Source organism: Glutamicibacter sp. (genome assembly GCF_035257265.1).
Lineage (GTDB): Bacteria > Actinomycetota > Actinomycetes > Actinomycetales > Micrococcaceae > Glutamicibacter.
In genome coordinates this window covers 56,970-151,922 of record NZ_DATEXC010000067.1, presented here as the reverse complement: position 1 = coordinate 151,922, position 94,953 = coordinate 56,970, and the positions used below count along the sequence as shown (strand labels likewise).

The 94,953-nt window shown below is 57.0% G+C and carries 86 protein-coding genes and 2 riboswitches (1 of these 88 cut by a window edge); of the genes, 51 read left to right on the top strand and 35 right to left on the bottom strand.

The features are described 5' to 3' along the window. Window positions 1-271: 271 nt before the first annotated feature. Both VJ369_RS18055 and VJ369_RS18050 read left to right on the top strand, forming a co-directional pair. Window positions 272-1,618: a hemolysin family protein gene (locus tag VJ369_RS18055; protein ID WP_324093381.1), complete on the top strand. Its 1,347-nt coding sequence runs from the start codon at window positions 272-274 to the stop codon at window positions 1,616-1,618. Continuing rightward, entirely contained in the window at window positions 1,615-2,649 is a 1,035-nt protein-coding gene (locus VJ369_RS18050; protein ID WP_324093380.1) for a hemolysin family protein, read from the top strand. The genes VJ369_RS18055 and VJ369_RS18050 overlap by 4 nt, the downstream gene beginning before the upstream one ends. A gap of 547 nt (window positions 2,650-3,196) precedes the next feature. Here VJ369_RS18050 and VJ369_RS18045 read toward each other — a convergent pair. The 5 genes from VJ369_RS18045 to VJ369_RS18025 form a co-directional block, all read right to left on the bottom strand. Continuing rightward, on the bottom strand, window positions 3,197-4,735 hold the full coding sequence (locus VJ369_RS18045) for an ABC transporter ATP-binding protein (protein ID WP_324093379.1): 1,539 nt from the start codon (window positions 4,733-4,735) through the stop codon (window positions 3,197-3,199). After that, complete coding sequence (locus VJ369_RS18040) at window positions 4,728-5,579, bottom strand: ABC transporter permease (RefSeq protein WP_324093378.1); 852 nt, start codon at window positions 5,577-5,579, stop codon at window positions 4,728-4,730. The genes VJ369_RS18045 and VJ369_RS18040 overlap by 8 nt, the downstream gene beginning before the upstream one ends. Then, window positions 5,572-6,525 (bottom strand): ABC transporter permease, encoded by a 954-nt coding sequence (locus VJ369_RS18035; RefSeq protein WP_324093377.1) that lies wholly within the window; start codon window positions 6,523-6,525, stop codon window positions 5,572-5,574. Before VJ369_RS18035 ends, VJ369_RS18040 begins: the two co-directional genes overlap by 8 nt. 1 nt (window position 6,526) lies before the next feature. Then, the gene (locus VJ369_RS18030) at window positions 6,527-8,071 is read right to left on the bottom strand and encodes an ABC transporter substrate-binding protein (protein ID WP_324093376.1); all 1,545 of its coding nucleotides are present in this window, start codon (window positions 8,069-8,071) and stop codon (window positions 6,527-6,529) included. 217 nt (window positions 8,072-8,288) lie between these two features. Then, window positions 8,289-9,539 (bottom strand): MFS transporter, encoded by a 1,251-nt coding sequence (locus VJ369_RS18025; protein WP_324093375.1) that lies wholly within the window; start codon window positions 9,537-9,539, stop codon window positions 8,289-8,291. Window positions 9,540-9,943: 404 nt separating this feature from the next. Between VJ369_RS18025 and VJ369_RS18020 the strand changes: the two genes are divergently transcribed. After that, window positions 9,944-10,600: a 4a-hydroxytetrahydrobiopterin dehydratase gene (locus VJ369_RS18020; protein ID WP_324093374.1), complete on the top strand. Its 657-nt coding sequence runs from the start codon at window positions 9,944-9,946 to the stop codon at window positions 10,598-10,600. 165 nt (window positions 10,601-10,765) lie between these two features. On the opposite strand, the gene VJ369_RS18015 is transcribed toward VJ369_RS18020, so the two are convergent. Then, window positions 10,766-11,506 (bottom strand): Pr6Pr family membrane protein, encoded by a 741-nt coding sequence (locus VJ369_RS18015; RefSeq protein ID WP_324093373.1) that lies wholly within the window; start codon window positions 11,504-11,506, stop codon window positions 10,766-10,768. A 161-nt stretch (window positions 11,507-11,667) separates the two neighbouring features. On the opposite strand from VJ369_RS18015, the gene VJ369_RS18010 reads away from it, so the two are divergent. Continuing rightward, window positions 11,668-13,044, top strand: a complete 1,377-nt coding sequence (locus tag VJ369_RS18010; RefSeq protein WP_324093372.1) for an NAD-dependent succinate-semialdehyde dehydrogenase — start codon at window positions 11,668-11,670, stop codon at window positions 13,042-13,044. A gap of 74 nt (window positions 13,045-13,118) precedes the next feature. Here the strand turns inward: VJ369_RS18010 and bcp are convergent, their stop codons facing one another. Next, a complete protein-coding gene (gene bcp / locus VJ369_RS18005; RefSeq protein WP_324093371.1) occupies window positions 13,119-13,631 on the bottom strand; it encodes a thioredoxin-dependent thiol peroxidase in 513 nt (170 codons plus the stop codon). Window positions 13,632-13,876: 245 nt separating this feature from the next. On the opposite strand from bcp, the gene VJ369_RS18000 reads away from it, so the two are divergent. From VJ369_RS18000 to VJ369_RS17990, 3 genes are all read left to right on the top strand, one after another. Further along, window positions 13,877-15,610, top strand: a complete 1,734-nt coding sequence (locus VJ369_RS18000) for an ABC transporter ATP-binding protein (protein ID WP_324093370.1) — start codon at window positions 13,877-13,879, stop codon at window positions 15,608-15,610. Then, on the top strand, window positions 15,611-17,698 hold the full coding sequence (locus VJ369_RS17995; RefSeq protein ID WP_324093369.1) for an ABC transporter ATP-binding protein: 2,088 nt from the start codon (window positions 15,611-15,613) through the stop codon (window positions 17,696-17,698). A 255-nt stretch (window positions 17,699-17,953) separates the two neighbouring features. Further along, window positions 17,954-19,105, top strand: a complete 1,152-nt coding sequence (locus VJ369_RS17990) for an ATP-binding protein (protein WP_324093368.1) — start codon at window positions 17,954-17,956, stop codon at window positions 19,103-19,105. A 46-nt stretch (window positions 19,106-19,151) separates the two neighbouring features. Here the strand turns inward: VJ369_RS17990 and VJ369_RS17985 are convergent, their stop codons facing one another. The 5 genes from VJ369_RS17985 to VJ369_RS17965 all read right to left on the bottom strand — a co-directional run bounded on the left by VJ369_RS17985 (window position 19,152) and on the right by VJ369_RS17965 (window position 25,799). After that, window positions 19,152-20,399 carry a Fic family protein gene (locus VJ369_RS17985; protein WP_324093367.1) on the bottom strand — a complete coding sequence of 416 codons (1,248 nt, stop codon included), beginning with the start codon at window positions 20,397-20,399 and terminating at the stop codon, window positions 19,152-19,154. Window positions 20,400-20,640: 241 nt separating this feature from the next. Beyond that, on the bottom strand, window positions 20,641-22,275 hold the full coding sequence (locus tag VJ369_RS17980) for a long-chain fatty acid--CoA ligase (protein ID WP_324093366.1): 1,635 nt from the start codon (window positions 22,273-22,275) through the stop codon (window positions 20,641-20,643). After that, entirely contained in the window at window positions 22,275-23,654 is a 1,380-nt protein-coding gene (locus VJ369_RS17975; RefSeq protein WP_324093365.1) for an MFS transporter, read from the bottom strand. The genes VJ369_RS17980 and VJ369_RS17975 overlap by 1 nt, the downstream gene beginning before the upstream one ends. A gap of 70 nt (window positions 23,655-23,724) precedes the next feature. After that, window positions 23,725-24,879, bottom strand: coding sequence for an acetyl-CoA C-acyltransferase (locus tag VJ369_RS17970; protein WP_324093364.1), 1,155 nt, complete (start codon window positions 24,877-24,879; stop codon window positions 23,725-23,727). After that, window positions 24,876-25,799, bottom strand: coding sequence for an SDR family NAD(P)-dependent oxidoreductase (locus VJ369_RS17965; protein ID WP_324093363.1), 924 nt, complete (start codon window positions 25,797-25,799; stop codon window positions 24,876-24,878). The genes VJ369_RS17970 and VJ369_RS17965 overlap by 4 nt, the downstream gene beginning before the upstream one ends. A 150-nt stretch (window positions 25,800-25,949) precedes the next feature. Here VJ369_RS17965 and VJ369_RS17960 point away from each other — a divergent pair, with 150 nt between their 5' ends. Then, a complete protein-coding gene (locus VJ369_RS17960) occupies window positions 25,950-26,573 on the top strand; it encodes a TetR/AcrR family transcriptional regulator (protein WP_324093362.1) in 624 nt (207 codons plus the stop codon). A gap of 137 nt (window positions 26,574-26,710) precedes the next feature. Further along, on the top strand, window positions 26,711-28,021 hold the full coding sequence (locus VJ369_RS17955) for an SH3 domain-containing protein (RefSeq protein ID WP_324093361.1): 1,311 nt from the start codon (window positions 26,711-26,713) through the stop codon (window positions 28,019-28,021). Between the two features lie 16 nt (window positions 28,022-28,037). Here the strand turns inward: VJ369_RS17955 and VJ369_RS17950 are convergent, their stop codons facing one another. After that, window positions 28,038-29,408: a glucose-6-phosphate dehydrogenase gene (locus VJ369_RS17950; protein ID WP_324093360.1), complete on the bottom strand. Its 1,371-nt coding sequence runs from the start codon at window positions 29,406-29,408 to the stop codon at window positions 28,038-28,040. 73 nt (window positions 29,409-29,481) lie between these two features. On the opposite strand from VJ369_RS17950, the gene VJ369_RS17945 reads away from it, so the two are divergent. From VJ369_RS17945 to VJ369_RS17935, 3 genes are all read left to right on the top strand, one after another. Further along, complete coding sequence (locus tag VJ369_RS17945) at window positions 29,482-30,003, top strand: trehalase-like domain-containing protein (RefSeq protein WP_324093359.1); 522 nt, start codon at window positions 29,482-29,484, stop codon at window positions 30,001-30,003. A 247-nt stretch (window positions 30,004-30,250) separates the two neighbouring features. Next, a complete protein-coding gene (locus tag VJ369_RS17940; RefSeq protein ID WP_324093358.1) occupies window positions 30,251-31,393 on the top strand; it encodes a glycoside hydrolase family 15 protein in 1,143 nt (380 codons plus the stop codon). 65 nt (window positions 31,394-31,458) lie between these two features. Then, window positions 31,459-33,654: an acyltransferase family protein gene (locus VJ369_RS17935; RefSeq protein WP_324093357.1), complete on the top strand. Its 2,196-nt coding sequence runs from the start codon at window positions 31,459-31,461 to the stop codon at window positions 33,652-33,654. A gap of 33 nt (window positions 33,655-33,687) precedes the next feature. Here VJ369_RS17935 and VJ369_RS17930 read toward each other — a convergent pair whose 3' ends face one another. Further along, window positions 33,688-33,981: a DUF4287 domain-containing protein gene (locus VJ369_RS17930; RefSeq protein WP_324093356.1), complete on the bottom strand. Its 294-nt coding sequence runs from the start codon at window positions 33,979-33,981 to the stop codon at window positions 33,688-33,690. Between the two features lie 269 nt (window positions 33,982-34,250). Between VJ369_RS17930 and aqpZ the strand changes: the two genes are divergently transcribed. The 5 genes from aqpZ (at window position 34,251) to VJ369_RS17905 (ending at window position 39,177) form a co-directional block, all read left to right on the top strand. Beyond that, window positions 34,251-35,000 carry an aquaporin Z gene (gene aqpZ, locus VJ369_RS17925; protein ID WP_324093355.1) on the top strand — a complete coding sequence of 250 codons (750 nt, stop codon included), beginning with the start codon at window positions 34,251-34,253 and terminating at the stop codon, window positions 34,998-35,000. Window positions 35,001-35,152: 152 nt separating this feature from the next. Further along, window positions 35,153-35,926: a type II CAAX endopeptidase family protein gene (locus VJ369_RS17920; protein ID WP_324093354.1), complete on the top strand. Its 774-nt coding sequence runs from the start codon at window positions 35,153-35,155 to the stop codon at window positions 35,924-35,926. 2 nt (window positions 35,927-35,928) lie between these two features. After that, the gene (locus VJ369_RS17915; RefSeq protein WP_324093353.1) at window positions 35,929-37,113 is read left to right on the top strand and encodes an MFS transporter; all 1,185 of its coding nucleotides are present in this window, start codon (window positions 35,929-35,931) and stop codon (window positions 37,111-37,113) included. A gap of 151 nt (window positions 37,114-37,264) precedes the next feature. Further along, window positions 37,265-38,710, top strand: a complete 1,446-nt coding sequence (locus VJ369_RS17910) for an APC family permease (protein ID WP_324093352.1) — start codon at window positions 37,265-37,267, stop codon at window positions 38,708-38,710. Between the two features lie 245 nt (window positions 38,711-38,955). Beyond that, entirely contained in the window at window positions 38,956-39,177 is a 222-nt protein-coding gene (locus tag VJ369_RS17905) for a hypothetical protein (RefSeq protein ID WP_324093351.1), read from the top strand. Window position 39,178: 1 nt separating this feature from the next. Here VJ369_RS17905 and VJ369_RS17900 read toward each other — a convergent pair whose 3' ends face one another. Together VJ369_RS17900 and chrA are read right to left on the bottom strand one after the other, a co-directional pair. Further along, complete coding sequence (locus VJ369_RS17900; protein ID WP_324093350.1) at window positions 39,179-40,003, bottom strand: hydrolase; 825 nt, start codon at window positions 40,001-40,003, stop codon at window positions 39,179-39,181. A 69-nt stretch (window positions 40,004-40,072) separates the two neighbouring features. Continuing rightward, window positions 40,073-41,296: a chromate efflux transporter gene (chrA, locus tag VJ369_RS17895; protein ID WP_324093349.1), complete on the bottom strand. Its 1,224-nt coding sequence runs from the start codon at window positions 41,294-41,296 to the stop codon at window positions 40,073-40,075. A gap of 129 nt (window positions 41,297-41,425) precedes the next feature. Between chrA and VJ369_RS17890 the strand changes: the two genes are divergently transcribed. Further along, window positions 41,426-42,766, top strand: coding sequence for an MATE family efflux transporter (locus VJ369_RS17890; protein WP_324093348.1), 1,341 nt, complete (start codon window positions 41,426-41,428; stop codon window positions 42,764-42,766). A gap of 14 nt (window positions 42,767-42,780) precedes the next feature. Here VJ369_RS17890 and VJ369_RS17885 read toward each other — a convergent pair whose 3' ends face one another. After that, window positions 42,781-43,440: a GntR family transcriptional regulator gene (locus tag VJ369_RS17885; RefSeq protein WP_324093347.1), complete on the bottom strand. Its 660-nt coding sequence runs from the start codon at window positions 43,438-43,440 to the stop codon at window positions 42,781-42,783. 172 nt (window positions 43,441-43,612) lie between these two features. Between VJ369_RS17885 and VJ369_RS17880 the strand changes: the two genes are divergently transcribed. The 6 genes from VJ369_RS17880 (at window position 43,613) to rraA (ending at window position 49,306) form a co-directional block, all read left to right on the top strand. Continuing rightward, a complete protein-coding gene (locus VJ369_RS17880) occupies window positions 43,613-44,926 on the top strand; it encodes an MFS transporter (protein WP_324093346.1) in 1,314 nt (437 codons plus the stop codon). Between the two features lie 37 nt (window positions 44,927-44,963). Further along, entirely contained in the window at window positions 44,964-46,184 is a 1,221-nt protein-coding gene (locus VJ369_RS17875; protein ID WP_414652677.1) for an alpha-hydroxy acid oxidase, read from the top strand. 76 nt (window positions 46,185-46,260) lie between these two features. Continuing rightward, window positions 46,261-46,839, top strand: coding sequence for a DUF308 domain-containing protein (locus VJ369_RS17870; protein ID WP_324093345.1), 579 nt, complete (start codon window positions 46,261-46,263; stop codon window positions 46,837-46,839). 41 nt (window positions 46,840-46,880) lie between these two features. After that, window positions 46,881-47,177 carry a hypothetical protein gene (locus VJ369_RS17865; RefSeq protein ID WP_229676954.1) on the top strand — a complete coding sequence of 99 codons (297 nt, stop codon included), beginning with the start codon at window positions 46,881-46,883 and terminating at the stop codon, window positions 47,175-47,177. Between the two features lie 192 nt (window positions 47,178-47,369). Continuing rightward, window positions 47,370-48,767: an amino acid permease gene (locus VJ369_RS17860; protein ID WP_324093386.1), complete on the top strand. Its 1,398-nt coding sequence runs from the start codon at window positions 47,370-47,372 to the stop codon at window positions 48,765-48,767. A 62-nt stretch (window positions 48,768-48,829) separates the two neighbouring features. Further along, a complete protein-coding gene (rraA, locus tag VJ369_RS17855) occupies window positions 48,830-49,306 on the top strand; it encodes a ribonuclease E activity regulator RraA (RefSeq protein ID WP_324093344.1) in 477 nt (158 codons plus the stop codon). A 14-nt stretch (window positions 49,307-49,320) separates the two neighbouring features. Here rraA and VJ369_RS17850 read toward each other — a convergent pair whose 3' ends face one another. Together VJ369_RS17850 and VJ369_RS17845 are read right to left on the bottom strand one after the other, a co-directional pair. Beyond that, entirely contained in the window at window positions 49,321-49,644 is a 324-nt protein-coding gene (locus tag VJ369_RS17850) for a hypothetical protein (protein ID WP_324093343.1), read from the bottom strand. Window positions 49,645-49,724: 80 nt separating this feature from the next. Continuing rightward, window positions 49,725-50,273, bottom strand: coding sequence for a CGNR zinc finger domain-containing protein (locus tag VJ369_RS17845; RefSeq protein WP_324093342.1), 549 nt, complete (start codon window positions 50,271-50,273; stop codon window positions 49,725-49,727). A gap of 147 nt (window positions 50,274-50,420) precedes the next feature. Between VJ369_RS17845 and VJ369_RS17840 the strand changes: the two genes are divergently transcribed. From VJ369_RS17840 to VJ369_RS17825, 4 genes are all read left to right on the top strand, one after another. Continuing rightward, window positions 50,421-51,398, top strand: a complete 978-nt coding sequence (locus VJ369_RS17840) for an EamA family transporter (RefSeq protein WP_324093341.1) — start codon at window positions 50,421-50,423, stop codon at window positions 51,396-51,398. 528 nt (window positions 51,399-51,926) lie between these two features. Then, window positions 51,927-52,379, top strand: a complete 453-nt coding sequence (locus VJ369_RS17835) for a MarR family winged helix-turn-helix transcriptional regulator (protein ID WP_324093340.1) — start codon at window positions 51,927-51,929, stop codon at window positions 52,377-52,379. Beyond that, complete coding sequence (locus VJ369_RS17830; protein ID WP_324093339.1) at window positions 52,376-52,924, top strand: hypothetical protein; 549 nt, start codon at window positions 52,376-52,378, stop codon at window positions 52,922-52,924. Before VJ369_RS17835 ends, VJ369_RS17830 begins: the two co-directional genes overlap by 4 nt. 36 nt (window positions 52,925-52,960) lie before the next feature. Then, entirely contained in the window at window positions 52,961-53,431 is a 471-nt protein-coding gene (locus tag VJ369_RS17825; RefSeq protein ID WP_324093338.1) for an FUSC family protein, read from the top strand. Window positions 53,432-53,491: 60 nt separating this feature from the next. On the opposite strand, the gene cycA is transcribed toward VJ369_RS17825, so the two are convergent. The 5 genes from cycA to VJ369_RS17800 all read right to left on the bottom strand — a co-directional run bounded on the left by cycA (window position 53,492) and on the right by VJ369_RS17800 (window position 57,133). Then, complete coding sequence (gene cycA, locus VJ369_RS17820; protein ID WP_324093337.1) at window positions 53,492-54,979, bottom strand: D-serine/D-alanine/glycine transporter; 1,488 nt, start codon at window positions 54,977-54,979, stop codon at window positions 53,492-53,494. Then, window positions 54,976-55,173 (bottom strand): hypothetical protein, encoded by a 198-nt coding sequence (locus VJ369_RS17815; RefSeq protein ID WP_324093336.1) that lies wholly within the window; start codon window positions 55,171-55,173, stop codon window positions 54,976-54,978. Before VJ369_RS17815 ends, cycA begins: the two co-directional genes overlap by 4 nt. A gap of 49 nt (window positions 55,174-55,222) precedes the next feature. Then, a riboswitch (glycine riboswitch) is annotated at window positions 55,223-55,332 on the bottom strand. After that, window positions 55,333-55,430: riboswitch (glycine riboswitch) on the bottom strand. A gap of 608 nt (window positions 55,431-56,038) precedes the next feature. Next, on the bottom strand, window positions 56,039-56,296 hold the full coding sequence (locus VJ369_RS17810) for a hypothetical protein (protein ID WP_324093335.1): 258 nt from the start codon (window positions 56,294-56,296) through the stop codon (window positions 56,039-56,041). A gap of 145 nt (window positions 56,297-56,441) precedes the next feature. After that, window positions 56,442-56,651 carry a heavy-metal-associated domain-containing protein gene (locus VJ369_RS17805; RefSeq protein ID WP_324093385.1) on the bottom strand — a complete coding sequence of 70 codons (210 nt, stop codon included), beginning with the start codon at window positions 56,649-56,651 and terminating at the stop codon, window positions 56,442-56,444. A gap of 152 nt (window positions 56,652-56,803) precedes the next feature. Then, window positions 56,804-57,133 carry a metal-sensitive transcriptional regulator gene (locus VJ369_RS17800; protein ID WP_324093334.1) on the bottom strand — a complete coding sequence of 110 codons (330 nt, stop codon included), beginning with the start codon at window positions 57,131-57,133 and terminating at the stop codon, window positions 56,804-56,806. Between the two features lie 240 nt (window positions 57,134-57,373). On the opposite strand from VJ369_RS17800, the gene VJ369_RS17795 reads away from it, so the two are divergent. Both VJ369_RS17795 and VJ369_RS17790 read left to right on the top strand, forming a co-directional pair. Further along, window positions 57,374-58,516 carry a lipid II:glycine glycyltransferase FemX gene (locus VJ369_RS17795; protein ID WP_324093333.1) on the top strand — a complete coding sequence of 381 codons (1,143 nt, stop codon included), beginning with the start codon at window positions 57,374-57,376 and terminating at the stop codon, window positions 58,514-58,516. Between the two features lie 12 nt (window positions 58,517-58,528). After that, window positions 58,529-59,803 carry a carbamoyl-phosphate synthase gene (locus tag VJ369_RS17790; RefSeq protein ID WP_324093332.1) on the top strand — a complete coding sequence of 425 codons (1,275 nt, stop codon included), beginning with the start codon at window positions 58,529-58,531 and terminating at the stop codon, window positions 59,801-59,803. A gap of 39 nt (window positions 59,804-59,842) precedes the next feature. Here the strand turns inward: VJ369_RS17790 and VJ369_RS17785 are convergent, their stop codons facing one another. Beyond that, complete coding sequence (locus VJ369_RS17785) at window positions 59,843-60,439, bottom strand: CGNR zinc finger domain-containing protein (RefSeq protein ID WP_324093331.1); 597 nt, start codon at window positions 60,437-60,439, stop codon at window positions 59,843-59,845. 75 nt (window positions 60,440-60,514) lie between these two features. Here VJ369_RS17785 and VJ369_RS17780 point away from each other — a divergent pair, with 75 nt between their 5' ends. From VJ369_RS17780 to VJ369_RS17765, 4 genes are all read left to right on the top strand, one after another. Next, a complete protein-coding gene (locus tag VJ369_RS17780; protein WP_324093330.1) occupies window positions 60,515-61,588 on the top strand; it encodes an LLM class flavin-dependent oxidoreductase in 1,074 nt (357 codons plus the stop codon). A gap of 60 nt (window positions 61,589-61,648) precedes the next feature. Beyond that, complete coding sequence (locus VJ369_RS17775) at window positions 61,649-62,284, top strand: isochorismatase family protein (RefSeq protein ID WP_324093329.1); 636 nt, start codon at window positions 61,649-61,651, stop codon at window positions 62,282-62,284. 60 nt (window positions 62,285-62,344) lie between these two features. Then, the gene (locus VJ369_RS17770; protein ID WP_324093328.1) at window positions 62,345-63,589 is read left to right on the top strand and encodes an MFS transporter; all 1,245 of its coding nucleotides are present in this window, start codon (window positions 62,345-62,347) and stop codon (window positions 63,587-63,589) included. 86 nt (window positions 63,590-63,675) lie between these two features. After that, complete coding sequence (locus VJ369_RS17765) at window positions 63,676-64,860, top strand: hypothetical protein (RefSeq protein WP_324093327.1); 1,185 nt, start codon at window positions 63,676-63,678, stop codon at window positions 64,858-64,860. Window positions 64,861-65,192: 332 nt separating this feature from the next. On the opposite strand, the gene VJ369_RS17760 is transcribed toward VJ369_RS17765, so the two are convergent. Continuing rightward, complete coding sequence (locus VJ369_RS17760; RefSeq protein ID WP_324093326.1) at window positions 65,193-65,858, bottom strand: IclR family transcriptional regulator; 666 nt, start codon at window positions 65,856-65,858, stop codon at window positions 65,193-65,195. 158 nt (window positions 65,859-66,016) lie between these two features. Here VJ369_RS17760 and VJ369_RS17755 point away from each other — a divergent pair, with 158 nt between their 5' ends. Beyond that, the gene (locus VJ369_RS17755; RefSeq protein WP_324093325.1) at window positions 66,017-67,921 is read left to right on the top strand and encodes an FAD-dependent monooxygenase; all 1,905 of its coding nucleotides are present in this window, start codon (window positions 66,017-66,019) and stop codon (window positions 67,919-67,921) included. 89 nt (window positions 67,922-68,010) lie between these two features. Beyond that, a complete protein-coding gene (locus VJ369_RS17750; protein WP_324093324.1) occupies window positions 68,011-68,745 on the top strand; it encodes an AAA family ATPase in 735 nt (244 codons plus the stop codon). A gap of 24 nt (window positions 68,746-68,769) precedes the next feature. Here VJ369_RS17750 and VJ369_RS17745 read toward each other — a convergent pair whose 3' ends face one another. Further along, window positions 68,770-69,714: an MBL fold metallo-hydrolase gene (locus VJ369_RS17745; protein ID WP_324093323.1), complete on the bottom strand. Its 945-nt coding sequence runs from the start codon at window positions 69,712-69,714 to the stop codon at window positions 68,770-68,772. 188 nt (window positions 69,715-69,902) lie between these two features. On the opposite strand from VJ369_RS17745, the gene VJ369_RS17740 reads away from it, so the two are divergent. The 7 genes from VJ369_RS17740 (at window position 69,903) to VJ369_RS17710 (ending at window position 78,410) form a co-directional block, all read left to right on the top strand. Next, window positions 69,903-71,624, top strand: coding sequence for a CocE/NonD family hydrolase (locus VJ369_RS17740; RefSeq protein ID WP_324093322.1), 1,722 nt, complete (start codon window positions 69,903-69,905; stop codon window positions 71,622-71,624). Between the two features lie 391 nt (window positions 71,625-72,015). Continuing rightward, complete coding sequence (locus tag VJ369_RS17735; RefSeq protein ID WP_324093321.1) at window positions 72,016-72,762, top strand: GntR family transcriptional regulator; 747 nt, start codon at window positions 72,016-72,018, stop codon at window positions 72,760-72,762. Window positions 72,763-73,144: 382 nt separating this feature from the next. Beyond that, the gene (locus VJ369_RS17730) at window positions 73,145-74,128 is read left to right on the top strand and encodes a phosphotriesterase (RefSeq protein ID WP_324093320.1); all 984 of its coding nucleotides are present in this window, start codon (window positions 73,145-73,147) and stop codon (window positions 74,126-74,128) included. 53 nt (window positions 74,129-74,181) lie between these two features. Beyond that, complete coding sequence (locus tag VJ369_RS17725) at window positions 74,182-75,135, top strand: phosphotriesterase (protein WP_324093319.1); 954 nt, start codon at window positions 74,182-74,184, stop codon at window positions 75,133-75,135. 58 nt (window positions 75,136-75,193) lie between these two features. Next, window positions 75,194-76,303: an NAD(P)/FAD-dependent oxidoreductase gene (locus VJ369_RS17720; protein ID WP_324093318.1), complete on the top strand. Its 1,110-nt coding sequence runs from the start codon at window positions 75,194-75,196 to the stop codon at window positions 76,301-76,303. A 32-nt stretch (window positions 76,304-76,335) separates the two neighbouring features. Beyond that, entirely contained in the window at window positions 76,336-77,259 is a 924-nt protein-coding gene (locus VJ369_RS17715) for an alpha/beta hydrolase (protein WP_324093317.1), read from the top strand. 332 nt (window positions 77,260-77,591) lie between these two features. Then, window positions 77,592-78,410 (top strand): PspA/IM30 family protein, encoded by an 819-nt coding sequence (locus VJ369_RS17710; protein ID WP_324093316.1) that lies wholly within the window; start codon window positions 77,592-77,594, stop codon window positions 78,408-78,410. An 83-nt stretch (window positions 78,411-78,493) separates the two neighbouring features. Here the strand turns inward: VJ369_RS17710 and VJ369_RS17705 are convergent, their stop codons facing one another. From VJ369_RS17705 to VJ369_RS17695, 3 genes are read right to left on the bottom strand one after another with little or no spacing between them, the layout of a single operon-like run. After that, a complete protein-coding gene (locus VJ369_RS17705; RefSeq protein ID WP_324093315.1) occupies window positions 78,494-79,357 on the bottom strand; it encodes a hypothetical protein in 864 nt (287 codons plus the stop codon). After that, window positions 79,354-80,043: a response regulator transcription factor gene (locus tag VJ369_RS17700; RefSeq protein WP_324093314.1), complete on the bottom strand. Its 690-nt coding sequence runs from the start codon at window positions 80,041-80,043 to the stop codon at window positions 79,354-79,356. The genes VJ369_RS17705 and VJ369_RS17700 overlap by 4 nt, the downstream gene beginning before the upstream one ends. Further along, window positions 80,031-81,305 carry a sensor histidine kinase gene (locus VJ369_RS17695; RefSeq protein WP_324093313.1) on the bottom strand — a complete coding sequence of 425 codons (1,275 nt, stop codon included), beginning with the start codon at window positions 81,303-81,305 and terminating at the stop codon, window positions 80,031-80,033. The genes VJ369_RS17700 and VJ369_RS17695 overlap by 13 nt, the downstream gene beginning before the upstream one ends. Before the next feature lie 122 nt (window positions 81,306-81,427). On the opposite strand from VJ369_RS17695, the gene VJ369_RS17690 reads away from it, so the two are divergent. Continuing rightward, window positions 81,428-82,036, top strand: coding sequence for a GNAT family N-acetyltransferase (locus VJ369_RS17690; protein ID WP_324093312.1), 609 nt, complete (start codon window positions 81,428-81,430; stop codon window positions 82,034-82,036). Window positions 82,037-82,042: 6 nt separating this feature from the next. Here VJ369_RS17690 and VJ369_RS17685 read toward each other — a convergent pair whose 3' ends face one another. After that, entirely contained in the window at window positions 82,043-82,813 is a 771-nt protein-coding gene (locus tag VJ369_RS17685; RefSeq protein WP_324093311.1) for a FadR/GntR family transcriptional regulator, read from the bottom strand. A 179-nt stretch (window positions 82,814-82,992) separates the two neighbouring features. Between VJ369_RS17685 and VJ369_RS17680 the strand changes: the two genes are divergently transcribed. From VJ369_RS17680 to VJ369_RS17660, 5 genes are read left to right on the top strand one after another with little or no spacing between them, the layout of a single operon-like run. Then, complete coding sequence (locus VJ369_RS17680; RefSeq protein ID WP_324093310.1) at window positions 82,993-84,513, top strand: ABC transporter substrate-binding protein; 1,521 nt, start codon at window positions 82,993-82,995, stop codon at window positions 84,511-84,513. A gap of 31 nt (window positions 84,514-84,544) precedes the next feature. Continuing rightward, window positions 84,545-85,492 carry an ABC transporter permease gene (locus VJ369_RS17675; protein WP_324093309.1) on the top strand — a complete coding sequence of 316 codons (948 nt, stop codon included), beginning with the start codon at window positions 84,545-84,547 and terminating at the stop codon, window positions 85,490-85,492. Next, complete coding sequence (locus tag VJ369_RS17670) at window positions 85,492-86,343, top strand: ABC transporter permease (RefSeq protein WP_324093308.1); 852 nt, start codon at window positions 85,492-85,494, stop codon at window positions 86,341-86,343. The genes VJ369_RS17675 and VJ369_RS17670 overlap by 1 nt, the downstream gene beginning before the upstream one ends. Before the next feature lie 2 nt (window positions 86,344-86,345). After that, entirely contained in the window at window positions 86,346-88,106 is a 1,761-nt protein-coding gene (locus VJ369_RS17665) for an ABC transporter ATP-binding protein (RefSeq protein ID WP_324093307.1), read from the top strand. A 30-nt stretch (window positions 88,107-88,136) separates the two neighbouring features. Beyond that, on the top strand, window positions 88,137-89,552 hold the full coding sequence (locus tag VJ369_RS17660; RefSeq protein ID WP_324093306.1) for an amidase: 1,416 nt from the start codon (window positions 88,137-88,139) through the stop codon (window positions 89,550-89,552). Here the strand turns inward: VJ369_RS17660 and VJ369_RS17655 are convergent. The 3 genes from VJ369_RS17655 to VJ369_RS17645 are packed head-to-tail and all read right to left on the bottom strand — an operon-like array spanning window position 89,549 to window position 92,581. Beyond that, on the bottom strand, window positions 89,549-90,319 hold the full coding sequence (locus VJ369_RS17655; RefSeq protein ID WP_324093305.1) for a FadR/GntR family transcriptional regulator: 771 nt from the start codon (window positions 90,317-90,319) through the stop codon (window positions 89,549-89,551). The genes VJ369_RS17660 and VJ369_RS17655 overlap by 4 nt on opposite strands. A gap of 9 nt (window positions 90,320-90,328) precedes the next feature. After that, window positions 90,329-91,099 carry an SDR family oxidoreductase gene (locus VJ369_RS17650; protein ID WP_324093304.1) on the bottom strand — a complete coding sequence of 257 codons (771 nt, stop codon included), beginning with the start codon at window positions 91,097-91,099 and terminating at the stop codon, window positions 90,329-90,331. Between the two features lie 30 nt (window positions 91,100-91,129). After that, entirely contained in the window at window positions 91,130-92,581 is a 1,452-nt protein-coding gene (locus VJ369_RS17645) for an aldehyde dehydrogenase family protein (protein ID WP_324093303.1), read from the bottom strand. A 294-nt stretch (window positions 92,582-92,875) separates the two neighbouring features. Here VJ369_RS17645 and VJ369_RS17640 point away from each other — a divergent pair, with 294 nt between their 5' ends. Together VJ369_RS17640 and VJ369_RS17635 are read left to right on the top strand one after the other, a co-directional pair. After that, on the top strand, window positions 92,876-94,000 hold the full coding sequence (locus VJ369_RS17640) for a 3-isopropylmalate dehydrogenase (protein WP_324093302.1): 1,125 nt from the start codon (window positions 92,876-92,878) through the stop codon (window positions 93,998-94,000). 85 nt (window positions 94,001-94,085) lie between these two features. Further along, the gene (locus VJ369_RS17635) at window positions 94,086-94,922 is read left to right on the top strand and encodes an SGNH/GDSL hydrolase family protein (protein ID WP_324093301.1); all 837 of its coding nucleotides are present in this window, start codon (window positions 94,086-94,088) and stop codon (window positions 94,920-94,922) included. Between the two features lie 29 nt (window positions 94,923-94,951). Here VJ369_RS17635 and VJ369_RS17630 read toward each other — a convergent pair whose 3' ends face one another. Then, window positions 94,952-94,953: a 2-nt sliver of a VOC family protein gene (locus VJ369_RS17630; protein WP_324093300.1), read on the bottom strand. Its footprint extends 421 nt past the window's final position; a 2-nt sliver of its 423-nt coding sequence is all that appears in the window; the start codon falls outside the window, past its right edge; only part of the stop codon is in view: it crosses the right edge, with 2 bases visible at window positions 94,952-94,953.

Genomic DNA, 94,953 nt, shown 5'->3' with positions numbered 1-94,953 from the left:
CTTTGAGTAGCCGGCGTTCTTCGTCGGTGAGTTGTGGGGTGCGCATGCTTCCAAAATTAACATTCTGGCAGTGCTGGCACGGGTTTAACGCGCCGGGGTCAATGCTTTTTCAGAACCGTTTTTGAACTGTGACCGCCATAGTTAGGCAGGAGGAAGATACTCCGGCCGGAAGGGAATGATGAACGCTACAAGCGACAGCCACTGTCACAGTCCGAACCCCCTGTTAGGTACGCGCACCTCAGGAACGCAACTCGGCGGGGGGGTGTAGATAATGGAGTGGATATCACTGCTAATCGCTGTGGTCCTCATTCTCGCATGTGGCCTTTTTGTGGCTGCTGAGTTTGCCCTCATCACGGTAAACCGCAACGAAGTGAAAAGTGCGGCAGATCAAGGAGACCGGCGTGCAGCCGGAGTGCTCAAAGGAATGAGCACGCTATCAACCCAGCTCTCCGGGGCGCAACTCGGAATTACCCTGACCAATTTGGGTATCGGTTTCCTCGCTGAACCAGCTATTGCTGCGCTCATTGATGGTCCCCTTGAATCAGCGGGGATGCCCGAGGCCCTGGCTCGTTCAGTATCGATCGGCCTAGCTCTGGTTCTAGCAACGGTTCTAACTATGGTTTTTGGTGAACTAGTCCCAAAAAATCTCGCAATTGCTAAACCCTTTGCGATCGCCAAAGCAGTCGTAGGTTTTCAGCGCGGCTTCAGCACGGTCACAAAACCCTTGCTGTCCTTCTTCAACGGCAACGCCAACTGGATTGTGCGGCGTTTCGGAATTGAACCGAAGGAAGAGCTCGCCTCCACACGTTCCGCTGAAGAGCTGGTAGCACTTGTCGGCCATTCGGCACGTGAGGGCGTCCTGCCCTCGGAGACAGCCGACATGCTTCGTCGTACCGTCGCTTTCGGCAATCGACGAGCACACGATGTCATGACCCCAAGAACTCGCATGGTCACAGTCACCGCATCCCACACCGCTGACCAGGTACTAGCGCTTGCCGCTGAATCGGGACATTCCCGATTCCCGTTGATCACCACGGGCGGTCACGAAGTTCACGGTCTAGTACACATTCGCACTCTCCTGGGCATCGCCCACACAGAAAGAATGAGCACTCCGGTGGGTGGACATGCGGAGCAAGCCATGTTGGTTCCCGACACCGTTGAGCTCGATGAACTCATGGACCAGCTACGCCAAACGGGCTCCCAAATGGCGATACTGATCGATGAAACGGGTGATGTTGCGGGATTGCTGACGTTGGAAGATCTGGTTGAAGAAATCGTAGGTGAAGTGCGTGACGAGCATGATCCAGAGGAAAAGACCGTCGAAATCCTCTCTGAAAGCTCATGGCGTCTGGACGCGTCTCTGCACCCATACGAAGCCAACGAAGTGATCGGCTGTGAAATCCCAGAAGACTCCGACTATGAGACCCTTGCCGGCTTGGTTACGGTACATCTGGGTCGGCTCGGACAGGTCGGAGACACGATGGCTTTGACTGTTCCCGGCATTCCCGGTGGACCGCAGAAGGAATTGGTTTTGACTGTCCACGCCACCGATGGGCCGCGTATTGCGAGCCTTGATGTGGTTGCCACCGAGCTGGTCGATGAGGAAGGAAACCGATGAGCGACATCACGGGAATTATCGTCACCATCTTGCTCTTAGCAGCGAATTTCTACTTCGTTGGTGCTGAGTTCGCGTTGATCTCAGCTCGGCGCAGCATTATTGAGCCGAAAGCCGAGCGGGGCAGCCGTAGCGCCAAGATGACGCTATGGGCCATTGAGAATGTTTCATTGGTTATGGCCGGGGCTCAATTAGGTATCACCGTCTGTTCCCTCGCCTTGGGCTATGTCACCAAACCCCTGGTGAAATACGCGGTGGAAGGACCGTTTGAATCGATCGGCATCCCGTCATCGTGGATTGATCCGCTTTCCTACGCCATAGCATTGATGCTGGTGACCTACCTTCACGTGGTTCTTGCAGAAATGGTGCCGAAGAATATGGCATTGGCCGGGCCAGAACGCATGGCCATGATTCTTGGGCCAAGTATGGTCATCCTCGTCAAGGTATTGCGTCCGGTGCTTTGGACGATGAACGCTATGGGAAACCTGGTGCTCCGCGCGATGGGTGTGACACCCAAAAATGAAGTTGCCAGCACGTTTACCCGCAATGAGGTAGCCAACATGGTCGCCGAATCACGTGAAGGTGGGTTGCTTGACCGCCAAGATGAACGTCTCCTACTGGGAGCTCTGAGCTTTGATGCTCGGACCATCGGGTCCGTGGCGATCGATTTCGCCACGGTGAAGACCCTTCCTGCTAATGCGACAGCCGCCATGGTGGAAGATGCAGCCGCGCAGGGGTTTTCGCGTTTCCCCTTGACCGATGCTGCCGGAACTCCGGTCGGATATGTGCATATCAAGGATATTCTGGGTCACAACGGTACTGCACGAATGCTGCCTCTAGAACAAGCTGTTATCCGCACACTGCCAGAATTCACCTCAGAACAAAGTGTTCGTCCAGCATTGCAATCAATGCAACGCAGCGGCGCTCATTTAGCCCTGGTACGCGATGCAGGCACTGGACAGATCACCGGTCTAGTTACCCTCGAAGACCTGCTTGAAGAACTCGTCGGACAGATCCGGCACGACGCAGCTTAATCAGTAGGGAGACGGGCCAGTTATCGATTCATCGATAACTGGCCCGTCTCCCTTTGCGCCCTGCTGATTACACCTCGGCCCTTACGCCCACGTGATCGAGCGGCGTATCGGCGATTTCACCACTTGCACAGAGCCCAGCAATCCATCGGATTCCGGCCATGAAGAACAATGATTTTCTTCGGAAACATCAGAGTCCAAAAAGCAGTCCGTATCCAGCCGGGGAATGGGGCGGGCAAGGTTGCTTCGTTTAGGTCTCCAGATCCTCCGCCAGCACTTCGTCGGGAAATTTGTGGCTTCCTGTGATCTGCACATGACATAGAAAATCGACCGCCATGGAACCCTTTCAACAGGCCGCGGACTCCTTAGCGTGCATGTCCAGGAGATTGTTCCTCAGACCCTTTACGGGCAGTGACGGCACTTGGATCAAGCAATGGCAAACGGCGGGTACTGGACGGATTCTTCCCCGAACCGTCGGTCAGAAGCCATCAAGCTATAAGCGGTCCAAATCAGCGCACAAGAGTTCCGGCTTTTCTTACGCGCAGAAAAATTATCCGGAGGTGGCAATCGCCGCGGTGAGATCAAGTGCGGCCACCAGTTCCTTGCTGTGCTGGTGCCTGGCTTTGCTCAGGAAGTCGGCTAGCGGCCGGTGCTCCACCAGTTCGCCTTCAAAGAACACCGCCACGTCGTCACTGACATAGCGGATCACTTCCATGTCATGGGAAATGACTACAAGGCTCAGCCCCATTTTTTCCCGCAGTTCAAGCAGCAGATCCAGGATGTGGCGCTGGGCTACCGAGTCCAATGCCGAGGTTGATTCATCACAAATCAAAACCTGTGGCTCGGTCAGCAATGCCCTTGCGATCGCCATCCGCTGCAGTTGCCCACCCGAACACTGTCCGGGGGTGCGGTCCAGTAAATCTTCGGAAAGTCCCACCTGAACCATGGCGCGTGCTATCCGCTCGCTAGCCTGAGATTCTGGCAAGCGATGCACCGCCGCACTGAGGGACGTGCGCAGAGAAAGCCGCGGGTCAAAAGATGAATAGGGCTCCTGGGCTATGATCTGTACGCGCGTTGCGTTTTCGGGTTGGTGCTGATTGATGATCTGCCCGGTAGTTGGCTTCTCCAGCCCGGCCAGAAGCCTGGCAAAGGTACTCTTCCCGGAACCTGAACGTCCTACCACCCCCAGCACTTGCCCGCTGTGCAGGCGCAGTGTTGTGGGCTTCAGGGCGGCCGGTCCCTTGGCGCGGCGGGTGTAGTTCTTGCTTGCAGCTACCGACTCAAGCAGGCACTCCGAACCCTCCGTACGCGGTTCACGTTGTGCGGGCAGGGCAGCCTCCACAAGTTCACGGGTTTTAGCGTGGCGGTCCTTGGAAAAAATCTGCGCTGTAGGGCAGTGGTCCACAATCTGGCCGTCACTGACCACCACTACGCGGTCCGCGATGTGCTGGACGGTAGCGATGTCGTGGGTGATGAACAAAACTCCCACTCCACGTTCCAGCTGCTTGCGGCGCAGCAGTTGCAGCACCTCTGATTTGAGAATTGAATCCAGCGAGGACGTTGGCTCATCTGCCAGAATGAACTCCGGGTCAGCGGCCAAGGCGATGGCCAGCATGGCACGCTGGGCCATGCCGCCGGAGAGCTGATCCGGGCGCTTAGAAGCAACATCCGCGGCAGGGGACAAACCCACTTCTTCCAGCATCGACAGCACCTGATCTTCATGCTCGCGGGCTTGGTTCCACCCCCGGGCACCTATGGCTTCGAGCAGGTGGGCGCGGATAGTCAGGCGCGGATTCATCACGCGTTTGGGCTGCTGGAATAGCATGCTGATGCGCCGTCCGCGCACGGCATCCATGGCCTTGTCGGTCAGCTGATCAAGACGCTGGCCATCGAGCAGGATCTGCCCTTCGGTCTGCAGCGACTGTGGCAGCAGGCCAATAATCGCCTTGGTGAGCAGCGTTTTTCCGGAGCCCGAACGGCCCACCACCGCCACCAGCTCGCCAGCTCGCAGTGCACCGCGGGCTTTGAAGAGCAGAGATTTTTCACCAGTGCTGACCGACAGGTCAATGAATTCAAGTTCTTTAGTCATGGGCTTCGACCTTGGTCTCGGTAGCAAGCACATCTTGCCCGCCTAGCACGTGGGTAATTCGATTACCCACGAGGGTGACGCAGAAGCTCACCAGGAAGATCGCGGCACCTGGCGCAATCAAACCCCAGGGGGAGCGGATTGCATGGGGTTGAGCCTCGGCCAGCATAGAACCCCAGTCAGATTGCGGTGGCTGAACCCCAATGCCTAGGTAGGACAGCGAGCCGAGCAGCACCAGCAGTAATCCGAAGCGCAATGCGGCTTGGGCCAGCACTGGCCCAGCCACAAATGGCAATACGTGATGGCGCAGGATGAACCAGCGTGAGGCACCCACATGTTTTGAGGCTTCCACGTGGTGGGTGGAGAGCGCTTGGGCCGCCATGGAGCGCACCAGCCGGGCGGTGGGTGTCCACGCGACCACGCCAACCGACAGAACCATGGTGAAAAATCCGGGTCCCATGACCGCAATGATGAGCAGTGCAATGACAATTTCCGGCAGGGCCAGCAGCAAATCATTGACGCGCAGGAAGAGTTCGTCCAGCCACCCGCCGCGTACCGCACTGAGCAGGCCCAGCACCGTGCCCACCAGTAAGGCAAACAACGTGGTGATCAGCGCTACCGACAGGGAGAACTGGCCGCCGTGCAGCACTCTGCTCAAGGTGTCGCGGCCTAATGAATCTGTTCCCAAAAGGTGGCTCAGGCTAGGTCCTTGAAGGCGGTTCAGCAGATCTTGGGAGTCAGGATCATAAGGAGAAATCCAGGGGGCGGCGATAGTCACGATCACCACTGCCAGCAAGAAGAATGCGGGTGCAGAAATCAGGATCTTTTTGAAGATATTCTTAGCCATGCCGGACACCAATCCTCACGTTGGGATCGCTGAGCTTATGCACCAGATCAATGAGTCCGGTGGTTAGCACGGCGCAGGCCACAACCACCACCACACCGCCCTGAGCAACCGGGATATCGGCATCGATAATCGCGTCAAAGATCAGCCGGCCCATCCCGGGAATGGCGAAGATGACTTCTACAATCACTGATCCACCCAGCAAGCCGGCAAACCAGACACCAACCATGGTCCACAGCGGAAGCAATCCGTGGGGAATCACATGGCGGACCAGAGCTTCGGTGCGGCTCAATCCGCGGGCCCGAGCAGCGAGCACATGCTCGGAGTCCAAGGCCTGGAGCACCCCCGAACGCACCGCGACGGTAAAGAAGCTAATCGGACGCAGAGCCAAGACGAATACCGGAAGCACCAGGGAAGCCGGGGATTCAAAACCTGCTGAGGGAAGCAAAGACCAGCGCACCGCAAAGAGCAGCACTAAGAGTGGGGCCAGCGCGTACTCGGGGATGGCGATGAGCGCATGGGTTACCGAGGTGATCAGCTTATCTGGCCCGGCCCCGGCCCGGGTCGCGGAGGCGACTCCCAGAACAATGGATACGGCGATAGCCACCAGCAGGGCGCTGCCCGCCAGAGACAGCGTCACTGCGATAGCTGGCAAAACCTGGTCAGCTACCGGGGTGCCGGAGATATGGGAGATGCCCATATCTCCGGTGGCAAACCTGCTAAGCCACCGGCCAAACTGCACCAGCATTGGATCATGCAGACCGAACTGCTGCGCGTAGGCCTGTACGGTGGCTTCATCTGCGGCGCCGATGTCCATCCGGGCGCGCAACAGGGAGCGCACCGGGTCCCCAGGGGAAACGAAGGGGACCAGGAACACCGCAAAGGATGAAAGCAGCACCGCTGCGCAGAGTCCTAGGGCTCTGCGCAGCAAGGTGGATGGTGAGAGCAATTTACTGAGTCTTTGCCAGATCCTTGGTCAGCACATAGCGGGTCAGCGGATCCTGAACATAGCCCTGTACTGAATTGCCCACCGCGTCGATGGCCTGCTCATTGACCAGCCACACGTTGGCCGCATCAGCGGAGAGAATATCGCCGGCCTGACGGTAGAGGTCATGGCGTTTGGACTCATCGGTCTCGGTGGTGGCCTGCTCGATGAGCTTGTCGTAGTCCTTATTGCAGTAGTGGCTCAGGTTGTAGCCGCCCTCGCAGGTGTAATCGGCCTGCAGGAAGCCAATCGGATCAGCAATATCAATCATCCGGTTGCGCTGGCTGAGGATCATGTCGTAGTTGCCCGCCAGTACATCGGGTTCGGCAGCCCCATAGGATTTGGTGACCACATTTGCGGTCAAGCCGATCTGCTTGAACTGTTCCTGGATGATGGCAGCGACCCCGGCGAACTCGGCACGTTCGGTGATCGCAATGATCTCCAGTGGCTTCTGCTGTGTGTACCCAGAGGCTTCCACCAGTTTTTTGGCCTCTTCAACGTTCAGTTGCGGCACACCGAGCTCGGGGTTGGCCCAGCTTTCGCTCGGGGCAAAGGGGCCGGTGGCAGGCTGCGCGGCACCTTCATAGATACTGGCTGCCATTGCTGGCAGGTCCAGGGACATCGTAGCGGCCTTGCGCAGATTGACGTCGTCAAATGGGGCGCGCGAGTTGTTCAGGTACAAGGTCGAGGTGCGTGGTGAATCTGCTTTCAGCACGCTGATCTTGTCATCGGCTTCCAGCGTGGCCAGGCTGGTAGCCGGGATGGACATGGAGATGTCCGCTTCGCCGGTCTGCACCTGGGTGGAGCGGGTGGCACCGTCGGTGATGTAGCGGATTTCTCCGCCAGCCAGCTTCACCTCACCGTCCCAGTAGTTCTCATTGCGGTCCAAGGTCAAGGACTGTCCGGGTTTTTCTGACACCGGGGCAAAGGGGCCGGTGCAATGCTTCATTGGGTCGATGCCCTTGGCGGTGTACGCGGCAGGGGACAGGATTCCGGCGTTCACGCTGGCCATACGGTAAGGCAGCAGCGGATCAGCAGCCGGGGTGGTCACGCGCACGGTATCGGCATCTGCGGCTTCTACCTTGCTGATGGTCTTGGGATTTACTGCACGTGCCGGCGCGGTGGCATCAAGGACGTGGTTCAGTGAGCCAGCGACGGCCTTGGCATCAAAAGCGGTGCCATCCTGGAACTTCACGTTCTTGCGCAGGTCGAATTCCCATACGGTGTCAGAGGACTGCTTCCACGAAGTGGCGAGCATCGGCTCAACCTTCTTGGTGGTCTGGTCATACTTGGTCAGGGTTTCCAGGCAACCGGCGATAGAGAGCACATAGGCGTCATCACTTTCCAGGGCCCAGTTGGAAACTGGAGCACGGAAGTTTGCCACCACGGCGCGCGCGTCCGGATTACCAGCCGCCTCAGGGGCCGGGCCGGTGGGGGTGGAGCTGCAGGCGGTCAAGGCCAGGGCAATGGCCGCGAATCCTGCGGCTATGCTCAATCGTCCAAAGTTCATGGAAATCCTTCGGCATTACGTGATGAAACGGCATCTAATGCGATAGAGCCTTGGTAAGCGTAACCTAATTCGACTCACCAGTCGGTTCCTGCCGTCAGGGGCAAAACCGCTGAAGTAAAGACTGCCACCGAGGTATTCGAGATAAGACGGGTTGAGTAGTGCGAAGTTGATGTGGATTATGGAAGTTTCCCGTGAAGTTTGCGAAATGTGTCTCAGCTCATGCGTGCTGCGCAGGTGGGACGGGTTGGCGTACCAGCCGGGCGGCAAACCATGAGGCTAGAAGCAGGGGAAGGATGAGAACCAACCACGCAAGGAAAGCCGGGGCATCACCGTGCTCGGTCTGCGTGAGCAGCCAGCCGAAGATCATATTGCCGACCAGCACGGCCACGCCGCCGCAGCTGGAGAGCAGGCCGAAGTAGGATCCGGTAGCTTGCTCGCGGGCAAATTTAGGGACGAGGCCCAGAGCGGTTGGATGTACGCTCATATGCCCCAGTGCCAACAGGGTCACTGCGCAAAGAATGCGCACCGGAGCGGTCTCAGCCGGGAACATGGCATCCGGGATGAACGCCAGCACGCTAAAGCCGAGGGCGCTGAAAAGGTAACCGGCGCGCAGGGTCGCCGCAGCGCCGATTCGCGCCGCAATCCACGCGACCGGTAGCTGTAAACTCAGCGTCAGAATTGAGATCCAGGCGAACACCAGACCCAGCCACGGGGTTGGCATGCCCGTACGCTGCAGTTCCAGCGGGATGGCCAGATACAGCTGGTTGTAGGCCAGCAGGTCCGAGGCATGCAGGCCGCAGAAGGCCACGAATCTCCGGTCCGCCAGGCAACGGCGCAGGCTCCCGGAACGGTCCTTGGGCGGCGCCGGGCTGCCGAGGCGGGCCCGCGCAAGACTGGCCGCGTCGGGGCGGCGCAAGGCCCACGCAAGGAACAGGCCAATGGCGACGAAGAAAGCTGCTCCGCAGCCTGCAACGGTTGCGAACCCCCAATCCCACAAGGCTGCGCCCACCAGCGGTCCGGTCACCGCGCCGATTTCTCCGGTAATGCTCAGCCAGGCAAAGAGCGTGGCCCGGGTGGCTCCAGTGTGCTGTCCCTGGTCTCGTGCGGTTTGGGCGGCACCCACCAGGATGCTCAGGCCTGGGGAGAAGAGCGCACCGCCAAAGCCGGTGAACAGGGTTCCGATGATGAACAGCCAGAGCAGTGGCGTACCGAACCACAAGGATGCGGCCAGCGTCAAAAACCCTGCGGCGCGCACGGCGCAGCCAATGAGGATCATGCGCCGGGCTCCGAAACGATCGGCGAGCGCGCCACCGGCCAGGAAGAGTCCTTGCTGGGCAAAGGTCCGGATTCCCAGGATGAGACCCACCGCGGTGCCCGCCAGCAGGAAATCATTGGCTAGGACTATCGCTAGAAAGGGCACTACCGCGTAGAAGCCGATATTAAACAGCGTCTGCGTTCCCAGAAGCACCGGTATTTCCAGGCGCTGCGTGAATGATTTGTCGATAAATAAATCCTTAAGCCGGCTCTCAAACGTGCGGGAGGGTGCAGGACTGCTATTTTAGCCAGCAAATGCGTACTTGTTCGGGTCATCATGTTGTGGCTGCCTGCCGTATCAGCCAGAGACGTGGTGGCGCGGTGACCCCAGCTCGCTTGCCGCTGTGTCCAGGACCTGATCCAGCTAGCCCAGCCAAGGAAGCCGAATCCATGGAATGCTGAGATCTTCGCTGATGAAGTGCCCCGCACGATTCCGCACAGCGTTTGGGCATTCCGGGGGCTACTATCGTTGCCTTGATGGTGGGAGACTGGGCCATAGGCAAGGGCTGACACACCTTGCTGCGCCAGTGAATCCACCCACGTAGGAGAGCGGAAACCATGTCGAACAAAGATATTCTGAGTCAAGAAGACCGGGAAAGCCGGCTCACTCATCTACCGCACTGGCGTTACGTCCACGGCCAGTTATGCACCGCATTCAAATGCTCATCGGCAGCCACCGCACTGTCCTTCCTGGCGGAAATCGGTACCCTGGCCGAAGAATCCAATCATCACCCCGACGTGGACTGGCGATATGACACCCTGTTCGTCACCCTCGTCTCCCACGACGTTGGAGGGGTATCTCTTCGAGATGTGAGCATGGCAGAGAAAATTTCGGAACTGGCCGAAGAACACGGGGCACAGGCCAATCTGAACATCACCCGCACCGTCGAAATCGCGATAGACACCGATGACCGGAAGCAAATCTCTGAGACCTGGCGGGCGGCACTGGGGTACAAAGAACAAGAAGACGGCAGCCTGACAGATCCTTATGGCAGAGGGCCGGCGATCTGGTTCCAGAACACCGATACTCCCAATAACAACCGGTTCCACCTGGACATCTCTGTGCCTCATTCCCACCACCTCGATGTCCTCGATGGATTGAAGCAAGCAGGTGCACGGTTGAACTACGATGGGGCACCTGCCTGGACTGTGGCCACAGACCCGCAAGGCAACAGGCTTTGCATCTGCACCGAAGCCGGACGCCACGATGGCTAGCGGGAAATGATGCTGCGCCTGCTGGCCGGGCATAGCTGACCACAGGAGCCGGATAGTTCCCGCTCTCAGCTACTGCTTGCTGGAGCGGCCGGTTGCCGTGGCCTACTTGTCATGGGCGAAGGCGGAGGTTCCAGTTACTAAGTACTTGCGCAAGCTACCTGTAAATCAGGATTTCCGGCGAAAGGCTCGTGCCAGCAGCCGGTCGATTAGCAGCACCAGGTAGCCCACCGCGAGTAAGGCCAAGCCCATGACGAGAACGTTGAGACCCACTCCTGGATAACCGTGTTGAGTTACATCCATGAAGGGATAAGGGTAGTTCACCCCGGCGAAAAATTCGGCGCCCAGAGCTCCGGCAGTCAAGGCGAAGACCACGTAGGCCAAGGGAAGCAGCAGCCACAGTGCCGGATCGTACCCGCGGATACATCCTTTGGGAACGAAGAGCAGCCAGTCGGCAATGATCAGAGCCGGGGCCACTACGTGGATCAGGGAGTCGGTCAGGGAAAATGGGACGTAATCACCGGACTGCACGAAGTCGGACGGTGCGAGCACCAAAACATAGATCAGCAAGGTGACGGTAATGGCCATCATCACCGCTGCTGCCAAGCGAGGCGACGGTACCGAGGGCCCTCGTGGGCCGGTTTTGGCAAGATCCCGCAGCGTCCTGACGACCAATAATATGAGCCAGATAAGGCACAGCAGGTTACTTTGAACTGTATAGAACAGGAAGCTATTCCAGACCGGTTCCGCGCTCAGAATCTTGGAGATGCGCAGAATTCCGAAGATGACAAAAAGCAGCGCAATGATTCGAAACGCGAGCGCGGCGAGTCGATACGGAAGGTACGCATGCGCTTGTTCCGGTGAGTTGTTCTCAAAAGCTGTCTTGACCCGTGCGCGGTGATCACTCATAGCAGAAACAATACGTCACCCGCCGCTGAGCTGACCTGATACGGCTAATAACAAGTCTTCGCATGTGCTCTCCCACCGCAAACTTCAGTGATCTATGGCAGGGTTGGAACGAGGCTTATTGCCTTGCATTCACAGGATTAGATGCCGCAGAAGGAGCCAGCATGTCGTTGTACGCAATTACCAACCCAGCTACCGGAACCATTGAAGCAACCTATCCCACGGCGAACGACCAAGAAATCAGCAACGCTATTTCCACGGCCCATGACGCTTATGCCCAGTGGTCGGTCTCCGCACTTGAGGAGCGTTCGGCTCTGCTCGAACGCGTGGCGGACATCTACGAGTCGCGTGCGGACGAACTGGCGGCGATCATCACCCGTGAAATGGGCAAACCAATTAAGCAGTCCCTCGGTGAAATTGGCATCGTCGCGGCGATCTACCGCTTCTATGCGAAGAACGGGCCGAAGTTCCTCGAGGACGAGCAGCTGGAGATTGCCTCCGGTGGCACAGCCCTGGTGCGCAAGGAAGCTGTCGGTGTGCTGCTGGGTATCATGCCGTGGAACTTCCCGTACTACCAGGTGGCCCGTTTTGCTGCCCCGAACCTGATGAACGGCAACACGATTCTGCTTAAGCATGCTCCGCAGTGCCCGGAATCGGCGTTGGCCATGGAAGAGATCTTCCGTGAGGCAGGTGCTCCGCAAGGTGCGTATGTCAATATCTTTGCCACCAATGACCAAGTCGCAGACATCATTGCCGACCGCCGGGTGCAGGGTGTCTCGCTGACTGGTTCCGAGCGCGCCGGCTCGGCCGTGGCCGAGATTGCCGGACGCAACCTGAAGAAGGTCGTTCTGGAGCTGGGAGGTTCGGATCCATTCCTGGTGCTTGAAGATGCAGATGTGGCGCGCAGCGCAAAGCTTGGCATGCGTGCGCGTTTTGGCAATACCGGACAGGCCTGCAACGCCGCGAAGCGTTTCATTATTGATGCATCTATCTATGATCAGTTCTCCACCGCGCTGACCGAGCAAGTTGCCGGCATCAAGGTGGGGGATCCGACTCAGGGAGAGAATTTCCTGGGACCGCTTTCCTCAGTGGCCGCCCGTGACGGGCTGGCAGCGCAGGTGCAGGACGCTATTGATAAGGGAGCCACGGTACTTGCCGGTGGCAAGCAGATTGATGGGGACGGCGCCTACTATGAACCAACCATCCTGGCCGGGGTAACCCCGGACATGCGTGCATTCTCCGAGGAGCTCTTTGGCCCGGTCGCCGTGCTCTACAAGGTTGACGGCGAAGACGAGGCAGTGGAGCTGGCGAATAACACCGACTATGGGCTGGGAGCCTCCATCCACACCAAGGACCTGGAGCGTGCCGAACGGATCTCCGTGAAGCTTCAAAGTGGCATGGTAGCTATCAACGAGCCATCGGCTTCATTCCCCGAGCTGCCTTTTGGCGGCGTGAAGCGTTCGGGTATTGGACGTGAACTTGGCAAGTACGGCATGGATGAATTCATCAACCACAAGTTGGTGAAAGTCGCCGGACGCTAGCCGATCGCTGAATCTCCAGAGCCCTGTTCTCCGGATGAATTTCCGGAGAACAGGGCTCTAGTCCGTAATAGCGGCTAGACGCCGAGTTCTTCGCGCAGCCGGGAAACGTGACCCTTGGCATCCACGGCGTATTCGAGGTGGCTGATCTTGCCGTCGGGGGAGATGACCGCGGTGGAGCGCAGGGTGCCGATAAAGGTCTTTTCGCCGAAGCTCTTCTCCCCGTAGGAGCCGTAGGCCTTGGCGACAGAGTTATCCGGATCCGAGAGCAGTGGGAAGTTCAGCGACTGGTCCGCCGCGAACTTCGCGATTTCTGCTGGTTCATCCGGTGAAATCCCCAGCACTGAGTATCCGGCATTCTTCAGTGAATTGAGGTTGTCACGGAAGTCACAGGCCTCGGTGGTGCACCCCGGGGTTGCGGCCTTGGGGTAGAAATACACGATGACGTTTTCGCCTGCGTAGTCCGAAAGGGAAACCGGTGTGGAGGTGGCATCGAGCAGGGTGAAGCCGGGGGCTTCCTGACCCGGAATGAGTGGTGTGCCTTGCACTGTCATGATTCCAACTTTCGTATAACGGTAATTACTTTCCATCTTATGATTATTGAAGCCCCGTGGCTAGGGCTTATTTCTGGCGGTCTTGGTGCCCGGCCGCATGGCTTCCGGTGAATAAATTCACCGGAAGTTCGGGAAAATTTAATGATTGGTAAAAATCAATCGCAAGGATGATATTTATTGTCGGAAGCAAGGGCTAGACTGACAATCGCTCTCGAAACACCCTGCCTTTAATCCGAAGGTGCAGAATGCTTCTGGAGCAGTTGGAGTAAGGACAAAACCTCATGCTTCTGAAGCTCATCCTCAGACACAGCAAACCCTACGCCGGTTGGATAACTGCCGTAGTCATTTTGCAGCTGGCTACCACCATTGCCACGCTGTACCTACCAAGCCTGAATGCCAAAATCATCGATGTCGGTGTGGTTGAAGCGGACATCGGCTACATCTGGCGCACCGGCGGCATTATGCTCGTCGTAGCCTTCATCCAGATCATCACGGCCATTGGCGCGGTGTATTTCGGTGCCAAAACCTCGATGAGTATAGGCCGTGACATCCGTCAGTCGGTCTTCGAGAAGGTCTCCATCTTCTCCGCTCAAGACGTGAATAAATTTGGTGCTGCCACACTGATTACTCGTGGCACCAATGACGTGCAGCAAGTTCAGATGCTCACGCTGATGGCACTGAACTTCATGATCACGGCCCCAATCATGTCTATTGGTGGCGTGATCATGGCTATCCGTGAGGATCCGGGACTTTCCTGGCTCGTCTGGGTATCCGTACCGTTAGTGCTTATCGTGGTTGGCATCCTGGTGATCAAGTTGATGCCACTCTTCCGCGACATGCAAGGACGTATTGACGGGATCAACGGTGTGCTGCGTGAGCAGATCACCGGCATCCGCGTGGTCCGCGCCTTCGTCCGCGAAAAGCACGAGACCGAACGCTATGCCGATGCCAACCAGGAGCTCACTAAGCTCGGTGTTAAAGTTGGCAACCTCTTCGTGCTGATGTTCCCTGCCATTTCCATGATCCTGCACCTTTCCACTGCGGCCGTGCTGTGGTTTGGCGGACATCGTGTTGACAGCGGAGTAGTTGAGGTCGGGGCATTGACTGCTTTCCTGCAGTACATGCTCCAGATCCTCATGGCGGTCATGATGGGAACTTTCATGGCCATGATGGTTCCGCGCGCGATGGTTTCCGCGGACCGTATTGGCGAGGTGCTGGGCAGCGAGCCAAGCATGACAGATGCCCACAACGTGGCAATCGCTTTGCCCACCCCAGGTACCGTGGAATTCCGCAATGTCAGCTTCGGTTACCCGGGTGCTGACGCGCCGGTACTCTCGGATGTTTCCTTTGTCGCCGAGCCGGGGCAAACCACCGCGATCATCGGTTCAACCGGCGCCGGAAAGACCACATTGCTCAATCTGATCCCACGCCTCTACGACGCTACCGAGGGAGAAATTCTTATAGGCGGGGTCCCGGTACGTGATCTCGGTCGAGATCAGCTGTCGCAGAATATTTCTGCGGTTCCACAACGTCCGTACCTGTTCTCTGGCACCGTGGCCAGTAACCTGCGCTTTGGTGCAAAAGGTGCCACGGAAGAAGAACTATGGGAGGCGCTGCGCATCGCGCAGGCAGATGACTTTGTCTCCGAACGCGACGATCAACTGGATTCAAAGATCGCTCAGGGCGGCACCAACGTCTCCGGCGGTCAACGCCAACGACTATGCATTGCTCGTGCCTTGGCCGCCAAGCCAAATACGTACCTCTTTGATGATTCTTTCTCCGCCTTGGACGTCAGCACGGACGCAAAGCTGCGTGCGGCGCTCGATGAACCAACCAAGGACGCCGCGGTCATCATTGTGGCCCAACGCGTCTCAACAATTACCGGTGCAGACCAGATTCTCGTGTTGGAGCACGGGGTGATTGTTGCCCGGGGTACTCACGAAGAACTTCTTGAGACCTCGGAAACCTATCAAGAAATTGTTTCATCCCAGCTCAGTGCCGAGGAGGTGGCCTAAATGGCAGCGAAGAAAAAAGGCGGCGACAAGCAAGCCGAAGTTGATACCACCCTCGCTGAAGTAGACGAATTCGAAGTGGCCGCGGCTTCCGGCGGCTGGGAGGAAACTCCGGTTCGCAAGGCAGCGCACTTCTGGCCCTCGGCCAAGCGACTGATCGGTCTGATGGGACCCTACAAGGTAGGAATGAGCGTTGTCTTCGCTTTGATCACCGTGTACGTGGTGCTCTCAGTTATTGCGCCGCGAATTCTTGGCCGTGCCATGGACGTCATCTTTGCCGGCATGATCGGTAAGAACATGCAGGTGCCACCGGGCACCACCGCGGACCAAATTGTCCAGGAAATGCGTGATGCTGGGGAGACTACCCAGGCCGACATGCTATCCCGGGTGGATTTTGTCCCCGGAGAAGGTATCGATTTTACTCAACTCTCGCGGTACATCCTGCTGGTGCTGGCCATGTACTTCGTGGCATCGGTTTTCTCCTGGGTTTCGGGCTGGCTGCTGAACAAACTGGTCATGCGAGTCGTCTACAACCTGCGTAAGGATGTGGAAGATAAGATCAACCGGCTTCCGCTGAACTACTTCGACACCCGTCAGCGTGGAGACATCCTCTCCCGCGTGACTAACGACGTAGACAACATTCAGAATGCTTTGCAGCAGGCATTGAGCCAGCTGGTTCAGTCGATTATGACGGTTATCGGCATTGTGATCATGATGTTTGTGGTCTCTTGGCAGCTGGCGCTGATCGCTTTGGTCGCGTTGCCGCTCTCCGCAGTGGGTGCGGGCTTCATTGGTGCTAAGGCTCAGAAGCTCTTTACCGCGCAGTGGAAGAATACCGGTGCGCTCAACGGGCAGATTGAAGAGTCCTTCTCCGGCCATGAGCTCATGAAGGTCTTCGGCCGCGAAGACGACATGGTGGAACGTTTCACCGAGCGCAATGAGGAACTCTACAAGGCAAGCTTCGGCGCACAGTTTGTCTCTGGCATGATCATGCCGGTGATGAACTTCGTGTCCTACCTGTCCTACGTGGGTATCGCGGTCGTTGGTGGCCTGCGTGTAGCCTCCGGCACGATGAGCCTTGGTGATGCGACAGCATTCATCCAGTACTCGCGTGAGTTCACCCAGCCGCTGGGGCAGATTGCCGGAGTAGCGAATATGCTGCAGTCCGGTGTTGCCTCGGCAGAGCGTACCTTCGAACTGTTGGACGCTGAGGAACAGGAACCGGAAGTAGCCAAGCAGCAGCTTCCAGCACGCACCGACGGGCATGTGTCCTTCGAGAACGTGAGCTTCTCCTACAACCCGGAGCAGCCACTGATTGAGGACCTGTCCTTTGATGCAGATCCGGGGCACACTGTGGCCATTGTCGGTCCTACCGGCGCAGGTAAAACCACGCTGGTGAACCTGGTGATGCGTTTCTACGAGTTGAACTCGGGACGCATCATGCTGGACAACGCAAACATTACCGACCTGTCCCGCGCAGACCTGCGCTCCAAGGTCGGCATGGTGCTGCAGGATGCGTGGCTCTTTGGCGGATCCATCATGGAGAACATCCGGTACGGCCGGCTCGATGCTACGGATGAGGAAGTCTACGAGGCCGCGAAGGCGACCTTCGTTGACCGATTCGTGCGTGCCTTGCCAGATGGCTACGACACCATCATCGATGAGGAAGGTACTAACGTATCGGCCGGTGAAAAGCAGTTGATCACCATTGCCCGCGCGTTCGTGGCTAACCCTTCCTTGCTGATCCTGGATGAGGCGACTAGCTCGGTGGATACGCGTACCGAAGTTCTGGTACAGCGTGCCATGGCGGCGTTGCGCAGCGACCGAACCAGTTTCGTGATTGCGCACCGCTTGTCCACGATTCGTGATGCCGACACCATTTTGGTGATGGAATCAGGAAAAATCGTGGAGCAGGGCAATCATGAAGAACTACTGACAACCCAGGGCGCCTACTACAACCTGTACCAGTCGCAGTTTGCCGGCCCAGCCGAGGATGTGGATGCAAATCCTGACACCTCGGCAGTTCCGGTAGCCGCTGGCAACCCAGCTGCTGGCGCAGAGACATCTAGTACGGTCACTGAAACCGAGTAATACGAGCTGGGCACCAAGTCATGCCGCGGCGGATGGGAACTTTTCCCAACCGCCGCGGCATGTCTATTTTCTGGATGATCACTAGGAATTTTTACTTGTTGGCTCTGAGTAGCTGGGAAAGCTAACCCAGGGTCCAAGATAGTGTTCAGAGCTCAAGAAACCAAGCGCAGATCACTACTTATTTAAAGTTCAAAATGGTAAGTTATTAGAAACTTTAAAAACTTTTAAAAAATTAAAGACTTCAAAGGAGTGCTCGTGGTTACCGCCAAAAATCCATTTAAACCGACGGCAGGCGCTAGACCTCCGATGCTCGTAGGGCGGGCTGAACTTCGCGAGGACTTTGCCGAAAGCATAAGCAATGGCGCTGGCGCACCTGGGCTGCTTTCCATATATAGCGGCCCGCGGGGAATCGGCAAAACCGTCATGCTCGGTGAAATCGAAGACGAGGCAATTGAGCACGGGTGGATGGTAATCTCCGAGACCGCTACAAAAGGGTTGGTGCGACGAATCGGAGCCGCGGTTCAAGCAGCAAAAGAGGAATTCATTGAAGGGCCAGTTGGAAGACGGATCACGGGTTTGACTGTAGGTCCTTTTTCCCTTGAATCAAGCGCGCCAGAAAAACGTGAAATGCATTGGCGCAGAACGCTTACGGAGCTGCTTCAAGAACTTAACAGCCACGGTACTGGACTTTTGATTACTGTCGATGAGATTCATGCAATTGATCGCGACACTCTTGCTGAGATTGCTGCCGTAATTCAACACATGATTCGTGAGGATCTACCGATTGGACTCGCCTTTGCCGGATTGCCCAAAGCCGTAGAAGATCTTTTGAATGAAGGCGTTTCTACTTTCCTGCGTCGCGCTGAGAAATACGACTTGCATTCGGCATCCATCGAAGAAGTCGCCAGTGCCTTCCGGCAGACATTTAATGAAAGCGGCGTCGTTGCCACTGAAGAGCGCATTCAACAACTTGCCGAAGCTACTGGCGGTTATCCATTTTTAATCCAACTCGTTGGTTACCATGTATGGAGCCAAGCGGTACGTGACGGACACGAGGTGACGCAAAAGGCGTTGACTGCGGGGCTTGCCAAAGCACGACGCCGGATGGGAGCCACGGTGGTCGAATCGGCATATCGATCACTTTCAGTCATCGACCAGTCCTACCTGCTGGCAATGGCGGAGGACGAAGGACCCTCGAAGACAAGTGAAATTGCGCAACGTTTGGGCGTAACCCAGGTTTATGGCGGGCAATACCGACTGAGATTGTTGGCGGCCGGCATGATTGAGGTGGCCGGACATGGGCAGGTTAGTTTCGCCGTGCCGACGTTGCGAGAATTTCTGCGCGAACAGCCAGGGTATAAAGCCGTGGTTCACGATCCATTAGGTGATGTAACCTCAGTGGACTGACAAATCAGCTTGCCTGATGTGAATCTCCCGGCGCTTCCGCTATGCCTTACACCGTTCCAGCCGTCCGCCGAAGAGATTTCGCATATTCATCTAGTATTTTCAGCACCCCGTCATGCTGCCAAATCCGGTTCCTGCTCCGTCCGGATTTCTCGACAAGTACATCTCGTTCGGTCAGTACGCTCAGCGCACGGTGGATTGCAGCATCGCCCAAGCCGAGTTGTTCCTTGAGGTAGCGGGCATTCACTACTGGTTGGGAGATGAGATGTGGCAAGATTTTCCAGGCTGCGGAAGTTGAGCGCAGGCCAACCAGCTTTGTCGCGGAGTCATCGATCTGCGCGGCCAATGAGTCAACAAGATCCTTACCGGTGTTAGCCGCAAAGATTGAAGCACTGATGAAGGTATGGATGATCGGGGCAGCGTCTCCGGCCCGGAAGGCTTCCAACGCTTTAAAATAGCTGGCGGTATCCCGGAGTATTCCTGCGGAGATTGGTGCAGTCGTGTACTGAGAAATTCGTCGGTGACGGAGAATCGAATGGATCAAGGCCCTACCTGTTCGTCCATTACCGTCCACGAATGGATGGATCGTTTCGAACTGGGCATGCGCAATTGCCGCCTGAATAATTGCCGGTAAGTCAGTACGTGAAATGAATGCCACGAGGTCTTTCAGTGCGTCTCGGATTAGTTCATGGCGGGGTGCCACAAAGCGAGCTCCGCGAGGCCCGGCAGTATCTGTCCCGCCGATCCAGACGAGTTCTTCCCGGAATTTTCCAGCTTCATTCTCCATGCCAATTTGTTGATTCAGCAGATTTTGGTGCATCGCGAGGATGCTATCCACGTTTATGCGCTGGGCAAGGGCGAGTGCTGCTTCCATTGCATGGACATTACCGATAACCGTCCGAGCGTTGGCTCTATCGCCCTCATCGATCTCCGCTAGCGCGAGTTGACGCGCTGTCGTAGTGAGTTGCTCGATTTGGCTGCTGGAGGAGCTTTCCGTTCGGAGCAATACGCTGGACATGGGACCGAGCTCTGGGTTTTCGCTTCCAAGCCTCAGCAGCGAGTAGACGTCAAAATTCTGCAGGGCATGTGTGGCTTCTTCTAGCTCGGGGATCACTAATGAATCAGGCTGGGGGTACCAATCGGCTATGAGCGCTGGCGATGCAGATCTGTAGGAGCCGGTTTGCCGGCGGACTTCGGCATTGGAGAAGATATGCGGATTCGTGGGTTTCCAGAGTTGGTTTTCGTATTCGACCGGCGGGAAATCGAACGCAATGGGTGGGGTCTGAAAATCAACCATGACGTTCCTCCAAAGTGATAGTAAGAAGTATCTTACTATCACTTTCCGAAAAAGTGATAGTAAGGAAATTTGTAGCTATCACTTTCAATTCAGACCAGATCCCACGAGATCATCGCTCCGGGGCAGCAAAAGGAACCAGGGTTCAACGGCGTCTAGAAACTAGCTATGAAGAAATTGCGAGATGATTGTGGCGCGTACATCGTGTATACGCGCCACATCAGCAGAGCAGCTCACTGCAAAACTATCGCGCCGATTCAGACAGAGCCCAGGCCTCGGTATCACGCAAAACCTTTTTCGAGATCTTCCCGGTTGGAGTCTTGGGAATATCCTCGACAAAATGAATGTCCTCGGGAATCCACCACTTAGCCACCGTCTCACCAAGATGCGCGCGCAGCGTCGCATCGCTCATATTGGCATTCAATCGGAGCACCACAAAAGCTACTGGGCGCTCGCCCCACTTGTCGTCTGGGCGTCCGACCACAGCGGCCTCTAGGACGTCAGGATGGCTCATGATGGCGCTTTCCAACTCAACCGAACCGATCCACTCACCACCGGATTTGATCAAGTCTTTGAGCCTGTCCACCACATGAATGCAGCCATCGGGATCAATCACGCCTACATCCCCGGTGCGCAGCCACCCATCTGCGGTGAAAGACTCCGAGCCGTCGCAGGAACCAAAGTAACCAGAGGCGATGGTTGGCCCCGCCACCTGTAGCTCACCGGTTTCCTTCCCATCATGAACGGCCAAGGTGCCATCTGGACGCACGAGACGAATCTTGACCAGCGGATTCGGATATCCCGGAGCGCACATTGCACGCAGACTTCGCTGGTCAATGTCCTTCGGATCCTGGGCATTGACCAATGTGGTGCGCGCTGCGGTGAGCGTTGGGCTCGCTTCGGTCATACCCCAGGTGCCCACAACCGGGACTCCTACGGTGCTCAAGTATTCACGAGACAGTTCCACTGGCAAAGCCCCGCCACCGTTGGCTAGACGACGCAAGCTGGTCAGCTCCCGCCCGCGAAGATGTGGCAGCAGGCTACGCCACACGGTGGTGACCGCCGCCGAGACGGTGACCTGCTCCCGCTCCATCAGCTCGGCTAGCCTTTCAGGGTCAGAAACTCTGCCCGGTAAGACCAGTGAAGATCCGCTCAATGCCACTGCATAGGGCAAACCCCACGCATTTGCATGGAACATTGGAACAATCGGCATCACCACATCGCTGTGGCTCAGAGCAAAAGAGTCGGCAAATAGGTGGGACATGGCATGCAGGATAATGGATCGGTGGTCATAGAGCACTCCCTTGGGGCGGCCAGTGGTGCCCGAGGTGTAACACAGTGCGGCGGCCGCCCGCTCGTCGAGAGGTTCAAATCGCTTTCCTTCGTCTTGGTTTTCCAAGAGCTCTTCGTAGTGCACGATACGTGGGTCTTGGGGGACTTTGACCGTCTGCACATCATCAATGACGACAATGTGGCGTACCGTGGGCAACCGGTCGGCCAGTGGCCACAAAACATCAAGTAAAGAGCGATCCACGAAGATCACGTCATCTTGCGCATCATTGATGATGTATTCAATATCGCCCGGCGCTAGCCGGTGATTGATCGTGTGCAGCACACGTGCCGAACTCGGAATCCCGAAGTACAGCTCCAAGTGCTCTTGGGAATTCCATCCCAGCGTGGCCACCCGTGCAGCAACGGGTACTCCCAGGTTATCCAGGCCGGCGGCGAGCTTCCTTGCCCGGCGGGCCACCTGTCCAAAGGAGGACTCGCGGCGTTCTTGACAGGGGCCGGTCACCACCGAGCTCGAAGCGAATGCTCCTTCAAGCTTCACCACCAACATGCTGGTGGTTAGCGCGTGATCCTGCATAAGTCCTAGCATTATCGACCTTCCGTTGCCTGAACGTCCAGGACCTGCTCTGGGAGCTGAGCCTGAAGGTTCTGTTCCTCTCGAAGCTTGCGGGCTCGGTCTTCGCTCTTGAGCGCGCGGGCCAGGAAAGGAACCAGAGCCATCGAGATCACCGAGACCGCAATGACAATCACGAAACCGGTAGCAGGATCCCCGGTCTTAGTCTCCGCAATGCCAAAGAGGTACGGCCCGACAAACCCGCCAATGAGGCCAATGGTATTGATGAAAGCCAACCCTGCGGCGGCTACCACACCGGACATTCGAGCCATAGCCACCGACCAGAACAATGGCAGGGTGCCGAAGATGAAGATTGCCCCAATCAGGATCAGCAGCACCCGGATAGGCGCCGAATCGATGAGCATATAGGCCGCAGCGGTAATCAGCGTGCCCAGAGCCATAGCCCCAAGCCAAGCAGCTTCACGCTGCGATCCACGAAACAGCCGTGGCATGATCAGCACGCCGATGGTTGCACCGATTCCCACTGAACCGGAGATCAGCCCGATGACGAACGGAGTGGAGACGTCCATGCTTTCGATAATGGACGGGATATTGAAGACCAATCCGACGCTGCTGATCTGATTAAGAAAGTAGACGAAGGCCAAAAGAACAATAAAGGGACGCCCAAATGCTTTGCCCAAGTTTCCGCGGATGTGCTTGTCGCTTTCGTCCGGAACCCCGGCATGTGAAATCATGCTGGAAGCTTCTTCGGCGGTCAACCACTTAGCATCCGTGGGTTTTGACGGAAGCTTGAACCACAGCAGCGCGCCAATGGCCATGGTGATCAGACCTTCCACAATGAACATCCACTGCCATCCATGCAGGCCGGCAATGTCATCCATTTCCATCAACGCACCACCCAGTGGACCACCAATGATCAATGCGATGGTTGGTGCCAGGTAGATGTAACCCATGACGCTGGCACGCTGATGCTGGGCGAACCACACGGTGACCATGTAGGCCATGGCCGGGAAAAGGCCGGCTTCGGCCGCGCCGAGGATGAAGCGCAGGATATAGAAGGAATACTCGCCCTGCACGAACATCATCAAGACGGTGACCGCACCCCATGTCAGTGCGATGCGGGTGATCCAGGCCCGCGGGCCAACCTTGTACATGATCAGGTTGCTGGGGATTTCAAGGAACGCATAACTGATAAAGAAGATGCCAGCACCAAGCCCATAAGCTGCCGCGCTGAGTCCGATGTCTGTTTCAAATTGCGTTTTGGCCATCGACACGTTGGTGCGGTCAATGTAGGACATGAAGTAAATCAGGCACAGCAAGGGGATGAGCTTGAGCATCGTTTTTCGCGTGGCCCGTGCATGCACGGGGTCGGTGCGAAGCGCTGGAGTAGTCATGGTTCCTTGATCCTTCTATGAAAAGTGGAAAATGTGGAATCTGAGTGGAACGATCACCGCGAGGCGGAGATCAGTAAATTTCGAAGAGTGCGGCGGCTCCCATGCCGCCACCTACACACATGGTCACCACGCCGTAGCGTGCGCCGCGTCTGCGTCCTTCTAATAACAAGTGCCCGGTGAGCCGAGAGCCTGTCATGCCATAGGGGTGTCCGATCGCAATAGCACCGCCATTGACGTTGAACTTCTGCGGGTCGATGCCCAACCGATCACGGCAGTAAATAGCTTGGGAGGCGAACGCTTCGTTCAGTTCCCACAGGTCAATGTCTTCGACCTTTAATCCGTGGTGAGCAAGTAACTTTGGAACCGCATAAACGGGCCCGATGCCCATTTCACCCGGTTCGCATCCGGCGACAGCCATGCCGCGGTAAGCGCCCAAAGCATCTATCCCACGTCGTTGGGCTTCGCCGGCTTCCATCAGCACGGTGGCCGAGGCCCCGTCGGAAAGCTGCGAGGCATTGCCCGCGGTGACGGTGGAGTAAGTAGACGCCTGACCGTCTGGAAGTACGGGGGATAGCCTGGCTAAAGCCTCGATAGTAGTGCCGGGACGGTTGCCTTCATCCACGTCGAACTCGCCATCCAGACCCCAAGGCAGGATCTCATTGTCGAAGATTCCTGACTGTTGTGCAGCCGCGGTCCGTTGCTGCGAGATGAGCGCATATTCGTCCTGCGTGGCCCTGCTGACACCGTACTTCTCGGCAACAATTTCGGCGGTCTGAAGCATTGAGAAGTAAATGGATGGCCGGTGCTCTGCCAACCAAGGATCCTGTGCCCGAAAGCGGTTTTGGTGTTCGTTTTGGACTAGGGAAATTGACTCGACTCCGCCACCGATGGCGATGTTCATCTCCTCGGTGATGATTTGTTTGGCGGCGGTCACGATGGACATCAGCCCCGAGGCGCATTGCCGGTCGATGCTCATGGCCGGCACTGTGGCGGGAAGACCCGCACGCAACACCGCCTGGCGGGCGGTGTTAAAGCCTGTGGTGCCTTCCTGCATGGCACAACCCAGAATGACGTCCTCAACTTCGTCACCCTCGATTCCAGCCCGGGTCAACGCGCCAGTAATTGCGTGTGCCGCCATGGCTGGGCCGTTGGTGTCGCTGAGCGACCCCTTGTAAGCGCGCCCAATTGGAGTGCGTGCGGTGGAGACGATTACTGCTTCTTTCACAGCAAGGCTCCCCGGGAGTCACGGTCGCTTTCGACTTTGGCAATATAGCGGTGGGTCTGTGCAAAGGCGCTTTCGGTCTGCACGGTGCTGGACATATCGCTGATGCGATCCCACTGCTGTTCGATATCCTCGGCCGTGAGGTTTTCCACGGCCAGGAAGACTCCTGCGGATTCTTCCATTCGGGCCGTGGCGAAGACTCCCGCGCCTGCTGCCAAGATGGTCTTGGTCGGTGCTTGAGGTGAAACCATAAATACGGCTCCGGGGGCCACATGCTCCGGTGCCAGCAGGGCCAGATCCTCGGAATTAAGTAGACTTTCGGTCATTTGTGTTGCGGCCGTGGGAGCCAGCGCGTTCACTCGGACGTTTTTAGATTCGCCTTCGATAGCCAGCACATTCATCAGTCCGACCACCGCTGATTTGGCTGTTCCGTAATTGGCTTGGCCGAAGTTTCCGTAAATCCCGGAGGCGGAAGTGGTCATGAGAATGCGGCCGTAGCCCTGTGCGAGCATCTGCGGCCAGACAGCATGCGAGCAGTTTACTGAGCCCATGACGTGCACTTCTAAAACTTTCCGGAAATCCGCGAGGTCAGATTTGCCGAAGGACTTATCGCGAAGAATCCCCGCGTTGTTAATGAGGATGTCCAGTCGCCCGTATTCGCTGATGATCTTTTGAACCATGTTCCGCACGGCGGCTTCATCTGAAACATCGCAGTAGGCTACCGAGGCGCGTCCGCCGGCCGCTTCGATTTCTGCGACCACCGACGCAGCAGCGGTGGGCTGAGTTGATTCGTGCGAGCGCGAATCTATATCGTTCACGATGACGCTTGCTCCGTGTTTTGCTAGTTCTAGAGCATGTGCGCGTCCTAGGCCCGTGCCCGCTCCAGTCACCAATGCGACTTGATTTTCAAGGCTAATTGCCATGTGGATGCTCCTCGATTGTCGTTCATACTACTGAGTATTATTGATACTACTCGGTATTATCGTAATGAGGATCACACGGTTGTCAAGGGGTGCCCTGGAGAATACGTAGGATGAGAGTGTGAAGATGTTCAAAGCGGCGACGGAGGATTAATGACTAAAAGCCCTGAAATGGACATGAGTATCCGCGAGACGATTCTTGATGCGGCCGCGGCTGCCTTTACCCGCCGTGGCTTCGCGAAGACAACCATGGATGATATTGCCAAGGCAGTTGGTGCGACCAAGGGGCTGATTTACTACCACTTTCCGTCAAAGTTCGATATCTATCTCGGTGGCTACGAACTTGGGATGAACAAGGTGAAGCAAGCAGTTGAGCCGAGGGCTGCAGATAGCGGAAACGGCCTGGAACGTCTTCGGCTGATGGCGATTGCCCATGTGCGGAATTTGATGATCAACCCCAAATATCACCACCTCATTCATCAGGGTGTCCGTGACCAAGCCTCGGAATCTATGACTGTGCGCCAGCGCGAGTCGCTTATGGAGCTCAATCAGCTACGCAAAGACTATGAGCTCATGTTCCGCGGAATTATCGAAGTTGGCGTAGCTGACGGGTCTCTGCGCGAGGTTGACCCGGCCTTATCCGCGAGGGTCTTGCTCAGTAGCCTGAACGCCGTAGACATGTGGTATCGCGAAATGGATGATCAGTCCGAGGACAAAATCCAGGATATGGCGGATGACGTTGTAGATCTCGTCATTGGCGGGGTTCAAGCACACTGAGGCGTGCATGGTGACTTTCGCAGTGCGAATCTTTCTGCACTGTGAAACAATTCGGGTTCAAGCATTTAAGATGCATGTCAGATGCTATTACTGACCGCATTACGAGTCACCGCTAACTCGCGCCAAGATGGAGCACAATGTCGCCGAAACATCGGTCCTTCCTGTCCAAGACAATGACCGCTATCGCGGTGGCGATATTACTGATCTCGGGCAGTACCCTCCCAGCACAGGCTGTCCCGACTATCGCCCACCTTAGCGCCGCGGTGCCGGCCGCAAAGAACAATGTTGCCAAGGTCAAAACCAAAGCAAACCTGAACATGCGCTCCGGGACAAGTACCAAGAACAAAGTACTGAGAACTATCCCAAAGGGAAAAACAGTCCCAGTTTCGGCAGTGGCCTCCAATGGCTGGTACCAAGTGAAATACCAAAACAAGACCGGCTGGATCTCCAACAAGTACGTCACCGTTGTAGCCAAACGTTCGGCGCCGAAGGCTCCTACCCCTAAGATTACAAAGACTAAAAAGGTCAACCTGTGGGTGGCCACCAAATCCACGGTCAACATGCGCAAAGGCGCGGGCACCTCGCACTCGGTAGTTCGAAGTATTCCAAAGCATTCGGCGGCGAAGGCCACTGCCCAGGCAGTCAACGGCTGGTACAAAGTTACGTATAAGAAAAAATCCGGTTGGATCTCAAATAAGCACGTCATTACCTGCACCAAAGGCTGTCAGGTAGATACCGGAAATTACACCACCAATCGAGCAGGACTCAACGACAGGTACTTCACCAAGTCAAATGGTGCCGATCTCTACTCTGCCGCAGGCAAGAGGCTGCGCATCGGCGACATCCCCAAAAATTCAGTCGTGTACCGCGACGTCAAGTGGGAGAAGGCCGGTGGTCCGGTAACGGACTGGTACTTTGTGCGCACCCAGGGCATGGATGGCTGGATGAAAGCATCGGCGCTCACCCGCAAGAACACCGCCGCAACCTCAAACAGCAAAGGCATCACCCGGAAGCAAGCACTCAAACAACACAACGGAAAGCTCCCGGCATCGATGCTGGTAGCGATTCCTTGGGATAAAGAGAAAACGCTGATCGCAGCCCCGGCGGTCAAAGATCTGACCCGGCTAAATGCAGCGTTCAAGAAAAAATTTGGCAAGAACCTCGACATTGACTTGGCTTACCGGACGTTGGATACGCAAAAGTACTATTACAACGAGTTGGGACCGTACATTGCGGCGAAACCCGGAACCTCAAATCATGGCTGGGGTCTGGCCATCGATGTTCCTGAGTCCTACAACTATTCGTTCAAAGGCAAGTACTACAAATGGCTGAAGGCCCATTCGAAAAAGTACAACTGGACGCACCGAAAAAATCTTGAAGAATTCCGCTCAAATGGCACACGCAACCCCTACGCAGAAGCATGGCACTTTGAATACAACGGAAAATAGCCGGTAAAAATACCGCTTAGAATTGCTCTGGCAACTTGGGGCCTTCGCTGCCGGCGGGATAGTCCTGTAACGGTACCGAACCGTCGTCGAATCCACGCTGAATTTCTCCAATAAGCCGCCAACATTCCTCTGACGCATCGCCGCGGACGCTGAAGGTGGCGTCGGCATCCAAGATGCCACGCAACACGTTTCCGTAGGAGGACAGGATCGGGTCGGCGGTATCGGTTTGCGCGGTCACCCGGTCCATTCCGCGCGCATCAAAAGGACCACCAACGTTCAGCTCGAACTCAAGCTGTCCGGATTTGAGCAACAACCGTAACCTGTCTCCGGCAATGCGCCCCTGATGCGGGAATTGCGGATATTCGTGGGCAGGCCGGCGGAAGTTGATCACCAACTCCTTGCAGGGGTCACCGATTGCCTTTCCCGAACGCAGGGTTACCGGAACTCCGGTCCACCGCCAACTATCCACTTCCAATGTCACCTGAGCGAAGGTCTCGGTATTTTTTGCTGGGTCTACTCCCGGCTCGGCAATGTAATCGGGGAACTTCTTGCCGTCGATTTCACCCGCCGTGTATCGTCCGCGCACCACACAACGTGCCGGGTCTTCATCCCAGAGCCGGGTTGAACGCAACACGTGCGCGGTTAGCGCCGGAAGCTCCACCGCATCAATGCGAGAAGGCGGTTCCATCATCACCAGTGCCATCACCTGCAGCAGGTGAGATTGAATCATGTCGCGCAACGCGCCACTGGAATCATAAAATCCGGCGCGTCCCTCCAGCCCCAGAGTTTCGTCGTAATTAATTTCAATGGATTCAACATGCTCACGGTTCAGCAATGGCTCAAGCATCCGATTGGCGAAGCGCAAACCGGTAAACGAATGTACCGAGGGCATATTGAGGAAATGATCCACTCTGAAAGTCTGTGATTCGGGTACCAGTTCGCCCACCAAACGATTTAGTTCTCGCGCAGATTCCAGGTCATGTCCTATTGGCTTTTCAAGAGCCAAGATCAGATCTTCGGGGCGGTTCAGTTCGTTGAGTATTTCTAAAGATTTCATTGTCACCTGTGGTGGCAAGGCAAAATACACGCACACCGGAGATTCCAACTCATCAAACAGCTTCTGTAGATCGCTGGCACTGGTGGCATCACAGACGGTGAAGGATGTGGTTTTCAAGGAGTAATCAACTGCTGGGCCGCTGGCATGAACGCTGGCGAACGCGGTAGCTATTGTTTGTTCCCACGCTTCATCGGGCTGCCGGTCTGCGCCAATGACGGTGACTCGACGCTCTGGTTGCGCGGTCAGCAAAGTTGCCAGTCCGGGCAGAAGTAATCTCGAGGTGAGATCACCGGTAGCGCCGAGAATGACAAGATTTTTGATGCTGTCCATAGTCGCACCCTACTCCTTGTATTCGCGGAACTGTACCCTTTCAATGAACCGTACATGCTGTTTGAATGAAGCTATGGAAACACCGGCTGCAGGTACAAGATCCACTCCACTTGAAGACTATGCGTTGCTTTCCGATCTGCGTACTGGACCACTGGTATCGCGTGAGGGAAGTATCGACTGGCTTTGTTTTCCGCGCTTCGATTCACCCTCGGTTTTTGCAGCACTGATCGGCACCGAAGACGACGGCAGGTGGCGGCTGTGGGCGCCGGGCGGGCACGTAGTCTCCCGCAGATATTTGCCACGGACCTTTGTTCTGGAGACCATTTGGCGCACCGATACCGGGACCGCGCAGGTACTGGATTTCCTACCGCCGCGCTCGGAACAAGCCGATGTCATGCGTAAGGTCAGCGTCTTAGAAGGACAGGTTGATATCGCTCATGATCTGCGCATCCGATTCGATTACAACCGGTCTAAGCCGTGGACCCGCAAGATCACCCTCGATGACGCAGGTACCACCGGGTTGCTCTCCGTAGCCGGACCGGATGCACTGCTGCTGACCGGACCGCAACTACATCCAAGGGGCACCTGCCGATGAGGATCAGACGTCTTCCGCCGAACACTCGGGTCCCAACCGCCCCGATGACTACAGCGGTGCGGTATCGGACCGTCTCGCAGGGTTATTCACGCTTAGTGCCGGTGAATCTCAGACTTGGGCACTAACTTGGCATCAGTCCCATCTTCCTGCCCCCGCTCCGCTGGATCCGCAAGAAGCCCTGGAAAAGACCATCGACTACTGGCAGGACTGGTCCTCCAAGGTGCAAGTACGGGACCGGTACGATGACATGACGCTGCGATCCCTGATGGTATTGAGGGCTTTAACCGACCATGACACCGGTGGTCTCGTAGCAGCTCCGACAACCTCACTACCCGAGGAATTTGGAGGCCAACGCAACTGGGATTACCGGTACACGTGGTTGCGTGATGCCTCGTTGACCATTGAAACCTTGGTGAATCACGACTTTACCGATGGTGCATTACATTGGCGGGACTGGCTGCTGCGCGCGGTCGCCGGCGACCCCGATGATTTACAGATCATGTACGGTATCGCCGGGGAACGCGTACTGACTGAATTTGAATTGGACCACCTGTCCGGATACGCGGACTCCAAGCCAGTGCGAATTGGCAATGGTGCCTACGGACAGTATCAAGCAGATGTGGTGGGCGAAGTCATGCTGGCCTTGGCAAAACTACGCGATGCCGGACATGAGGAAGACGAATATTCCTGGGCCTTACAACAGAATATGCTTGGATTCCTCGAACGGAATATGGACCGCAAGGGCCATGGCATCTGGGAAATGCGCGGTGAAGCGGATCAATTCACTCATGGTCGGTCCATGATGTTTGCCGCCTTTGACCAAGGGATCAAGGCCATAGAGAACCATGGTCTGCCCGGACCGATTAAGTCTTGGAAGAAGCTTCGCGGGCAACTGCGTCAAGAGATATTTGAGCAGGGCTATAACAAGGAACTCAATTCATTTACGCAGGCCTACTCCAATAACGAAGTGGATGCCTCATTATTGCAGCTGCCAAATACCGGCCTCATCGATCCGCAGGATCCACGCATGCTGGGCACCGTGAAACGCATTGAAGAGGATCTGTTAGATGACGCCGGACTGTTGCTCAGATATCGAACTCAAACCGGAAAAGACGGGCTACCCGGCAATGAATACTCGTTCTTGATGTGCTCTTTCTGGCTGGTAGAGCAATACGCGCGCTCAGACCGGCTGGAAGAAGCCAAGAAATTGTTGGACCGGCTGTCCTCTTTTGCTACCGACTTGGGACTTTTTGCAGAGGAATATGATTCTGCCGGTGGGCGACTGGCTGGGAACTTCCCTCAGGCCTTCAGCCATCTCGGATTCGTGCGCGCGGTTGATGCTGTGGAACGTGCGGACCCTGCAGGCAGAACGCAGCAACCTACGTCCTGATTTAATTGGCATTCATAGGTGATCAATCAAGGGCAATCAGGGGGTAGTCAACTAACGTTAGGCGAGTGAATGTACTTGCCCGCGCGCAGAAACCAACGAACAAAACCAAAGATTCAACGGATTCGGCGATCCAGTCCAGCGGTTCATCCATGGGATTTCGACCGGAACTTCAGGGCCTGCGCGCCATCGCGGTACTTCTTGTCATCATTCATCACCTACGTCCTGGTGCACTCAGCGGTGGATTTATCGGCGTCGATATCTTCTTTGTCATATCCGGCTATCTCATCACCGCGCACCTTTATCGTGAACTGCACGGCACCGGCAAAATAGTACTCCTCAACTTCTGGGCACGGCGCGTTCGAAGGCTCTTGCCTTTGGCATTCACGGTGCTTCTCGCGACCGCTGTGCTGGTGTACGTGTGGATTCCCGCGACAGAGCACGGCACGATGTTTAAACATCTTGCCGCCGCCGGACTCTACGTGGAGAACTGGGCGTTGGTCTCGGACGCTACGGATTACGCAGCTGCAGGCCAGATGGCCACCGCCGTTCAACACTATTGGTCACTCTCGGTGGAAGAGCAGTTTTATCTCTTCTGGCCATTATTGCTTCTGGCAGGCGCATGGCTAATCCCCAAAGTTTTTCGGAAGACTAAGACAAGTCCCGGCACAATACGCACCAGTGCGGTTTCGGTGCACCGCATCATGCTGATAACCATCGCTCTGGTTGCGGTACTCAGCTTCATCTATGGTCTGTGGATCACCGCCGCGAATCCGGCCGGTGCCTACTTTGATACTGCGGCGCGAGCGTGGCAATTTGCCGTGGGTGGTTTAGTAGCGCTGCGATGTATCAACCGCGGTATCCGCGGTTGGGCCGGGACGCTGCTAGGTTGGGCTGGACTGGCTACCTTGCTCATCGGTGCGGTCATGATTCCTACGCTGACGCGCTTTCCCGGAACCATGGCCTTGGTGCCAACTTTGGGAACCGCAGCAGTCCTGGCCGCAGGGAGCATCACCGGCGGATACGGTCGCTGGTTTTCACACGGCACCTGGCTTTCAATTCCGCCGGCACGTTGGCTGGGGGACATCAGCTACGGAGCTTATCTCTGGCACTGGCCGTTGATTATCGTGGCACCCTTTGCGCTGAACACCGAACCTAAGTGGTACCACGAGGCCGGAATTTTCGCGTTAACTCTGCTGCTGGCATGGCTCTGTCAGCTCTTGATTGAAAACCCCCTGCGTTTTGGAACTCTGCTTAAACCTGTGAAGAACTCATTCATTTTTGCACTGCTAGGGATGCTCATCATTGCCGGCGTGAGTTGGGCTGGTACGGCTGCCTCGGCGCAAAGCGCCAACCTGCCACGGATGAGCCAAGAGGATCCTTGTTATGGTGCCCGCACACTGCTTGATCCGGAAAACTGCCAACCGGTGGAATCGAATTTCGCCCCGTATCCTTCAGCCGTTGCGGTTTCTCAACAGGTCCGGGCGCCCTTGTTCCCGGGATGCGAAACTGACACCTTAGAGGTTGGCGATAAAACCTGTCTGCTGGGAGACACCGAGAATCCAATGCTGCGAATTGCGGTGGTGGGGGATTCGCACGCGACCGCGTGGCTTCCAGCTCTGGAGGTTCTGGCTAAGCAGCGTCATTGGCAGTTGGAAACTCATATTCGTTCGGGATGTTCTCCTTCACTGGCCGCCCTCAAACAGGCCGAGCAGCTCAGTGGTCAGGCCGAAAGGCTATGCACCGAATCGATTCGTGCGCTGGGGCCGAAGCTTGCAAACGACAAAGGCTTAGACGCAGTGATCGTGGCAGCACAGGGAAACAAACGCCAGTGGGTCTCCTCTGCCGGCTATGAGTTCACAGATCCAAAAACCGAAGGGTTCACCGCCCTATGGAAGTCATGGACTGAGAGCGGCAAGAAAGTTGCAGTTCTCCAAGAAGTTCCACGGCTAGGTAACAAGAATGTGCCGACCTGTGTAGCTACAAACCCAGAAGATCCTCAGGCCTGCTCGGTGACCCGGGAGAAGGGGCTCTCTATCCGGCATAATTTGCACAAGGCACTGGAAAGCAAGAGCGCTCCGAAAGGTATCGTTCACGCGGATCTAACCAATAGCATCTGCTCGGCAGACCGGTGCTTCGCAGTTCTGGGATCGCTGATCACCTACTACGACCAGTCGCACCTGTCCCATGACTTTGCGCGCTCCTTGGCGCCAGAGCTTGGAAAACAGCTAGGTAAAGATCCGTTCTTCGCCGCCGCAAAATAGTCTCTTTACTGCAACTTGGTGAAAGCCGCCGAGCTAGCCAGCGTTGGGATTTGTTGCTTTTCCGTCGAGCCACAACTCGTTGCTCGCATCGGCATGGGTTCCGTCGCTGCCAACATGCTTGTCGCTAATCTGCGGGCCTTTAGTGATGACGTGAACCATGGCCATGGCGTGACCACGGCCCAAACCATACTCGGCTTTGAGCCATTCAATGATTGGTGTGGCTTTTGTAGCGGGGCCAAAGCCACTTTCGGTTGCTTTGGCCAGTAGCTGGCGCGGGGTGAGGCCTGTTTTGCTTTCGATGGTGTCAAGATAAGCCTGAAAAGACATGAGGTACTTTCGCCGGTACGGATTGGGTGGTAATCCAACTTATACCGGGACAACATGCACAGCAAGGATTACCCTATGATCCCTAAAAATAAACGGAAATATGAGGTCCGTTTTCTCAGGTGCTTGATTTTACCCAGGTAAAAAATCGCATTTACATGGAGTGGAAATCGAAGAGGATTTGATATTCATTTTTAAATTCCAACAATTTGAACATTTCTGAGCATAGACTGTGCCTACCTTTTGGTCCTTGTTTCTAGGAAAGGGAAAGCATGTCACAATCTCCATCACCCACTATGGGCTCACGTTTGGCCGCAGAGTTCCTCGGTACCTTCGTCCTTGTCTTCGGCGGTTGCGGTTCGGCTATCTTCGCTGCACAAGTACTCGACGGCGATACCGTCAACATGGGTATCGGTTTCCTCGGGGTGGCCCTCGCCTTCGGTCTGACGGTACTGGTCATGGTCTACACGGTTGGTCATATTTCCGGTGGACACTTCAACCCCGCGGTCACCTTCGGCGCCGCACTTGCCAAGCGCGTGGAATGGAAAGCTGTTCCCGCCTACATGATCACTCAGGTCGTCGCCGCATCCGTTGCCGGATTGGTGCTCTTCGCCATCGCCTCAGGAAAATCCGGATTTAATGCGGTTGAATCAGGTTTTGCCTCTAACGGCTATGGGGATCGTTCTCCTGATGGCTATTCGTTGCTCTCGGCGCTGATTGTTGAGGTAGTGCTGACTGCGATCTTCCTGTTTGTGATTCTGGGATCTACCGATGACCGTGCTCCCATAGGTTTTGCAGGACTGTCCATCGGGCTTTCACTGACGTTGATTCACTTGGTTGCTATTCCGGTGACCAATACATCGGTGAACCCGGCTCGTTCCTTGGGCGTTGCGTGGTTTGCAGGTCCCGAAGCGCTGGGTCAGGTCTGGCTGTTCATCCTCGCACCGTTGCTCGGTGCAGCGATTGCGGGTCTGAGCTATTCGAAGCTCTTCGCCAAACCGATGTCTGCCCCGCTCGTGTAGTAAATCCTTGACTGAAGTTCTCTGCCCACCGCAAAGATGCGGTGGGCAGAGAACGTTAATTGCAGTACCAAAGACTGATTTTCCATAAGCCACTAATGGCTTTCACAGGCGGTGGATACAAGATTGGTCGGCTGACTCGATAGGGTAGGAATATGCAGCAACCCCCGCCTTACTCTCAGCAGTATTTCCTGCCGCGCCGCAAACAACGGGTCTTTGACCCTGGGGCGATGTCCCGTGGTGACTGGTGGACTGTAGTTGCCTACATTCTCTTTTTCGTGTTGGGTGGGGCGTCGCTGATCGGGTTGATTCCCGGGTATTTCAGTGCCTTCGATACGCAAGAACAGGCTTTGTTCGGGATTAACCTGATTCTGTACACCACCTTCTTCATCGTAGCGATGGTGCAGTGCGGGGCTCATTTCTTCGAGTCCTTCAAAACCATGAAGTACTACCCGTGGGCCAAATGGTTGATGCTGCCCGGCGGCTGGTTGCTGACTATCTTCTTCTCCGCCATTGTCACCACGCTCTTTGGCGGGCCGCAGGTCAGCGCAAACCAAGAAGCGCTGCAGGGCATGACCACCGCAGTTCCACTGCCGATGATGTTTGTAGTGACTGCGGTCTTTGGGCCTTTTGTCGAGGAATATCTCTTTCGTCATCTGCTCATTGGCAAGCTGTCACGCAAACTCAATATCTGGGTTTGTGCCGTGATCTCCACTATTGTGTTCGCGTCAATCCATTTCCTCAACGGTGGTGGAATTGCGTCGATCACCCAGATCCTGCCTTATCTAATGCTGGGCGTTCTGATGTCCTTGGCTTATATCCTTTCGGGTAAGTCTCTGGCCTACGCCTACCTCTTGCACTTCATCAATAACGCCATGGCGCTATTGATGCTTTACCTGGTGTATCCGCTACTTCCCACCGGGGTCTAGGCTTGAGTTTTACCGGGCACGAGCCACACTCAGTTCCTTACCGCGGCATGCTGCTGGCGTTGTTTGCCGGTGGTGTGGCCACCTTCTCTCAGCTGTATTCGGTTCAGGGACTCTTGCCGAGCATCGCTCAAGACCTGAATATCAGTTCATCTCAAGCCGCATTGACGGTTTCTGCCGCGACGCTGGGTCTGGCGCTCGCCGTCACTCCTTGGGCTATCATTTCGGACCGGATAGGCCGGCGCAGAGTGATCGCGATCGCGCTCATTTCCTCGGTGGTGCTCGGGTTAACCAGCTCCATGATGACTGGCTTTGAACCGTTGATCGCTGTGCGCTTTCTAGAAGGGATTGCACTGGCCGGAGTCCCGGGTAGCGCCCTGGCTTATCTTGCTGATGAGCTGACCCCACGCGCAGTAGCCCTGGCCAGTGGCACCTACATCTCGGGAACCACCCTCGGCGGGCTGGCCGGGCGTCTGGTGGCTAGCTGGGTTGGTGAACCTGCTGGGTGGCGTTGGGGTGTTGCATCGGTCAGCCTGATGGCGGCTGGGGCCACGTTATTTTTCCTGCTTAAGGCTCCGGCGGCGCAAGGATTCATCCCGGCACAGCAACGCGGACTACGTCCCATTCTCGGCAAGTTTAAACGCGCCCTGCGCGGGCGGATGCCATTGCTTTATCTGCAGGGGTTCTTGCTGATGGGAGGATTTGTCGCGGTATATAACTACCTCGCATTTCGTCTCGAAGCCCCACCATTTCTGGTGCCAGCCTCGTTAGCCTCCTTGGTATTCATCGCCTACCTCTCAGGCACCTGGTCCGCGGTGGCCAGCGGGCGGCTTGTCGCGAAATTGGGCCGGCGTGGAACGTTGCTGCTGAGCATCTCGGTGAGCATGGCCGGGCTATTGCTGACCTTGTCGGCAAGCTTGATGATGATCATTTTAGGAATGATCATCTTCACCGCAGGATTTTTCGCAGCTCATGCGGTGGCCAGCGGTTGGGTGCCCTTACTTGCACCGACCACTCGTGCTCAAGCCGCGAGCCTTTACAATCTCTTCTACTATGTAGGATCTTCGCTGCTTGGCTGGCTCATTGGTATACCGTTTATGCATTTTGGGTGGTCCACCGTGGTCTTATGTGTCGTGCTGCTCCAACTAATCGCCGTCATCTTTGCTTTCTTTTTGAAGCAAAAGAAGTAATCCACGTCAATAAAATTACCGCTCATCGAACGTCAACTACCGTTTGCCTGTGAGTGTTACGCCGTCGATGTGAGCTGCGAAATGCACCCCTGTGACAGGCCGGACAATAGCTGATGGACTTATTTTCGATCCATCAACACGGAAGTACAACATGAGTAAAGATCTTGCCGATTCCACGGCAGCGCCAACAACCTTGGCCAAGACTTTAGGTAACTGGGACGCTTTAGCCTTGGGCTTTGGCGCCATGATCGGCTTCGGGTGGGTAGTGCTCACCGGAGGTTGGCTGGATAACGCTGGCACCATGGGCGCGGTCTGCGCCATGCTCGCCGGTGGCGCGATTATGGCCATCGTGGGTTTGACCTACGCTGAGCTCACCGCTGCCATGCCGAAAGCAGGTGGCGAACATAATTTCATTCTCCGCGCACTCGGCGCCCGCCCTTCGTTTATCGGTTCGTGGGCAATTATCGGTGGTTACGTCACCATCGTTGCCTTCGAAGCGGTAGCCTTCCCACGCACCGTTGAGTACATCTTTCCGGGCATGAGCAAGATTCCGCTCTGGACAGTAGCGGGCTTCGAGGTAAATCTCACCTGGGCATTAGTGGGTGTGGCCGCAGGAGTCCTGGTGACCTGGATTAACGTGCGCGGGGTGAAGCAAGCCGGTGTGGTGCAAACTTTCACCGTGCTCTTCTTGCTTCTGGTGGGCCTGTTGATGATCTTCGGGTCGGTGACAAGCGGTTCCGCGCAGAATATGGAACCATTCTTCACTCCGGGAATGGGCGGATTTTTTGCCGTACTGGTGGCGGTTCCATTCTTGTTTATCGGCTTTGACGTGATCCCGCAGTCTGCCGAAGAAGTGAAGATCCCGCCGAAGCAGATTGGCAAGCTAGTAGTCATCTCCGTGGTGCTGGCAACTCTTTGGTATGTGATGGTGGTTTTGACTACAGCCTCGGCCATGCCTGCTGATCAGTTGGCGAACGCTGATATCGCCACCGCAGATGCCTTTGGCGCGCTATTCAACTCTGAGGTGATGGCAAAGATCCTCATTGCCGGTGGTCTGGCTGGCATCTTGACCTCCTGGAATTCCCTGCTCTTGGGCGCTTCACGCTTGGTGTTCTCGATGGCCCGCGGTGGGATGCTTCCGGCCTGGTTTGGGAAACTGCACCCGAAATATCAGACTCCAGCTAACGCGTTGTACTTTATCGGTGGCATTTCGGTCCTTGCGCCGTTCTTCGGCGCTGAAATGCTGGGATGGCTGGTTGACTCGGGCGCACCGAGCATCATCATTGCCTACTTCTTGGTATCGGTGACCTTCCTGATTCTGCGACGCCGCGAACCGGCGATGGACCGTCCGCTACGCGTGGCCGGCAAAGGCCGTGGTGGTGAAGTTATCGGGTATGCCTCGGTCATTCTGACAGCTGCCCTGTTCTTGCTGTACATGCCTGGCATGCCTGCCTCATTGAGCTGGGAACCGTGGCTGATTTTCGCTGCTTGGTGGATTCTCGGAGCGGTGTTCTTCGTCAAGGTTCCCGGCGGTATCAAACCGGGACCGGATGCCGAAGAAGAGGTTATTGCGCGGGTTAGAGCGCGTCAGCGCTAATCCTTTGCACGTTTCCAGAGGCCTAAGGCCACCCCGCGGGGTGGCCTTAGGCCACTTTGTGTCTATGCCACCGCTATTTCTTCAAAGTCTGAAATTTCGGACAATTCGAGAGGTCCGGGTCACATGTCGGCGCAAGTTTTGGGTCTTATTAGATCTTGACCGAGGAAGCCAGACGCTTCCCCCGCAAGAGCGAAAACAGGTACGCCATGACATCGGAGTAGGCTTCGGCCACTGGCATTGCCGAAATGTTCCTACCTGCAACGCTGGCCGCCGGTCATGAATCAATTGAGTTGCGCATGATCATCGCCATTATCTGTGTCTCGGCGATTATTTTCTTCTCTGCACTGGTGCCTTGTTTGCTGGCCACCAGTATCCCGTTGCGTCTTCGCGATATGGTCGCTATCTGGTTTATTCGCGTAGCTTTGACGATTCTGATTGCTACGCCGCTGGTTAGTCTATTGATGTAGTTCAGGTCAATGAATCGTTATTGCCGCTGGCCCAAGCCGCGTAGCGTGCGGCGGAGAACGCTACGATCTCACCCGCACGCTCGGGCACCACGGTGGCGAAATTATTATAGAGACGCTCGAAGCGCAGGGACGCTAACTGCGTGGCAATTCGCTGCACTACCGGCCCCGATAAGGGAATCCGGTTGGGGTAGCTGCGCAAGAAGGTGACGTTTCCATCTGCGACCGGAAAGACACCATCCCCGGCGAGAAGGACTCCCTGTGCGTCGGCTCCAGCTTCCCACAGCGCTACGGTACTTCCGGGGAAGTGCCCGCCAATCTGTTCAAGTCGGATTCCGTCAATTGGTTCAAAGGGTTCTGACCAAATTTTCACATTTGGACTGCTGCGTTGGACCCAATTTTGATCTGCGGCTGCGACATAGATGGGAGCGTCGCCGAACGCGCTGCTGTAGGCAGACTGCACTCCGTACATATGTGGATGACTTGCCGCAATCCCCTGCACTCCGCCCTTTTTACCGATAACCTCGAAGGCGTGCTGATCCAGTATTCCCGGAACTTCAAAGAGCAGATTTCCCGCCTCAGTTTGCACCAGCAAGGCACTTTGACCGATTCCAATGTTTGGAGCAGTCAACGAGGTCAGGCCCGGCTCAAGCTCACGGAATTCTACGCGGTGACCGGCTTCCAGCAATTCGGTGCGATGAGTCCAGCGTTGCAGGCCGCCCGGAACAAACTGACGTTCATCAACACAGATGGGACAGAAATCTGGTGTTTCAGCCGAGGGTTCAAATTCCACGGCACAGGCGGAACACTGCCAATCGATCAGTTGCATACTTCTACTTCCAAAAGTTAAGGCGCAGGGGTGTCCCAGCCTAACTTGATCTGCCCTGCCTGCACAGGGTTAGAAGAGCATCCACCCGATGAGGGCACTAGCAACCACAAGTAGCCATGGTGCCAGTTTCCACGAGTGCAAAGCAACAAATCCCAAGGCCGCCAGCACCAGGGTGGGAATAATCGAGGCGCCCTGCACAAACACGGGGGAATAAAGCGCTGCCGCCAAAAGCCCCACCACCGCAGCATTAACTCCCATCAGCACCCGCCGCGCAACGTTTGAATGCCGCAATCGCTGCCAGAACGGGAGAGCCGCAGCAATAAGCAGGGCTGAAGGAAGGAAGATAGCCACCAGCGCAATCGCTGCGCCGAGAAGTCCGGAAGGCCCGGCTTGAAAGACCATCCCTAGGTAGGCGGCGAATGTGAATAACGGTCCGGGAACCGCTTGCGCCGCCGCGTAGCCAGCCAGAAAAGCATCATGATCAACGAGTCCGGTACTGACCGTCTGCGCTTCGAGCATCGGCAAGACCACGTGCCCACCGCCAAAGACAAGGGAGCCGGTGCTGTAAAAGATTTCAAACAAGCTCAGCGCCCCGTCATCAAAAATCGCTGCTGCTACCGGGAGGCCGAAGAGAAGTAAGAGAAAAATAGCCAGGTAGATCAAGGCACTGCGCTGGGAATGCCGAGCAAGGCTAAACTCAGCTTGCTCTGGCTGCGGTGCTTGACCACGCAACCAGAGCAGCCCGATGAGGCCAGCTCCTAAGATCACCGCAACTTGGATGACCGGAGACGGGAAGAGGAGCACCAACGCCATAGCCGAGACAGCTAGTGTGGCCCGTGGTGCGTCGGGAGCCAGCGTTTTGGCCATGCCCAATACTGCATGGGCCACCACCGCCACGGTGGCGGCCTTCAAACCAATAATCCACCCGTTACCGATCAGCGAATCCAAGCTGTTTGCAGCGATGGCGAAGAACATCAGCAGTACTGCGGAGGGCAGGGTAAAAGCAGCCCAGGCAGCGATCAAACCCAGCGTTCCAGCACGTTGCAACCCCAAGGCCATGCCCACCTGGCTGGAAGCGGGGCCGGGCAGGAACTGGCAGAGAGCCACCAGATCCGCATAAGCGCTTTCGCTCAGCCACTTTCTTTTGACGACAAACTCTTCGCGGAAGAAACCCAGATGCGCGGTGGGACCGCCAAAAGCCGTGAGACCCATTTTAAGGAAGGCCATAAAAACTTCAGGTACCGAAGAACCCGCAGGGCGTTCACGAAGCGCTGAGGCGCGCGAAGATGTCATAGCCGAAGTATTTCATCTCGGGTATATCTAGATTCGCAGCCCATGCTCAGCAGACGGTTAACAAGCAGTGAACTTTCAACTTAGGGTAGAAATCGCTGTTAGTAGGCAACTGTTCGTAGAGTAGGACTCGTGAATTCAGATAAATCCCAAACGTCTTCCCCAGTGTTGGCCAAGCAGATTCTTGTGCTGGCTATTCCAGCCCTGGGCGCGTTAATTGCCGAACCGCTTTTCCTGATGGCCGACTCCGCCATTGTCGGACACTTGGGTGTTGCCGAACTTGCAGGTGCTGCATTGGGAACCACGGTGCTTCATACTGCCGTGGGTCTGATGATTTTTCTGGCTTACGCGACTACCCCTGCGGTGGCCCGTGCTATCGGTGCTGGACAACTGTCGAAGGCAATGGCTGCAGGCCGTGACGGCATGTGGTTTGCGGTGGCCTTAGGTGTGATTTTGTCACTGGCCGGTTTCATGTTCGCGAGGCCGCTAGTGCGCCTATTGGGTGGTGAGGGGCAAACCCTCGAATTCGCCGTTGACTATATTTTGTATTCCATGCCAGGGCTCACCGCGATGCTGCTGGTCCTCGCTGCCACGGGAGTACTGCGTGGAATGCAGGACACCAAGACTCCATTGGCTGTCGCCACAGCAGGGTTCGGCCTGAACATCGTGCTGAACTTCGCGCTGGTATATGGGCTGCAGATGTCGGTGGCCGGCGCGGCCCTCGGGACCTCGATCGCGCAGTGGATGATGGCGCTGGTATATCTGTGGATGCTGATTCCGCGTATCCGTGCCTCCAAGATCCAGCTACGCCCGAGCTGGGTTGGATTCATTTCCACCGGCCAGGTTGGGTCGTGGCTGATGCTTCGCAACCTGACCATGCGCGCTGCCCTGCTGCTCACGGTGGTGGTAGCGACCAATGCGGGAGAGATGACATTGGCCGCGCACCAGCTGGTCTTCACCATCTTCTCCTTCCTTGCCTTCGCCCTGGACGCGTTAGCTATCGCGGCCCAGGCCCTGATAGGCAAGGAACTTGGGTCGGGAGACGCTTCGAAGGTGCGCCAGCTGACCGGTCTGATGAGTCGATGGGGAATCTACTTCGGCATCTTAACTGGGGTGTTGCTGTTCGCCACCTCGTGGGTGTTCCCGATGCTGTTTACTCCAAATACCGAGATCCACCAGTTGACCACCATTGGACTTTGGATCTTGGCGCTGTCGCAGCCGTTGTGCGGTTTGGTGTTTGTCCTTGACGGGGTGCTTATTGGTGCAGGGGACGCGAAATACCTAGGGATCGCTGGCGTAATCAACCTAGTTCTGTATCTACCTATGCTGTGGGCTGTTCAGCACTTCGCCACAGATCCGCAGGCCGCAATTTTGTGGATCTGGGTGGCCTTCGCTGTCGGTTACATGCTGGCTAGGGCGCTCACTCTCGGAGTGCGGGCACGCGGGAATACGTGGATGCGTCTGGGGCAATGAGGTAGCTGCGGCAGCTAGCCCCACAGCTCATCTCGATCTTCCTGACCTCCGAGCATGGCTCGGTGAATGGACTGCAAATGGGTGCGCATCGCTAGTTCTGCGCCTTGGGCATCTGCTGCAGCAATGGCCGCCAAGATGGCTTGATGCTCTGCGAGTTCCGTGGATTGGGACATGTAGGTCTGCATTGAAGGCAGTATAAAATGACCTCTCGCAGTCTCGGCGAAACATCTGGTGAGCGTGCCGGTGATCCGCGTATTGCGGTTGGCCGCGCAAAGAGCTTCGTGAAAACGGCGTGCGGCGAGCATGGAGGCAATGGGGTCGGCTTCGGCGAGTTGCTCTTGCTCGGCCAGGTGGCCGCGCAATATCGTCAGAGTTTGCGCCGAATGGAATCGGGCGACATGATGTGCGGCGCGTGGCTCCAGCAAAATGCGCAACTCCAATACTTCATGGATATCCGCCACGCTGATGGCCCGCACCAGATAGCCCTTCTTGGGTAACAGCTGCAGTAATCCCTCGCTGGTGAGCTGACGTAGCGATTCCCGCACAGGAGTTTTTGACACCTGAAATTCCTCGGCCAGCGCCGGTTCAATCACCAAGGTGCCCGGGGACAGCAGTCCGGTGGTAATCCGCTCACGCAGTTCCGTCGTGAGGCGCTCGGAAAGTGAGCTAGCCATTTCTCCTCGTTTCTTTGCGTCCATTCTCAAACCGGCGCGTAACTTTCGGCGTAAGAGTTCCCTTGGAATCAAAGAACACTCTAGTCTTGTGTGAAATATATTTCAGGTATCTTACGTTGCTTTGCCACGACCAGATCCGACATTTCGCTGCAGAGCGGAGGAGTTAACGCCAATGAATCAACTCAATACGACGGACCGCGACCCGCTCCGACTGCAACGCCGCCGCGCCATCTCCGCATCCCTCGTGGGAACCGCCATCGAATGGTATGACTACGCTCTCTACGGAGCCGCGGCAAGCGTGGTGATTGGGCCACTATTCTTCTCTTCGGCCGGAAGCTCCGCGGCCTCCATTGCCGCCTTCGCAACCTTTGCGGTCGGCTTTGTTGCCCGTCCGGTAGGCGGCGCGGTCATTGGCCATCTGGGAGATAAATTTGGCCGTCGCCCGGCCATGCTGCTCTCGGTAATCCTGATGGGTATCGCCACCGTGGGCATCGGTTTACTGCCCACCGCGCAAACTTGGGGCGCCTGGTCCATTGGACTTCTGGTGTTCCTGCGACTCGTCCAGGGATTTGGTGCCGGTGCAGAACTCACCGGGGCGATGACTCTGGTGGCGGAATACGTGGAACCGAAAAAGCGCGGTCTGTACACCTCACTCATTCTTTCCACCCCTCCACTTGGCATTGCGCTGGCAACGATCTGCTTCTTCGGCGTATCCCTGCTCGGTGACGAGGCCCTGCTCGGATGGGCATGGCGACTGCCGTTCCTGATCTCCGCACTCCTTTTCTTGGTCGCCCTGTACATCCGTAACAAGCTCGAAGAGACCCCCGAGTACGCGCAAGCCATGAACCAGGCGCGGCAACGCACGGGCGCTCAGAAGCTCCCACTGCGCGAAGTCTTCGAATCCCATTGGCGCCGAGTGGTGCTCGGCTTCTTCGCCATCACCGGGCACAACGCCACCAACTACATTCTTGCCGTCTTCTCCATCAGCCTGATGGTTGGTTCCGGCATGGCCCGAAGCCAGGCGTTGCTGGCGGTGACCTTGGGTTCGCTGGTTTCGGTGCTGCTCACTCCGGTGGGCGGTTGGCTAGCCGATAAAGTTGGTTCCGCCCGCATCTTGGCAGCTGGAAACATAGCCGGTTTACTCCTAGCTTTTCCCATCTTCCTGATGCTTTCCACAGATCAATTCATCTACGGATTCTTAGCCATCGCGCTGGGCTATGGCCTAGTCATTCCCTGCACCTCCGGAGCGCAGGGTGCGTTCCTGACCGAACTATTCCCCGTCAACGTGCGGTTTAGCGGGATCGCTATCGCCAGAGAACTAAACGGCGCCATTGTTGCTGGACTCTCGCCGCTGATTGCCGCGGCACTTTTGGAACTAGGCAACGGTTCTGTCAGTCTCCCTGCGAGTTTCCTGGCCCTGTGTTGTCTGAGCTCCGCGGTCGCCATCTACCTTGGCATCCGAGCTAAAAACAGCATCCGCTACTAAAAACTTCTGCCACACACCGAGATTCAAAGGATGTATTTTGAGCAACCTCAAGCGTCAATTTCCCGATATTAGCGAACTAGTCAACCTGATGAAGTTCAAACTGCCCGCCGCAGACCGCCGCTCCGCACGGCTGAGCAAGGCGGCAGATATCTGGGACTTGCGCTCCATTGCTAAGCGCCGTACCCCCACCGCAGCTTTCGACTATGTGGATGGCGCCGCAGGCCGCGAAATCACCGCTACCCGTGCCCGCCAGGTCTTCGACAACGTGGAACTGCTGCCGCGGATTCTGCATGGCACCGCGCAAGCGGATCTGTCCACGCAGATCGCTGGAGCACCATCGGCCTTGCCCTTTGGTATCGCACCGACCGGGTTTACCCGCTTCATGCACTCCGAAGGTGAAATTGGTGGGTCGCGGGCCGCCGAACAAGCAGGGATTCCTTTCAGCCTCTCCACCATGGGTACTCGCTCTATTGAAGAGGTTGCGCAGGCCGCCCCGGATGCACGCAAATGGTTCCAACTCTACCTCTGGAAAGACCGCGAGAAATCCGCCGGGCTGGTGAACCGTGCGGCCGCCGCCGGGTTTGACACCTTACTGGTGACCGTGGATACCTCGGTCGCCGGACAACGTCATCGCGACACCCGCAACGGCATGAGAATTCCGCCGGAGCTGACACTGAAGACGGTACTTGACGCCTCCTACCGTCCCGAATGGTGGTTTAACTTCTTGACCACGGATTCGCTCAAATTCGCCTCACTATCCAATACCTCGGCAGATCTTCCCACCATCATCAACTCCATGTTTGATCCGTCCCTGGACTTTGATGATCTGAAGTGGATCCGTGAACTGTGGAAAGGCAAACTGTTCGTCAAGGGCATCCTCACCGTTGAAGACGCCGCGAAGGCCAAAGCCGCCGGAGCAGACGGGCTGGTGGTTTCCAACCACGGCGGACGCCAGCTGGACCGCGCGCCGATCGCCTTCGAGGCACTGAGCGAGGTTCGTGCCGAGGTCGGCGAGGACATGGAAATTATCATGGACTCGGGCATCATGTCCGGTTCGGATATCGTCGCAGCGCTCTGTGCCGGAGCGGACTTTGTGCTTATTGGCCGCGCCTACCTCTACGGGCTCATGTCCGGAGGCCAGGCAGGCGTCAGCAGGGCTATCGAACTGCTGGCCAAGGAGGTTGAAGTGGCGATGCAGCTGATGGGTGCCGCATCGATTGGCGAGCTCAACGAGTCATTGATTCGCCGGCGTAAATAACCTGCGGGCGCGTCGGTAAATGTGACATAGCTTTGACTCGGCTGACTCTTTGTTCTATCGCCGGTAGAATGGGGGTGTGCCAGCACCAAAAACCACCCCAGCCCAAGCTCAAGACGTCTTCCGTCCCGTATTTCTTCGCGGACTCGGCGCCTTGGTCTACTCGCTCATCTCGATTTTCTGGATCCAGGCGGATCAAAGCGTACTGTCCTACGCGACAGGTGCGTTGTTGGTGGTGACCGGCGCATTCATGTGGCAGTACGTCACCGTACCGAGTGCCCCGGAAAAGTCCCGAGCTGCCTACGCGCTAGGCGCCGGGCTGATGCTGCTGGCAGGTATTGCGGCGTTATTCGCCACGACCCCCATGTGGGTTGCCTACCTGGCTGCCTTCGCATTCTTCGTCACCGGTGTAGTGGAGTTCTATGTCTTCGCAAAGCTGCGCGCACAGTTCCCGCCATTCCGTAACCAGCTGATCACCGCCGCGGTGTCGGTGGTACTTGCCATCGCATTGCTCTTCGGCACCGGCCTTGATGCCCACGGAATGTTCGGTCTGATTGGTGGAGGCACCATCATCTTTGCGGTCTTTGAACTCATCGCCGCCTTCGGTCATCGCCACGACGCTAAAGCGGCGGCTCCGGCCGAAATCGAAAACAACTAAAACTTAACAGGTCAACAGGACAAGTAGAAATGGAGTTCCTGGTGGGAAACAACTCGCAGAAGAAGCAACCGTGGAGCCAGTCGATTAAGGGCCCACTGAGCTTCTCGCTGTTGCTGGGTCTTGTCGCTGGGGTGGTCGGTACGATCTCCTCTACCGGAGGCTCTCAAAACCCGATCCGCCTAGATATCGGACTAGTCTGCTTCGGCGTAGCCTTTGTCGTCAGCTTGCTGATCATTTCGGTGCTCACCATGGCCGGTAAAGAAAACGATTCGGAACTTGGCAAAGGAACCGGTGTAAACCGTTCCTCAGCAAATCCAAATAAGAAGTTCAAAGACTAAATTAGTTTCGCTCACGCGCTGGGTCTGCCATCACGGTGGACCCAGCGCGTTGTCGTTAGCCGGCGGTCAGCATGCCGCACCGGATAATACGCAATATTCAAGGATTGACACGTGAACAACGCGAACCGAACGCCCAATAGCACCCGCACCTCCTTGGGTGAGCAGTTGATTCGACGCAAATCAATCCAGTCGATGACCGCAGAATCGGCAAATAACGCTGGTTTCGGTCAGCTCAAACGCAGTTTTGGTGTACTCCAACTGACCATGATCTCTGTTGGCGCTACGCTCGGCACCGGCATTCTGGTGATCTTAGGCGACGCCGTTCCGGTCGCCGGACCAGCCATCTGGATTGCCTTCGTACTAGCAGGTGTCACTGCTTTGCTCTCCGCGGTCTCCTACGCGGAAATGGCGGGCATGGTCCCGGTATCCGGGTCTAGCTACTCTTATTCCTACGCCACCATGGGTGAAGGCGTGGCATGGATCTGCGGTTGGTGTCTCATTCTTGAATACGCGGTATCCGCCGCCGCGGTGGCCGTAGGTGCTGGCCAATATGTGAATCAAACCTTGGAAATCTTTGGATTGGATCTGCCCGCATCCTTGGCCAGTGGCCCGGTAGATGGCGGCGTGATCAACTTGCCTGCGCTGCTGACAGTCGTCGCGGCTACTTTGCTGTTGGCCCGTGGCGCTCGCGAATCGGCCATTGCTAATACCGTGATGGTCATGGTGAAAATCGCGATTCTCGTGTTCTTCTCCATCGTTGCTTTCACGGCCTTTGACGCCGGAAACTTCGCACCATTGCTGCCAATGGGCGCAGCCGGAGTCAGCGCGGCAGCCTCCATGGTGTTCTTCTCCTTCATCGGCTTTGACGCAGCTTCTACGGCCGGTGAAGAAGCAAAGAATCCACAACGCGATATGCCTCGCTCCATCATCATCTCCATGGTTTTGGTGACCACCGTGTATGTACTGGTAGCGGTGGCGGCGATAGGTGCACGTAACTGGCGGTGGTTTGAAAGTGCGCAAGCCGCGCTGGTGATGATCGTTTCCGAGGTCACCGGCCAGCCGTGGCTGGTGCTGATTTTTGCCCTAGCCTCGGTGATTGCCATTGTCTCGGTCGTGCTGACCACTTTGTACGGACAGACAAGAATCCTGATGACCATGGGCCGTGACGGGTTGGTGCCCAAAGCGTTCGCTAAGGTTTCCCCGAAAACTCACACCCCGGTGGTCGGCACCCTCATCGTGGGTAGCGCAGTAGCGATTACTGCCTCACTGATTCCGCTGGGCGAGCTGGCCGAAGCGACAAGCATCGGCACCTTGTTCGCCTTCGCACTGGTTGGAGCCGCCGTGATCTTCTTGCGCCGCACCCAGCCTGATGCGCCACGTACCTTCAAGGTGCCCTTCTACCCGCTCACCCCGCTGCTTGGTATCGCCGCCTGCTTGTTCCTGATGTTCAACCTCGGTTCAAACACCTGGCTGGTCTTCGGCATCTGGATGGCTGTCGGGTTCATCGTGTATTTGGGCTACGGACGCAAGCATTCACGGCTCGGTGCGCTGGCCAAAGAAACATACCGCGAGACACTAAACACGAAATAATCCGGCTGCAAGTTAGGCTGTGAGTTGAACCAGTTTTGATCACTCACCGTCTAGGAGCATCCATGCAGCAAGAACCGATCAGCACCGCGGATTTATACGATGAATTCGAGGACAAACTGCAGTCGATTTCACTGCAGTTCCAGAACTTCGGTGCCCGGGAAAGCTTCTTCGGCCCGGCCAAAACCATCAAATGCTTTGAAGATAACGTGTTGATCAAATCTACGTTGAACACCCCCGGCGAGGGACAGGTATTAGTGGTTGATGGTGGCGGGTCGCTGCGTTTTGCACTGATGGGGGACATGATTGCCCAAGCTGCAGTGGATAACGGGTGGGCCGGGGTCATCATCAACGGTGCGGTGCGCGACCGTGTTGAAATGGCCACCATGGATCTAGGCGTCAAAGCCTTGGGTAGCAACCCACGTAAAACCGTGAAGCGCGGTGGCGGCTTCAGTGATCTTGATATCGAAATTGATGCAGTGACCATCCGCCCCGGAGTAATGGTGTACGCCGACGCGGATGGTGTGCTGGTAGCGCGTTAGAAGCTAGATTAGCTTTATTTAGTGTGACGCCCGCTCTGGGTGTTTCCCTGGCCCCATTCATCGACGAAGTCGACGGTGCTCAACTCGTCCAGATCCTTACGGATCTGCACGATGAGCCTTTCGGCTTCTTCAAGATTTGAGGTCTCCATACGGAGCAACACCGTGTCGTCGGTGCGTGAATGCACCACGACTTCGGCGCCGCGAGCCTCAAATTCGGCGTCTCCCAGAGTGGCGGAGAAGATTGCTGCGGTCCACCGGCCGGCCGCCTTTAGCGGTGAATCCTCGCTGGCTTCGAGGCGTGCTTCATATTCGTCGGATGCGTGTGCTTCACCGGTCATGATCTGGCCTTTCAACTTCAACGTTTAGAACTGCTGTTGTCACCTCATCATAGGGGCGAAAAGAGCCAAAATGCGACTAGCTAGTATCTCGGAGTAGCTTTTCGTGCACGGTAGGCACGGACATGTTCCCGGTTAGCGCAGTTTCCGGTATCGCAGTAAAGCTTTGAACGGTTCCGTGACAGGTCAAGCAGGGCCGCTCCGCAATCAGTGGACGCACAGATCCGCAACCGTTCGCGTCCTCCGGAACGGATGACTTCCGCTAAAGCCATTGCCGCGTCCACTGCCATACGGTCATAGAGCGGGGCACGGTTTGTGGTGGCGTGCAGGTGGTATCCCCATTTATCGTTTTTGATCAACTGCGGTTGCGCGTTAACGTTGCGCAGAATCTGATTGACCTTATACACAGCGTCATCTTCATCCGTGGTCCAAATGCCCTTGAGCTGCGAGCGCAGCTGGCGGATGGAACGCAACTCAGACTGGTCTCGTGCATGCGGACCGTTGAATTTTTCGGTCTGCAGGAAATGATCTAAATCAGGCACCGTCGAGAGCATGTCAGCAAACGAAACTTCGGTGTTCAGCAAGTTCACAATAGTGCGCAGTGAGGCTTCAATATCTGGCGCAAAAGTCATAAATAGTTCCCGTGAAGGTCGTGGATTGACGCGAGTTCAAACGTATCCGTATTGTCATGATCATACAATTCTTTGCTCCTGAACCACCTGCATATTTCGTTGCTGCATGTCGCGTATGGAGTATTCGTAGCGAAGGTTTAACCACCCATGTCGAATCATCCTGAGCCAGTGGCTCCCGTAGCCGAACGCATCAGTGCATCGGTACCTCACGGGCAGCTGGCCGGCGTTTGGATTGCCCTGGCATCTTCGGCAGCTTTTGGACTTTCGGGCTCCTTCGCTAAAGGACTGTTCGAAGCCGGATGGACCCCTGCAGCAGCTGTCGCTGTCCGGATGGCCGGGGCCGCGCTGATCCTCGCGATCCCGGCCCTGCTTGCCATGCGTGGCCGCTGGGTGCTGCTGCGCACCAACTGGGCGTCAATATTGCTGTTCGGATTCTTCGGTGTGGGAGCCTGCCAGCTGTGCTATTTTTTGGCAGTTGAACGCCTGGATGTGGGAGTCGCATTACTGCTGGAATACCTGGCACCGGTGCTGATTGTTGCGGTGCTTTGGATGCGCCACAAAAAACGCCCCTCGGTGGCGACTATCGGTGGAACGCTGCTGGCTTTGGCCGGGTTGGTCGCGGTCTTGGATCTGAGCGGAACCTCGAAATTGGATCCCATTGGGATCTTGTGGGGGCTTGGTGCCGCGGTGGGCTTGACCGTTTACTTCTTCGTTAGCGCGCGTGTGGATGGTGCGTTGCCACCAATTATTCTTTCGGCCGGAGGCATGCTGGTTGGCGCGGTCTCCTTGGGACTTGTTGGGCTGTTTGGAATCCTTCCCATGCATGCTGAGTTTGGTACGGGTTCCTTCGCAGGGGTGCAGGTTCCCTGGTGGGTAGCGTTGCTGGGGCTCATCCTGATCGCTACGGTATTTTCATACACCACCGGGGTGATGGCCGCACGTGCTCTCGGCTCTAAAGTGGCGTCATTTATTTCGCTGACCGAGGTGCTCTTTGCGGTCCTCTGGGCTTGGCTGCTGCTTTCCGAACTGCCAGGACCCGTTCAATTATTTGGTGGGCTATTGATTGTGCTCGGTGTGGTGCTGGTGCGTATCGACGAGCTTCGTTCGGCACGAATCCGGCGCTAAGGTCATTCGGTGGGGCCGTGTGGAACTAACTTCTGAGGCTGGTGCGCACATGGCCGCGATGATGATTTTTACAGCTGTGCGGCATTCGGTGCTGTTGCGGTGGAGGATGTTCAAGCGGTACGAACTAGCTTTCACGGGAGGAGCGCACTGATGGTCAAACAGAGCAGGGTGTCCAGCGCTAGGAAGAGTGCAGTTGTGGTGTGTCTCTTTCTTGCGGCAGCAGCGATCAATCTGCCGCGGGTGCCTCAGCTCAGGGAATTTACGGTAGCCGGTTGGGCAATCGCCGGAGTATTACTCATCGCTTCCCTGGTAATCGCGATCGGCAACTATCGCAGGTATTCAAGGACATCAGACCATTAGGTCAGTCGCAAAGGCCCAATCGCGGGAAAGTGCTCCTGCGCGTAGCTCGCGGCCATGCGGACGAGCGAAGATGAGGGTAGGCGGACATTTTCCGCTGTTGACTGTGATCTTGAACAGTAAATGCGCTCCTATAGAAATCGTTTCATTGAGAAATGATATCTTGATAGGATGAACGAGCAACAGATCCCGAAATTCCAATGGGGCTCGCTGAGCTACCTTGCCTCCCGTGTAGGACGCTTGGGCACGCTCAAACTCACCGCGATGATGGAATCAGAAGCGTTGACCCGCAATCACTTCATGATCGTGTCCGCCTTGCAAGAGTTCGCACCGATGTCTCAAAACGATCTTTCGCTGCGCACCGACCTGAACCGTGGCCACTTGGTGGCCTACCTTGACGAACTGGCGCAGCATGGCATTGTGGAGCGCAGCGTTGATCCCGGCGACCGGCGGCGTAACATCATCACCTTGACCGAAGCCGGTGAAAAATTCACAGCCAAGGCAATGGCTGCTGCGCGGGACAGCGAGATGGAACTCTTTGGAGTTCTCAATGCCGCACAGCGCGAGCAGCTGCGTGAACTCCTGCAGCTAGTCGTTGCTCAAGAAGATGACTCTGCTCAGTGAAGCAACACCTCAAAGCAGTGTGGGAACACAGCATTACCGTGGGCCCGGCAATGCCCTCATTGGTCCCAGCCACAAAGGCCGCCTTCTGCGTGGCAGTGCCACTGGCCCTGCTAGCCGTTACCGGCCGACTGGACTGGGCCATGTACGCCGCGTTTGGCGCGTTCTGCTCGGTCTTTGGCCGCTACGATACCGATGCGGTGCGTTTTTGGCAGCAGCTCAGCAGTGGCCTCGTGCAAATTGCCGCGATGGCGCTGGGTACCTTCTTCTCCATGATCGAGTCACCGTTTGTGGTGCGCATACTGGTGCTGGCGGCTATTGCCTTCGGCGCGAATTTCGTTTCCTGCGCCGTCCGCTGGCTGCCACCAGGACCGGTCTTTGCAGTCTTTGCCGGGGGCGCCTGCATTAGCGTTCCCGCAACCGCCGATAATTTTGTCGGCGTGCTGGTGGTTGGCGTGGGAACGGTGATTTTCAGCGTGCTGTTCATGCTGGGGCTTTCGCTGCGTCGCGCCAAGCTGCTGCACACCTTGGGCAAGGGCTTTTCCTGAAATCCAAACCCGCGCGCCTATGCGGAATCTACGCAGATGGCGGTCGCCGTATTTATCGCCGGATCCGTGGCCTATACCTTTGGCGGTAATCACTGGTACTGGGCGAGTCTGGGCGCCATCGCTGCGGTGATCGGAATGAACACCTATGCTCGGGTTTCGCGTGCTATTCAACGGTGTGTGGGTACCTGCGTGGGGGTGTTGCTCACCGGAGCCATCGTGATGTTTGATCCACCGATCTGGCTGATCTTGCTGGTGGCCGTCGCCAGCCAGTTCTGCATAGAAATGGTGATCTTGCGGCACTACGCGGTCGGCATGATCTTCATGACCGTGACCGCCTTGTTGATGGTGCATCTGGGCAGTGCCGAACCGGTGTCCAGCTTGTTAATCGACAGGTTGTCCATGACAGTTCTGGGCGCGGCGCTTGGTGCCTTGCAAAGTATCCTTATCGGCCTGTTGGTCAATCGCCGCGCAGCGCTCACTGAGCAGCGCTACCCTGGTGCCCGGTAGCTGAGGACAAATGAAAAAGCACCGCACCCCACGAGGGGATGCGGTGCCAGCCTCAGTTAGTTACACCGAGTGGGTTTCAGAATCTATGGTGTCTTCCGAGCGGGGACCGTGAATGCGGAAGGCGCCGGCCTCTTCGTGCTCGGCAGCGACCTTTTTCACGTGAAGTGCACGAAGCTGTGCATGCTTCGGGTTACGGCGGATAACGCTGTAGCCAATCGCCAGGCCAACAAACCACAATGGAGTGATCAGCAGTGCTTGCAGGGTATCTGACTGGGTAGTCAATGCCCACAGGATGAAGCCGAAGAACGCGAGCACCACGTAGGGCATGAACGCTCCGCCTGGCATCTTGAACTTGCTCGCTGCGTGCAGGTGTGGACGACGCTTGCGGTACACCAGGTAGCTGATCAGGATAATCGACCAGACGAACATGAAGCATAGTGCGGAGACCGTAGTCACCAACGTGAAGGCCGCAATTACCGAATCGCCGCTGTAGAGCAGAACCACGCCGGCGAGGAGGAACATGCAGGAGAACATCAGCGCATTGCGTGGAACCTTGCGTCCCGAGAGGTTCTGGAAGGCCTTCGGAGCGTCACCCTCCATGGACAGCCCGCGGAGCATGCGTGAGGTCGAGTAGATCCCCGAGTTAGCACTGGAAGTTGCCGAGGTCAGGACCACAAAGTTGATAATGCCTGCCGCGCCAGCCAATCCGGCGAGCACGAACATGCCAACGAATGGTGATTCCCCTGCTGAGAACAGACGCCACGGCTGCACGGCCATGAGGATGATCAAAGCACCTACGTAGAAGAACAAGATTCGAATCGGAATCGAGTTGATCGCTTTAGGAAGGGTCTTTTCTGGGTCCCTGGTTTCTGCCGCGGTAGTACCTACGAGCTCAATTCCCACGAATGCGAATACTGCAATCTGGAAACCAGCTACGAAGCCCATGAAGCCAGTGGGGAACATGCCGCCGTCGGTCCAGAGATTGCTAAAGGAAGCGGTAGCGCCGTTGGACTGGAACTGGGTGATGATCATAACCAGGCCCACCACGATCAGCGCTCCAATTGCGACGATCTTGATCATGGAGAACCAGAATTCGGTTTCGCCGAAGGCCTTCACGGTAGCCAGGTTCAGCACCAGCAGCAGGGCGATACAAGCCAGTGCGGGAATCCAGAGTGGAAGGTTGCCCCACCAGTAGGCAACGTAGTGGGCAATGGCCACCACGTCGGCAATACCTGTGACCACCCAGCAGAACCAGTAGGTCCAGCCGGTAAAGAACGCAGCCCATGGCCCCAGCAGATCACCGGCGAAGTCGGCGAAGGTTTTGTAGTTCAGGTTCGACAGCAGTAGTTCTCCCATGGCACGCATGACGAAGAACAGCATGAAGCCGATGATCATGTAAACAAAAATGACCGAGGGGCCAGCGACCGAGATGGTCTTTCCGGAGCCCATGAATAGACCGGTGCCAATGGCCCCGCCAATTGCAATGAGCTGAATATGACGGTTTGAGAGCCCGCGTTCGAGCTTGGGCGAAGAGCTGGTGGTGCTCATTCTGCTGCCTTCCAGGAGTGGTGAGGTGCTTCGAAGAGGTGCCATGGGCTAGTCCCGGGGGATAGCCCACGTTGCGGCAGATCTACGTCTGCAACCGAATGCTCGTTCTCCAGGACAAGATTCTGCGCGCCATGATGCGCGGGACGCAGCTCGAGGAGCTGTGGCCCAGGCTGAGCGCGAAGAAGGTTGACCATTGGGGGAACTCTCGAATCGGGTGCAGACAATGCGGCACTGTTCTTTGTTCCTCCCCAATCTGTTTGAAGACCTGAGAGTTTTCACCTTGACCCGTCATTGGGTGCAAGGTTTGCTCCGTCGGTGAGTATGGACAAGCCCATACTACTTTCCAGATTTGCCTTATCGTGGCGGTACGGGGGCCTGAGAGTTTCCTGGGGAGGAATTGCTCCTACGGCGCCCGCCCTTGGCTGGGGCGGATCTCTCCCGCCACGCGTCAACGGCAAGTAACTTGTGATAGCTGTCACAGTATGCCCATGTTTTGGTTTGTGAAGCAAGCCAAAGGAATTCTTTGTTGCGGGTTTGCGGTGGATGCGCCGGGTAATTTCGCCGTCGCGCTGGAACGAAAGATCTTGCGGAGAACTGATCTACGACTCGGGGTTGTTATATAAAGCACTAGTTGGCATGACAATTAAAAATCTGAAGAACGCTCTTGGGGCTTGAAAGCAGTGCTGACGCCTAGGTTTAAATGTGCAGAGCTGGGAGATAGCTTGATCTTTTCGGCGGCCCGTAACGTTTCGTATTATTTAGAATTCGAGTTATGGCTCACAGGAACTCTGCGGAGCGTGCACGTTTCGGCGTTCTCTACGTCTAGTAACTGGACATGAACCTCGGGCCGAAGTATGAAGCAAATTCATGGAACACCCGGATAAATCCGAAAAATCTGGTAATTAAAACCCAAGGCCCAGTTCATTGTGAACTGGGCCTTGGAACATCACTCGCACCTTTGAGGAAGGTAATTACGACTCTAATCACCGTGGCTGTTTAGCGACTGTGCGTCAGGTGCTCATTGGCTAGAGATGCAGGGCAATCGCTCAAGTGCGTGAGTTACTTCTTTTCCTGCTTGTCGGTGGCTAGTACGGCCTCCGTGTAGCGGCGTTCAAATTCTTCGGCGGAAACTGATTCGCGTTCCACGCGGAATGACGATTCTGGGATTCCGAGAACCGCTGCGATCAAGCTACGAGTGTACCCAGCAATCTTGCGGGACTTGCGTGTGGAAGTGACATGGTCCAGTTCGGGAACCCAAATGTTCCACCATCCGGCCTGCTTGCCTACGACTGCCTTGAATACGCGTTGCTCGTTCACCTGTTGTCCTACTTTCGTGGAAGTTCCGACCGTGAGGCCAGCAGAAGTCGCTGATCTGCAACTTGCGGTCTTTTTGATACTCCATCATGGACTAGGCTGCGACAAGTTTGAATCGCGGCGGCCGCTAGCCCTTAGGGGGAGAGAGCTAGTTGCTGACCGATTCGAGAGTGTAACCAGCTTCTTCCACTGCTGCTCGAAGCGCTTCTTCTTCGATGGTGCCCGAGGTTTTCAGCAGGGCCGTGGAGATGCCTTTCGCGTCCAGGATGATCTCAACGTCTTGCACGTTCGCGATTTCCTTCAGTTCCTTGGATACCGATGAGACGCAGTGCCCACAGGTCATCCCCGAGATTTTCAACTCAGTTTGGGAGGTGGTCGGCGCGCTATCCGGGCGAGGGATTATCTGCAGGCCTTGGCTTGAAGAGTTTGAATTATCGGAACAGCCGCAATTGCAAGCGTGGCTCATATTTTGCTCTCTATTCTTATCGGGTGGATTGGCAGTTCTGTCGGCTAGCGCAGAAGCCGGGAAATTGCAGCCGTAGCTTCGGAGATCTTGTCCTGAACAATGCTAGGGTCCCCGGTGCTCAGTGACTCTTCGGCGGCGCCCACCACGCAGTGGCCGATATGGTCCTCGACCAGCTGCAGGCTGACCTTGTGCAGGGCGGCGTTAATTGCCGAGATCTGCGTGAGGATGTCGATACAGTATTTGTCTTCATCCACCATGCGGGCAACCCCGCGAACCTGCCCCTCGATCCGGTTGAGGCGTTTGCGCAAGGCATCTTTTTCCGGAGTGTAGCCATGCGGCGCCACTGGTTCGGCAGTCTTTGTCTGAGAGTCCATGTAGTAATAATACCCCCTTGGGGTATAGAATGCACGCGTGAGCTCGATGACACCAAACTCGTCCCTGAGCCACGAACCTAATCGGCATTGACGCCACTGAGCATGTCCATTTGCTCACAGCTTGAGATCGTTATTTGACTAAATACCGCTACAGAACCCGCGAAGACGCAACACCTTGACTCATTTGCTTGCCATGCATCATCCCCGGGGTGGCAAGCAAACCGCGATAGGCTTTTACCTGTGAGCCACAATGAACTTCGCGTGCGTCCAATATCAAGCACCGAGCACTCCGCGTTCCTTGCTACCGCGCAAGATGTCAGCTTCCTTCAGCGTCCCGAATGGGCGCAGGTCAAGGGAGGCTGGCGAGGAGAATCTCTCGGTTGGTTTGATGGTGAAACCCTCGTCGGTGTCGCCTTAATCCTGCACCGGCAAGCGCCGGTAATTAAAAAGACCCTCGCCTACATCCCAGACGGTCCGGTCATAGACTTCGACAGCTATGACGCGCGAACCGTCCTTCCACTGCTGGCCAGCTACCTGAAAAACCGCGGTGCCTTCCAGCTACGCGTCGGGCCAGGGCTGTCGGTGCGCACCTGGGGTGCTGCCACCGTGCGCAAGGCATTTGGTAAAGACGAGCTCGCCTCGCTCGCCGATCTGGAAACCGCATCGGTCAACGAGAACGCGCGCAAGCTCAATGAAGCACTGAGCGATCTGGGATTCACCAAGCAAGACGTCGGTATGGACTTTGCCGCCGGCCAGCCAGAATACGTGGCAAGAGTGGCGCTGCAGGATCCGGCAGGAAACCAGCTGGATACCGATCAAGTGATGGCTTCCTATTCCTCCACCACCCGCAACGAAACGCGGAAGTCGCTCAAGAGCGAACTGCTGGTTGAAATTTGCGAAACCAAGGACATGGCACGCTTCCATGCTCTGTATAACCACACCGCTGAACGTCAAGAATTCACCGGTCGCCCGTTGAGCTACTTTGAAAAAATGCACACGGTACTGAATATGGCGGTACCCGGCTCCTGCACGCTCTACGTTGCAAGCCATGAGGGTGTAGATCTTGCCTCGGCGATCGTGCTGCGCTCCAGCAACCTTGCCTGGTACCTCTACGGTGCCTCGTCCTCAGAGCAGCGTAAGCTCTTCGCCCCCAAGGCCATCATGCATCACATGATCTCCGACTCCATCGAAGCCGGCTGCAAATATCTGGACCAGGGAGGCGTCAGCGCAACCCTGGACGGGGACCACCACCTGTCGGGGCTGACCAAGTTCAAAACCAATACGGGTTGCGACATCGTGCAGACCAACGGCGAGTGGGATCTGGCACTGAACAAGCCACTTGCCTGGGCCTTTGAGAAGTACATGAACTGGCGAGCGAAGTAGGAACTAAACCCCATGGCTATTGAGAACTCACAGCCTTTTGTCCCTGTCATCCTTGGCGGCGACATCGGCACCTACACTCTGGCGCGCGAATTTTATGAGGCGTACCAGGTGCGCTCGGTCGTAGTGCCGGCCGCCGGCAACGGAGTCATTGAACACTCGGTAGTCATCGAGCTGCACCCCATTGGCTCCATGGTTGATGAAGTGCGGGTGGTAGCCGAACTTATCGCCCTTGCCGAGCAGCTCACCGGTGAAACGGTTCGCCCGTTAATGCTCTTCGGATCTTTGGACTTCCACATCATGCTGATCGCCAAGCATCGTGCGCAGCTCAGCGAATACTTCGTGATTCCTTACCCAGAGCTAGAAATCATTGAGGCTGCCGCCCTGAAGGAGAACTTCTACGCGCTCGCCGAACGAATGGGGATCGCGCACCCGCGCACCGCCGTTTATCGGGCGGGTGATGACCTGTCCGCGATGGCCGGGTCGCTGACCTTCCCGTTGATTGGCAAGCCGTCGAGCTCCGGTGATTGGATCGCCGCAAAGTTCGCTGGCAAGCAAAAAATCCACACGCTGGAAAACTTGGCCGAGTTAGAAGATCTGCTGGGACGCATTGATGCCAGTGGTTACACTTCTGGCTACATTCTGCAGGAGTACGTTCCAGGTTCTGATGATGCGATGCGCCTGTGCACCTACTTTGCTACGCAAGAAAAGAAGGTAATCTTCGCCGGATATGGCGAGGTGGTCATCGAGGAGCATGCACCTTTGGTGTTGGGTAACTCCGCGGCCATAGTCACGGGCCGCAATGACCAGATGGCCGTAGATGGTGCCCGTATGCTCGAGGAACTGGGCTGGCAGGGAATCGCCATGATCGACGCAAAATATGATCATCGTGATGGCCTCGTGAAGTTCTTTGAGATCAACCCGCGACTCGGGCGAAACCATTATTACCTGACCGCTGCAGGAATTAATCCTGCACGCTTTTACGTCACCGAATTCCTCGGCGAAGACTTTGACTCGTCCAACCCGCAGACCGATGCGGTGATTGATACCGGTATTGGAATTCTTCAGTTGCGTGCCGAGCGACTATTCACCGTTCTGCCGCACCACCTGCTGCGACGATTCCTTGACAGTGACACCGGACGGAAAGCCGCCGCGTTGCTCAAGGCGGGTAAGGTCTCCAACCCGCTGAAGTTCAAGGAAGAAAAGCATCCGCGTCGCCGGGTCTATCTGATACTCAACGCAGTGAATCATTACCGCAAGTACAAGAAGTTCCCGCCGCGTAGTTTGTAGCAACGTACGTCAGTTCAACTCTCAGCCTAGGCTTCGTGCCTAGGTTGAGCTGTTTAACGCGTTCTCACGTTTGCGCGCGTAAGCGCGTGCGGCACGTACTCGGTCCCCGCATCGGGTGGAACACCATTGGCGTCGTCCGTGGGTTCGCAGCATGAACCTTTGGCAGGGCTCTGCTTCGCACTGGATCAGAAGCTCGGCTTCCGCGGAGGCTAGGAGTGCCACTGCATCTTCGGCAATGACCGACATCGCGTGTTCAACGAGCAAAGTTACCGGATGTTCGGCTGCCCGGTAAAACCCTGCGTCAGCGGAATAATGCAGCAGTGAAATATGTGGCGCGACGGTCAGTGCCTTATTGATCCGGTCCACGACCTGCTGGTCGATTTTTTGGTTTGCTGTCTGCATCAGGAAGATGTCCTGCAGATCGCTGCGCAGCCCGCAGAGTTTACTTTGGCAGTAGGTCAGGAGCTGTTCCCTGCCGTCAACGAGGTCTCGTTCAACGAGCCATGCGGTGGTTGCTTCCGGCGAATCCAGATGGTCAACAATTTTTCCGCCCGGAAGGTGAACCATGCTGTTAACTAGCGCAAGACTCAGGTGTGCTGGCGCCCCCGGCGCGGGTGGAATTGGTACTTGATTCATACTTCTCATGTTAGCAGTAGATATTTGACGTGAGAACGTGTTATTTTCGTATCACGCTATAAATAAGAAATATCCGTGATAAAAGAGATTTCATTGCATCCCGCACCAAAGTTTGGTTCCGCTCCCTTCGCACTCAACGCCCATACCGGCGGAACAGTCGGTGTGGGCAGAACGGTCCAGCAAGGCCTGACCTCGCTGATCAATCTCGCGCGTCAGGCAGATGAGCTTGGCTATCACCGTTTCTGGATGTCAGAGCACCACGCGATGCCAGGACTGGCGGTATCCTCACCTCCGCTGATGCTCGCCCGGCTGACCGCAGAAACACAACGGATCCGCTTGGGCGCAGGCGGCGTAATGCTTCCAAACCATGCCCCGCTAGTGATTGCCGAACAGTTTGGAACTCTTGAAGCACTTGCCCCCGGACGCATCGATTTGGGACTGGGACGCGCCCCCGGCACCGACCACGTCACCGCAGCGGCGCTGCGACGTGGCGACAGCGCGAATGAAAACTTTCCGCAACTGGTGACCGAGCTTATGGGTTTTCTGCACGACGACTTCCCAACGGGCCACCACTTTGAAAGCGTCCATGCAGTTCCCGGACCATGGCAGGCCAAGGAAAACCGGGTGCAAGCACCGACGGTGGCTCCTGAACTATGGATTCTTGGTTCCTCGCCCTATTCGGCGCAACTTGCAGCGAAACTTGGCCGCCCCTACGCGTTCGCCCTGCAGTTCGGCGATGCTGACATCCACAGCGCGATGCGCATCTACCGGGAAAACTTTGTACCCTCGGCCGTGCTGGACGCCCCCTACTCGATGGTCAGCGTCTCCACGATTGTTAACGAGGATCCTCTCGAAGCCAAACGCCAGGCAATGAGCATGGCCATGGGAATGCTGCGCATGTTCAAACGCGAGTCCTTCACGCTATTTTCCCCAGCCGAGGTTGCCGCTTTTGACGGCACGCTCAATGAACAGGCAATTATCGAGATGTACACCAACCGGGCCTTCAGCGGCACGGCCGATACCGTGGCCGCGCAGCTGGAACAACTTCAGGAGCAGACCGGGGTAGATGAAATCACCTTGGTTATCGGCACCCATGATCCCGAAGCAGAAGTGCGTACATTGCAGCTTCTGGCCAAGCACTACCGGTAAAACAGCAACTACGCTGTGCACTAGCAACTAAGCCCCACAAAAGATCTGTAGGAGAACACCATGACCAACCCGCGCCGTGCCCTCATCGTCATCGACGTACAGCAGGAATACTTTGAAGGCCTGCTGAAAATTCAGTACCCACCACGTGAACAGTCGCTGGAGCGCACCGCTCAAGCGATCGACGCGGCACAGAAGGCCGGAATCCCGGTGTACATCGTGCAGCACCAAATGCCTGCACAGGCTCCGGTCTTTGCCGATGGTTCGGATACCTTCAAGCTGCACCCCGAAATTGCGCAGCACGCAGATCAGGCCACGCAAGTTTTCACCAAGATGTACTCCAGCGTCTTCGCCGGGACGGATTTGGCAGCGTGGTTGCGTGAAAGCAATATCGACACGATCGCGCTCACCGGTTTCATGACCAATAACTGCGTGATCGGTTCGGCGGCAGCTGCCGAACCGCTGGGTTTCAGTGTTGAGGTGCTTTCAGATGCCACCGGCGCCATCGACATTGCCAATGACGCAGGTTCCGCCAGTGCGCAGCAGGTCCACGAAACTTTGATGGCACTGTTGCATTCCAACTGGGCCGCGGTATCGAGCACGGACCAGTGGATGAGCGCACTGAACTCAGGCACTGCCCTTGAAGGTAGCAATCTCATCGTTTCCGCAGCGCACGGGCACGAACAGCACCAGAAGTAGTATCTGCGCGCGGTGGTCATCAAGGGATGCTTCGCTCAGGTTGCTGGCTAGGATGACTTTATGGATCCCAAACACCCGGCACTGCCTAGGGGCTTTAGCGCGTTGCTGCTCATTGCCATGATTCTCGCGGCAGTAAATTTGCGCCCGGCTGTCACCTCGCTGGGCGCATTGCTGGATCCGGTCATTGAAGACTTGTCAATGAACGGGTTTATCGCCGGGATCATCACCGGGGTACCACCATTATGCTTCGCCATACTTGGCCCGCTAGCCCCGCGCCTTGCCGGCAAGCGTGGACCCGAGCTAGTGCTGGTGGGCGCAATGCTCGCAATTCTCTGCGGGTTGGTCCTGCGCTCGCTCGCCTTAAATACGTGGGTATTTTTCATTTTCACCGCATTTGCGCTTGCCGGGATTGCCGTGGGAAATATTCTGATGCCGGTGCTCGTCAAACGCTGGTTCCCCAACAAAATTGGACTGGTCACCGGCTCGTACACCACCGCTGTAGCACTTGGTGCCTCCGTCGTGGCGGCGGTTGCGGTTCCAGTTAATGACGCCCTCGGTGGGGCCTGGCGAGGTGGCCTGGCGCTGTGGGCGATTCCAGCATTGATTGCGACGCTGATCTGGGCAGCGGTGTATTTCGGTTTGCGTCATCAGATCACCCAGCTTCAAATGCCGGCGCCCAGGACTCAGGTCTCAGCCCCTGCAATGGGGTCAATGAGCCGAAACTCCACGGCTTGGTGGATTGCGCTGTTCTTTGGTGCGCAGTCAACCGTCGCCTATATTTTGATGGGGTGGGCGCCGAAGATATTCACCGACTTCGGAGTGGACCCGGCCTATGCCGGAGCACTGCTTGGCGTGATTCTTGGCGTGGGCGTCCCGCTGTCTTTCATCATGCCTGCCCTGGCGGCGAAGTTTTCCCATCAAGGTCCATTGGTGATCGTCAACGGAATTGCCGGGATAGCAGCCATTGCCGGATTGCTGATCGCTCCGGTCCAGGGTGCGTTTATCTGGGCGGTACTTCTTGGTATCTGTGGTTCGAGCTTCCCCTTAGCGCTGACGATGATCGGTTTGAAAGCGCACACGGCCGCCGGAGTGAGCAAGCTTTCCACCTTCGGGCAATCCGTTGGATACCTGATCGCCATCCCCGGACCATTCCTCGTCGGTGCATTGCATGAGACCACCGATTCCTGGACCCTGCCGATACTGCTCATTGCAGGTTTGATCCTCTTCCAAACCTTCACCGGGATTATGGCTGGCAGGCCACGCTTTGTGGAGGACCACGGGATAGCAACCCGCGTTGATGCGTGAGTTCGTTAAGCGCTAATAAGTCACGCTGAACGCTTTGTACTACTAGCATCCCGAAGAACATGCCGGAGGAGACATAGACTGAAAGCGTGGAAGAAAAAGGCAGCCTGCGCATTCAAAGCATTCTCTGGGCAGCGGCCCTATTTCTGGCCGTGATGCTCCTGTCTCTGGTGAGCCAACCAGCTGGCGGTCAACAAGAAATGACCGCTGCGTATCTGGTGACCGCTGGGGCATTTGCCGTTGGTTTCGGCGTTCTCAGCGTTTTGCGACATCGATTTGCACGCACCTCTTGGCTGGTAGCAGGACTGGGTATCTGTGTTTGGCTGCTCGTGGCCATGCCCCGGATTGCGATACTTCCACCTTTGCTGTTCTTTCTCGCCGCGATCACCCTGGCTGGACACCGCATGCTGTCTTATCTGGGAGCCTTAGCGGTTTTTCTCGTGATGAGTGCGGTGCGCTTAGCGCAGGGGGCATCCTTCCAAGATCTCTTCGACTTCGAGTTGCTGGCCTATGCCTCGTTGTCTGCGCTGGTTATTCTTTATGCCCAGTTGCGCACCACCCGAGAGGTAACGCTGGAACATCAACGCCGCGTTCGGGAGTTTGCCGAGCGGACCTCAGAGGCCGAAACGGAACAAGGACGGACATTGCACCGTTTGAAGGTTTCCTACCAGCTGCATGACGAGTTGGCACATAATTTAGCGGTAGCTTCTTTGCATACCAATGCCGCGTTGGATGCTTCGTCTACCGATACACGCACGGCGTTGAGCTTGATCCACGTTCGGCAGGCGGTGACCGGAGCAATGACCGCATTACGCAGAACGTTCGATACCTTGGGTCAGCAAGAAGCCCCCGAAGAACTCACTGCAACCATTGAAGACATTGAACGGATTGCCACTTCGTTGCGGGATACCGGCATTGAAGTTAGCATCCACAGCTCAGGTCTTGGCCAGGCGGAGAGCTTCCCGCAGCTGGCCATGCGCATAATTCGAGAAGCTGCCACGAACGCGGTGAAGCATGCTGATCCCACCCAAATGGTGATCTGGATTAAGGAAGAAACCGACGAAAGCCAACCTCCGCACTGGGTAGTTTCCGTCCGCAATAACGGTGTCCGCCCCGTGCATTCGCAGACTCCTAATGGGCATGGTCTGGCACGCCTACGCGCGATGACCGAGGCCGAAGGCGGAACCATGGAATGGGGGCGGTTGGCAACAAACTTCCTTTTATCTGCGACCGTCCGAAAGGACGTTGAAGAAAACCCGGGACGAAATTCTTAGTATCCCGCTGGACTCTCAATCGCACTAGTGAGCGGTGGTTCGGGCTGCCTCTAGCCCGGCGGGCAATCCCGGCGTAGAGTGAAAGCACGATTTGGCGGGGCCACGGCGAGCACGTCGAGGCCCGCACACACTGGGAGGTCGAAATGGGAGATTTTCGGGCATACACCATGGAAGAGCGGGCCACATATTTGGCACCGTCTTGTGCGCGTTGCGGTCAACACCGCCACGTGGTGTGGGAAAAAGTAGAAGGAACCGAAACTTACCTGCCCCGAGACTCCGGTTGCTCCAACGAAGCCTGCACCGCATAGCGAGTTGACCGCGGGCAGCAACTCTTAGGCTCGCACGCCCAAGCTGGCGGAGATTCGCGCGGAAGCGGCGGTAAGTTTCAGCGCCACATGATTTTGGTCCAACTCCTGCGACAGGTAAATCACCGCGATTGCCCCGGGCTTATGCTGCGGCAGGTTGACCGGCACTGCGATTGAGGTGAGCCCGGGGATGACCTCGTCATAACTGAACTCGTAATCCTGTGCTGGGTACTGTTCCGGGTTGAGCTGGGAACGGATCACGCGTCCCGGGGCACCGTTGTCGATAGGGTGCCTAGTTCCCGGGCGTTGTGCCACGGTGGCATCTGCATGACGCGGTTCGGCGGTGCTCAACGTGACCGCAGCTTCTCCGTCGAAGACTACTAGTAACGCGGTCATCTGCAGTTCGTCCGAGAGTGTGGCCAGGTGCGGGGTCGCGGCGGCCTGTAAAGACTTAGAAGCATTGCGCGCTAAGGCGCCGAGCCGTGCTCCCAATTCCAGATCTCCGGAGGGCGTACGCTCCACAAAGCCATATTGTTCGAAGGTCTTCACCAAGCGGTATGCCATAGAGCGGTGAATACCTAACTCTTCGGCCAACTCGGCGACGGTCAGCGGGCTGGGGGACTCGCCGATGAGCGTGAGTGCTTTGAGTCCGCGGCCCAGAGTCTGGGATCCGCCTTCGGTAGTTTTAGTCATTTTTAGTCTTTTCGCCGTGCACGGAAACGCATGATGGCCGCCATGATGTGATCTGCGTCTTGCCCCTGAGGTCAAGGATAGCTACGATTGTATCTATAGTTACAACAGTGTCGCAACTATAGAGACAATCTAGTGTGTGGCATTCCTAAGGAGTAAAAATGCAGATCCATCACAAAGGCTATGTTTCCGGCGATCCACGCGTGAAGCCAGCTGCCGGTTACGGCATTGACCGCTCGGAAGAAATCCCCGATGAGATGGATGTGCTGATCGTGGGAACGGGTCCAGCTGCCGCGGTAGTCGCCGCCCAGCTCTCGCGCTTTCCCAGCATAAATGCCCGCGCCATTGAGGTACGCCCGGGCCGCTTGCAGGTGGGCCAGGCTGACGGAATTCAAGCACGTTCGGTAGAAACTTTCCAGGCCTTCGGCTTCGCTAACGAGGTCATCGAAGAGTCCTACCGCAACGTGGAGATGTGCTTCTGGACCCCGGATCCGCAGAACCCCGAAAACATCATCCGCCACTCACGGGCCGCCGATGACTCCACCGGTATGAGCGAATTCCCGCACATCTATGTCAACCAGGCCCGGATCCTGGACTACTTCCTCCGCGACGCCGAACGAGCACCGGGCAAGATCACCCCGGACTACGGTGTGGACTACCTGGACTGTGAAATTGATCCGGCCGCCGAATTCCCGGTCACCGCGCGCATTAAATATGTGGCCGGAGAACTTGCCGGGCAGGAACGCAAGGTCAAGGCAAAGTACCTCGTCGGCGGCGACGGCGCCCGCAGCGCGGTACGACGTTCCTTGGGCCACAAGCTGCACGGTGACGCCTCGCTGCACGCTTGGGGTGTCATGGACATTATGCTGAACACCGACTTCCCCGATATTCAGGTCAAGTGCTCAATTCAGTCTCACGATGCAGGCAACATCTTGTTGATCCCACGCGAGGGTGGTTACCTGGTCCGCGTGTACGTAGACCTTGGTGAACTGACCGCCGAGGACGCCGGGGCCATCCGCAATACCCCGGTAGAAGACATCATCGCCACCGCGAACCGGATTGTGCACCCTTACAGCTTCGACGTGAAGTCCGTAGCTTGGTTCTCCGTATACGAGGTTGCCCATCGCATCACCGACGGCTTCGATGATGTGTCCGAGGAAGAGCGCGGCACCCGTACGCCACACGCATTCATCATGGGCGATGCCTGTCATACCCACTCCGCGAAGGCCGGTCAGGGCATGAACGTGTCCATCCAGGACGGTTTTAACCTCGGCTGGAAACTTGCTGCCGTACTTGAAGGCCGCGCCCCGGAAGCCCTGCTGAACACCTACGCGGAAGAGCGCAAGGTGATCGCGCAGAACCTGATCAACTTTGACAAGGAATGGTCCTCGCTGATGGCCAAGCCGGTCGAGGAATGGGAAGACCCGGACGAGCTGGAACGCTACTACGTGAGCACCATGGAATTCCCTGCCGGATTCATGACTCAGTACACCGAATCGGCGATCACCACCGGTCTGGAACACCAGAACTTGGCCCCGGGCTTCCCGGTGGGCAAACGCTTCAAATCTGCCGAGGTCATTCGCCGTGCGGATAACCGTTGGCGTCACCTGGGCCATTTCCATGAAGCAGATGGCCGCTGGCGCGTCTACGCTTTCGCAGATCAGGCGGCTCCGGCACTGGCTGGCACGCCGATGGCTGACTTCGCCGCCTGGTGGAGCAAAGATGCTGCCTCGCCGCGCAAGCTGTATACGCCTAGCGGCGTGGATGAGGATGCGGTCTTTGATCTGAAGGCCATCTACCAGCAGGATTACACCGAGGTTGAACTGCACGATGTTCCCAAGGCTTTCCAACCGCTGAAGGTGCCTTTCGGCCTGCATGACATCAACCAGGTCTTTGCTGCCGGGCATGGCCGCGATATCTTCCGGGAACGTGAGATCAGCAAGGAAGGCGCCATTGTGGTGGTCCGCCCGGATCAGTACGTTGCAGGGATCTTCCCGTTGTCCGCGCACCAGGAAATTGCAGACTTCTTTGCCGGAAATATGGCTGCGCTAGAAGCTGGCGAGTAAGACAGAATCGAAGCCGCCGAGGCCAGCTGTAAGTTTGCAGCCTGGCCTCGGCGGCTTTGTTGTACCTGGCCCTTGGTAACCTCGAAGGTATGAACCAGCCCTTCCAAATGCTTCCGGTGCGCAGGGTCCAAGAAGATCTTGAATCACCGGCGGATCGAAACGTGTGGCCCGCGACGATTCCGGCGGTACGCCAGATCCTCGACGACGGGTTGGAGCTATCCCAGCTGACCATCTTCGTGGGTCAAAACGGTGCCGGGAAGTCAACGCTGGTCGAGGCGATTGCCGAAGCCTTCGGGCTCAATGTAGAAGGCGGAACGCAGAATTCCCGCAACCTGAGATATGACAATGAATCCGCGCTGGGGGAGCATCTGAAACTAGTGCGTGGTGCTGGAGCATCGGGTGCCGGAGTGTTCCTTCGAGCCGAAACGATGCATGGTCACTTCGCCTACCTTGAAGACCTGGACCGGGAAGATCAGAAGAAGCGCGGCTTGCATAACCTGCAAAGCCATGGCGAATCATTCATTGAATTCTTCACCTCGCGTTCCGGCATTAACGGGCTATGGGTCTTTGATGAGGCGGAATCAGCACTGTCTTTCGAAGGCAGTCTCACGCTGCTCTCGCATATCTCAGATCTGCTGGCCACGGGGTCTCAGGTAGTACTCTCCACTCACTCGCCGATCCTCGCGTCACTGCCGGGCGCCGACATTTATGAGGTCGGGCAGTGGGGGCTGCGCCGTTGCACCTATGACGAGCTGGAAATGGTGCGTAACTGGCGATTGTTCTTGGATGCTCCAGGCAGGTTTCTGCGCCACTTTGAGCGCTAGGAACCCTGCCGGAAGTGGGCTGAGCTAGGCCTTCGCAGCGTGAGCGAGACGTCGATAAGCTTCCATTGAGGTGAAGAACGGGGAAGGTTCTAATGTCGGGTCACCCTGGTAGTTCATTGCCTTGGCCACGGTGGCGAAGGGTGCGTAAGGGGAGTCCTTGCAATGTGCGGCGGTCAGTGGCTGATCATCAAAAGCCTGCGCGATACGAGATTCAATTTCAAGGCTTTCGTTCAGCACCCGTTGTGCCTGCAACGCATCCAGTTCTACTTCGTAGGGAACGCCTTCGCTATTGCGGTAGCGGTGTCCGAGGAAGAGCCTGGTGGGTGCAATCTCATCACGCAGTGTTAACAGCGATTCCCGGTAGGCTTTCGGATCTTCGAAGCCGGGGAAGCCATTGGCTGCACCCATGATCTGCACGGTATCACCGACAAACACGTCCTTCTGGCCAAGGATTTCATAAGCCACCGAGCCAGGGGTGTGTCCGGGGGTGTGATGCACCTTGACCCGGATACCGTCTCCAAGTTCGAGGATTTCCCCGCCATGAACCAGAAGCGTGGGCTCAAATTCTCCGGAGATCGCTTCCTTGGCCATCGCGTCTTGCGAAGTAATTCCTTGCGGATCGTTGAGGTATTGCTCGCGGAAATCGACGTATTTGTCCACGTGGGCTTTGCGGGTACGAAGCAGATCCGCGTCCGCCTCATGGATGACTACTTGAGCTTTGCGCCCGGTCATTTCCCACAATGCGTAGGCGCCACCCATGTGGTCAATGTGTCCGTGAGTCAGCAGGATCCAGCGCACGTCTTGGATTTTGCGACCAATTTCTTCCAGCGCCGGAGCCATGCCCGTTTCCGGGGAGAGGGTTACCCCGGTGTCGATAATGGCAGGTCGCGGTGCATCGATGAAATAGCTGTACAGGCCAAAGCGACCCCAGGGGGAGACCAGCGTGTGTACGGGGGTGGGAGTGCTCATCTGTTCTCTCCTAGAAAGTTGGGCTAATGCCCACGGTATTCCAGCTACCGGCAGCCATACCAGCGGCAAGGGTTTTGTGGCCTGTTGCACAAAACTACTTTAGTATAATAATATGTAGTTGTCACCCTTTGGTGTTCTTGCAACAAAGGATCTGGTGACCCAATGCTGATCTAAGGAGTTGCCCACCCATGGCTGGTTTCATCACATGGAATGCAGGCGGCGAGACCATCGCCATTCGCAAGGACCTGCGCGTTCCAATGCGTGACGGGATTACCCTCGCGGCGGACGCCTACCAGGGGCCGGAAGAAAAACCGCGTCCAGCACTCGTGGCGCTGAGCCCCTACGGCAAGGAATTGCAAGCGCTTGCGCTGACCACCCCGCCGCAACGCCGGCCGTCGCCCATGTGGGATGGATGCATCGAGGCCGGTGACATTACCCGGATCGTCAAAGAGGACTATGTGCACGTCATTGGTGACCTGCGCGGTTCCGGGTACTCGGAGGGGGAACACATTGGTAACTACAACGCCGGTGGTGTGTCACTGGGTGAAGATGCTTATGACTTTATTGAATGGGTTGCCGCGCAGCCTTGGTGTGACGGCAACGTGGGCATGGTTGGTATCTCCTACTTCGGCTCCATGCAGGTGCTCGCCGCAGCCGAACGCCCGCCGAGCCTGAAGGCGATCTTCGTCTCCGGCGGTCACTACGACTTCTATGAAACTACTTACCACGGCGGAATCATGTGGTTCATGCCGCGTGCAGCCCGAGAAGGCCGCGGTGGGGATTCCGGCTGGGCCTTCACCGACGGGGTGAAGTCCCGGATGCTAGAAACCTTTAGCGGCGAGCAGATTAAACAAATGGTAGCCACACGTCTTCAAGACCCGGATGTGGCCGCCTGGCCAAACCTCGTGCATACGCTGACTTACCCGAAAAACCATGAGGCCTGGTTCGACATCGTGATGAACGAGTTGGACGGCGACTGGTATGAAGAGCGCAACCCCATCACCTTGGCATCAAATATCGACATCCCGGTCTGGCTTCAGCTGGATCAGGGGCGTGGTTGGACGCTGGATGGCACCATTGAGCTGTTTAACACGCTCAAGGGGCCAAAGAAGCTGGATATTGGTCCTTATCCACCGATGCAGTCGCGGCCCTTTATCGAAGAACATGACAAGATGTTCCGCTGGTACGACTACTGGCTCAAGGGTATCGATAACGGTGTCATGGATGAGCCTGCGGTCAACGTGTTCGTCGAAGGGTCACGCACAAACGTCACCGCCGAGGTCTGGCCGCCGAAGGAAGTGGACTACACCAACCTGTATCTGCGTCCGAGGCGCAAGCTCTCTACTGAACCTGAAACCATGGGACTGGAATATGCTGCCCCGGATGGTTTCTACCAGGCACCGCTGACGGTGACCGACAAAGTGGAAATCATCAACTGGGAGACCCCGGTGTTCGAAGAGGCTACCGAAATGATCGGTACCGGAGCGGCGCACATTTTTGCCGAGATTGACCAGCCGGATACCAACTTCATTCTGCGTCTGTGGGATTACGCGCCTAATGGCAAACGTCAGCTGATTACTACCGGCTATCTGAAGGCTTCGCACCGGGAGCTAGATGAGGAACGAAGCGAATTGGGTAGCCCAATCCACCCGCATACGCATACGGAACCAGTTGAGCCAGGTGTGATCGAAGAGTATGTGATCCGCCTGTACCCATTCGCCAATACGTTTATGCCAGGTCATAAGCTGGTCGCCGAGCTGTCCAACAGCGAACCACTGGTTGATGAGCATAATTCGCTGCTTCCACCGGACGCTTTCCACCTGCCGGTGGGCCGTCCGGTGACGCACAAGATCTATCGCGACGCGCAGCACCAGTCGCGTTTGGTACTTCCGTTCACCGCTCAGGCGTAGTGCGGTAGGCAACTGAAAGAGCGCGGATGCCACGGATAATCTCCGTGGCATCCGCGCTTTCCTAGCGTTCGCAAGGTAAGTGGAATCAGCTGCCAGCCAAGACTTCCAGAGCCTGTTGGAGTTTGTCTTTGCTGCTACATAAGGTCCACAGCAATAGATTTTCGTGGGCTGTTCGGCGCTTCACAGCGCGCAAATTAATGATTTCGTACTGAAAAGCTCCTCCTTGAAAAGGGGATTCTCGAATAAATAGTGATGGCAGGTAGCCTAGATTCAGGAAGGCTAGTGCGAAATCCTCCCAAATTCTCCGTGGGCGAGTCTCGTAATCCATCACCTGTTGTGCTCCACGAGCGGGCAACACTTTCACATTAAATTTTTTGACAGAGGTATTTCCATGAGTCCGCAAGCGAGTATTGACGCGTCATCTGGAGTGCCGCTTTACCGGCAGATCAAGGACATCCTGCGCAATGAAATAGTGAAGGGAAAGGCTGACCCGGAAACGCCCATCACTGAAGCTCAGCTACTTGAGCGCTTCGAAGTTTCTCGCGCTCCGATTCGCCAAGCGTTAAATGAGCTGGTTGCGGAGGGCTTCGTGTACCGCAAACAGGGTAAGGGAACCTTCCCTATTGCTGGTGCGCGAGTCCAGCGTCCGGCGAACATTCGCCCTGGTGCGCTCTATCAGTATCTCGAAGATCAAGGGCTTCACCCTCAGTCTTCGGTACGAAAAGTAGGCCGCATACTTCCGCCGCAAGAAGTTATCCAGGCACTCAAATTAGAGTCTGGCGAAAGCTTGCTGCACTTTATTAGGCAGATCTCGGTCGATGGTAAAACCATGCTCGAGGCGGAAGTTTACGTGCGGGTGCCGGAGTCATTTGACCCGAGCGTTGAAGATCTGGAATCTACCGGTTCAGCGTTTACTTTGCTTGAGCGGGACTTTGGTATCTCGCTAGATCACTCGGCCAATGAGGTATGGGCAACCGCCGCGACGGAGGAGCAGTCCAATAGCCTCGGCGTCGCAAAAGGCGATCCACTGATGACTATCGAGACCATTTTCTACACCGTTGGCGGGCTTCCGGCCGGTTACCGCTACGCAGTTCACCGTGCCGAAGAGTTCAAGTACAAATTCGTATCCAACGGATAAAAAGCCATCGCTGAGCCTGAGACTTCGGCGTCGATGTACTAAAGTTTTTTTGAATAATTTTATCCTCTGAAAATCAGAAAATACCATCTAGATGCGGTTTGACTAGGCCTAACGATGTAAATTTTCAGGTGAGGTACGGCACAAGTTCTGGTTGACTTTGTTATGATAATATGCGAAATTAGAAGTACGTTGTAAGCTAGCTCACCACGACGAGGCGATGTACTACGGCCAGGGTTTTACCTTCGGCTTCCCGGTCCATTGATTCTTCCTCAATGCTTGTCGCCACTCCTATTACCAGCACCTAATGTGCCGAGTGCGACCACTAAGACTTGAAATCAAACGCATCATTACCTCGATGCGTGGTCCTTGAAAGGTAGATCAAATGACGGAAGCGAATCTAGCATCCGGCCATGTTGCCCACACGGTACTTGGCCCGGTACCGGTAGAAAAACTCGGTGTTGTCGCCGTGCACGAAACCTTACTGAGTATCATCCCAGGAGCAGAATATGCCCCGGACATCACCATCGATCGTTCGGAGATCTTCGAGATCATTTCCGCAAAACTCGTCGAGTTCCGGGAAGCCGGCGGTGGAACAGTGGTTGATTCCGCCGGAATGTTCCACGGCCGCGATCTAAAGCTCTACGAAACCTTGGCCCGCAGTACCGGTGTAAACATCATTGCCTCCACCGGTCTTGGACCAGAAGAAATGCTTGGCGGCTACTTCCTCACCCCACAGACGAATCCGCCAGCACCATGGCCCGCAGATAAGTTCGCGGCACTATTCTCCAAAGAAATCACCGAAGGTATGGTGGTGCCTCGCCTCGAACGCCGTGGCAAAGCAGGACTCATCACCAGCATTGCTGCCACCTCAGGAATGACAGCTACCGAGGAATCACTGTTCCGGGCCGTGGCTCGCACCTCCCGTGATACCGGCGTGGCCGCCTCCATCCGTTTCGGTGTTGATGCAGTGGCAGAGCTGAAGATCCTTCGCGAAGAACACTTGGCGGGGGACCGGATCATTGTGGGTGGACTTGACCGCAAGGATGCCCAAGGTGACGCACTTGAAGTCGCCCGTTTAGGCGCCTACGTCGGCATCGATCACGTCGGAACCGAAGACCACAATGCTTACCTCAGCGACGCCGAGCGCGTAAGCCTCGTTGTCGAATTGATCGAGGAGGGGTTCGTTTCACGCATCCTGCTGTCTTCGAACGCCATCGGTGTTGCCAAGGGGCACGCAGATACGCAGGTTTCCTATGACTACGTCCTGACCAGCTTCGTGCCGCTGCTCAAAGCCCAGGCAGTCACCGATGAGGACATCAACCGCATCCTGATCGAGAACCCACGCGAACTACTCGCGGTGCGCTAAGCGCTGCTCTTTAGCCGCACCAAGCACCCATACATTCTTAGAGGTAAAAGACAATGTCAAAGGTAAATACGGTCCTTGGGACCATCCCGGCAGAAGAGCTTGGACTTGTGGCAATCCACGAGCACATCGGCTACGGAATGCCCGGCAGTGAGCTGGACTCCACCTGGTGGAAGACACCAGAACAACGCTACGAAGAAACCGTGCCTAAACTGCGCAAGTTCCACGAGTACGGTGGCGGAACTTTTGTTGACGCGACCGGCATCTGCAACGGACGCGACATCGACTACTACAAGTCGTTGTCGGCAAAAACTGGGGTCAACATCATTGCTTGCACCGGTTTTGTCGGTGGGGACACGGCGTTGCCGCACTTCGCCAATGCTTCGGTTCAGTACCTCGCCGAGGTCTTCATCCACGAGATCACCGTCGGCATCGGTACCACCGGGGCCAAGGCCGGGGTCATCAAGGTCGGTGTCTCCCGAGGAGGCAAGATGACCGAACTGGATAAGAAGATCTACCGCGCCGGCGCTCGCGCTGCCGTGGCCACCGGAGTGCCTATCCTGACTCATCTGGCCATTGACCCGGAACCGGCCATCAAAATCTTTACTGATGAAGGATTGGATCTGGACCGAGTTCTCTTCGGCCACGCCGATGACGGATTTAACGCTGATAACACCCCCGACCTTTGGCTAGCCGAGCAGGGCGGGCGCGTAGGTTTTGATACTTTCGGTTACGAAACCGAGCTGGAAGATCCGCCATTCTGGGCTCGTCCACGCCAGGAACGCCTAGATCACTTCATGCGTTTCATTAATGCTGGAAATATCGACAAGGTATTGGCCGGCGTCGACGCGAACTGCTCGCCACTGGGCTGGCCAGGCGTTAAAGGGCACACCGTGAACTACATCTTCGAGGACTTGATTCCTGACTTGCGCACCGCAGGGTTGGACCAGGATGCCATCGACAAGATCTTTGTGCACAACCCAGCCAGCTTCTACTCCATCACTAAATAGATCGTTAGATCACCACATACTTCCAGCAACGTGGCTGGGTCAAGAAAGAGAACTAATCATGAAGGCATCACAGCTTCAGAACCTGTCCGTGGCAATTATCGGTGGTGGCTACGGCGGAGCCACCGCGGCACTTGCGCTGGCAAATATCGGCATCAAAGACATCACCGTCTATGAACAGGCCACCCAGTTCGCTCAGGTGGGTGCAGCCATCGGTCTGCGCCCCACCAGTATGGATCTGTTCCGCCAGTGGGGTGTTTTTGACACCATCGACAAGGTCTCGGTACGTTCGAACCTTTTGAACATTCTCTCCGCGGACGGCAACGTGGTACTAGCCGAGGAGGAATGGCCGGGACTGAACGACTATGGACAGCTCACCCACTGCCATTTGATCCACCGCGCAGACTTCATCGATGCGCTGCTCGCAGTCCTGCCAGCAGGCACCATTAAGACCGGTCATCGCCTGGTGGATCTCGTGGACAACGGCGAAAATGCGACCCTCACCTTTGAAAACGGCGTAGTCGTCACCGCCGACCTGGTGATCGGTGCCGACGGCATCCGTTCGGTGGTCCGCAAGAAGCTATTCTCCGACGCAGAACCGGTATTTTCCGGCGAGCATGCCTACCGTGCGGTGCTCCCGACGGAAAAGTCGCTGGGCCTGGACCCGGACAACAATCCTCGTTTCTACATGGGACGCAATGGCACGGTGGTATACAACTTGCCGCTGCCTAACCGCCGGGAATTCTCCTATGACATCACCGCGAAGTCGGCAGATGGATCATGGGCTCCGGAGATTACTAACGAAGATCTGGTGCGAACCGTCGAAGGGTTTGATGAGCGTATCGTCGAGATTGCCCGGACCATCGATGTCTCCACGATGACGTGCCGTGCGGTCTTTGACATTGATCCGGTAGAAAACTGGCACACCAACTCCGTGACGCTGCTGGGCGATGCCGCACACGCCATGCTGCACCACCAGGGCCAGGGCGCTAACTCGGCCATTCAGGACGGCGGTGCTTTGGCCGATGCCCTGCTGGCAGCGCAAACCGTCGGCGAAGCGCTGACCGCGTTCCAAGAAGTCCGCAAACCAGTCACCGATGAGCTGCAGCGCATCTCCCGCGATGGCTGGCAGCCTGAGGAAGTCGAATCGGCTTTCCCAGGCCAGAAGTAAGCTCAGTCCAAGCAACGTAGAAGAGGTAGACCATGGCATTGCACCCACAGATTGCGCAGTTCATCGCCAACCTTCCGGCGGCAGATCACAGCCCGCTGGATCCGGTAGCCGCCCGCGCCGCAGAAGCAGCACACGTTCCGGCTTTAGCAGACCGACTGCCTTTACAGAAGGTCGAGGACCTGGTGGCGAGCACCGAAGCAGGTGAAGTTCCGGTTCGGATCTACACGCCGACCGAGGGGGACAGCTTTGGCATCGTAGTTTACCTACACGGCGGAGCGTTCTTCTCGGGCAGCCTGGACACCCACGATGCAACCGCTCGCTCGCTGGCTAAAGCTTCGGGTTTTAAGGTCGTTTCGGTGGGCTTCCGTTTGGCTCCGGAACATGCATTCCCCGCAGGACTGGAAGACAGCTATGCGGTAGTGAAGTGGGTTGCCGAACAGGGCGAGAAACTGCAGTGGGATGGCAAGAACCTCGCAGTTGCCGGTGACAGCTCCGGCGGCACCTTCACGGCGGCAATTAGCGCCATGGCCAAGGATGAAGGTTTCGACAAGATCAGTCATCAATTGCTCTTCTACCCTTCCTTGGATCTCGACTTTGACGAGTCACGTTATGCCTCGCTGCGCGAGAATGCGACCGGCTACGGTTTGGAGACGTGGATGTTCAAGCCGCATAATTCCTTCTACCTGGAGAACGGTGCAGATCCAGCAGACCCTCGGGTCTCACCGATCAAACGTGAGGATTTTTCCGGACTTCCAAAGACTCTGGTGATCACCGCAGAACATGATCCGCTGCGTGACGAAGGGGAGCTGTACGTTGAGCGCCTGGCGAAGGTCGGCGTAGACGCGCAGCTTGAACGTTTTGACGGTGCGAACCACGGCTTTGTGGTGAACTTCGCTTGGATTCCCGAATTTGCTCGCGTCTTCGAAACCGCTGGCAAATTCCTTTCCGAGGAATAGCAGAACTTCGGGTTCGCTACGGCTTAACTCCGGTAGTGAACCCGAAACCTATCTAGATGTTCGTTGGCATGGATAACGTTAGCCATGAAGTCCGGAAGGAAAATACTTGGTGATAGTAGCGTGCGTTGAACGAAGAGTGCATTGCCAATGCGCTGAGCGCGAAGAATAAGAACTGCAACGACCCAACAAGACCAGATTCACGTTAGGTTCTGACAAAACGTACTTTCTACGTAGATTTGTCGGTGAAATATCTGGGCTGATCCAGGGATCGAGTTTAACGCTCAGTACTGCGTCGCATAGAGTTAAAGTTGCGGTTAACGAAGGGACGCACCATGGCCAAGAAACGCTCAATTTGGGCCCGTATTTTCGGGATCGGCAAAGCCAACGCCAACGCGGCACTGGACGCGCTCGAAGATCCACAGAAGATGCTGGACCAGCAGGTTCGCGATTACACCAACAACATTGCCCAGGCTGAGTCTGCGGTTGCACAGACCATCGGTAACCTGCGTATGGCAGAAGACGACCAAGCTAAGGCTATGGACGAAGTGAAGTCCTGGGGCGCTAAAGCCCTTGCCGCTTCGAACAAAGCCGAAGAATTCTCGGCTGCTGGCGATGCCAGCAATGCGCAGAAGTTCAACCAGCTGGCGACCGTGGCAATCCAGCGTCAGATGGCGGCGGAGACAAAGGTCAAGAACCTGGCTCCGAGCATAAGCTCGCAGCGTGAAGTTGTCGCAAAGCTTAAAGATGGTCTGAACACCATGGGTAAGAAGCGCATTGAATTGGTAGGCAAGCGTGATGAGCTTGTTGCCCGTGCGCGTAATGCCAAGACCCAGGGCCAGATGATGGAAACGCTCAAAGCCTTGGATATGAATGATCCAACCAGCGAGATCAGTCGTTTCGAAGACAAGATCCGTCAGGATGAGGCCAAGGTCCGTGGTGCCTCCGAGCTTGCCGCTTCCTCACTGGACTCGCAGTTCGCCGCCTTGGAGGATCTGGGTGAAGAAACTGAGATTGAAGCGCGACTGGCAGCGATGAAGGGCGAGCAGAACGTTCTGGATGAAGCCCCCAGCGCGCCGGCAATTGAAGCCGAAGCGCCAGCGGTCTCTGAAATCGAAGCCCGCTTGGCTGCGATGAAGAAGAACCAAGCTTAGGCAGCACAATAAAAACCGGCCTCGGTGAGAAGCGATTTCTGCTTCTCACCGAGGCCGGCTTTGTTTTCGTTCAAGGTGTTGAGCTACTTCTTTTCGTTCGTTGGCTCCGCACCAGCACGAAGGACCACATTGCCGGCCGAGACCTCGACCTGAACCTTGTGCTCGGATTTCTGGCTGACGCTCAGGCCGTTTTCAACGGCACCGGCGGAGACATCCTGGATCACGTTGTAGCTGGTATCCGGCAAGGTCAGCTGCAGCATGCCAGCGCTGACCTGTGCCTGAATATCCTTGGGCGCTGTACCCGTAAAGGCGCCATCGACTCGGCCGGCCGAAATATCGAAGGTCGCGATTTGTACGTTGGCCATGTCGATGTCGGTTTTGCCGGCCCCTAGCTCGACGAATAGTCCCTTGGCCGAGCCGGAAACATCCAGCGTGCCCCCGCTCATCTCCATGAGCAGATCGTTGAAGTTGCCGTCTGCGGAGAATTCACCGGCCGCCATCTGCAGCTCTGCATCGAGGTTGCCGTCATTGAGTGAGCTTGGCAGAGTCAGCGTGACGTCGTTTTCTTCCCAATCGCAACCAACGAAGCACCAGTCACCCCAATCATTTGGAGAGCGGACCAGCAACGTGCCAGCTTCGCGGCGAAGCGTCCATTCGCCGCTGCGGGCGCTGTCCACTTCCAAGGTTGCCTCGGGAATATCGGCGAAGAGAAGGTTAAATCGTCCGGCATCCACCTGCACATCCAAGGCCGTGACACCTTGGGCATTGGCGGTCTGTTCGCTGCTGCTGATGCCCAGGCTGTTCGAAGCCCGCCACGCGGAAGTTGCGATGACACCAAGGATGATTAGAGCGCCGAGGATTGCCAGCACAAGGGTCATGGAACTCTTCGAACCTGCAGGTGGTGGGTTTTGCGGTGAAACCGGTGCATTGATGGTGGGGGAGCTCATGGCTTTGTCCTGTCCGTGCTAGTGGTGCCCAGGGTTTGAATGTGGGCTAGGGCGGCGAGCACACGCCGGTTTCCTGTCCCGTCTGCCTCTAATCCAAGTTTCTGGAAGATGGAGGTGATGTATTTTTCAACGCTTGCCTCGGAAAGGAAAAGCAATCCAGCAATAGCCTGATTGGATTTACCCTCGGCCAGTGCAGTGAGCACACTGCGTTCCCGGTCAGTGAGGCGCTGCATCCGATCATCGTGATTTTTTCTGGTCAACAGCTGTGCCACCACCTCTTGATCTAGTACCGTTCCGCCGCCGGCGATCTGTTCCAACGACGCAATGAAGTCGGTGACATCAGCGACGCGGTCCTTGAGCAAATATCCAAGGCTTCCGGATTGCATCGAGATCAGCTCCGAAGCGTAGCGTTCCTCCACATATTGGGAGAGCACCAGCAATGGCAGCTGCGGATAGTTTTTACGTACTTGCAGCGCTGCCCGGATTCCCTCGTCGGTGTAGGTCGGCGGAAGCCGTACATCGAGGATTGCGATCTGCGGGAAGGTCTCTTCATCGGCCTGGGCCAAGAAGTCCATCAGCCCGCTGGTATCGGGTAAATCCGCGACCACCGGATGCCCGGAATGAGCCAGCAACCTGACCAATCCTTCGCGCAGCAAGACCGAGTCTTCACAGATTAGGACGCGCATGGGACGTTCACCTCCACCGCGGTGGGACCGCCTTGCGGGCTATCCAAGCGCAGCGTGCCACCGGCAGCCAGCACCCTGTTGGTGATTCCATCCAGCCCGCCGCCGGGCAGAACCTGTGCGCCACCCACGCCATTGTCTTCAATACGTGCCCACAGCCAGCGTTTGCCGGCATCCTCGCGTTCGCGCACGGTCACTCGACAATTTGCCGCACGTGAATGCTTGGTTGCGTTAGTCAACGCTTCCGCGATGGTGAAGTACACCGCCGATTCGGTGTCCCGTGGGTAGCGCCCGGTCAATTGCACATCAAGCTGAACCGGGATGTGGCTGCGGCCTGCCACTGCGGACAGTGCCGCATCCAGTCCGCGGTCATCGAGGACCGAGGCATAGATGCCGCGGGTGAGCTGGCGTAATTCCGTAATCGCCGACTTCGTCGAGGCATGGGCCTCGGCGATCAGTTCCTTGGCCTGCGCAGGATCCGTGTCGATTTGCTGATGTGCCAGACCCAAAGTCATGCCCACCGAAACCAGTCGAGGCTGTACCCCGTCGTGCAAGTCGCGTTCGATCCGGGTGCGTTCCACCTCGGCGGCACGCACCGCACCTTCACGCTGCACCGAACTGGTCCGGACGCGTTCGGTCATTTCGGATTCGCGGGCAATAGCGCCGATGATGGCGCAGGTGACGGCACGGTGCAGGAAAGCCAAGCCAATAATTGCAGCAACTCCAGCGATGGAGAAGAGGAACAGCCATGGTGCCTGCGCCGCCGGAACGAAGAGGTCAAAGGGACCGACCACCGTTTCGGTCTCGCTCAGCGGAGCGAAACCGACGATAGCGGTATGCACCGTCCACTGCAGAGCGCCGAGCATCAGCGAACCGAAGATGCAGGAGAGCACAAAACTGCCCAAGGCCGCCCACATGCGTCCGCTGGCCAGATTCCGCGCCAGCGACCGCAGGTATTCGCCGAATCCTTCGCGGCGCCGTGGACGCCATGAAAGGGCAGCAACGTTCAAATCGTAGAGGTTTGAAACACGCTGGATCTCAAACCAGGAGAGCCCAAACATTGCGTAGAGCAAACCGATGAGCAAAAGCAGGCCGAAACCCAAGAGGAAAATCAGGGCGGCGCCGGCAGCGAGCCAGCCGAGAAGGAACCAGCTAATCGCGGTGCCGATGGTACCCAGGACCGCTAATTGAAGAATCGTCGGGACGATCCGCAACGGAGGCCGGACGGAATTTTTGTCCGGAGCAAGCTTTGGTGTTGAAGTCATATCTCAACAGTATTCTGAGCCGACTTTTGGCAACACCAAGTGAGCCGGAGAAGAAAGGTAGGGAAAACCCGAATGCTTCGTCGTGACTATCGCAAAAGATGAGTGAAGCGGATGATAGTGCCATGGAACCTCAAACGCCGACTGCCCCGGAAGACACGGTGCACTGGGAAGTGCTACCGGTGACCGAGCAACGATTCGAACACTTCGCAACGGTAGTGAATCCCACGGGACGCGAAAAGCACTGTTGGTGTTTATCTCACCGTTTAGGCGCCAAGGACATCGAGAAGTTAGGTGCAGGAAACCGCGTCGACGCGATGCGTTCTTTAAGTGCCGAACCCATCGCACCTGGTGTTGTGGCCTATAAAGACGGTGTGCCGGTCGGCTGGTGCAGCATTAGCCCACGCGCGCAGATTCCGTTGCTGGAGCGTTCAAAGCTCATTCGAGCGGTGGATGACGTACCGGTGTGGAGCATTATCTGTGTGGTGGTGCGAAGCGGTTTCCGCCGGCAAGGAGTCACCACCCAAATGCTCGAAGGAGCGTTGGATTATGCCAAAGCGCTAGGAGCGCCGGCGGTCGAAGCCTACCCGGTGGACCCCGAAGGGCGCATGGATTTGACCATGGCTTTTGTGGGCACGCGCAAGATGTTTGAGGCCGTGAGCTTCGAGGTCATCGGTGTTACCGATGCGGTGGCCAGCCGAATGCCGCGTCTGGTGATGCGCAAAGAACTGTAGGATAGGCTACTCGGCGATCTGCGGATTCTCGATCAATGCTTTAACCCCGCGCGCTCCTTCTTTGTCGAGAGCCGAGGAGAAGTACGAGAAGATCGCCGTTTTCGCGGCCTTACCGGCGGCCACCGAATCCGATATGGCAATCGCTTCAAAGATCGCGCGGTCCAACGCCACGACCTTCTCCATTTCGCGTGATTCATTATCTGCATGGCTCATTTGCTCGTCCATCACGTTCAAGATGGCTCCGGATACCGCTTCACCACAGATCCGCAGAATCCCGTTGTGGCTCGCCTCCCACACCGCCGCGTGGAAATCCAGGTCTGCCCGGTTGAACGACTGTGAACCGCTGGAAGCTTCATCCTCCATCCGTTCGATAGCATCACGCATAGCAGCTAACTGCTCTTCGTTGTGCATCACCGCAGCTAATTGGCAGGCGGAGCTTTCCAAGACGATCCGAAACTGTACGAGTTCGGACAGGGACAGGGAGGCGACTCGGGCCATATTGGCGAAGGAACGCTCCAGAATATCCGAGGATATCGGCAGAACCACGGGTCCGCTGCGGCTTCCGGGCCGGGAGGCAATCAGCCCTTGGCTTTGCAGTACACGCAGTGCCTCGCGCACGGTGGGACGGCTGACGGAAAATTGCACCATCAATTCCCGCTCACTGGGCAGATGCTGGCCGGGCTCGATTTCTTTGGAAAGGATCGCCTCTTCAATCTGTTGCACCACGCGCTCATAGGTCAGAGTCGGCACGGCCGGGGTGAAGGTCAGCTTGCTCATGGGGCCATCCTTTGAACGAGGTGTGCGTTGTGGTCAAAGATAGCGCAGTTCGCGCACCCCCGCCGTGGGCACTAATATTACGATCACTGGTAAGACCAGAGAACCTAGTAGAAATATCAGCATATATGGTGTTGTATGGATCACATCACTCACATGGTTGATGACCCGATGGAGATCTCATGAGCGCGAAAAAAAATTACGTCCGCCTTGCCGCGGTAGCTGTGGCTGGTTCGCTGGCCCTCACCGCATGTTCGGCTGGTTCCGGAGGCGGAAGCACCGAAGGCGCGGAAGCAAAAACCGGAGTGACCCTCGCGCTCACCGGAGAACCCGTCAATCTCGACTTCACCACCACCGCCGGTGCCGCCATTCCGCAGGCGCTGATGTCCAACGTCTACGAAGGCCTGGTAGAGATTGACCAAGAAGGCCAGATCCAGCCACTGCTGGCCGAATCCTGGGAACTGAGCAACGCCAACAAGACCTACACCTTCAAGCTCCGCGATGGAGCAACCTTCTCCAACGGCGAAGCCTTCACCGCCGAAGACGTGAAGTTCAGTATCGAGCGGGCAAAATCCGATGCCTGGGTTTCCAGCCTGAAAAAGAAGATGGACATCGTCGAGTCCGTCAAGGTCAATTCCGATACCGAAGTGGCCATCACGCTGAAGAAGCCAAGCAACGCCTGGCTCTTCGACATGGGGACCTTGGTTGGAGCCATGTTTGATCCCAGCGGTGTGGAAGACCTCGCTAATAAGGCCATCGGCACCGGCCCGTACGCCATTGACGCGTGGAACCGCGGCCAATCCATAGACTTTGTCACCCGCGAGGACTACTGGGGCGAGAAACCCGCGGTTGACACCGCGACGCTGCGCTACTTCGCCGACGCGGTGGCCACTACCAACGCCCTGCAGTCCGGGGACGTAGACGTTGTGTACAACATGCAGTCTCCCGAGTTGCTTTCCAGTTTCGAATCGGATCCCAAGTACCAGGTGCTTGATGGGACCTCCAACGGTGAAATCATCTTGTCGATGAACAACAAGAAGGCACCGTTTGATGACAAACGAGTACGTCAGGCAGTGATGTACGCGATTGACCGGCAAGCGGTCATTGATACGGCATGGAACGGCTACGGCACAAAGGTCGGCGGACCGGTGCCGACCACGGACCCGTACTATGAGGACCTCAACGACGTGTACCCCTATGATCCTGCCAAGGCAAAATCCTTGCTGAAGGATGCCGGCGTGGAAAACCTGAACATCACCTTCACCGTTCCCACCCGGCCGTACGCCACAGCAGTCTCGGAAATCGTAGTTTCGCAGCTCGCAGAGGTTGGAATCAACGCAAAGATTGAATCCGCCGAATTCCCAGCCGTGTGGCTTGATGAGGTCTTCACCAAAAAGGACTACCAAATGTCGGTGGTGCTCGCCGTGGAAAGCCGCGACGTACTGGCCATGTTCAACAACCCGGATTACTACCTGGGTTATGACAATTCAAAGATCAAGGACCTCGCCGCACAGGCTGACGCCGCAGACGAGACGGGCTACGTCTCGGGGATGAAGAAGGTGGTCCGCACGATCGTTGACGACGCGGCCGCCGATACGCTGTTCATCTTCCCGAACATTGTGGTCGCCGACTCGAACGTCACCGGCATCCCGGCTAACTCGGTCACCGAGGCATTGGATCTGACAAACCTTGGTTGGAAGTAGTCCCACTAGCTAGCTAAGAGGGAGAAACCTTTTGGGCATCCGATTACTGATTAACCTCGTGAGATTTGTTGTCACCTACGTGATTGCTACGGTGGCGGTGTTCTTGTTCATGCGCGCTATCCCGGGAGACCCTGCACAGATCGCGTTGGGCGTGAACGCCACCCCGGAGCTGCTGGCAAAAACACGGGCCGAATTCGGTACCGACCGCCCATTAGTTGTGCAGTACTTCGATTGGGCGCTGGGACTTCCCTTCGGTGACTTCGGGACTTCCTACGTCACCAGGCAAGACATCAGCCCACTGATCATCGACAGGGTTCAAGTCAGCCTGATTCTGGTCATCTTGGCCATGATTGTCGCACTGGCTATCGCCATTCCTTTCGGTACCTATGCGGCGGTCAAGCATCGAAACCCCAGCGGGATTATCGTCAGTGGGATCAGCCAATTAGGTGTCGCCATCCCGAACTTCCTGGCCGGAATCTTGCTGGTAGTAGTTTTCGCCGTGGGTCTGGGCTGGCTCCCAGCCAATGGGTGGACCCCGCCGGGCAAAGATTTTGGCGACTTCGCCTCACGCGTTCTTCTTCCGGTGCTCGCCCTGGCCTCCGTGCAGGGGGCCATCCTCACCCGCTACGTCCGTTCGGCGGTGATGGAAGTAATGAGCGAGGACTACCTGCGCACCGCCAGATCCAAGGGCCTGGGCAAACTTGAATCACTGATCAAACACGGTCTGCGCAACGCCTCGATCCCCGTGCTGACCGTGACCAGCGTGCAGCTTGCGGCGCTGATCATCGGTGCGGTGGTCATTGAACGGGTCTTCGTAATCCCAGGGCTGGGATCCATGCTGCTCGACGCGGTGGGCAATCGCGACCTGCTCACCGTGCAGTCCGTGGTGATGGTACTGGTGGCAATCACGCTGATCATTAACCTGGTAGTGGATGTGCTGTACACCGTGCTGGATCCACGAATTCGAAAGGGTGCGTAATGGCCGAGGAACAGGTTCTAGCGGCAAGAACTCGCCGCAAGCTCTCACCTACGCTGATCATCGGCGCGATCTTGGTGGCCGCCGTAGTCCTGGCCGCGCTGGTCTCCTTCATCTGGACTCCGTATAACCCGGTGCAAGCGGTCCCCGCGGACCGGCTGCAGGGTTCAAGCGCCGCGCACCTGATGGGCACCGACCGGTACGGCCGCGATGTTTTCTCCGGGATACTCTACGGCGCACGCATTACCTTGCTGGTGGGGCTGGTGGCAGTGGGTATTGCCCTGCTTATTGGCACCCCCTTAGGAATTCTTGCCGGAATGCGCCGTGGGATCACCGAAGAAGTGACCATGCGCGGCGCCGACATCCTGCTAGCTTTCCCCGCCCTGCTGGTGGCCATCATGTTTGGCGCAGTCTTCGGGGCAAGTACGCTGACCGCGATGCTCGCTATCGGTATTGGTTCCATCCCCGGTTTCGCCCGCGTGGCACGCAGCGGAACCTTGCAGGTGATGAGCACCGAGTACATTATGGCGGCCAGAGCCTCCAGTCAGAGCTCCTGGCGTATCGCCCGGCGTCACGTGATGCCAAATATTATCGGCATGGTGGTGGTCCAATGTTCGGTGTCGTTCGCCATTGCGGTACTGGCCGAAGCGGCACTGTCATTCCTCGGACTAGGCACCCCGCCACCGGTGCCTTCCTGGGGGCGCATGCTTCAAGAATCCCAGCAGTTCCTTGGCACCTACCCGATGCTTGCCGTATGGCCGGGCTCTGCCATCGCGGTCGCGGTGCTTGGCTTCACACTGCTGGGCGATGGACTGCGCGACCGCTTTGACCCGAAACTGAACGGAGAACGCTGAGCATGGATACTTCGCACAACGCGGCGGGTCTGATTGAGGTCAAAAACCTGAGCATCACCACCAAAACGCGCACCCTGGTCAGCAACTTTAACCTGCGCATGCATCCCGGGGACCGAGTAGGGCTGATCGGAGAGTCCGGGTCGGGGAAGTCGATGACCGCCTCGGCGCTGATGGGCTTATTGCCTGAGGGCGTAAGCGCACAGGGATCCATTCACTTTGCCGGGCATGAGGGCAACCTTGTGGACGCTAGCGACAAACAATGGCAAAAAATCCGTGGAAAAGATATGACCATGGTCTTCCAGGAGCCGCTCACCGCGCTGAACCCGTTAATGAAGGTCGGACCGCAGGTCGCGGAAATCATGACCAGCCACAAGAGTGTACCGTCGAAGTCCGCCGCCCGGACCCGAGCCGTAGAAATGCTGGCATCGGTCAAACTTCCAGACCCGCAACGAGCTGCACGCGCCTACCCGCATCAGCTCTCCGGCGGGCAGCGTCAACGCGCGATGCTGGCTATGGCGCTGGCGAATAAACCGGGCCTGCTGCTTTGCGACGAGCCGACCACCGCGCTGGATGTCACCGTGCAACGACAAGTGCTGGACCTGATCTTAGAATCGGTGACCGAGCTGGGTACCGGGCTGCTCTTCATCACCCACGACTTGTCCGTCGTTGCCAACGTTTGCGACCGCGTACTGGTCATGAACAACGGTCAAGTAGTGGAAGAAGGCAGTACCGAAGAAGTCTTCACCAACCCGCAGCATCCCTACACCCGGGGACTTCTCGCAGCCTCGGATCTAAATGCCACCGATGAGCAGGGGCGGCTTTTCACCGTCGCCTCGGCCGCCGCCTATGTTCCGCCGACGACTAACGAGCTGGAGCCGCAAGCCGCGGCCCAACCCGTGCCTGTGCCCGAACAACTCACGGCGGGCGAACCCCGGTTCCCGTTGCCTTCCGAGGCCGAACCAGTCATCAGTGTGGAAGACCTGCATCGCAGCTACCCGGTAGCCCGCTCCACGCTTTTTGGAAAACCCTCCGAGGTTCACGCGTTGCGTGGAGTTTCTTTTGAGGTGGCCGCCGGGCAACGTTTTGGGGTGGTGGGTGAGTCCGGGTCGGGCAAATCCACGTTGCTACGCATTCTGGCAGGACTTGACCAGCCGACCTCGGGCAGTGTGAAAGTCGCCGGAAACCAAATTAGCGGTGCAAAAGAACGTGATCTGATCCAGCTGCGCCAGCAGCTGCAGATCGTTTTCCAAGACCCTATGGGTTCCCTTGATCCGCGCATGCGGGTCAGTGACATCATTGCCGAACCGCTGCTCGCGCCGGGACAAAAGATGGACAGTGCAAAACAGCGCAAACTGGTGGCGGAAATGCTGGGAGCCGTCGGTCTGCCGCAGGATGCAGCAGACCGCTTCCCCCACCAGTTCTCCGGCGGGCAACGCCAGCGCATCTCCATCGCACGCGCGTTGATCTGTGAACCGCGGGTATTGGTCGCCGACGAACCGGTCAGCGCGTTGGACGTGTCGGTCCGTGCTCAGGTGCTGAATCTGCTTTCGGATCTGGTCGATGACTATCAGCTGACCCTAGTTTTTGTCTCACATGATTTGGGTGTGGTGCGTCATCTGTGCGACAACGTGGTCGTGATGAACAACGGACAAATTGTGGAAAGCGGGAGTACCGGGCAAATCTACGACAATCCGCAGCATGACTACACCCGCACCTTGGTCAGCTCCTCGATGTCTTTGCGCAGCGAATTGTCCTTGCGCTGAAAATCATTGTCTACCGTGAAAGGTCCACCCATGTCTGAGCTTTCCGAACGCAGCACGGCCCTGCACCAACTGAGCGCCCGCGAGCTCAGTGCTGCGTACGCGGCCCAGGACCTTTCCCCGGTTGACGTTGCCGAAGCGGTCATTGAACGAATTCAAGAGCGCGAGCCGGTACTCAACGCGATGTATCGATTTGACCCGCAGGACATTTTGGAACAGGCGCGACTCAGCGAGAAACGCTGGGCCACCGGCACCGCGCGTGGGGCATTGGATGGGGTTCCAGCCACCGTGAAGGAAAATGTGGCCCGGGCGGGGATTCCGATGCCCTCGGGCACCGCCCTGCCCAACCCGAAGGTGCCCACATGCAACGCGCCGATCACCAACCGGATTCTCGAAGCCGGAGCCGTGATCCTTGGCTCCACCACGATGCCGGACTGGGGAATGCTGTCCTCCGGAGTTTCGAGCCTGCACGGAATTTCGCGTAACGCGTGGAACCCGGCATGGACCACCGGTGGTTCCAGCGCCGGTGCCGGTGCTGCCGCGGCGGCCGGGTACGGGCCGCTGCATGTGGGAACAGATATTGGCGGTTCCATTCGACTGCCTGGCGGCTGGCAGGGACTCGCCACGCTCAAACCGAGCGCCGGGCTCATCCCGTTGGATGTTCCCTACTTAGGCCGGGCTGCCGGACCCATGGGGCGCAGCGTGGATGACATCGCCTTGTTCATGACCATCCTCGCGCAACCCGATGTGCGCGATTACACCGCACGGCCCTACCCGACTCAAGATTGGCAGAGCACCATATCCTCAGTGTCCGGGCTGAACGTCGCGCTGCACACCGACGCGAACGCAGGCTCCACGGTGGAACCGGAAATACTGGCCGCGGTGCACAACGTTGCCGCACTCTTTGCCGATGCCGGGGCGAACGTAAAAACCCTAGACCCATTTATCACCCAGGAAATGCTCGACCGGCTCGATGGGTTCTGGCGCACCCGGTCCTGGGCGGACTACCGGGAACTATCTGCAGAAAACCAGGCCAAGGTCTTGGACTACATCGTGCGTTGGTGCACCATAGGATCCACCTTTGATAGCGCTGACACCATTAGGAACTTTGGCGCCATCGACCAGATGCAGCAGGCAACCATCGCAGCGACGGCAGAATTTGATCTGGTCATCTCCCCGGTCTCACCGATGTCAGCCTTCCCCGCAGAGCAGCCGATGCCGGTGGTGGACCCGCTAGCGACCATGAGCCACATTGCCTTCACCGTCCCCTACAACATGTCCGGCCAGCCGGCGGCCACGGTGAACTGCGGATTCACCAGTGATGGCAAACCGATCGGCGTGCAACTTTCCGGTCCGGTAGGTGCGGACGCCGCGGTACTGCGTGCCGCCCGCTGGTATGAAAACAACCGCCCGGCCAGCGCCAGCCCGTTGTGGAACACGCTGGACTAAGGGATGTCCGGTCTGCCAAAGGAAGCGAGCGCCGCCAGCGCCTCGCGTTGATCGGTGGATACCAGATGCCCGTAGTATTCAAAGAGGCTGCTGCGCGCCAAATGCTCGGCCAAATGGGCGTCCCGATCACGGATCGCAGTCAGCACTTCCTCATGGTGTTCGATGGTTCGCTGCATCAGCTCGTCGTCATCGCCGCTTTCCTCGATGCGCGCGGCGATCAGCTGCTCAATGGACTGGCGCACCGCCTCGGCGGACAGCTGCAACAGCGTATGCCCGCTGGCCTGCGCCACCACATCATGGAAATCCAGGTCGGCCTGGCTGAAGGCCGCGTGGCCTTGCAGCCTTGCCGCACGCATGCGCTCCAACGCCGCGTCCAGGTGCAGCAAATCCTGCGCGCTGCGCCGTGTGGCCGCTAGGGAATTCGCCGAAGACTCTAAGGTCATCCGGTAGATCAGCAGGTCTACCAGGCTGGACTCCGAGCTATGGGTCAGCCGGGCGATCAGCTTGCTCAGTGGCGCAGCGGTGGGGGAGAGCACCACCGCACCACGCGGGTCACCCGGACGTGAGGCGATCATGCCGTTGCTTTCAAGTACGCGCATGGCTTCGCGCACCGAGGAGCGGCCTACCCCGAATTGCGTCACCAGCTCGCGCTCGCCGGGCAGCCGATCACCGATTTTCAGCTCGCCGGTGAGCACCCGCGCCTCAACGTGGCTTACGATGGCTTCGAAGGCGCGCGGTTTCACCGGCGCCGGGGATGGTTGTGGCACGGTGCCACCTTATTCCGGTGGGTTGTAGCGGCCGTCGATGGCGGTCCACCCACCATCAACGGTCAACACCGAACCGGTGACAAAGCTCGAAGCCTGCGAGGCGAGGTACACGATGGCCCCGGCCATTTCCTCCGGTTTGGCCCAACGGCCCAACGCACTCTTGGTCGCATACGCGTTGTACCATTCTTTGTCTGCGCTGATTTGAGCGGTGAGCGGGGTTTCCACCACGCCCGGGGCAATCACATTCACGCGCACCCCCTGCGGGCCAAACTCGGCCGCCGCGGTGCGCGTCAATTGGACCAGTGCCGCCTTGGTCGCGGCATAAACGCTCTGTCCCGGCTCCACGACCGATGCTCGAATCGAGGCAATCCCGATGATGGAACCGCCGCCATTTTCTGCCAGACGCGGGGCAAAAGCCTGAATCAGCGCGAAGGAAGCCTTCAGATTCAGGTTCACCACCTGGTCAAATTCCTCCATCGTGTAATCCACGATCCGCTTGCGCACATTCATCGCCGCGGTGAATACCAGTGCCGCGATGTCCTTGAGCTCGCCGGCGGTGGCCTGCACTGCCTCAAAGTCCAGCACGTCCAATTCGATCACGCTCGAGTCGCCGGCCAGCAAATCAGCGGTGGCTTGGGCAGCGAAGACGTTGCGATCCGCCAGGATCACGTGGGCACCGTGCGCTGCCAGCGCCAGGGCGGCCTCGCGTCCGATCCCGCTGCCGGCGCCAATAACCAATACGCGGCGGCCGCCGAATCTAAAAAGTTGTGAGTAATCCATCGGTGCTTGCCTACTTTCAATACGCAGTTGCTAGGGCCTGATGATGGCCATACGGGTGACGGTGAATTCTTCCATGGCAAAACGTGGTCCCTCACGGCCGATCCCGGAATCCTTGACGCCGCCGTAAGGCATGATGTCGGAACGGAATCCGGGGATCTCGTTGACCACCACCCCGCCCACGTCGAGTTCTTCGATGGCTCGGAACGCGGTCTTCAAATTGGTACTGTAAATCGCAGCCTGCAACCCGTAACGTGAGTCGTTAACCAGTTCAAACGCGGTATCCAAGTCCGGGACGCGGTGCAGACAAATCACCGGTCCAAAGATCTCCTGGCACCACAGGTTCGCCTCGGTAGGCACCTGGCTGATCACCGTGGGCAGGATACTGGCCCCTTGCAGCGTGCCGCCGTGCAGAATCTGTGCACCGCAGTCCACCGCTTGATGAATCCAAGTCATAATGCGTTCGGTGGAGGCCGCATTAATCAGCGGTGCCACCCGGGTCTCCGGCGAACGCGGATCACCAACAATCACTTCGTCTAAACGCGCCAGCAGTTGCCGCTGGAATTCGTCGGCCACCTTGGCCTCCACGATGACGCGCTGCACCGAGATGCAGGCCTGCCCGTTGGCGTAGAACCCGCCGCGAATGACAGCGTCGACCGCGTCTTCGATCCGTGCATCGCCGGCCACGATGAAACCGGTATTTGAGCCGAGCTCCAGCACCGCCTTGCGCGGTGCGGCGTTCTTCGCAATCCGGTGCCCTACCGCCGCGGAACCGGTGAAGGAAACTACCGCCGCCCGCGGGTCGGCGACGAGGGTTTCTCCTACTTTGATCCCGCCGGTCACCAGCTGCACCGTCGCCGCACTGACTTCATGCTCGGTGAGTGCCTGTCGGATCAGGTGCACGGCCCACAAGGTCGTCAAGGGCGTGTTGGGTGCGGGTTTCAAGATAATCGGACAGCCAGCGGCGAGGGCCGGCGCCAATTTATGGCTAGCCAGAAGCAACGGATAATTAAACCCGGCGATGCCGACAATAATTCCTGCGGGTTTGCGCGTCCAATACCCGATCATGCCCTCACCTGAAGGCTGCAAATCCAGCGGAACCGTTTCACCGTGGCTGTGCGCCACCTCTTCGGCAGCCGCCGCCCAGGTGGTGAGCGTGCGGGCAACCTCCACGCGGCAGTCGACCAGCGGTTTGCCAGTTTCCAATACCAGCAGGTTTTCGAGTTCTTCGCGCACCGCGGTGAGTTTGCCGTGGACCGCCATGAGGATGGAACGGCGGGTGCCGGTACTGAGCCGGGCCGTGGGCTGGCGGACCTCTTGCGCCGCATCCAGCGCCTGAATCGCGTGCTGAACCGAACCTACCGGTGCGTGGCCGATTACCGAGGAATCATAAGGGAAAACGATCGGGTCACTGTGCTCGCAGGGCACCCAATGCTCGCCAATGGGCAAACCGTCCGGGTAACTCTTGACGTGAGCTGGCACCATTCCTGCTTTCGAGTCGACGTAAGCGAAAGTTCTACTGGTCTGACCAGTAGCTGTCCACAGCTAATCAGTGATCTGACGCACAGTCAATGGATTTCTCATAAAAGACTCGCCAAGTAGGCAAAACTCATGAATTCATTGACAAGTTCTGACCCAGCAGGAAAAGTATGGCTCACCTGCCGGCAGGGACTTAGCTTGTCGGTTCAGATGCCGAAGACATGCTGCGAGCAGCCAGCGTGGGGCAGCGGCTGGTCCCGGATACTTCGATGCACGACTAGTTCACAATGGAGAAGATCAATGGAAAGCGCCACAAAAACTTATAGCATCGCCATTATTCCCGGTGACGGGATTGGCCCCGAAGTCACCAGCGGTGCACTGACGGTACTGGCCGCTGCACAACGTACCTTCGGCTTTTCTTTGGAGTTCACCGACTACGACGCAGGCGCCCAACACTATCTGCGCACCGGTGAACTATTCAGCGCAGAGCTTGCACAGCAACTGCGCACCCACGACGCAATCCTTTTCGGCGCTATGGGAGATCCAGCCGTGGAACCTGGAATCTTAGAACGCGGCTTCATCCTCGCCATGCGGCAAGCCTTCGAACAAGCGGTCAACCTACGCCCGGTAAAACTCTATCCGGGGGTGGCCACACCCATCGCCGGACTCACCCCAGAACGCTGCGATCTGGTCATTGTGCGTGAAAATACCGAGGGCGCCTACGTGGGCCAGGGCTCCACCATCCACGCCAACACCGCCCACACGGTCGCCGTCCAAGAATCGGTGAATACCCGCCAGGGGATTACCCGAGTCGTGGAATACGCCTTCAAACTTGCCGCGGCCCGGCGCAAAAAACTTACCCTCTGCCACAAGAAAAACATCCTCATCGAAGCCGGCAAGCTCTGGCAAGAAGTGGTGGACCAGGTAGGGTCCCGGTACCCGGAGGTGCAGCGGGATTATGTGCACGTGGATGCGATGTGTTTCCATCTACCGGTATCTCCAGAACGATTCGACGTGGTGGTCACCGACAACCTCTTCGGAGACATCATCACCGACCTCGGAGCGGTGATCCAGGGCGGGTTGGGTGTTGCCGCCAGCGCCAACCTGAACCTGGACGGCAGTGCACCGAGCATGTTCGAAGCCATCCATGGTTCCGCTCCGGACATTGCCGGCAAGGGGTGGGCTAATCCGGTCGGTGCGATCCTTTCGGCCGCGATGCTGCTGGCACACCTCGGTGAAGACCAGGCAGCGTTGGCTATCGAAGCCGCCGCCGTCGAGGTGCTCCAAAAGCTCCCCGCGCTCGCCGGACCGGACATGTTGATGAGCACCAAGCAAATTGCGGACGCGGTGGCCGAACTGGTGACCGCAAATGTCCGGAAAATTGAAAGCCACTCGGTGATGGAGAATTTAGCTGCCGTGCGCTGAATCCTCGAAGCTGTCACCTGGCGGTGTCCCAGCGTTTGCCGGAACGCCATGCACCGGCCACCAGCATTGCGTAGCGTAACCATTCATGAGTCGGCTTTTTGTGGCAATCGGAGATTCCTTCACCGAGGGTGTGGGTGATTGGGAGCCACGGCTACCTAACGGGGTGCGCGGCTGGGCGGACCGAGTGGCTAAGCAGCTGTCGAAGGATGATCCGCAATGGCGTTACGCCAATCTGGGCATTCGCAGCCGACGGCTGGATCGGATTATCGAAGAACAGATCGAACCGGCGTTGGCGATGAAGCCGGATGTCATCAGCTTTTACGCCGGCGGCAACGATATTCTCGAATTCCGCAAAGACCTGGACAAGGTGCTCGCCGACTACCGCGCCGCGGTGGAGAAGCTCGCCGCTTCGGGGGCGCAAATCCTGCTGTTCACCGGTTTTGATATTCCCGTGCATCCGATGCTGGCACCCTTCAAACGGCGCAACTGGAAGTTTAATGACTGCGTGCGCGAACTTGCCGCGCAATATGGCGACACCGTGACGCTGGTGGACTACTGGCAGTGGGATGTTTACGCGGACCGGCGCATGTGGGATGTCGACAAGCTGCACATGAACCGTGCGGGGCACCGTTATATGGCCATCCGGATTCTGGAACTTCTAGGCGCAAACCACCAGCTGGTCTTTGAACCCTTCGCCGACGCCCGGCGCATCGGTTTCATTCAAGCCACCCGCCGGGATGTGGAGTGGCTGCGCCAATGGGTGCTTCCGATGTTTGGGCGCCGGCTGCGCGGGGTCACCCTGGGAGATGAGCTGGCGCCGCGGTGGCCGCAGCCTATTTATCCTGCTCAGGGCATGAAAAAACTGCATCGTAAACGAAATCGATCCACAATTGAAAACCTCACCCCGCCACCGGCACCATGATGCCAGCGGCGGGCCTGAGGAAAGCCGCGCT

Coding starts and splice junctions, on each gene's coding strand:
- VJ369_RS18055 (WP_324093381.1), top strand. CDS start 272: ATGGAGTGGATATCACTGCTAATCGCTGTGGTCCTCATTCTCGCATGT.
- VJ369_RS18050 (WP_324093380.1), top strand. CDS start 1,615: ATGAGCGACATCACGGGAATTATCGTCACCATCTTGCTCTTAGCAGCG.
- VJ369_RS18045 (WP_324093379.1), bottom strand. CDS start 4,735: ATGACTAAAGAACTTGAATTCATTGACCTGTCGGTCAGCACTGGTGAA.
- VJ369_RS18040 (WP_324093378.1), bottom strand. CDS start 5,579: ATGGCTAAGAATATCTTCAAAAAGATCCTGATTTCTGCACCCGCATTC.
- VJ369_RS18030 (WP_324093376.1), bottom strand. CDS start 8,071: ATGAACTTTGGACGATTGAGCATAGCCGCAGGATTCGCGGCCATTGCC.
- VJ369_RS18020 (WP_324093374.1), top strand. CDS start 9,944: ATGTCGAACAAAGATATTCTGAGTCAAGAAGACCGGGAAAGCCGGCTC.
- VJ369_RS18015 (WP_324093373.1), bottom strand. CDS start 11,506: ATGAGTGATCACCGCGCACGGGTCAAGACAGCTTTTGAGAACAACTCA.
- VJ369_RS18010 (WP_324093372.1), top strand. CDS start 11,668: ATGTCGTTGTACGCAATTACCAACCCAGCTACCGGAACCATTGAAGCA.
- bcp (WP_324093371.1), bottom strand. CDS start 13,631: ATGGAAAGTAATTACCGTTATACGAAAGTTGGAATCATGACAGTGCAA.
- VJ369_RS18000 (WP_324093370.1), top strand. CDS start 13,877: ATGCTTCTGAAGCTCATCCTCAGACACAGCAAACCCTACGCCGGTTGG.
- VJ369_RS17995 (WP_324093369.1), top strand. CDS start 15,611: ATGGCAGCGAAGAAAAAAGGCGGCGACAAGCAAGCCGAAGTTGATACC.
- VJ369_RS17985 (WP_324093367.1), bottom strand. CDS start 20,399: ATGGTTGATTTTCAGACCCCACCCATTGCGTTCGATTTCCCGCCGGTC.
- VJ369_RS17980 (WP_324093366.1), bottom strand. CDS start 22,275: ATGCTAGGACTTATGCAGGATCACGCGCTAACCACCAGCATGTTGGTG.
- VJ369_RS17975 (WP_324093365.1), bottom strand. CDS start 23,654: ATGACTACTCCAGCGCTTCGCACCGACCCCGTGCATGCACGGGCCACG.
- VJ369_RS17965 (WP_324093363.1), bottom strand. CDS start 25,799: ATGGCAATTAGCCTTGAAAATCAAGTCGCATTGGTGACTGGAGCGGGC.
- VJ369_RS17960 (WP_324093362.1), top strand. CDS start 25,950: ATGACTAAAAGCCCTGAAATGGACATGAGTATCCGCGAGACGATTCTT.
- VJ369_RS17955 (WP_324093361.1), top strand. CDS start 26,711: ATGTCGCCGAAACATCGGTCCTTCCTGTCCAAGACAATGACCGCTATC.
- VJ369_RS17950 (WP_324093360.1), bottom strand. CDS start 29,408: ATGGACAGCATCAAAAATCTTGTCATTCTCGGCGCTACCGGTGATCTC.
- VJ369_RS17945 (WP_324093359.1), top strand. CDS start 29,482: ATGGAAACACCGGCTGCAGGTACAAGATCCACTCCACTTGAAGACTAT.
- VJ369_RS17940 (WP_324093358.1), top strand. CDS start 30,251: ATGACGCTGCGATCCCTGATGGTATTGAGGGCTTTAACCGACCATGAC.
- VJ369_RS17930 (WP_324093356.1), bottom strand. CDS start 33,981: ATGTCTTTTCAGGCTTATCTTGACACCATCGAAAGCAAAACAGGCCTC.
- aqpZ (WP_324093355.1), top strand. CDS start 34,251: ATGTCACAATCTCCATCACCCACTATGGGCTCACGTTTGGCCGCAGAG.
- VJ369_RS17920 (WP_324093354.1), top strand. CDS start 35,153: ATGCAGCAACCCCCGCCTTACTCTCAGCAGTATTTCCTGCCGCGCCGC.
- VJ369_RS17910 (WP_324093352.1), top strand. CDS start 37,265: ATGAGTAAAGATCTTGCCGATTCCACGGCAGCGCCAACAACCTTGGCC.
- VJ369_RS17905 (WP_324093351.1), top strand. CDS start 38,956: ATGTTCCTACCTGCAACGCTGGCCGCCGGTCATGAATCAATTGAGTTG.
- VJ369_RS17900 (WP_324093350.1), bottom strand. CDS start 40,003: ATGCAACTGATCGATTGGCAGTGTTCCGCCTGTGCCGTGGAATTTGAA.
- chrA (WP_324093349.1), bottom strand. CDS start 41,296: ATGACATCTTCGCGCGCCTCAGCGCTTCGTGAACGCCCTGCGGGTTCT.
- VJ369_RS17885 (WP_324093347.1), bottom strand. CDS start 43,440: ATGGCTAGCTCACTTTCCGAGCGCCTCACGACGGAACTGCGTGAGCGG.
- VJ369_RS17880 (WP_324093346.1), top strand. CDS start 43,613: ATGAATCAACTCAATACGACGGACCGCGACCCGCTCCGACTGCAACGC.
- VJ369_RS17860 (WP_324093386.1), top strand. CDS start 47,370: ATGACCGCAGAATCGGCAAATAACGCTGGTTTCGGTCAGCTCAAACGC.
- rraA (WP_324093344.1), top strand. CDS start 48,830: ATGCAGCAAGAACCGATCAGCACCGCGGATTTATACGATGAATTCGAG.
- VJ369_RS17850 (WP_324093343.1), bottom strand. CDS start 49,644: ATGACCGGTGAAGCACACGCATCCGACGAATATGAAGCACGCCTCGAA.
- VJ369_RS17845 (WP_324093342.1), bottom strand. CDS start 50,273: ATGACTTTTGCGCCAGATATTGAAGCCTCACTGCGCACTATTGTGAAC.
- VJ369_RS17840 (WP_324093341.1), top strand. CDS start 50,421: ATGTCGAATCATCCTGAGCCAGTGGCTCCCGTAGCCGAACGCATCAGT.
- VJ369_RS17835 (WP_324093340.1), top strand. CDS start 51,927: ATGAACGAGCAACAGATCCCGAAATTCCAATGGGGCTCGCTGAGCTAC.
- VJ369_RS17825 (WP_324093338.1), top strand. CDS start 52,961: ATGGCGGTCGCCGTATTTATCGCCGGATCCGTGGCCTATACCTTTGGC.
- cycA (WP_324093337.1), bottom strand. CDS start 54,979: ATGAGCACCACCAGCTCTTCGCCCAAGCTCGAACGCGGGCTCTCAAAC.
- VJ369_RS17815 (WP_324093336.1), bottom strand. CDS start 55,173: ATGGTCAACCTTCTTCGCGCTCAGCCTGGGCCACAGCTCCTCGAGCTG.
- VJ369_RS17800 (WP_324093334.1), bottom strand. CDS start 57,133: ATGGACTCTCAGACAAAGACTGCCGAACCAGTGGCGCCGCATGGCTAC.
- VJ369_RS17790 (WP_324093332.1), top strand. CDS start 58,529: ATGGCTATTGAGAACTCACAGCCTTTTGTCCCTGTCATCCTTGGCGGC.
- VJ369_RS17785 (WP_324093331.1), bottom strand. CDS start 60,439: ATGAATCAAGTACCAATTCCACCCGCGCCGGGGGCGCCAGCACACCTG.
- VJ369_RS17775 (WP_324093329.1), top strand. CDS start 61,649: ATGACCAACCCGCGCCGTGCCCTCATCGTCATCGACGTACAGCAGGAA.
- VJ369_RS17770 (WP_324093328.1), top strand. CDS start 62,345: ATGGATCCCAAACACCCGGCACTGCCTAGGGGCTTTAGCGCGTTGCTG.
- VJ369_RS17760 (WP_324093326.1), bottom strand. CDS start 65,858: ATGACTAAAACTACCGAAGGCGGATCCCAGACTCTGGGCCGCGGACTC.
- VJ369_RS17755 (WP_324093325.1), top strand. CDS start 66,017: ATGCAGATCCATCACAAAGGCTATGTTTCCGGCGATCCACGCGTGAAG.
- VJ369_RS17750 (WP_324093324.1), top strand. CDS start 68,011: ATGAACCAGCCCTTCCAAATGCTTCCGGTGCGCAGGGTCCAAGAAGAT.
- VJ369_RS17745 (WP_324093323.1), bottom strand. CDS start 69,714: ATGAGCACTCCCACCCCCGTACACACGCTGGTCTCCCCCTGGGGTCGC.
- VJ369_RS17740 (WP_324093322.1), top strand. CDS start 69,903: ATGGCTGGTTTCATCACATGGAATGCAGGCGGCGAGACCATCGCCATT.
- VJ369_RS17735 (WP_324093321.1), top strand. CDS start 72,016: ATGAGTCCGCAAGCGAGTATTGACGCGTCATCTGGAGTGCCGCTTTAC.
- VJ369_RS17730 (WP_324093320.1), top strand. CDS start 73,145: ATGACGGAAGCGAATCTAGCATCCGGCCATGTTGCCCACACGGTACTT.
- VJ369_RS17725 (WP_324093319.1), top strand. CDS start 74,182: ATGTCAAAGGTAAATACGGTCCTTGGGACCATCCCGGCAGAAGAGCTT.
- VJ369_RS17720 (WP_324093318.1), top strand. CDS start 75,194: ATGAAGGCATCACAGCTTCAGAACCTGTCCGTGGCAATTATCGGTGGT.
- VJ369_RS17715 (WP_324093317.1), top strand. CDS start 76,336: ATGGCATTGCACCCACAGATTGCGCAGTTCATCGCCAACCTTCCGGCG.
- VJ369_RS17710 (WP_324093316.1), top strand. CDS start 77,592: ATGGCCAAGAAACGCTCAATTTGGGCCCGTATTTTCGGGATCGGCAAA.
- VJ369_RS17705 (WP_324093315.1), bottom strand. CDS start 79,357: ATGAGCTCCCCCACCATCAATGCACCGGTTTCACCGCAAAACCCACCA.
- VJ369_RS17700 (WP_324093314.1), bottom strand. CDS start 80,043: ATGCGCGTCCTAATCTGTGAAGACTCGGTCTTGCTGCGCGAAGGATTG.
- VJ369_RS17695 (WP_324093313.1), bottom strand. CDS start 81,305: ATGACTTCAACACCAAAGCTTGCTCCGGACAAAAATTCCGTCCGGCCT.
- VJ369_RS17690 (WP_324093312.1), top strand. CDS start 81,428: ATGGAACCTCAAACGCCGACTGCCCCGGAAGACACGGTGCACTGGGAA.
- VJ369_RS17685 (WP_324093311.1), bottom strand. CDS start 82,813: ATGAGCAAGCTGACCTTCACCCCGGCCGTGCCGACTCTGACCTATGAG.
- VJ369_RS17680 (WP_324093310.1), top strand. CDS start 82,993: ATGAGCGCGAAAAAAAATTACGTCCGCCTTGCCGCGGTAGCTGTGGCT.
- VJ369_RS17670 (WP_324093308.1), top strand. CDS start 85,492: ATGGCCGAGGAACAGGTTCTAGCGGCAAGAACTCGCCGCAAGCTCTCA.
- VJ369_RS17665 (WP_324093307.1), top strand. CDS start 86,346: ATGGATACTTCGCACAACGCGGCGGGTCTGATTGAGGTCAAAAACCTG.
- VJ369_RS17660 (WP_324093306.1), top strand. CDS start 88,137: ATGTCTGAGCTTTCCGAACGCAGCACGGCCCTGCACCAACTGAGCGCC.
- VJ369_RS17650 (WP_324093304.1), bottom strand. CDS start 91,099: ATGGATTACTCACAACTTTTTAGATTCGGCGGCCGCCGCGTATTGGTT.
- VJ369_RS17645 (WP_324093303.1), bottom strand. CDS start 92,581: ATGGTGCCAGCTCACGTCAAGAGTTACCCGGACGGTTTGCCCATTGGC.
- VJ369_RS17640 (WP_324093302.1), top strand. CDS start 92,876: ATGGAAAGCGCCACAAAAACTTATAGCATCGCCATTATTCCCGGTGAC.
- VJ369_RS17635 (WP_324093301.1), top strand. CDS start 94,086: ATGAGTCGGCTTTTTGTGGCAATCGGAGATTCCTTCACCGAGGGTGTG.